Raw genomic sequence first — 114,324 nt, forward strand, 5'->3', positions numbered from 1 at the left:
GGCGGCACAAAGCGGCCCTGCAGCGCACGCGAGAACTGGCGCAGCTCTTCGCTGCCGCAGGCATCCAGGGCCGGCGCTACCTCGCGCCCCAGGCGCTCCAGCACGGCCTGGGTGTGGGGCCAGTCCTGGGCGATTTGTGGATCATCGAGCAGTTGCAGGGCCAGCAGTTCCAGGCGCTCGCGCGTATCGCCGCCATGGCGCCAGGGGCCGGCATCCAGGGCCGCCAACATCACCGGGCGCGGGCCGGTCCAGACAGCGGCCGCATCCATGTCCAGCGGATTCCAGTCGCCGCCAGCTGCATCGGGCAGCAGATCTGCAGCCATCGCCTGCAGCAGGCCTTGGACGCTGTCGCCCTTGCCTGCGCTGGGGTAGCGGGCCAGGGACAGCAGTGTGGAGGTGCGCAGTTGGCCCTCGGGCGAACGGCCAAAGATATGCAGACCATCGCGGATCTGGGTTTCCTTCAGCTCGCACAGATAGGAGTCGATGCGCTCCAGCAGTTGCGCGTCCGCATCGACCTTTTCCTCGGCGCTTGGGCCGTCGCTCTGTGCCTCCGCTTTCGTCTCCAGCCCCAGCTCGCGCAGCAGGTCCTGCTCGCGGGCAACATCCAGAATCTGGCGGCGCAGCATGGTGGCGCGGCGCTGGTCCACCAGCAGGGCCTCGTAGTACTCGTCCACCAGCCGCTCCAGCTCCTGCATGGGGCCATGGTTTTCGGCGCGCGTGAGCGGCGGCATCAGGTGGTCGATGATCACAGCCTGGCTGCGGCGCTTGGCCTGGGCACCCTCGCCGGGGTCGTTGACGATAAAGGGATAGACATGGGGCAGCGGCCCCAGAATGGCATCGGGCCAGCACTGGCTGGACAGGGCCAGGCTCTTGCCCGGCAGCCATTCCAGATTGCCGTGCTTGCCCACATGGACCATGGCGTCCACACCAAAGCTGTCGCGCAGCCAGAAGTAGAACGCCAGATAGTTATGGGGTGGCACCAGCTCGGCATCGTGGTAGCTGGCGTAGTCGTTCTTACCATCCAGCGCGCGCGCGGGCTGTATACCCACAAACACATGGCCCAGCTGCAGGCCGGCCACCATGAACCAGCCCTGGCGCAGCATGGGGTCTTGCTCGGGCGCACCCCATTGGGCTTCCAGCGCCGCGCGCATGGCCTCGGGCAGCTGCTGCAGGCGCTGGCGGTAGGCATCGAGGGAATAGCCCTGCTGGGCCGGGCGCAGCACCCATTGTTGGGGGTCGTTGGCAATGCCTTGCTGCAGCTGCTCCATCAGCGCCAGACCGCTGGCGGGGCGGGCTTCGGCATCGCCCAGGTTCCAGCCGTCGCGCTCCAGTTGGGCCAGCAGTTCCATCACGGATGCGGGCGTGTCCAGACCCACGCCGCTGCCCATGCGGGCTTCGCTGCCGGGGTAGTTGGCCAACACCAGGGCCACGCGTTTTTCAGCCGCGGGCTTGCTGCGCAGCAAACACCAGCGCCGGGCCAGCTCGGCAATCCATTGCACGCGGTCGGGCTCGGCCTGGTAGGCCACGACATCGGTTTGCGTCAGCTCGCAGCGGTGCACCAGACCTTTGAAGCTCATGGCCCGGGTCATGATGCGGCCGTCCATTTCGGGCAGCACCACCTGCATGGCGATATCACGCGGGCGCAGGCCCTGGGTGTCGGCGATCCAGTCCTCGCGGTTGCTGCCGCTGGCAATCACCTGCAGCACGGGAATATCACCGGCCAGGGTGTCGATCTCGCCCCCTGCCACACCTTCTGCCACACCTGCCCGGGCATGCTCGCCCAGGGCCGCAAACGCCGTGGTGTTGAGGATGAGCTGCACCTGGTGGGCCGTGCACAGCGTGCGCAGCGTCTGCAGGCACAGCGCGTCCTTGAGCGACTCCAGCGCCAGCGGCAGCGGGTTCAAGCCCTGCTCCAGCAAGGCCTGGGCCATGGCATCAAAGGCCTCGGTGTTGGCGGCCAGCAGATGCGAGCGATAGAAGACCAGCATCACCACCGGCGCGCCCGGCGTCCAGCGGGCCTGCAAATCGTCCAGGCCCGGAAGGTGCGTGGCGCCGCCTTGTACCCCGCCTTGCACCCAATCCAGCGGCACATGCACGGCCACCGGCGGCAGCAGGCGCACGGGTGCGCCCTGCTCCGCCCGGCCCAGGCCCCAGGCCGCGGCCATGCGCAAAAATTCGCGCGCATTGCCCAGGCCACCCGCGCGCAGGTATTGCCACAGCGCCCGGCTGTGCTCGGGCGCCAGCGTGCCCCTGGCCAGCAGCTCCGCATCTTCCTGGCTGTCGCCCGAGAACAGCGCCAGCTTCTGGCCTTTTTGCAGGGCCAGCTTGCGCAGCTGCTCTATGCCATAGGGCCAGGCCGACTCGGCGCCCAGGTGGTCGACGATGACGGTCTTGGCATGCTGCAACACCTCATCGATGTACAAATCCAGCGAGGCGTTCTGGCGCAGATGCAACAGATTGGCCAGGCGCAGCGAAGGAGCGTCAGGTTCGGCCTGCTGCCAGATCCGGTAGGCATCGGCCAGCAGGGACAGCGTGGTGTCGGCCGAACTCAGCACCACAATCTCTGCCGGGGTTTGATCGAGGCGGGTGATGATGCTGTCGTCTTCGACAAAGCCACCGGGGCGGGTGCTGAGCAGGTGCATGCTTCAATAATAAGAGCTGATTACGCTGAATGGATAAGGGCTAGAGGGCGATTTTCCTTGTGAGAGTGTGTGCATGGGCCGTGCCCACCCTCACCCCTGCCCTCTCCCGCCCAGGCGGGAGAGGGAGTAAAAAACCTTCTCCCGCTTGAGGCGGTGGAGCCAGCCCACACTGTCTTGCCCCCTCTCCCGCTTGCGGGAAAGGGTTGGGGTGAGGCCCTGGGCAATCAAGCCAGCGCTGTATGCAACTCCTGCTGCAGCACCTCGGCATTCAAGCCCTTGCCGATAAACACCAGCCGCGTTGCGGCCTTCTCATCCTCGCGCCAGGCGCGGTCGAAGTAGGCGTCAAAGCGGCGGCCCACGCCCTGCACCAGCAGGCGCATCTTCTTGCCCGGCAGGGCCACAAAGCCTTTGACGCGCAGCACCGCGTGCTTTTGCACAATGGCTTGCAGCGCCTGCATCAAACGGTCGCGGTCCACGGCGCCCAGGTCGATGAAGAGCGAATCAAACTCATCGTGGTCATGGTCTTCATCGTGGTCGTGGTTGGAGTGACGCGCATCGATGTGCTGCTCGGCCGCGCGCTGCTGGCCCAGCAGCACCGACAGCGGCACGCTGCCCTGCACGGCTTCGATCATCTTGACTTCGGCCGGCACCTCTTCGGCCACCATGGCGCGCACCTGGGCCAGTTGCTCGGGTGTGACCAGGTCGGCCTTGGACAGTACCACCAGGTCGGCGGCCGAGAGCTGGTCTTCGAACAGCTCGTGCAGGCTGGCGTCGTGGTCCAGGTTCGGGTCGTCCTTGCGCTGGGCGTCCACGGCCTGGGGGTCATGGGCAAACTGGCCGGCCGCAGCGGCGGGCGTATCGACCACGGTGACCACGGAATCCACGGTGAACACGCTGGCAATCTCAGGCCACTGGAAGGCCTGGACCAGGGGCTTGGGCAGAGCCAGACCGCTGGTTTCGATCAACAGCACATCGATGTCATTGCGGCGCTCGGCCAGGGCCTTCATCACCGGGAAGAACTCTTCCTGCACCGTGCAGCACATGCAGCCATTGGCCAGCTCGTAGATCTGGCCGGGCTCGGCGCCCTCTTCGGCGCAGCCTATGGCGCAGGTCTTGAGGATTTCGCCATCAATGCCCAGCTCGCCAAACTCGTTGACGATGACGGCCACGCGCAGCCCCTGGGCCTGCTCCAGGATGTGGCGCATCAGCGTGGTCTTGCCGCTGCCGAGAAAGCCGGTGACGATGGTGGCGGGGATTTTGGTGGTTTGCATGGGTCAAGCTCCTGAAGAGGTTTCGCGAGGAATCGGGGGAAGCAGCGGGGAAGGCGCTGGGCAAGAGGATTCGGCCTTTGCAGGCAGGGCCGGCCGGCCATGCACGCACAGCACGCTATCCACCTCACCATCCAGCACATGGCGGCTGAGCACGGCCTGCATCTCGCCGGCATCCTGCACGGGCCCATACCATGCGCCCTCGGGATAGACGATCATCAGCGGGCCGTGGTTGCAGGGATATTGGCAGCTGGTCTGCAGCAGCATGAGGCGCTTTTTCAGCGGTGGATTCTCGCGCACCACGCGCGCCAGTTCGGGCCACAGCTGCACCGCGCCCTTGGCCGCACAGCGCGGCCCCATGCACCACAGCACATGGTGGCTGTGCGCGGGCACGCTGGACCAGCCCTTGGGGTCATGCTCCCAGGCATCATCTCCCACCACGGCGGGCACATCGGCCGTATCGGGCGCCGCCAGCAGCTGCCGCACCGTGCCAGCCAGCGTCTCGGCCAGTTGCGGGGCCTCGGGCAGCGGGGGCGCAAAAATCAGCCTGGGGGTGTTGGCATGCGCACCACGCCTTGCACTCCAGCGCATGATGAGCTTGTGCATCCAGCGGCGCAGCGCGGGCTCATCGGGCACCATGACCGGCACGATGACCACGGTGTGCGCGGCCTGGCAGGCGTCCAGAGCCTCGGGCAAGGCCGGCTGGTAACGGTCCACAAAGGCAGGCTGCACCACGATCTGCGTCCAGGCCGGCGCCATGCCCTGTGCCTGTGTTTCGGCCTGCAAACGGGCATGTACATGCGCTGCCAGCTGGGCCAGTTCCGCCTCGCTGGCGGCATAGACCGCCCCCCGTCCGAGCAGGATGACGGCCAGCGCATGCGAAGCGCTTGCGGTGGTGTTCAATGCAGGGCCTCCTGCTGGAACTCCACCGCATTGACGCCGATCTTTCGCTCGGGATGCAGGGCCGCAGCCAGCCGCTGCGCCGTCTCCACATTGCGTGGGCCGGGCGTGGCCTCGGCATAGCTCATCACAAAAAACCGGCGATGGCGAATCGCACTCACCGCTTCCAGCTCTTTTTTCTGCAGCAGAAAATCAATTTTCCCCTGCGCATTGGGCGTGCCGTAGTCGACGATGATGATCCACTCGGGGTCGCGGTCGATCACATCTTCCCAGTTGCCCTTGGGCCAGTTCTTGGCCAGGTCGGCAAAAATATTGGTGGCACCGGCCTCATCCATCATGGCCTGGGGCATGCCGAAGCGGCCCACGGTGGTGGGGATTTTTTCGCCGCTGTCAAACACAAAGACGCGGGGGCGATCTACCACGCCCTGCATTTGCTGCCTCAGCTGCTGCAACGCTGCACGCAGCGGCGCCAGGCACGCCTCGGCCTGCGGCCCGATGCCAAAGATGCGGGCCACGTTCTCCATGTCTTTGAAACCATCGTCCAGCGCCACACGCTCGCGCTGTTGCACATGGATGCAGGACTCGGACAGCACATAGGACGCCACCCCATGTTCGGCCAGGCGCTCGGGGGTGATGCCGCCGGGGCGAAATCCGTAGCTCCACCCTGCAAAGACAAAGTCGGCGTTCGCACCCAGCAGGCTCTCCATATTCATGCCCTGTGCCGACAGATTGGGCACCCGTGCAAGCCAGGGTGCAAGCTGTGGGCTGATGGCTTTGTGCGACGAGATGCCGCCATAGCCCACCAGCTTGTCACCCAGCCCGAGGAACAGAAACATCTCGGCAATGTTCACGTCATGTGTGACGGCGCGCTGGGGCACGCGGTCATAGCGTGTGGGCTGGCCGCACACATCGATGACCACGGCAGGCGCATGCTCCCGGGCATGGGCCTGCTCTGCTGCAGGCTGCGGCGTTTTGTGCTCGCCACAGCCTGCCGCCAGCAAAGCCAGCGGCAGCATGCAGGCGCGAAGCAGCAATCTGCGCATGGCCATCAAAAGCGCATCTGCGCCATCAGCTCCACGCTGCGGCTGCTGCCCAGAATCCACTGGGTGTTGTAGGCCGAGGTGGCATAGACGCGGTTGGTCAGATTGCGGCCAATCAGGCTCACGGTGGTCTTGGGGTTCACATTCCAGCGCACCACTGCATCCACCAGGGTGTAGGCAGGCAGGCGCTTGGCGTCGCTGTTGGCGTTGTCGCCAAAGCGCTGGCCCACATGGCGCAGGCCCAGCGAGGCACGCCAGTCGCCCATGCGGTAATGGCCCCACAGATTGGCCGTGACCTTGGGCACATTGGAGGGGCGGTTGCCGGCACGGTTGGCGCCTCCTGCCTCGATCAGCTCGTCAAACTTGGCGCGTGTATAGGCGGCATTGGCTTCCAGGCGGAAGGCCGGGGTCACATTGAAGGCGCCCGCCAGCTCCAGCCCATTCGAGGACTGCTTTCCGCCCTGAATCGACAGGGCCGAGTTGTTCGGGTCGCGCGTGATGATGTCGTTCTTGGTGATCTGGAACAGCGCTGCCGTCCACTCACCACGGCCTGCGGCCAGCTGCTGCTTGAAGCCCAGCTCCTGCTGGCGGCCCTTGCTCAGGGTATAGCCCGTCTGCGATGACGCGAGAGACAACAGGCTGGTGACCGGGTCATGGCCGGTGCTCATTTGCGCATAGACGCTGGACGCTTCGTTCAGCTTGTAGGTGGCACCCAGGCGCCATGAGGTGCCGTTCAGGTTTTTGTCAAACCCCGTATTGGGAGAGACCAGTTCCTGGCGCGAGAACTCGTACCAGTCGCGGCGTATGCCCCCCATCAACAGCCATTGCGGATGGATCTTCCAGGCATCCTCGATAAACAGCGCGTTCTGGCGCAGCGTGGAGTCCATCTTCGGCTGATAAGGATTGGCGCTGCGCCAGGGAGCGGATCCCGGGTCAAAGGCCGGCACATCAATGCTGGTGGTAGTGTATGGAGAGTTGCTGGTATTGCTGAAGTTGGTGTGGGAGACATCCCAGCCCACAGCCACCTGGTGGGCACCCGCCTTCCAGTCCAGTGCCATGCGGTTGCCGTTTTGCTGCAGGGCATGGCCTATCTCCAGATAGTCCGCAAGAGTGACTTTGCCTGTTGCTGGCTTGTAGTCATAGGCTTCGATGTTCTTCCAGTGGCGGTCGGAACTGAAGTGGTAAATCTCGTTGCGCACGCTCAAGGCCTCGTTGACCTGCCAGCTGGCCTTGGCCTTGAAACGCCGGTCACGGTAGTGGATGTCGCTGTCCTCGGAGTTGTAGCCCTGGTTCTTCAACTCGCGCGCCAGACGGCCATCCACCACCGGCGTGCCGTAGTAGCGCGATGGATTCTGGTTGCTGATGTCGGCCGTCAGATCGAAGGTGAGATCGCTGCGCGGCTGCCAGCGCAGCGCGCTCATCAGCTTGGCACTCTTGCTGTCGTCAAAGGGGCGGGCGCCATCGCTGCTGCTGCCATAGGCATCCACGCGGTAGCTCAGGGTCTCGCTGAGGGCTCCGGTACTGCCCAGGCCCACACGCGCCGTGCCGTGGTTGCCGCCGGTGAGCATGAGCTCGGTGGAGCGTTCGCGGCTGGGTTGCTTGCGGATGGCATTGACCGTGGCGCCCATGGTGCCACTGCCATACATCAACGAGGCCGGGCCACGCAGCACGTCAAAGCGCTCATAGCCCCAGGTGTCCGAGGGATAGTTCACCGTGCCCGAGCCCACGCCCTGGGTGATGCCGTCCTCGGCCACGCCCACCGAGTTCACGCCGTAAAAGCCGCGGCTGGCAAACGACAGCCCGCCATTGCCCGGCGAGCCTGCAGCCGTCAGGCCCACGGTGCGGGTGACCGCATCCACAGCACCCCGGTCGGCACGCTCATCGATTTGCTCGGCCGATACGCCGCTGACGCTGGCGGGCAGGTCCAGCACGCGCACATCCACATGCGAGGCCGATGTGGCGGGGCGGTTGGTGTCCAGGGGCGCTTCGGCCTGGCGGGCCTCCTGCACCGTGACTTCGGGCAGGGTTGGCTGGGCCAGCACGGCAGCCGGCCACAGCAGCGCCACTTGCAGCGCAGCGCTGCTGGAACGGAGAGAAAAAGGAGGTTTTTTGCCGGAAGCCGTGGAGGCGGCAGGAAGAGCTGGTGTATTGCGCATTTCAAAAAAGGCTGGAACCGCCTGATGGGAAAGCTGCGCAGACCAAGGCTTCGCCGGGGACGGCAATGCGCTCTGAGATTCCGGCCGCCATCCGCACCCCGCAGACAGTTGTAGCAAGCGCCAGTCGCAGGGCGACGGCACGGTGTGGCGTTTCGACAGGCCGGTCTCCGGGCTCACAGGCAGCGCATCACTGCACCTTCTCTCCCCGACCTTCCCGGGTGGCTCGCACAGATGTTTTGTGAGCGAGCCGACCCAGTGGCCGCAAGCGCGTGAAGCGACTTGCATGGGGTGTTTTTCCTGCATACCGTTGCGGGGGCAGCCAAGGCATGGCGGTTGCAGAACATGTTCTCCAACCGGACCTTGTTCCCGTTTCACTTGCTGCAAAGCAAGCACCTGCCGAAACAATGTGCCTCTCGGAGTATCTCCAAGGCACGGGGAAGGAGTCTATCAGCCAAGCCCCCAGCCTGCCGGGTCAACCGTGGCAGGCACGGGTGATTACCAGGGCCGGCGAAAGCAGCGGCTACAGCATCTCTTGCGGCAGATACTCGATCAAGAGCTTGCCCGTGCGCGCGCTGGTGCTGACCAGGGCGCGCACGCCGTAGACCTGGGCAATGGTCTCTTCCGTCAGCACCTGGGTCGGTGTGCCCTGGGCCACCAGGGCGCCGCCTTGCAGCAGGTAGAGGCGGTCGCAGTAATGTGCCGCCATCTGCAACTCGTGCAGCGCGGCCAGCGTGGTCAGGCCCAGGCTGCGTATCAGGTTCATCAGCTCGAACTGGTGGCGCACATCCAGGTGGTTGGTGGGCTCATCCAGCACCAGCATGGGCGCCTGCTGGGCCAGGGCGCGGGCCATCAGCACACGCTGTTTTTCCCCGCCAGAGAGCGTGGAAAACATGCGCTGGGCGAGATTCTGCGCATCCACGCGCTGCAAGGCCTGCGCCACGATGTCCAAATCCTCCTGGCTGTCGCGCGCCCATGCAGCCTGGTGGGGGATGCGCCCCATCAACACCACGTCCTGCACGCTGAGGGCGAACTCGCTGCCGTTCTCCTGGGCCAGCACAGCCATGGCGCGCGCATTCTCGCGGGCACTGCTGCGCCAGACATCACGGCCCTGCTGCAGCACGCTGCCAGCGGCGGGTTGGAGGATGCGGTAGATCATGCGCAGCAGCGTGGATTTGCCGCTGCCGTTGGGGCCCAACAGGCCCACGAATTCGCCCCTGCCCACATGCAGGCTGACATCGCGCACGATATGGGCCGCAGCCGCCTGCCAGTGCAAGCCCCGGGCCTGCAGTTGCATGTCTAAGAACGTATTCACAGGCCCAGACCTTTGCTGCTGTTCTTGCGGCACAGCATCCAGACAAAAAACGGCCCGCCCAGCAACGAGGTGATGACGCCCACCGGCACCTCGGCCGGCGCAAAGCTGATGCGTGAAACCACATCCACCCAGACCAGAAAGATGGCCCCCAGCATCGCAGCCACCGGCAGCACGCGCCGGTGCTCGGCACCCACCAGCATGCGCGTGGTATGGGGCACCATGAGACCGACAAAACCAATGGGGCCGGTGAGCGCCACCAGCACCCCGGTGACCATGGAGACCAGCACAAACAACCAGCGCCGCGTGCGCGTGGTGTCCACACCCAGCGTGGCCGCGCTTTCCTCCCCGGCCAGCAAGGCATTGAGGGAGCGCGCCTGGCCCAGCAGCAAGCCCATGCCCAGCAGCAGCAGGGCTGCAGGCAGGCCCAGTTCATCCCAGCGTGTGCCGGCCAGGCTGCCCAAGGTCCAGGTCAGCACGGCGTTGGCCAGCTCGCGCTGGTCCGAGGTCAGCACCATCAGGCTGGTGACACCACCCAGACAATAGGCCACGGCCACTCCGCCCAGAATCAGGCGCGAGGCCAGCAACTGGCCCTGGACATGGGCCAGCAGATAGACCGCTGTGCAAGCCGTCAAGGCCCCTGCAAACGCCCCCAGCGGCAAGGCCAGGCTGCCCGCAAATGCCAGCACGCCAAAGGCCAGCACCGCGACCGCCCCCACCGAAGCGCCCGAAGACACGCCCAGCAAATAGGGATCGGCCAGCGGGTTGCGCACCATGGCCTGCATGGCCACGCCCACCAGCGCCAGACCGGCCCCGGCCAGTGCCGCCAGCAGCACGCGCGGCAGCCGTATGCGCCAGACGATTTGCTGCTGGGACACACTCCAGTCACCGGGCGCAAGCTCCAGGCCCAGCCGCAGGCCGATCTCCTGGGCGGCAATATGCCAGGCCTGTTGCGGTGCGATGCGCACAGGCCCCAGGGTGATGGCCAGCGTCAGCGAAATGGCCAGCAGAACCAGCAGGGCCAGCAGCCAGTAGCGCAGGCGGCGGCGCTGCAGCGCGAAGTGCAGGCTGGCGGCGCTCATGGTGTTGTCACGCATTCAGGACTCAGGACAGAACTCTGGCACTCAGGATTAAGGACGATCTTGCACTCCAGAAAATCGTTGAAGCATTGTGCGAGAGCAAAAGCCGTGCGCCCTGCCCTCATGTCACCCGCCCGGCCCAAGCCGCTGGCACTTGCTGCATGACGGAGCATGCCGAGATCCGCTCCAGCGCGGGCCTGCCAGCCATCCTCCAATGCGGGCGCAGTATAAGACCGGCGACGCAGCAATTTTGGCCCAACGCTCCGCGCAGCCCTGGACTACGCCAGCCCAGAAACGCGAAAGCGGCCTGCGGCCGCTTTGGGAAAAGTCGGATCGGAAGCCGGCTCAGTCCAGCTGCAACTCCTTCAACAGGCTCTCCTCATTGCGAAAACTGGCGATCGCAAACTCCGTGTACTCCTTGGGGCCGAAGTAGTGGCCGCGCACCGAGTAGTTGGCCAGAACCTTCTTGAACTCCGGATCCTGCTGGGCATTTCTGATCGCGGTATCGAGCTTGTTCACGATGTCCGCAGGCAGATTCTTGGGCCCCGCTATGCCCACGGGCGAAGGCATGTCGAAGCCATAGCCTGCATCGTGCAGCGTGGGAATGGACTTGAAGTCGCCGGCTTTTTCATTCGCTGCCGTGGCCAGGGCCCGGATCTTGCCCGAGTTCAGATAGGGAACCAGGGTGTTGGAGGCCACGATGGAATCGATATGCCCGGCCATGAGTGCATTGATCGACTCGGTATCTCCCTTGAAGGGGATGTGGTTGAACTCGGCACCGGACTTCTTGGAGAGCATGGCCATGGTGATGTGGTGGGCCGCGTATTTGCCAGGCGTTCCATAGCTCACGCTGCCGGGCTTGCTCTTGGCCTGGTTCACCAGATCCGCGAGGCTCTTGTAGGGCGACGAGGCATTGACCGCGACGATGAAGTCGTAGGTCATATAGGTGGCGATGTAGGTCACATCGTCTATGGGGTGGTAGTTGGTCTTTTGTATATAGGGCTGGCGGAAGATGGAGATGGGCGTCAGCGCCAGCCGGTAGCCATCGGGCTTGGCGCTCTTCATGTCGACCACCCCCATGGAGCCGGCCACACCGGGCTTGTTCTCTATCACCACAGGCTGCTTGAGCTGGGCAGCAATGCTTTTGCCCATGGCTCTCGCAATCACGTCGGTCACGCCACCAGGGGAGAAAGGCACGATCAGGGTGATGGGGCGGCTGGGATAGTCGCTGGCCTGGGCTGCGCCTGCAGCCACCAGGCCGGCGGCGAGAGCCAGCAGGCTGCGTCGGACTTTATGAATCATGATTGTCTCCTGGTATTTTCATTGGCCCGTAAAGCGGGCAGGACGCTTTTCCAGGAAGGAGCGCATGCCTTCCTGAAAGTCCTGGGTTCTGGCCAGTTGCACGAACTGCAAAAACACATGGTGCACGTGGTCGTCAAAGCGTTCGGACAGGCCCATACGCATCAGGCGCTTGGCGCTTTGCACGGCCAGGGGGGCATTCGCGCAGATGTCGTCGACCACGGACATGGCCTGTACCTTTTCCTCTTCGTTGGAAAAGCCATAGTCGGCCAGCCCCAGCTCCAGGCTTTGCTGCAGATCGAGGTTCTTGCCCGTAAAGATCACCTGGGCAGCCTTGGACCAGCCCAGCATGCGCGGCAGATACCAGGTGCCACCCGACTCGGGCACCACGCCGCGCTTGACGAAGGCCGGGGACAGCTTGGCCTCGTGGCTCATGATGCGCATGTCGCAGCCCAGGGCCAAATCCATGCCATAGCCTGCGGCCGAGCCATTGAGCAGGCAGATGCAGGGCTTGTCGAGGTTGTGCAGCACCGTGGGCGGCGCAATCCTCAGGTCGAGGTTCACATGCACGTTGTTGTTGGACTTCTCCGAACCGATGCTGTCGCCGCTCAGGGCATCCTGAATGTCCAGCCCTACGCAAAAGGCCTTGCCAGCGCCAGTCAGCACGATGGCGCGCACCTGCGGATCCTGGTTGGCCTGCAGCAGACGCTCGCCCAGCGTATCCAGCATGGTGCGCGTGATCGCGTTGAGGCGCTCGGGCCGGTTGAGCGTAATCGTGGCCACATGTCCATCGACTGCGTAGAGAACTTCGTTATTTGCCATGGTGATCCCAAATAGTGATGAAAGAAAAGTGCCTGCACCGTGAAGTGCGGCCTGAAAGCCTCTTCAGTCCAGCCGAATGCCGCCTATGGCCTGGATGGTGTCGCCCCAGCGCTTGTAATCGGCATTCACGATGTCCGAGAACTGAGCCCCCTGGATGCCTGTGTACTGGTAGCCCAGCATGGCCATGGAGGCCCGGTACTGGACCGACTCCGTGGCCTGGACAATGGCCTGCGACAGCTTGTCGGCCACGGCGGCGGGTACGGCCTTGGGCGCGAATATGCCCAGCCAGCCGGTCATCTTGCTCACCGAGCCATAGCCCTGCTCGGCAAACGTGGGGACATCGGGCAGCAGGCTGTTGCGCTTGTCGCCGGTGACAGCCAGAACCCTGAGCTTGGGCGGATCGCCAATGAACGGCGTGAGCGAGCCCACGTCGGTGATCGTGGCGTCCAAGTGTCCACCGATGACATCGGGCGTTGCCGATTGCTTGTAGGGCACGTGGCGCAGCCGGATCTTGCCCATGCGCATGAACTCCTCGCCCAGCAAGTGCGCTGCCGTGCCGTTTCCGAAAGAGCCGAAGGAGACCAACTCGGGGTTCTTGCGCGCCTCGCCCACATAGCTGTCCAGGCTGGAGAACCTGCCGGATGTAGAGACTGCCAGGGCCAGGGAGGTGCGGCCTATCTGCACCAGCGGCCTGAAGTCGCGCACGGGGTCATAGGGAGTCTTGGAATAGGTCTGGGGCGTGATGACGACGAAAGAGGAGATGGCCATGTACAGGCTGCTGCCATCGGCCGGGGAGCGCAGCACCTCCTGCCCGCCGATGAAGCCCGAGAAGCCAGGCTTGTTCTCCACGATCACGGGGATCTTGAGCGACTTGCCCAGGTTCTCGGACATCCTCCTCGCAAGCACATCGGGAGCCGAGCCCGCAGGCAGGGGCACGACGATGCGCAGGCTTTTGAGCTTGAGGGCTTCGGCCTCGTCCTTGGCCGCGGCGGACAGGCACAGGGCACCAGCCGCCGAGAGCAGGGCCAGGCCGCGCACGATTTTTATGGCGCTCATTTTTGTCTCCTTGTTGTATTTCTTGCAGCTTGCAGGGCTGCTTATGCGCTGGCCTGCATGGCCTGGGGCAGACGCTTGCCCACGAGCTCGTTGGCCTCGCTGAGAATGCGCGTCATGAGCTCCTGGACCGTGGGGATGTCATGTATCAGCCCTGCGACCAGGCCGCAGGACCAGGCGCCAACCTCCACATCGCCATCCACCATGACCTTGGGATAAACGCCGCCGACTTCGTCCAGGATGTCGTTGAAGGTGATTGCCGCGCCCAGCTCTTTTTCCTTTTGCAGCAGGCGCTCGACGCCCTTGTTGACCAGCACGCGCTCGGTGTTGCGCAGCGGCTTCATGACCAGGCGCGTGTCGAGTTCCGTGGCCTTCAAGATGGCTTGCTTGACGTTTTCGTGCACCGGAGCTTCCTTGGTGGCCAGAAAACGGGTCCCCATGTTGATGCCGTCCGCACCCAGGGCCAGGGCAGCGATGAGGGAGCGGCCGTCGGCCATGCCACCCGAAGCAATGAAGGGCACGCTCAACTGCTCGGCGGCCAGGGGCAGCAGGATGAAGTTGGGAATATCGTCCTCGCCCGGGTGGCCGCCGCATTCAAAGCCGTCCACGCTGATGGCATCGCAGCCAATGCTCTGCGCCTTGAGCGCATGGCGTATGGAGGTGCACTTGTGCATGACCTTGATGCCGGCCTCCTTGAGCATGGGCAGCCACTGTGCGGGGTTGTTGCCCGCAGTCTCGACGACCTTGATGCCGCCGTCGATGATGGAGCGTATATAGCCCGCATAGTCGGGCGGCGTGCGCGCTGGCAAAAAGGTGAGGTTCACGCCAAAGGGCTTGTCCGTCATCGTGCGGCAGCGGGCGATTTCTTCGGCCAGGGCTGCAGGCGAGGGCTGGGTCAGAGCCGTCAAAAGGCCCAGGCCGCCGGCATTCGAGACGGCCGAGGAAAGCTCGGCCAGGCCGACATAGTGCATGCCGCCCTGGACAATGGGGTACTCGATGCCGAACAGTTCTGTAATGCGTGTCTTCATGATGGATAAATGCAGGGTGCGGAAACTTGTTTTGGAAAAGGTCGGGGCGACCTGGGCGAGCAGGCCGGCCGAAAGCCTGGAGGTGATTTGGGGCGGCTACTTTTGCGTCAGCTGATCCATGAAGGGCGCCAGCTTCTCGCCCATGTTCCTGGCCAGCGCATTGAGGCCGGAGAGCGGGCGCATCATGACCTCGAATTCCTCGATCTTTCCCTCGGCGTCGAAGCGCAGAAAATCGATGCCCTTGACGCGCTTGTCATCGACGTTGGCGCTGAATTCCAGCACCACGCTCATGCCGTCTTCGGTGAACAGCGTGCGGTGGTATTCGAAGTCCTTGAACACCGTGTTCACGGTCTTGAGCACCAGCTTGATCGCCGCACGCCCCGGATAGGGGTTGTGGGCCACGGGCGAGCGAAAGACGATCTTGTCCGAGAGGATGGGGTCCAGCTCTTCCATGGCGTTGCGCGCCAAGATGTCATGCCATGTCTCCAGGCTGGCCTGGATTTTCTGTTGGGTATTCATGCAATGTCTCCGGGGGGGGGCTTGGGTTGTTGACGGGTGGGCGCTATGCCTTTGAGTCCAGCGAGGCCAGGATCTGCAGGCATTCCTCGCACCACTCGATATAGGCTTTTTCGCGGCGAATGCCCGCATCCAGCACCATCTTCTTGATCAGCTGGCTGCGGTTCAAAGGATCTGGAAACGACCGCTTGCCGATCTGCTCGTAGGTTCTGAGCTTTTCTTCATGGTGCTGCTTCTTTTCCCGGATGATTCGCTCGGGGCACAGCTCATCGAAGTTCGACAGGGCGCGGACCTTCACAAGAAACGGATCCCGGATCACGGAGTGGTTCTTGTCGTCCTCTATCCACTGCTTGAGCTCCGCTCTGCCCTTGGGCTCTATCCTGTAGACGAAGCTGCTGGACTTCTGGGCCGAAGTCTCCGAGGTCACCAGTCCTTTGCTCTCCAGCTGCTTGAGCTCGCGGTAGATTTGCTGGTGGGTACAGTTCCAGAAGTAGCCAATGGATTTGTCGAAGCGCTTGAGCAGCTCGGCTCCCGTGCTCGGCTCTTCCGTCAAGGCGGTGAGAATGGCGTAGGCAAGAGACATGGGCGTTCAGTCGGCTGGTGTGTCTTCTGGATTGGCCGCTTCCTGCAGCTGGCGCCAGAGAATCTTTCCCGAGCCCGACTTGGGCAGGGCTTCGGTGAATTCAATGTGCTTGGGCACCTTGTAGGCCGCCATATGGCCGCGCGCCCAGTCGCGGACTTCCTCGGCCGTGGTCGTTCCCCGGGCCGAGGGCTTGAGCACGATGATGGCCTTGGCTGACTCGCCCCGGTAGGCGTCCTTGATGGCGATGACGCAGACTTCCTTGATCTTTTCGTTCTTGTAGAACAGGGACTCCACCTCGGTAGGCCAGACCTTGAAACCGCTGGAATTGATCATGCGCTTGGAGCGGTCGGTGAGGAAAAAATAGCCTTCCTCATCGAAATAACCTATATCGCCAGTCTTGAAAAAGCGCCGCCCGCCGATGCTCACAAAGCTGTCCTCATAGTCCTGGGGCTTGTTCCAGTAGCCCTTGAACACTGTGGGCGAGTCGATCACGATCTCGCCGATCTCGTTCGCACCCAGAGGCTGCTGGCTGTCCTGGTCCATGACCAGCGAAGTCACGCCCGAGATCGGAATCCCCAGGCACTGGTGCTTGGGGCGTTGTGGCGGATTCACATGAGTGGAGGCCACGGTCTCGGTCAGTCCATAGCCTTCGACGAAGTCCAGACCGAACTCGTCGAGCAGCCTGTCGGCCAGGGCCTTGGGCATGCCGGTGCCGCCGCCGCTGAGGTACCGGAGCTGCTGAAAGCCGAAGTCCTTGTAGGAGTCGTCACCCATGATGTCGGCCACCATGGTGGGAATGCAGGTCCAGTGCGTGACGCCGTACTTCTTGATCAGGCCGGAGGCCAGCCGCTTGTCCCAGCGGTTGATGAGCAGGGTCGTCGTGCCGATGAACACATTCACCAGCACGTAGTAGAGCAGCCCGGTGATATGGAACATGGGCACCGAGGCCAGACTGATCACGCCGGCCGTGGTGTTGTTCCAGTAACCCAGGATGGCATTGCCCATCAGACTGCGATGGGTGTGCATGCAGCCCTTGGGAAAGCCCGTGGTCCCCGAGGTGTAGGCAATCAGCGCCAGATCGTCGGCCACGGCCTCTTCGGGATCGGGTCCGGCCTGCAGGCCTTCGCCAATCATGTCCACGAGCTGCAGATCAGCCAGTTCCTGCTGTGGCCGTGCATGCAGCCAGTCATAGACCTCGGCGCTCGGCCTTTCGTCCTCGGCCAGCTCGTCCCTGGCGGCCATGAAGCTTGCATAGCTGCAGCCCACGAGTTCCAGCGCATGGCCTGCCTGGGCGCTGTCCTGCTGGGCCTGGCGGGCAATGGGCAGCAGATCGGCCGCGCAAAACACCAGCTTGCTGCCCGAGTCCTTCACGAAGTAGGCCAACTCCTCGGCCTTGCACATGGGGTTGACGGGCACGACCACGCCGCCCAGGCGCAGCACCGCATAAAAGATCAGTGCAAATGCCGGGCTGTTTTGCATGTAAAGGCAGAACCGGTCACCCTTTTCAAAACCCCTGGCACGCAGATTCCGCGACAGCTGCATGGCCTGGGCATGCAGTTGCCCGTAGCTCATGGGCTTGCCGAAGAACACATAGGCCGGCTTGTTCGGGTAGCGCCTGGCGGAGATTTCCAGGTTCAGCCACAGCGAGCCTTCTGGAACCGGAATTTGGGGCGGCAAGGCTCTGGGCCAGAAGCTGTTTTGTGCGGTAGGGACTGCGTCTTTCATGGGGATCCGAGTAGAGTTGCGCAACAAGTTGCATATATTTTGCAAACTTATGCAACTTGTTGCACTAGGGTTTACACGACCCCATGCACTGACGCCTGGGAGACCCCTGTGAGCTATCTTGCAAACTAGATTCATGCGACAACGCCGTCCTGAATGCGATGCCCGCATGCCCCGCAGATCCGCCTGCGGCCAAGAACATCAGAAAGAATTTCCCATGAGCCATGCAGCAGCCCCCGTACAGCGCCTGGACTTCGGCCGCGCCAGCGTCTTCTTCGGTGCCAAGAGCGGCAAATACCCCGACGGCAATCAGGTGCTGATACGGGGCTCGGACACGCTTGCCGCCTTTGATACGCCCCTGGTTTCCAACCACATAGGGGCCGAGTTCGATGCCACGGAGCTGGTGCTCATGGGTCACGTGCACGAAGACCACATGGCCGGTCTGCACCGCCTGCCCCAAGCCCAGGTGCATGTGCACGAGGCCGACCTGCAGGCCGTACGCAGCTGGGGTGGGCTGCTGAAAGCCATCGGCATGGAGGATGGAGAGTTGGCCGCACAGGTGCTGACCAAGCTCCAGCAAGAGTTCTTCTATGCCCCGCGTCCCGATGCCCAGGGCTATGCAGACGCAGCAGTCTGGGATCTGGGCCAGACCCGGGTGCGAGCCTTTCACATGCCCGGCCATACGGCAGGCCACACGGTCCTGCTCATCGAGCCCGAAGGCATTGCCTTCATCGGCGACATCGACCTCACGGGCTTTGGCCCCTACTACGGCGATGCCTCCTCCAGCCTTGGCGACTTCCGCCGGACCCTCAAGCGCCTGCCCGATATTCCGGCCAACATCTGGGTCACCTCCCACCATCGCGGCGTCTATACCGACAGAACGCTTTTCCTGCGCGATCTCGCAGCCTTCGAGGCCAAGCTCGACGAGCGTGAGCAAAAGCTGCTGAAGCAGCTCGGCGAGTCACCCAGAACCCTGGACCAGCTCGCCGATCAGGGGCTGCTCTACCCCGCCGGCTATGACAGCCCCTGGGCCAGGAACATAGAGATCAGAAGCATTGAGCAGCATCTGGCCGAGTTGCTGGAACAGCAACGCATCGCCTGCGACGACCAGGGCCGCTATCGCAGCAGCTAAGCGCCACGCCGGCCGGAGTCGTTAGCGCCGGCCCGGCTCAGGGAGTGTTCGTCTCGAACGGCGAGCGTATGTCGGCCAGGAACTTCTGTGTGCGCGGGTGCTGGGGGCGTGTGAAGAAATCCTGGGGCTTGGCCCGCTCCAGCACCGCGCCCTGGTCCATGAAGATCACGCGGTCCGCCACTTCGCGCGCAAAGCCCATTTCATGGGTCACGCAGACCATGGTCATGCCGTCCCTGGCCAGATCGCGCATGACCAGCAAGACCTCGCCGACCATCTCGGGGTCGAGCGCGCTTGTGGGCTCGTCCAGCAGCAGGATCGGCGGCTGCAGCGTCAGCGCTCGCGCAATCGCCACGCGCTGCTGCTGCCCGCCCGAGAGCTGGCTGGGGATGGCCTCGGCCTTGTGCGCCAGGCCCACGCGCTCCAGCAGGGCCATGGCCCGCTCCCTGGCCTGGGCCGGCGTCATCTTCCCCAGCTTGATCGCGGCCAGCGTGCAGTTCTCCAGCACCGTGAGATGCGGAAACAGATTGAACTGCTGGAACACAAAGCCAATGCCTGCGCGCAGCGCATTCAGATCCTGATCCCGCCCATGTACATCGCGCCCGTTGAGCAGGATCTGGCCCGACTGGATCTCCTCCAGACGATTCATGGTGCGGATCAGCGTGGACTTGCCCGAGCCCGAAGGCCCGCAGACCACGACCACCTCGCCCGAAGGTATGGTCTCGCTCACATCCACCAGGGCGTGATAGTCGCCATACCACTTGTTCACATTGCGCAGTTCGATCATGCGGTTACCTTTTTCTGGTGATTGCCCAAACCGCGGCGCTCCAGGCGCCGCTCAATCCAATATGCAAGCCGTGACAGGCCGAAGCACAACACGAAGTAGGTCAAGCCCAGGATTGCAAACACCTGTGCGGGCTTGGTAAAGACCAGGCTGTTGATCTGCGTGGCGATGAAGCTGACCTCGGCCAGCCCGATGATGTAGCCCAGCGAGGTTTCCTTGATCGTGGAGATGAACTGGTTCACGAGCGAAGGCAGCGAATTGCGCAGCGCCTGCGGCAGCACCACGGTGGCCATGGCCGCGAGATAGGACAGGCCCAGCGAGCGCGCGCACTCCATCTGCCCCTTGGGCAGGCCCAGAATGCCGGCCCGCACAATCTCGGCCAGATAGGCGGCATCGAACACCACCAGCGCGATCAGCATGGTGGTGAACTGGTCCGTCTTGTGGCCCGTGACGCTGGGCAGAAAGAAGTATGCCCAGAACACCACCATAAGCAGCGGCGTGCCGCGCACCACATAGATCAGGCCCGTGACCGGCAGACGCAGCCAGGCCCAGGGCGAGACACGCATCAGGCCCAGCACCAGGCCCAGGGGCAGGGACAGCAGCAGGCCCAGCGAGGCCAGAACCAGGGTCAGGGCCAGCCCTCCAAGAGGCCCGTTCGGATACTGGCCCACCAGAAAATACATCCAATAGGTTTGAATCAATTCCAGCATGGCCACCTCACATCGTGCGCACCGGATAGCGGTGCTGGAACCAGCTTGCGGCGGCGGTAATGCACAGCGACACGCTCAGATAGGCCGCACTGGCAAACGCAAAGGCCTCGAAGCTGCGAAAGCTCGCGCTCTCCACCTGCCCTGCCTGATACATCATCTCGGCCGCGCCGATCACGGTCGCAATCGAGGTGCCCTTCCACATGTTCAGCGTTTGCGAGATCAGCGGCGGCACGGTCATGCGCAGGGCCTGGGGCAGTATCACCAGGCGCATGGTGCGCATGTAATTGAGGCCCAGAGCACGCGCGGCCTCCATCTGCACCACGGGCACGGCGCGTATGCCGCTGCGGATGTCCTCGGCCATATAGGCGGCCGTATAGACACCCAGGGCCAGCACCGCGCAGATCGACTCCACCGGGCCCTCGTACAAGGCCTGCCTCCAGCTCTCGGGCAGCAGTTCGGGCACGCCAAAGTACCAGAACAGCATCTGGGCCAACAGCGGAATGCTGCGCACCACCTCCACATAGCCTGCACCCAGCCAGCGCAAGAACCTGAATGGCGACAGCCTGCACAGGGCAATCACCAGTCCCAGGGGCAATGCAATCCAGAACGCGAAAAACAGATACTGCAGCGACATCTTGAAGCCAGCCACCAGCATGTCGTGGTACTGGCCCGAGAGAAGCATTTGCACATCAAATGTCGTCATGGCTTTCCAGTTGCGCCCCGCCGTCCTTCACGACAAAGCGCTCCGAGGAGCGCTTTGCGTCGATCACCGGGGCTGCACAGCTTTAGTCAATCTTGTCGCTGTCGATCTTGAAGTCGCGCTTGGGCATCTTCAACGCACTTTGCTGACCGAACCAGCGCTCGTACAGGGCTTCGGCCTTGCCATTGGCTTCCAACTCGCGCAGCGTATCGTCAACGGCCTTCTTGAAGCCAGCCTCGCCCTTTTTGATGCCCAGGGCAATGGGCTCGATGCTGAGCTTGGTGGGCAGCAGCCTGTATTCCTTGCGCTGGTCGCCGAGCTGGGTCAGGGCGCGCAGCAGGCTCACGTCATCGTTCACGATGCCCACGGCCTTGCCCTGCTGCAAGGCCACAAAGGCCTGGGGCGAGGTGTCGAAGGTAATGACGTTGGCCGTAGGCACGGCGCGGCGGATATTCACCTCCATCGAGCTGCCCTTGGCCGTGACCACGCGCTTGCCAGCAAGCTCGGGCACGTCCTTGATGGGACTGCTGGCCTTGACCAGCACCTTCTGGCTGGTGATGAAGGTGGTCAGGGAAAAGTCGATCTGGGCTTCACGCTCCTTGTTGTGCGTGAGCGAAGCCGCCAGCAGGTCGATATGGCCTTGCTGCAGTTCGGGGATGCGCGCAGCCAGCGTGATCTGCTTGAACACCGGCTTGACCCCGAGCTTTTGCGCCACGGCCCGGCCCAGGTCCACGTCGTAGCCCACCAGTTCGCGGGTCTTGGCATCGATGAAGCTCAAGGGCTCGTCCGTGCCCAGCACGCCGACCACCAGCTCGCCTTTTTTCTGGATATCGCCCAGCTGGTCCGCCTGCACGGCCGAGCAGACCAAGGCCAGACCCGCTACCCCCATCATCCACGAACGTCGTTGCATCACCTGTTCTCCCTCATTGGTTTTCATCTTTCGGCATCACATCATGCCCGGCCCTGCCGGTTCACCGATGGCGACCATGCCTCCTGGGCCAGTGCCAGACCGGTCAGGGGCAAAATTCTATGGCGCTGAAAAATACTGCACTAATATTCTTTTTACATATGTAAATCAGACCCATGGAAAGCAGGCATTGGGAGCCGCCCACTGCGAAAAAACGCTTAGGCACAGCGCTTGCCTGGCTTCTGGGCCGCAGTTCAGAATCAGCATCCATTCAGGCTGAAGCGCTTATGCATCAAGCGCTTCAAGCTACAAAAATCAAAGCATGCATTCTTTCCTCCCGGCCTGCACAGACCGGGTGATGCGTCAGAGCGCTCGTCTCTTTTTCACGGCCGCTGCCAGCTCTTCGAGCACGGGAACCGTCTGGACCATGCTGATGCAGGCATCGGTGACCGAAACGCCCGGCTTGAGCGCCTGCCCGCAGACGATGTCCTGGCGCCCTTCCTCCAGGTGGCTTTCGATCATCAGCCCCGTGATGCGCTTGTCGCCGGCCGCGATCTGCGCCGCGACTTCACCGGAGACCGTGATCTGACGCGCATGCTGCTTGCTGCTGTTGGCATGCGAGACATCGATCATCACCTGCTCACGCAGGCCGCTGGCAGCCAGCAGTGCGCAGGCCGCATCCACATCGGCAGCGCTGTAATTGGGCTGTTTGCCGCCGCGCAGAATCACATGGCAGTCTTGGTTGCCGCGCGTCTCGAAAATGGCCGACTGGCCCATCTTGGTCATGCCCATGAAGGCATGGGGCGCACTGGCCGCAAGAATCGCATCGGCTGCGACCTTGACGCCGCCGTCCGTGCCGTTCTTGAAGCCCACAGGACAGGACAGGCCGCTGGCCAGTTGCCGGTGGCTCTGGCTTTCCGTGGTGCGCGCACCGATGGCGCCCCAGCTCACGAGATCGCTGATGAACTGCGGCGACAGCAGATCCAGGAACTCCGTGCCCACGGGCAGGCCCAGGTCGAGCACATCGAGCAGCAGGGCCCGCGCCATCTCCAGGCCCTGGTTGATCGCAAAGCTGCCGTCCAGGTGAGGGTCGTTGATATAGCCCTTCCAGCCCACGGTGGTGCGCGGCTTCTCGAAATACACGCGCATCACGACGAGCAGCTCGCCCGCCAGCGCATCGGCCTGCTGCTTGAGCTGGCGTGCATAGTCCATGGCCTGGGCGTGATCATGTATCGAGCATGGGCCCACGACCACGATCAGCCTGTCGTCCTGGCCCTGGAGCACGCGCGAGATCGCCGCACGGCTGCTCTCCACGAGTTGCTGGGCAGCCTCGGATGCGGGCAGCGACTCCAGCAGCAAGGCGGGCGTGATCAGGGGCCGTACGGCCTTGATGCGCAAGTCGTCGATGCGCGTGGTGTCATGGGTGGACAGGGCCGGTCTGTGCGCGGGGGCTTTGGATGTGGTCATGGCGCTATTGTCGCCCGACGGCCACCGCGATCATTTCAGCCAGATCACAAGCCTGTGCGTTTTCCATGCGGATCTTCTGCGCGCATGCACCAGAGCCTGCCGGCCCTGGGCTGCGCGCATCAGGGCGCATCAGGGCGCGGAAGGCTCGCCAGCAGCCTCGGCAGCGGCCTCCTCGGCCTGAGGCGGCCAGCCCTGCGCCATCACGCCGTCCAGCCAGTGCATGCGCCAGGCCAACGCTGCAAGCAGGGCCAGGGCCGCAAGCACCAGCAGGCTGTTGCGCAGCCCATGGCCTTGTGCATAGGGATCGCTGGCGCTGCGCTTGGCGCCGGCCGGTATCTTGGCCCTCTGGGAAAGGCTTTCGCCCAGGGGCAGATTGATCTTCATGCGACCATTGATGGCCCAGCCGCTGGCATCCAGGATAGGCCCGAGGCTGCGCTGGCGCAGCTTGAGCCAGGCAATCATCATGCTCGGGCCGGAGATTGCGGCAATCATGCCCAGCAAGGCCACGGGAATCCAGGGCCCGAGCTCGATGAACTTGCCGAAGATGCCGACCAGGACCGCGCTGATCGAGCCCAGGGCCACGCCCAGAGCCGCCACCGTGCCCACATCGGTCTTGCGCGGCTCGGCTGCCACGGCCTGGGCCGGGGTGTTCGCGAGCTTGCCGGCCTTGTCGCCAAGGTTGGCGCTGACCACCTCCTCCTTGGCCGCTGCACGCTTGGCCACCTGCTCCTCGATCATGCGCAGGAATTTCTTGTAGGGCGAGAAGAAGGCCTGGCCGATGCTGGTCGGGTTCTCTATGAGCTTGACGATGCTCGCATCCCAGTCCTGCCCCTGGCGGTCATAGAACACGCCGTTGCGGCCCACGAACAGAAAATCCACATCACCGGCGGTGAACGCCGCCACGATGGTGCGGCTCACACCCGCGCGTCGGCAGTCGCAATAGGCAAGATAGGTTTTGGCCAGGCCCGCCAGCGCCGCATGGGCGCCGGCATCGGCCACCTCCACCGTCAGATCGCAGCTTCGGCCGTCGAGAAACAGGGTGCCGGCCTGGAAGGCCGCACCCTCGCGCCGGTAGAAGTGGGGAAAGGAGATGAAGTTGTTGAGCAGGGGCAGCAGATCGCGCTGCAGGCGGATCAGCTTGGTCAGCGCCTGCGAGAGCAGGCCATGCTCTCTCTCGCCCTCGTCCTGGTCCAGCAGGTCCATGAGCGCGGCTTCCAGGCCGCTGTCCAGCAGGGCCGCAATCTCCGCCACCTCCAGCTCGCCCAGGGGTGAGGCCGGGCGCGCACCCAGCCATTGCTGGCATGGTGCAAGCAGGGCCTTGAGCTGCTCCCATTGCGCGGCGTCAAGCTCGACCACCTCCTCGCCCCAGAGCGGAGCCACGGCCTGCTCGCGCAGTGCTGCCAGGGCCGCGGCCCAGGCCGGGTTCACGCCATGCAGCAAGGGCAGAGCACGGCCTTCGGCCACGGGCGCCAGAGGCAGGGCGGCAATCGGCTCGGCATCATGGCCGAGCAGGCCCTGGCTCAGCGCCGCATAGCCTTCGACGGAAGGATTCAAGGCCTGCTCGGCCTTGGCATCGAAGGCCACAAGGCGGGCCCGCGTGAAAAAGTCATCGCCCTTGGCCTGCACAGCCTGCAAGGCCTGGGCGGCGGCCAGCGCCTGCTCGCGCGTGGCATAGCCGCATCCGCCTTCGACGATCTGGCTGCGCCAGTCGCGCTGGGCACGCAGATCGTCGAAAAAGGCCTGGGCCTGCTCGCGGCCGATGCCGGCCACGGCATCCACGCCCTCGACACTGCCATAGGCGGCCGCGATGCGCTCTATGAGCGCAGCCAGATCCAGGTTTTCGCCGGCCGTGGCCGCGCTGACGATGCCATCGCCGTTGAAGCGCATGGCAGCCAGGGACTCCAGACGCTGGTTCATCTGCTCCAGGCTGATGGCGTCGGCATCCGCCTCGCCGGCCAGGGCCAGCACGCGTCGGGCCTCGGCATGCAGCAAGACGCCCTCTTCATGCGCCTGGTTGATGCTCGACAGCTTCAGCACATCGCCGCCATCGGCCAGCACCTGGGGGTCGGCCACGCGCGCCACCGCCCATTCGCAGGTCGCGATGAGCTCAGGCGGACGAATGCGCCCGTCCTTGTCCTCGTCGATCAGATCCAGCGTCGCGCTGTCAAACTCTATGCCCCGCGTCGGGCAGGCCAGGGCCACCCAGAGCTTCTGGTCCAGCTCGCGTATATGGGCAATGTCCTGCCCCGTGTTCAGAACCGCCTGGTCCACGGCACCAGCGCGGAAAAACTGCCATACATGTTTTTGTTGCATCACTCCCAGTCCTCTCACCCTGCTGCGCCAGCGCCCATCAGGAAGTACAAAAAGCTGGGAGTGTAAAAGTCATGCACACCGCCAGCAGCAACAAACCCAGGATTTCGGCATTCGCCGCCAAACTTCGGCCGTGCCGCCGCCGCATGCAAGATAAAAGCAATGAATGGATCGCTTATATTCCGCCAGCATGCCTGCCACGGCCTCCTCTGCACCAGGCAGGAGCTCGTGGCCTGGGCACGCAGATCGGGCAAGCCCTTGCGACCGCGACCCAGGTACGTGGTGCTCACTGAAAGATATGGACGGCGACCTTGCGGCCGCCGGAACCATCTTGCCCCCAATGAGGAGACTTGAATGCAATTGAACGAAACCCATGACCCCGCGCTCGTGAGCTGGGTGACCTCAGCGAATGCCGCGGGCTGCGACTTCCCGCTGCAGAACCTGCCGTTTGCGGTATTTCGCCGCGCAGGCAGCCAGGAGCCCTGGCGCGGCGGCGTGGCCATTGGCGACAGGATTCTGGACCTGGCCCATGCGGCAGACCTGAAGGCCCTGGGCAGCGCACAACAGGCGGCACTGCAGGCCGCAAGCCAGGGCGAGCTCAACGCCTTCATGGCCATGGGCCCGGCCGCCTGGAGCGGTCTGCGCCTGGCCTTGTCGCGTGCCCTGCGCGAAGGCGCGGCCGAGCAGCGCTTGCTGCAGGACGGCCTGATCGCCCAGGACCAGGCCGAGTACCGGCTGCCCGCGCGCGTGGGCGACTACACGGACTTCTACACCTCGGTGCATCACGCCACCAACGTGGGCCGGCTGTTCCGCCCCGACAACCCGCTGATGGAGAACTACAAGTGGGTGCCGATCGGCTACCACGGCCGCGCCTCCAGCCTGCGCGTCTCGGGCGTGGATTTCCACCGCCCCCAGGGCCAGTTGCGCGCGCCCGGCGCCGATCCGGCACTCCAGCCCTGCGCGCGCCTGGACTACGAGCTGGAGCTCGGCATCTACGCAGGCCCTGGCAATCCCTGGGGCCAGCCGATACGCATGCAAGACGCCGAGGACCATATCTTCGGCCTGTGCCTGCTCAACGACTGGTCGGCGCGTGACGTACAGGCCTGGGAATACCAGCCCCTGGGGCCGTTTCTGGCCAAGAACTTCGCCACCACGATCTCGCCCTGGATCGTCACGCTCGAAGCCCTGGCCCCGTATCGCACGGCCTTTACGCGCCCCCCCGAAGACCCCCAGCCCCTGCCCTATCTGAGCTCGGCAGCCAACAGCGCCCACGGCGCGGTGGACATACGCCTGGCCGTGGGCCTGCAGACCCAAGGCATGCGTGCAGCCGGCCTGGCGCCCGAGCTCATCACCCGCACCAGCTACCGCCATGCCTACTGGACCATGGCCCAGCTCATCACCCATCACACGGTCAACGGCTGCGACCTGCAGCCCGGTGACCTGCTGGGCACGGGCACGCTGTCCGGCCCCACGCCCGGCGAAGCCGGTGCGCTGCTGGAGATCACCGAAGGCGGCAAAAAGCCACTGACCCTGGCCAACGGCGAAACCCGCACCTTCCTGCAGGACGGCGATGCCGTGGTGCTGCGCGCCCACTGCGAAAAGCCGGGCGCCGCACGCATAGGCTTCGGCGAATGCCTGGCCACGGTGCTGCCCGCGTACCAAGCATGAATAAAGGAGCTACTACCACTTGCCAGCAAACAATTTCAGATAGAAAAGCATTTGAAATCGAGTAACAGCAAGTGCTAGCAGCTCACTTTTTACAATTTTGTGCAGCGCACGCACGCCATGCATGCTCCAATGGGCCGCAGTGCCCGGCTGCGGGCGCTCCCGCATCACCACAGGAAAGATTGCGCATGTCCTGCTCTACCTCCCCCCTCTTCCCGACCCGCGGCATCGCTGCCGCCACCTTGCTGGGCGCCAGCCTGCTCAGCGGCTGTGCAGGTCTGCCCGGCCTGGGCGGCGGCAGCACGGCGGGATCGGCCTCCACGCCAGCCCCCCGGCCCGTCCAGATCTGCAATGCAGCCCAGGCCCAGTCCTTTGTGGGCAAGACCAATACCGCCAGCACGCTGGAGGCCGCGCGCAAGCAGGCCGGCGCCTATATGGCACGCGTGCTGCGTGAAGGCCAGGCCGTGACCCAGGAGTTCAACCAGGAGCGGCTCAACCTCGTGGTCGATGGCGCCGGCAAGATCACGGCCGTGCGCTGCGGCTAAGAGCGTGTTTACGATCTCTGCGCAGGCGCATTGGAGCGCAATCGGGATGAGTTCGAGTCGATGGGCCGCAGCTTGCACCGGGGTGCAAGCAAGCTTTAGCGCTAGAAAATAGCCCGATTTCGCTCCAACCCTTGGGGCCAGTGGCTTTGCGGGCGGTCTACAGCGTTGCGAATCCTCGCAATAGCACGGCTATTGCTGCAGTGTCGCGCCTCGTATCCCATCCCGCAAAGACACTGGCGCGCCGCGAGAAGATCGTAAACACGCTCTAAGCCTCATCCCTCCTGAGTCGCCTGCGGCGCCTCTGAGCCGGGCTCTGCCGGTTTTAAATGCTCTTGCTCATGGGCAAGCCCTGCCATGCAGGGCTTGCCGCCCTACAAAAACATTTCCTGCAGGTCGCTCAGAAAGTCAAAGCCGCGCTCCGTGGGCCTGACCCAGCCCAGACCTGCGCCTTCGCTGCGCTCGATCAAGCCCTTGGCCTGGGCCTGCTCCAGGCCCTTGGCGATCGCCGATAGCGGCAGGCCCGTGCGCTCCATGAAGTCCGTGAGGGCAAAACCGCTGCGCAGGCGCAAGGCATTGAGCATGAATTCAAATGGCAGCTCGCTGCGTTTGACCTCGCTCTCGCGGGCCAGCGGCATGCCGGCCAGGGCCTGGTCCATGTAGCGCGCAGGATCGCGCAGGCGCACCTGGCGCACGATGCGGTGCGCAAAGCTGAGCTTGCCGTGCGCGCCCGCGCCTATGCCCAGGTAGTCGCCAAACTGCCAGTAATTGCTGTTGTGCCGGGACTGGTGACCCGCGCGCGCAAAGGCCGAGACCTCATAGCGCTGCAAGCCGGCGGCGGCCGTGCGCGCCGTGATCCGGTCCAGCATGGCATAGGCCGCATCATCCTCGGGCACCGCAGGCGGAAACTTGGCGAAGTAGGTATTGGGCTCGATGCTCAGGTGGTAGATCGACAGATGCGGCGGCGCAAACGACAGCGCCGCATCCAGGTCGCGCTCCAGGTCAAGCTCGGTCTGGCCTGGCAGCGCATACATGAGGTCGAGATTGAAGGTCTCGAAGCACTCGGCAGCCTCGGCCAGGGCCGCACGCGCCTGGGCACCGTCGTGCACGCGCCCCACGGCCTGCAGAAAGCGGTCGTCAAAGCTTTGCACACCCACCGACAGGCGCGTGACCCCGGCCGCGCGAAACGCGCGAAAGCGGTCTTTCTCGAAGGTGCCGGGATTGGCCTCCATGGTGATCTCGCAATCGCCCTCCAGCCGCACGCGCGCACGAATGGCGGCGATCAACCGATCTATGGCCCGGGGCGAGAACAGGCTGGGCGTGCCGCCGCCCAGAAAGATGCTGATCACGGTACGCCCCCAGATCAGCGGCAGAGCGCTTTCCAGATCGGCGATCAGTGCGTCCACATAGCGCTCTTCGGGCAGCTCCTGGCGCTGCTCGTGCGAGTTGAAGTCACAGTACGGGCATTTCTTGAGGCACCAGGGCAGGTGCACGTAAAGCGACAGCGGCGGCAGGCCGCCCAGCTGCAGCGTGCCCGGCCGCATGTAGTGCTGTATGTCGCGCTGCACGGCGGCCTCAAGGCCCGCCGGATCGGAGTGGATGGGAATCATATTGCTCGTTCAGGGCGCCCCTCCAGGCGGGGGAGGATGGCGCCGAAGGCGATTCAGGGGACTACATCCAGCGCTCGCGCACCAGCTCCAGCATCTTTTGCGTGGCCCGGCCGCGATGGCTGTGGGCATGCTTGAGTGCGGTATCCATTTCGGCAAAGGTCTGGCCCAGCTCCGGGATGTACATCACGGGATCGAAGCCAAAGCCGTGGCTGCCGCGCCTCTCGGTGGCGATCTCGCCCTGCACGCGGCCCACGGCGATCAGGGGCTCGGGATCCTTGGGCGAGCGCACGCCGACCAGGGTGCTGACCATGGCCGCGCGGCGGCTGGCCACGCCCTGCATCTGCTCGAGAATCGCGCGCACATTGTTGTCGTCGCTCTTGTCGTAGCCGAACTGGGTGCAGTAGTAGGCGGTGTCCACGCCCGGCAGACCGCCGAAATGCTCCACGCACAGGCCGGCATCATCGGCAATCGCGGGCAGGCCCGAGCGCTCGGCCGCAAAGCGCGCCTTGGACAAGGCGTTCTCGACAAAGGTGCAATGCGGCTCGGGCGCCTCGCCCTCGAACAAATCACCCTGGCGTATGAGCTCCACGCCCAGGGGGGCGAACATGGCTTGCAGCTCGACGAGCTTGCCCTGGTTGTTGGAGGCTAAAACTATCTTCATTGAAAAACCGCGAGGCGCTTGTCGCGCCTGCACATCCAGCTATTGTTTCAAGAGCAGACCAGCGCTAGCGCCTGGTCTGACGTTCGGCCGAGCGGCGTATGGCCTCGTTGATCTCGGCAATGGAGCGCTCTATGGCCTCATCGTCAAAATCGTCCTCCCAGCTCTCCAGCGGGCCGGCCTGTATCGAGGACTCGAAAGCGTCATCGCCGATCTCCTGGGTGGAGATGCCTTGCGTGGCCTCGAACGCATTCGGCGTTTCCCACTCCATGGCAATCGCCGTGACGTTGTCGCTGCTCGACCCTGCGCGGCGCAGCGCTGCTTCGACGAGATTGTGCACCGCCTGGGACACGGGCCAGCCATGCAGTTCCTGGAGCAGCCGGGGTTCGTCCACGCTGCTCCACAGGCCGTCCGAGCACAGGAACAGCTTGTCGCCCTGCTCCAGCTTCCACGGGCCGCTGCTGTCATAGATCGGCTTGGATGGAGAGCCCAGGCAGGTGAACAGCACGTTGCGGTTGGCCGTCGACAGCTGGGCCGATATCTGCCCGAGCTCCAGATAGGAGTGATCGCGCGTGCGCGCTGCCAGCTCCCCATCGCGCGCCATGTACAGGCGCGAGTCACCGCAATGAATCCACCAGGCGCGGCCATTCTGGACCACGGCTGCAACCAGCGTGGTACGCGGCGCATCTTCCATGCCCTTGTCGGCCGCATAGCGCAGGATCTGCTTGTGAGCGCGCAGCAAGGCCTCGACGAGGAAGTCGGCGGGATCCTCCAGCCCCGGCTTGGCCTGGCGCTGGAACTGCATGGACAGAACCTGCAAAGCCAGCTCGGCCGCAGTCTCGCCCTCGGGGTGACCGCCCATGCCATCGGCCAGCGCGAACAGCGCGGCCTCACGCGTATAGCAGTAGCCCATGCGGTCTTCATTGATCGCGCGGCCGCCACGGCGGCTGAGCTGAAACACCGAGAACCTCATGGCTGGCGCCCTTCGCGCTGCGGCGCAGCGCCCGGGCCGCCGATTCTCTGCATGCCCTTCCTGGCCTCGGCCACAAAGGTATCGAGCTGCATGCGCATGCGCTCGGGCACGCTCAGGCGGGTGTAGCGGCGCTCGCCTTCGCGGCTGAGCTCCTTTTGCAGGGCGAACACCGACTGAGGGCGGGACAGAGGGTCCAGCGCCATGCACCATTCGACGACCTCGATGAGGTTGTCCGAATAAACGCCGCGCAGCTTGGCCAGCGCAAGGCCCAGCCGGTCCTTTTCCTGACGCTGGGGCGCCTCGTTGGGCGGCACGCCCTGCATGCAGGCATAGATGCAGGCCCCTATGGCATAGATGTCGGTCCAGGGCCCCAGGGCCGCATCGCGGCGGTACATCTCGGGCGCCGCAAAACCTGGCGTATACATGGGACGGATGAAGTTTCCTTCCTTGGAAAGCACTTCGCGCGCAGCGCCAAAGTCGATCATCACCGCGCGATCGTCATTCGTGATGAAGATGTTGGCCGGCTTGATGTCCAGGTGCAGCATCTTGTGCTGATGCACGATGCGCAGGCCGCGCAGAACCTCGTCGAACAGCGAGCGTATCGTGGATTCGCGGAACACCTTCTCGGTCTTGAGATCGCGGGCCGTGACGACGAAGTCCTGCAGGGTTGCCCCTTCCAGGTAGTTCATCACCATGTAGACGGTCTCGTTCTCGCGAAAGAAATTGAGCACGCTGACCACGGAGGTATGGGAGATCTGGGCCAGCGAACGCCCCTCCTCAAAAAAGCTCTTGAGGCCCAGGCGGTACAGCGATAGTTTTTCGGGCGCCACATTGGGCTGCAGCTCACCGGGGGCACGCGTGGCAAGCGAGGCCGGCAGGTATTCCTTGATCGCCACCTGCTTGCCTTGAGCGTCCAAGGCCAGATAAACGATGCCAAAACCACCTGCGGCAATCTTGCTAACCACTTTGTAGCCGCCGATCGAACTGCCGCCTGACAGCGGTGCCGGCTTGATCTTGGAAGACATTTTTTTCTGGTAAACCTCAGGGATGAGGCGAAACCCGGATAATCGGGCAATTGCAAGCATCCATCGAAAGTCCAATGCCAGTTTACAGCATGACCGGATACGCAAGTGCCCAGCACAGTGCGTCCGCAGCAGATGGCGCAGCCTCTGGCGCCAACAGCCGCCTGGGCCTCGAGATCCGTTCGGTCAACAGCCGCTTCCTGGATTTGTCCCTGCGCCTACCCGACGAGTTGCGCGCCCACGAGCCGGTTCTGCGTTCGCTTTTGACCGCCGGCCTCAAGCGCGGCAAGGTCGAGGTGCGCGCCGCCATCGATCTCGAAAGCGGCCAGGCCCTGCCCCAGCCCTCCACCGACCTGCTGCAGCGCCTGATGCTGCTGCAGGACAATGTGCGCTCCTGGCTGCCCGATGCAGCCCCCTTGTCGGTTGCCGATGCCGTGCGCCTTTGCGGCAGCGGCTCGGGCCCTGCAGCCGACTGGAGCGAAGTCCTGCCCAGGCTCGCCGAACAGGCCTTGAAGGACCTGGTCCAGGCCCGTGGCCGCGAAGGCAAGCGCCTCGCAGACATGCTGCAGGACCGGATTGCCCAACTCAGAACCCTGGCCGAGACGGCAACGCCCCTGGTGCCCCTGCTCGTGGAGCAGCAGCGCCAGCGCTTCATGGAGCGCTGGAAGGACGCCATGGCTCTGGGCGAAGGCTCCGTCGCGCCCGAGACAGCCCAGGAGCGCGCCCTCACCGAAGCCACGGCCTTTGCCATACGCATTGACGTGGCCGAAGAAGTCACACGTCTGGTCTCGCATCTGGACGAGATCCAGAGCCTGCTCAAGAAGGGCGGCGAGATCGGCAAGCGCCTTGACTTTTTGATCCAGGAACTGCACCGCGAAGCCAATACCCTGGGCTCCAAGTCGGCCACGCTGGAGCTCACACGCATCAGCGTGGACATGAAGGTGCTCATAGAGCAAATGCGCGAGCAGGTGCAGAACATCGAATAAGCCCACAGCTTCAGGCCCACCCCATGGATTACCCCGGAAATCTTTTTGTCGTCTCGGCCCCCAGCGGGGCCGGAAAGTCCAGCCTGGTGCGGGCGCTGCGCGAATTCGACGCGCGTGTCTCGCCCTCGGTCTCCCACACCACACGCGCCCCGCGCGGCCAGGAAAAGCACGGCCGCGAGTACTACTTCGTCTCCGAGGCGGAGTTCGATGCCATGGTCGCGAGCAACGCCTTCGTCGAATGGGCCAATGTGCACAGCAAACGCTACGGCACGGCCAAGAAGGCGCTGGAGGAGCGCATCAAAAACGGCACCGACGTGCTGCTGGAGATCGATTACCAGGGCGCACTGCAGGTCAAGCAGGCGTTTCCCAATGCCGTGCTGATCTTCATCCTCCCACCCAGCTGGGATGAGTTGCGCGCACGCCTGGAAAACCGCGGCGAGGATGCGCCCGAGGTGATCGAGCTCCGGCTCAAGAACGCCTCCGAGGAGATGGCCCAGGTCGGAAAGTTCGACTTCGTTATAATCAACGAGTTGTTTGAGAGCGCGCTCTTTGATCTCAAGGCGATCATCCACGCGCAGCGCCTCAAGTATGCGGCCCAGCGGTGCTTGCGCGCCGAGACCTTCGAGTCGCTCAATATTCCTGAATCCCTCTGACGTACCCCGGAGATACGATGGCACGCATCACAGTTGAAGACTGCCTGGAGCAAATTCCCAACCGCTTCCAGCTCGTGCTGGCCGCGACCTACCGCGCCCGCATGCTCAATCAAGGCCATACGCCCAAGATTGAAACCAAGAACAAAGCCGGAGTCACGGCGCTGCGCGAAATTGCCGAAGGCAAGGTCGGCGTCGAAATGCTCAAGAAAGTTCCGGGCTGATTCGCGGCAAAGCAACACCCCAGAACAAAAAGGCACCGCACTGCGGTGCCTTTTTTCAATGGCGGCCGTGCGGCCTTCCTCGCGCGCTACTATTTAAGCCATGACAGCGGCCCTGAATTCGTTGACTGCCCCCTCCGGCACCCCCTCATCGGCGCGGCCCAGCCGCATGTCGCCCGCACAGGCTGCCCAGGTTTCGGGTAGCGCCTTCGAGAGCCTGCTGGAGCAATTGGGGTACTTGGATGCACCAGGCATAGAGCTGGTGCGCTCGGCCTATGCCTATGCGGATTTTGCCCATCAAGATCAATGGCGCAGCAGTGGTGAACCCTACATCACCCACCCCATAGCCGTCACCGCGCTCTGCGCGAGCTGGAAGCTCGATGCCCCGGCCCTGATGGCCGCCCTGCTGCACGACGCCATGGAGGACTGCGGCGTCACCAAGGCCGACCTGAGCCAGCGCTTCGGCCAGGATGTGGCCGAGCTCGTCGACGGCCTGACCAAGCTCGACAAGCTGCAGTTCAATACACGCGAGGAAAACCAGGCCGAGTCGTTCCGCAAGATGCTGCTGGCCATGGCACGCGACGTGCGCGTCATCCTCATCAAACTTGCCGACCGCACCCACAACATGCGCACCATGGGCGACATGCCGCGCAGCAAGTGGGGGCGCATCTCTTCCGAGACACTGGAGATCTACGCGCCCATCGCCCACCGCCTGGGCCTGAACCAGACCTACCGTGAACTGCAGGACCTCGCATTTCGCCACCTGCATCCCTGGCGCTATGCGACGCTGGAAAAAGCCATTGCACGCTCTCGCACACGCCGGCGCGATCTCGTGCAGCGTGTACAGGACGAGGTCGATGCCGAATTCATGCGCCTTGGCCTTTCCGTGCGCCTTGCGGGACGCGAAAGCACGCTGTACTCGCTCTACCAGCGCATGGAGAAGAACCAGCAAAGCTTTGCCCGGGTCACCGACATCTACGGCTTTCGCATCATCGTGCCGCGCGTCATCGATTGCTACACGGCCCTGGGTGTGCTGCACCAGATGTACAAGCCCATGCCCGGGCGCTTCAAGGACTATATTGCAATCGCCAAGAGCAACGGCTACCAGTCGCTGCACACCACCCTGGCCGGCCCCTCGGGCGTGAGCATTGAGTTTCAGATCCGCACCGAGGAGATGCACATCGTCGCCGAGGCCGGCGTTGCCGCCCACTGGCTCTACAAGGCCCAGCCCGGCCATGACTCCGAGCAACTGGGCACGCAGTGGCTGCAGTCGCTGCTGGACATCCAGAACGAAACTCGCGATGCCACCGAGTTCTGGGACCACGTCAAGGTCGACCTGTTCCCGGATGCCGTCTATGTGTTCACGCCCAAGAGCGAGATCATGGCCATGCCGCGCGGCGCCACCGTGGTGGACTTTGCCTATGCCATACACAGCAAGGTCGGCAACCACACCACGGCCGCACGCATCAACAATGAAGAGGTGCCGCTGCGCACCGAGCTCAAGAGCGGCGATGTGGTGCACATCGTCACCTCCGAGAACGCCACCCCGAATCCAGCCTGGCTGGGCTTTGTGAAGACCGGCCGCGCACGCTCCAAGATCCGCCACTATCTCAAGACCGCGGCCCAGACCGAATCCTCACGCCTGGGCGAGAGCCTGCTCTCCCAGGCCTTGCGTGCCGAGGGCATCGATGCCGTACCGGCCTCGGATGAGGCCAACCAGGCGCTGTGGGACGAACTGCTGCGCATGGCCGGCAGCCGCAGCCGCGTCGAGCTCATGGCCGACATCGGCATGGGCCGGCGCATTGCCACACTGGTGGCCTCGCGCATGGCCGCGCTCATGACGCGCCATGGTCACAAGCCCGATGCCCTGCTGCTCACGCGCGAGCGCTTCAACGCCAGCAGCCGCCCATACCAGGGGGCCGTGCTGCTCGACGGCTCGGACGGCGGCTCCATACGCTACGCGCCCTGTTGCCGCCCCGTTCCCGGGGACGCCATCGTCGGCTACCTGGGCGGAGAAGGCCTCACGGTGCACCACGCCCAGTGCAAGCAGGCTGCGCGCCTGCAGGACAAGGACCGAGACCGCTTCATCACCGTGGAATGGGCCGACGACATAGACCCCGCGCGCATGTTCGACGGCGGCATCGTGGTCACCGTGAACAACGGCAAGGGCGTGCTGGCCCGCGTGGCGACCGAGCTCTCGAATGCCGAGGTCGATATTCTGCGTGTGGAGATGACCGACGAAGCCGCCATGGGCACCACGGACCTGCGCTTCGTGATTGCCGTGCACGACTCCACGCAACTCGAAACCGCACTGCGCAATCTGCGCCGCGTCCACCCCGTGGTGCGCGCGGCCAGAGTCTTTTCCTAGTGCCGCGCCGCCGACCGGGTGTCGCGGCCCAGTGCCGACCGATAGCCGATTGGTGATGCGACACCACGGCCCTCACAGCCCCACTGCCCGCGGACCGCTACGGTCGCGGCGCCCTGCTCTTACAGCGAAACGCCCTGCATGCCATCTGCCCGTCGCCAGCTTCCTCTCGCCGCACTCCTGACTCTGGGCACCTTGCTCGCCGGCTGCACCGCCGGCCCGCCCGAGATCGAGCCTGCCGCGCAGCCCGCAGCCCCCATCAGCCCTGCCGCCCATGCACCCCAGCCTGAGCCTCCCGGGGCCCAGGCCTTCGAAGCCTGGAAGCGCGAGTTCGGCCAGCAGGCCCTGGCCGCCGGCATTTCGGCAGACACCGTGCACCAGGCTCTGGAGCAGGCCCGGATCGAGCCCCAGGTGCTGCAGCTGGACAAGGCCCAGCCCGAATTCACGCGCACACCCTGGCAATACCTGGACAACGCGGTCTCCAGCCGGCGCCTCAGCCAGGGCCGCACCAAGCTGGCCGAAGCCGCGGCGCCGCTGAACGCAGCCAGCCAGCGCTATGGCGTGCCCGCCACCGTGATCGCCGCCATCTGGGGCATGGAAAGCAATTACGGCAGCAACTTCGGCAGCTTCTCCACGGTCAACGCCCTGGCCACGCTGGCCTTTGACGGCAGGCGCGCCGCCTGGGCGCGCAAGGAGCTGCTCGCAGCCCTGCGCATTCTGGACAGCGGCGACATCGACCCGGCCCACATGCTGGGCTCCTGGGCCGGCGCCATGGGCCACACCCAATTCCTGCCCTCGGTGTTTCTCGCCTATGCGGTCGATGCGGACGGCGACGGCCGGCGCGACATCTGGGGCAGCATGGCCGATGTGGCCGCCTCCACGGCCCACTATCTGCAGCGCTCGGGCTGGAAGAGCAATGAGCCCTGGGCCCAGGAAGTGCGACTGCCCAGGGACTTTGACTACGCCCGCAGCGAGGGCCTGCGCCAGCACAGCCGCCAATGGGCAGAACTGGGCGTGAGCGCAGCCAGCGGCCAGCCTCTGGCGGATATGGAGCAGGCGAATATTTTTCTGCCCGCAGGCGCACGCGGCCCGGCCTTGCTCGTGGGCGCCAACTTCCGCACCATCTTGCGCTACAACAACTCCACCAATTACGCCATGGCCGTAGGCCTGCTGGCCCAGCAACTGGGTGGCGGCCCGGCCCTGGCCGCAGACTGGCCGCGCGAGCTGCAGCCACTGTCGCGCGAGCAACTGCGGACCATGCAAGCCGCCTTGAATGCCCGGGGTTTTGAAGCCGGCGGCGTGGACGGCCTGCTGGGCCCGGCCACACGCGCCGCACTGACGCGCTACCAGCAAAGCCAGGGCCTGGTGGCCGACGGCTATCCCACGACCGAGCTGCTGAAGCGGTTGCAGGAGTCAGAGCCCTCAGCTGCTAACTAAAACGATAGCTGCTTCCGCTTGACAGGTCTGAATTTCAGGCCTTTTTCTTTGAAGAAATCAATAACAGCAAGCGCTGCCAGCTATGATTTCAGCTAGCATTTGGGGCGTTGGCGGGAGCCCAAAGCAGACGATCCAGAGCCGCGCTCAGCACGAAGACCAGCAGCACGGGCAACAGCCAGCTCAGGCTCATGGCGGCCCCCGGCATCTGGCTCAGGGCTTGAGTCAAGGCGTTATTCCAGTCGAGAAAGCGCATGCCATCGATCAAACCGCAGAGCAGGGCCGTGAGCATGGTCGGAATGAAGACGCGGCTGGCCGAGCGCATCCAAGGCGACAAAAAACTCAGCGCGACCAGAACCATGGCCACCGGGTAAATCGTGACCAGCACCGGCTCGGCCACGCGTATCAGATGTTCAAGCCCCTGATTCGACACCACCAGGCTGAACAGGCTGAGCAGCACCACCAGCGCGCGATAGGACAGGGGCAGCAGGCGACTGAAAAAGCTCGCGCTGGCCGTGATCAAGCCGACCCCCGTGGTCAGACAAGCCAGCAAAATCACCACGGACAGCAAGCCCATGCCCCAGCTGCCGAAAGTCTCTTGCACAAAGGCCGTGAGAATCTGCACGCCCGAAGAAGCCCCTTGCACCTGAGCTCCGCTATGCGCGCCCAGATAAAGCAGGGAGATGTACAACAGCCCCAGGCCTATGGCGGCCATCACGCCCGCAATGATGGCGTAGCGCGTATGCAGCCGGCCATCGTCAATGCCGCGGCTTTTGATGGCATCGATGATCACAATGCCGAACACCAGGGCTGCCAGCGCATCCATGGTCTGGTAACCCTGGGAAAAGCCCTGACCAAAAGCCAGCCCCGTACTTTGATAGGTCGCGAGACTTGAGGAAAGCGCCTCTGCGGGCAGCAAGAACGCCGCGCCGCCAAGAACGCCCAAAGCCAGTATGAGAGGCGGCGTGATGAGCTTGCCCAGGTTGTCAACCAGCTTGCCCGGAAACAGGGACAGCACGCCGGCCAGGCCGAAATACAGCAAGGAATAGACAAACAGCCCGCCAGGCGTATTGCCCACAAACGGCGCCACGCCCATCTCGAACGAGACCGTGGCCGTACGCGGTGTGGCAAAAACCGGGCCTATGGTCAGATAGACCACAATGCCCAGAGCCATGCCTGCGGTCGCACCAATCGGTGCGGTAATGGTCTTGATGCCACCGCCCACACGCGCCATGGCGACCACGGTGATCAGGGGCAGGCCAACACCCGTGAGCAAAAAGCCGGTGGAAGCGCTCCAGAAATTCTCGCCTGCAGAAAGACCGACCGCAGGAGGAAAAATAATATTGCCTGCGCCTAAAAACAGCGCAAACGTCATAAAGCCGAGGGCGACGATGTCCCGCGTCTTGAGAGAGCTCATAGGAAAACCTTGGAAAGCCTTATCGCTGCGCTGCTGGCAAAAGCAGGTCTGGCCAAAAGCCTGAAGCCACTTGCACGCGACAAGAGAGGAACGCGGAGTGCGACGTGCTGCGCACTGGGTCACAGTGGCTCGCAGAAAAAACGCGGACCCGCAGCCGTTTAAGCTTGTAGCCTGTAGCGGCCTGCGGGTCAGGGGATTCGCATGGCGAGGGGTGACCTCGTACATGGCGACTGCTGATCCGACAAAACACCTATTTTGCCTGAGATGTTCTACTGGTATATGGCAACAAACTCAATCCACAAAGAAACCGTAACTCAAACCGTGACTGATGCCAACGCAAGTCGGCATCAAGACCCGGCCCGGGAGGCCTGCCATGTCTGATCTGTTCAAGCTCGAGCCCACTCCGCCGCTAGCCGAGGCCTTGCGGCCCAGGACTCTGGACGAAGTCATAGGCCAGTCCCATTTGCTGGGCGAAGGCAAGCCGCTGCGGCTCGCGTTTCAGTCGGGCAAGCCCCACTCCATGATTTTCTGGGGCCCGCCCGGCGTGGGCAAAACCACCTTGGCCAGGCTCACGGCTGGAGCCTTTGACTGCGACTTCATCGCCTTGTCGGCCGTGTTCTCCGGCGTCAAGGACATTCGTGCGGCCATGGAGCAGGCCCAGCAAAATCTCGCCATGGGCCGCCACACCATTTTGTTTGTGGACGAAATTCACAGGTTCAACAAATCCCAGCAGGATGCGCTTCTTCCTTATGCGGAAAGCGGCCTGGTCACATTCATAGGCGCGACCACGGAGAACCCTTCTTTTGAAGTCAACTCGGCCTTGCTGTCGCGCGCCCAGGTCTATGTGCTCCAATCGCTCAGCGATGAAGAGCTGCAGCAGCTGCTGGCCCGAGCCCAGGACAAAGCCCTATCGGGCCTGGAGTTCGATACGCTTGCGCGCGACACCATCATCGGCCACGCGGACGGCGATGCGCGCAGATTTCTCAACCTGCTTGAGCAATGCCAGACAGCGGCCCACGCGGCGGGCACACAGAAAATCGATGCCGAGTTCGTGAACAACGCCCTGACCCTGAACTCCAGGCGCTTCGACAAGGGTGGCGACAATTTTTACGACCAGATCTCGGCCCTGCACAAATCGGTACGCGGCTCCCATCCCGATGCGGCGCTTTACTGGCTTACGCGCATGCTCGACGGCGGCGCCGATGCACGCTATCTCGCGCGCCGCATTGTGCGCATGGCCTGGGAGGATATAGGTCTAGCCGACCCGCGCGCCATGCAGATCGCCAACGACGCCGCCCTGACCTATGAGCGCCTGGGCAGCCCCGAAGGCGAACTCGCCCTGGGCCAGGCCGTGATCTATCTGGCCATAGCCCCCAAGAGCAACGCGGGTTACATGGCTTACAACCAGGCCAAAGCCTTTGTCAAAAAGGACAAAAGCCGCGAAGTACCAGTTCATTTGCGCAATGCGCCGACCAAGCTCATGAAGGAGCTCGGCTATGGACATGAATACAGATATGCGCATGACGAGCCCCATGCCTACGCGGCAGGCGAAACCTATTTGCCAGAAGATATGGAAGAGCCCGGCTGGTACCGGCCCGTTCCCAGAGGCCTGGAAATCAAGATTGGAGAGAAAATCGCCCTGCTCAAAAAATGGGATGAAGAGGCTGTGAAAAAATGATATTCACAAAATATACGTATAAAGCATGCCACCCATTTCAGGGAAGACCTGAATGAAAAATCACCTCACCCTCAATACTACAGGCCGTAGAAATGTTTGAAAAAATAAATACAACTGTCGACTAGGCAAGAAAAATAGCCATTGAGACATTGAAAATTCTTATCCCGACAATCATTCCAGAAAAATAAGACCCGGCAATACTCCACACCCAAAGAGAGAGAAAGCATATAACAAAAAATACACCACAAAATATTTCCAAAGTCATACCATAGGTGTGACCTGTTGCCACATAAATAGAAAAAGCCGATATCGCCACAATCCAAGCCTTTGGATTCATATATTGTGCAGCAACCCCTGAAATTATGCCTGGTGGGGACGCTTCATTGTATTCGCCCACATTTTCCCAAGAAGCTCTAGCCAAGCTGTATGCAAGGTACAGCATGTACAAGGACCCGAGCAAGACCAAGGCATGCTCAGCATAAGGGAAATACGTAATTGCCGGACTCAACCCGGAGCCTGCAATTACTAAAATAGAAGCAACCCCAGTGTTGCACCCAATATATAGGGAATGGTTCTATTTGCTCCAAATCTCGCTCCACACATAGCAGAGACAATATTAACCGGCCCGGGACTGGCCGAGGTTGCCAATGAAAATCCTGTCATAGCCAAAAAGTTATTAGAAAAATTTTCCGGCATATTTTCCATACATCACGATCCATAACCTCACCAGTGCCCTCAAAATGGGATTTCCACTGGAGAAGCTTTGCCATATAAATGAATCTCCTTCGTTAGCAGCTGTACCTGAGAAAAATTCTTGCTCATTAAAATAAATCAATGCCCTGTCTCAAAAATGCTTTCGATGAAGAAAAATTGTTTTATGCAACAAGGCCATTTTGGTTCAGTCAGCTAATTTCTTGCAAAATCCTTATTTAAGAAACAAGAGAAAATATTATTAAAAATACTCTTTTGTGTGTGTAAAAAATACGACTTCATGGGCTTTAATAACGATCCTATATTTGAAATACAACTTGACCAGCTCCACCGTCATCCATGGCATGCGTTTGCGCTTGCCGTCCAACAGATCGCCGGCAAACGGCCCGCCAGCGCCCGTACAGGCCAAGCTCATGAAGGAGCAGGGCTGCGCTCGCGGCCTGTCATGAGGGCCTTCGACCAGCACCAGCCTCCTGCCATTGACGTGGAAAAGGCTCAAGGCCAAGCTGCCCGATGCTCCATCACAAGCGCATCTACCGAGGCCGGATGAATGAAAAAACATGGGAAATTTGCGTCAGCCTGAAAAAATACGCTATACTTCAAGGCTTGGCGGCTGTAGCTCAGCTGGATAGAGTACTTGGCTACGAACCAAGGGGTCGTGGGTTCGATTCCTGCCAGCCGCACCAAAACGACAAACCCCGGATTGTTTCAATCCGGGGTTTTTTCGTTTGCGCGTGCTGTTTCACGACTGATGCAAACACGCTCTAAGCCGAAGTACGTCGCCCTGGAGCGCCAGCCCTGATTTTTCAATCTGTGTGAAGATTCGGCTCATGAGCAAGGCTTTCACCAAGGAATCGGATGGCGATGATGACGAAGACATCGGCGCCCTGCCCCCTCTGCCCACGGGCGGCAAGAACTACATCACGCCCCAGGGCTTTGCGCGGCTTAAGAACGAATTGCTGGCGCTCATAGACAACGAGCGCCCGCGCATTGTCGAGACCGTGCACTGGGCGGCCAGTAATGGCGACCGCTCCGAAAACGGCGACTATCTCTACGGCAAAAAGCGGCTGCGCGAGATCGACAGGCGCATACGCTTTCTGACCAAGCGCCTGGAGATTGCCGAGGTCGTCGATCCCTCGATTCACGCGGGCAGCGAGCAAATCTACTTTGGCGCCACCGTGAGCTATGCGGACGACGAGGGTGTGGAGCGCCGCATCACCATCATGGGCATAGACGAGGCCGATAGCGCCCAGGCACAGGTCAGCTGGATTGCGCCCGTCTCGCGCGCCCTGCTCAAGGCACGCGTGGGCGATGAGGTGGCCCTGGCCACCCCGGCCGGCGTGCGCATGCTGGAGGTGCTGGAGGTCAGCTATCCAGAACCTTCAAAATAAGTAGCAGCCAGCGCTTGCCAGCTATCAAACTTCTTGTCAATCAATGAAATTTTGGTACTGGATCAGCGCTGACAGCTATCAAAAAAGAGGTCTTGCGACCTCGATTTTTGATTTCCCGGGATGCTTGTCATTGCTTGAGCACATCCGCCCCGGCCGGCGCCTTGAACACAAAGGTGGATGCGGGCAGCGAGGGCTGGATCTGCAACTGCCCGAAGCGCAGCAAGGAACGCTGGCCGAAGCTGTCGATGATGTCCAGCGCCTGCAGCCCGCCATCGGCCGCAAAGCCTACGCGCACGCTCTGGAGCTGGCCGTTCCTGTCCTTGGGCGTGGCCTGGACCCATTGCAGCCCGCCCTCGTCGGCCTGGTTGCTGAGCTCAAAGCTGCTTTGCAAGGCCTTGAGATCGGCGGCCGACGTCAGTATCGCCGCAGGCGTGCTGCCCAGGGCCTGGCCCTGACTGCGCTCGGTGACCTGGTTGAGATCAGCGTCATAAAGCCATAGCGTCTTGCCGTCGGCGACTATGGTCTGCTCGAACGGCTTGGTGTAGACGAACTTGAACTTGCCCGGGCGCTGGAACTCGAAATGCCCGCTGGAATTCTTGGTCCGCGGCGCCTGCCCGTCCTTGGCCGGCGAGGTCACGGCCTGGGTGAAGTCGGCACGGCCGGCCTGGGCATTCTTCATGAAGGCCTCCAGGCTTTGCAGGCCGTCGGCCCAGGTCAGGCCAGCAAAGCCAACGATGGCGATGGCAGTAATGATTTTTTTCATAGCAGTTTCTCCAACACGGGCCCAAGGCCGTGGCCCCCTGATTGAGCCTGTTCCAAGGCGCTTGTTCCACAAAGAAAAGTAAACGCCACCGCCAGCCTTGCCTGCCGGCCCACGCCTACTCCCGCCCGGGAACCAGCACCTCGCGCTGACCGCTCGCCGTCAGGGCGCTGACCAGGCCCGCCTTTTCCATGTCCTCGAGCAGGCGTGCCGAGCGGTTGTAGCCGATTCTGAGCTTGCGCTGCACATAGGAGATGCTGGCCTTGCGGTCCTTGAGCACGACCTCCACGGCCTGGTCGTACATGGGGTCCTTCTCGCCGCCGCCTTCTCCGTCGCCGCCGGCTTCGCCATCGCCGTCACCGGCCGCAGCTTCGAGCACGCCGTCGATGTAGTCGGGCTCGCCCTGCTCCTTGAGATAGCTGACCACGCGGTGCACCTCGTCATCCGAGACAAAGGCCCCGTGCACGCGCACCGGCAGGCCCGTGCCGCTGGCCATGTAGAGCATGTCGCCCATGCCCAGCAGGGACTCGGCGCCCATCTGGTCGAGCACGGTGCGGCTGTCGATCTTGCTGGAGACCTGAAACGCAATGCGTGTGGGGATGTTGGCCTTGATCAGGCCCGTGATCACGTCCACGCTGGGGCGCTGGGTTGCCAGAATCAGATGGATGCCGGCCGCACGCGCCTTTTGCGCAAGGCGGGCGATCAGCTCCTCGATCTTCTTGCCGACGACCATCATCAGGTCCGCCAGCTCGTCGATCACGATGACGATGTGGGGCAGGCGCTGCAGCGGCTCGGGCTCCTCGGGTGTGAGGCTGAAGGGGTTGGGAATCGACTCCTCGCGCGCCTTGGCCTCGTCGATCTTGGTGTTGTAGCCAGCCAGGTTGCGCACTCCGAGCTTGCTCATGAGCTTGTAGCGCCTCTCCATCTCGGCCACGCACCAGTTCAGGCCGTTGGCCGCCTGCTTCATGTCGGTGACCACGGGGCACAGCAGGTGCGGAATGCCTTCATAGACCGACATCTCCAGCATCTTGGGGTCGATCATCAAGAGGCGCACATCGCGCGCCTCGGCCTTGTAGAGCAGCGAGAGAATCATGGCATTGATCCCCACGGACTTGCCCGATCCCGTGGTGCCGGCCACCAGCACGTGGGGCATCTTGGCCAAGTCGGCAACCACGGGGTTGCCCACGATGTCTTTGCCCAGGCCCATGGTCAGCATGCTCTTGGCATCGTGATAGATCTGGGAGCCCAGCACCTCGGACAGGCGAATCGACTGGCGCTTGGCATTGGGCAGCTCCAGCGCCATGAAGTTCTTGCCGGGAATGGTCTCGATCACGCGTATCGACACCAGGGACAGCGAGCGCGCCAGATCCTTGGCCAGATTCACGATCTGCGAGCCCTTGACGCCCGTGGCCGGCTCGATCTCGTAGCGCGTGATCACGGGGCCGGGCATGGCGGCGACCACGCGCACTTCCACGCCAAAATCCTTGAGACGCTTTTCGATGAGCCGGCTGGTCATCTCCAGGGTTTCGGGCGAGACGCTCTCCTGGCGCTGCTGCACGGCATCGAGCAGGTCCACCTGGGGCAGCTTGCTGTCGGGCAGATCGGTGAACAAGGGCTTTTGCCTTTCCTTGATCACGCGCTGGCTGGGCGCAGCCGACTCCTGCAGCACGGGCTCGATGATCTGCACGGGCTGGGCCGCATGCTGGGCCACGCTTTCGCTGCGCACCTCCTCCACCACTTCTTCGCGCTCGCGCGCCGCGCGTCGGCCCGCAGCCGCATCCCGGGCTTTCTCGCGACTGCTGAGCAGCCGTTGCAGCACGCCGTCAAGGCGCGCGCCCAGGCCTTCGGCCAGGCGCCCCCAGGAAAAGCGGAACACCATGGCCAGGCCGATCACGACGACACAGATCCCGATCAGGCCCGAGCCCACAAACCCCAGCCAGTGCAGGCTGGGTTGGCCCACTATGTGGCCGAAGACACCGCCAGCAGGGCCGGGCAGCAGGCTTTCGAAGCGGTAAAGCCGCGTCCACTCGAGCACGCAGCTCGCGCCCAGCAGCAAGGCCAGCCCGCCCCAGAAGCGCAAACGCCTGCGCCATAGCGGCGGCAGAACCATGCCCTCGCGCGGCACGCCCCCGCGCATCCAGCGTGCAAAAGAGGAGAACCAGGTCTGCAGCGAGGCCAGCACCAGCCACCACACCGACATGCCAAAGCCGAAATAGCTGGCATCGGCCAACCAGGCGCCGGCCCGCCCCATCCAGTTGTTGACCAGCCGCCCATCGCCCGAGGTCGACCAGGCCGCATCCAGGGACGAATAGCTGAGCATGGAGGCCAGCCAGAACACCAGGGCCAACAGGCCCATGAGCAGCAGCACCTCATGACTGAAACGCGCCACTCCATGGCGCAGGGTACCTGTCTTGGCCTTGGCGGCAGGCTTGCCCGAAGAAGAGGGATTCAGAGCGTTCAATGAATAAGTCATACGCAGGCTGGAGCTTACTCCAGGCCCTAAAAAGCGGACCTGCAACAAGCCCGGGCAACCCAATAGCCTAATACATGCCATTGCAGCCACCCCGCATACAAGCGCTTTACCTAGTTGATGAAAATGATTTTTAACTATCTAGGACATTACACAGGATACAGGCACGATGGCACGCCACAAGCGATACTTGCGGCCCTGTCTTTCGTCATCTGTCAGCGCGCGCCTTGACCGTGCTTTTTCAAAGTTCCTTCCATGTCCGCTACACAACACGCCAAAGTTCTGATCCTGGGCTCCGGCCCGGCCGGTTATACGGCAGCCATCTACGCCGCACGTGCCAACCTCAGCCCCTTGCTGGTGACCGGCATGGCCCAGGGCGGCCAGCTCATGACCACCACCGAAGTCGACAACTGGCCTGCCGATGTCGCCGGCGTGCAGGGCCCGGACCTCATGCAGCGCTTTCTCGAGCATGCAGAGCGCTTCAAGACCCAGGTCGTGTTCGACCATATCAATAGCGTGGACCTGTCCAAGCGGCCGTTCACGCTCACGGGCGACTCGGCCACCTATACCTGCGACTCGCTGATCATCGCCACGGGCGCCTCGGCCAAGTACCTGGGCCTGCCCTCCGAGCAGGAGTTTATGGGTCGTGGCGTTTCGGGCTGCGCCACCTGCGACGGCTTCTTCTACCGCGACCAGCCCGTATGCGTAGTCGGCGGCGGCAACACGGCCGTGGAGGAAGCGCTGTACCTGTCCAACATTGCGAGCAAGGTCACGCTGGTGCACCGCCGCGACAAGTTCACGGCCGAGCCGATTCTGGTGGACAAGCTCATGGACAAGGTCAAGGCCGGCAAGATCGAGCTCAAGACCTTCTTCACGCTCGAGCAGGTGCTGGGCGACCAAAGCGGCGTGACCGGCATACGCATCAAGAGCACCAAGGACGGCGCCACCGAGGACATCGCCCTGCAAGGCTGCTTCATCGCCATAGGCCATGCACCCAACACCGAGATCTTCAAAGACCAGCTGGAGCTAGAAAACGGCTACATCGTGACCCAGAGCGGCTTGAAGGGTTTTGCCACCCAGACCAGTGTTCCCGGCGTGTTCGCTGCAGGCGACGTGCAGGACCATGTCTATCGCCAGGCCATCACGAGCGCCGGCACGGGCTGCATGGCTGCGCTCGACGCCCAGCGCTTTCTCGAGCAGCAGCAATAAGCCGCTTGCAAGGTTTTCGAGCTTTTCCGCTATAATCGCGGGCTTTGCTGGATTTGAAGTTGGTTTCAGACAGCGTCTTTTCCCTGATATGCATCGCTTGATGCGCATCGAGGTGCCGGCGCCAGGCTCTGGATCCACCCATGCAATCGGGTTTACCGCCACCCTACTGGCGAGGTGAGGCCGCAGGTCATCTCCATTTCGATGGGGCTTCGACAAGCGGCTGTTTAACTGAATCGGAGTGTCCTTATGGCACGCGTATGTGAAGTCACGGGCAAGAAGCCCATGGTGGGCAACAATGTTTCCCACGCCAACAACAAGACCAAGCGCCGCTTCCTGCCCAACCTGCAGTACCGTCGCTTCTGGGTTGAGAGCGAAAACCGCTGGGTGCGCCTGCGCGTTTCCAGCGCCGCCCTGCGCCTGATCGACAAGAACGGTATCGACTCCGTGCTCGCAGACATGCGCGCCCGTGGCCAAGCCTAATCCCCTGAGAAAGAAGGAGAAACATCATGGCTGCTAAAGGCGGACGCGAAAAAATCAAGCTGGCTTCGACGGCTGGCACCGGTCACTTCTACACGACCACCAAGAACAAGAAGACCATGCCCGAGAAGATGTCGATCATCAAGTTCGACCCCAAGGCTCGCAAGCATGTGGAGTACAAGGAAGCCAAGCTGAAGTAATTCGGCAAAGCCCTGCTCCCGAAAAAACCGCCTCGCATCCGCGCAGGCGGTTTTTTCATGTCCGAACCGCTGAAGCGAAAAGGTCTTGCAGGACCCAATCCCTCAGTTCCTCCCAAGCAAAACGGTTCAGGCGGCATCCATCTGCTTGCGCATGAGCCCGCCCAGCTCGCGGTACGCATGCTCCACCTCTGGCGTGAACGGCAGCCCGCAGCTCAGGCGCAGGAAGTGCTCATACTGCCCGGTATTGGAGAACATCGGCCCGGGCGCCACCCGGATGCCGCGCGCCAGCGCATCGTCATACAAGCGGCTCGAAGAAACCTGGGGCGGCAGTTCCATCCACAGGCTCAAGCCCCCAGGCGGCAGGCTAAAGCGCGTGCCCTGCGGAAAATGGCGTGCAATGGCCTGCGCCGCCTGCTCGCGCTGCACACGCAGTGCCGTGCGCAGGCGGCGCAGATGACGCTCGTAGGCTGGCGAGTCGAGAATGCGCGCAGCCAGCAGTTGCGACCAGGTCTGCATGTTGCGCGTGCGCGCGAACTTGAACATCTGCACGCGTGCATGCCAGCGGCCTGCACTCATCCAGCCCTGGCGCAGACCCGGGGCAAAGCTCTTGCTCAGCGAGGCGCAATAGATCACGCAGCCCTCCTCCCCGACAGCATCCCAGGCCTTTGCGGGGCGCAGCACCTGGTCGGTCTCGACGAACTCGCGGTAGATGTCGTCCTCGATGAGCGCCAGGCCATGGTCTGCACACAGCCTGACCAGTCTCTGCTTGTGGGCGTCAGGCATCATGCAGCCCATGGGCATCTGCAGATGCGGCACGACCACCACGGCCTTGAGCCTGGGCTCGGTGCGGATGGCCAGCTCCAGAGCCTCCAGCGACAGTCCGGTCTGCGGACTGCAGGGAATCTCCAGCGCACGCATGCCCTGCACCTCGATGGCCTGCAGAATGCCGTGGAAGGTCGGAGACTCCACGGCCACCACATCGCCCGGTTGGGCCACGGCTTCCAGCGCCAGATTCACGGCCTCGGAATTGCCCAGGGTGGCACTCACATGCCGGGGAGCAATGCTCACACCAAAGCCCAGCGCATGTCTTGCCATGACCTCCTGAAACAGCACATGGGTGGATGGGGCAGAAGGACCATGCACCCAGATATCAGGCTGCTCGCGCAACAAGCCCGTGGCCAGACGATTGAGCGCGGCGGTATCGAACAGCGAAGGCGCAGGCATGGCACTGCCCAGGTCGACTCTCAGCGGCCCCGCCAGGCGTGCCTTTTCCAGAATCACGGAGATACGCTCGTTGACGCCTGCAAAGGCCTGGACATCGGGTTTGAGAGGCTTGCGCAGATCCGGCTCGCGCACGGCAGGCAAGGCGGCCATGGCCTGCTCCACTGGCACGCGCACAAAATAGCCCACACGCTCACGCGCCTCGACCAGCCGCGCATCCTCAAGGCTGCGCAACACCTGCAAGGCCGTGGACAGGCTGACTCTGTGACGCTGGCGCAGCTCACGCACCGAAGGCAGTTTCATGCCGGGCTTCAAGCTGCCGCTGGCTATCGCCTGTTCGTAAAAATAGGCCAGGCGCCGGTAGATGGGAAGCGTCTCGATATCCAAAGGTTTGAGCATGTTCAAAACGCCAAAGCTGCATGTTGCCGCACGCAAATGCCCTGGGACAGATACAGAACAGGCAGATTCAGAGCATAACAGTGAGACAAAATAATCAGCTGTCATGGTCTTCCGGCAAAGCAGCTGTACCTGCCCTGAAAGCGCCGGGTTTTTTACGCTCTTGCATCTCCCCCGCTTTCAGGAGCCTGGCCATGCACTTATCCGTTCACCCCATTTCCGAGACCTCGCCCACCACACCACGCCCCGGGGCAAGGCCTCATACGCTGGAGCTGCAGAGCAAGCAAAGCCGCAGCCTGTGCCTGCCCCCGGACCATGAGCTGTACTGCCTCGAAGGCCAGGCCTGGCTGGAAGCAGGTCCTTTGCTCTACGGCCAGGTCCTAGGCCAGGGCCGGCAACTGTTAGAGGCCGGCCAGCGCGTTCAAGCCAAAGAAGCCCTTTGGATCAGTATCACAGCCCGTACGGACCTGTGCCTGGCTTTGCAGGAGCTCCAGCCCCAGACGCTCATCAGCCCTTGGCCGGGAGCCTTGTTGAAGGCGCTTAAAAAGCGTTTGCGTCCTCAGAGCGTGTTCACGTTCTAAGAACGTGTTTACGATCTCCTCGGTGCCGCGCCAGTGTCTTTGCGGGATGGGATACAAAGCGCGATACCGTAGCAATAGCCGTGCTATTGCGAGGATTCGCAACGCTGTAGACCGCCCGCAAAGGCACTGGCCCGAAGGGTTGGAGCGAAATCGGGTGATTTCTTCGCGCTGTGGCTTGCTTGCACCCCGGTGCAAGCTGCGCCCCATCGCTTTGAACTCATCCCGATTGCGCTCCAACGCGGCAGCGTAGAGATCGTAAACACGTTCTAAGCCTGGGCCGCACGCAGCTTGAGCGAAAAGTCCTTGAGCGCGGCAATGCCGCTGGCCTCGGCCTTTTGGCACCAGAGCTGCAAATGCGCGATCAGTTGCTCTCGCGTCAGCGTGGTGTTCAGCCAAAGCTGGCGCAGATCCTCGCGCATGAGCAGCATCTGGTCCAGCACAGGATGCGCTGCACGGGCCTGGGCCAGTTGTCTCTGGGCTCTTGCGGGTACCTTGTCGTTGTCACGGTGCAGCCAGCGGCGCGCGGTCCTGAGCATGGAGGTGTCGGCCTTGGGCGCATGCGCCTTGAGTGCCTTGAGCTCTTGCTGCACGGCCACGCGCACGCCGCGCGCATAGCCGGCCATGACTTCGTAGCGGTTGGCAATCACTGCCTCCAGGGTCTTCTCGTCGGCCACGGGCTTGACCGCTCCCATGCGCAGCCGAGGCGGCGTCTTCTTGACCTTGGCCCAGCCCAGGGCCTGCATGGCGCGGATGTAGGTCCAGCCCAGATCGAACTCGTAGCGCTTGACCGAGAATTTGGCCGAGGTGGGATAGGTGTGATGGTTGTTGTGCAGCTCCTCGCCGCCGATGATCAGTCCCCAGGGCACCAGATTGGTACTCGCATCCGCAGCCTCGAAGTTGCGATAGCCCCAGAAATGGCCCAGACCGTTGACCACGCCCGCAGCCCAGAACGGAATCCAGGCCATTTGCACGGCCCAGATGGTGAGGCCGATCGCACCGAACAGCAGCACATTGATGACGAGCATCAGCGAAGGCCCCCAGATGGAGCGCCGGCTGTAGAGATGACGTTCCAGCCAGTCGTCCGGCGTGCCATGGCCGAACTTCTTCAGGGTTTCCTCGTTCGCAGCTTCGCTGCGATAGAGCTCGGCACCGCGCGCCAGCACCGTGATCAGGCCGCGGGTCTGCGGGCTATGGGGATCGTCCACGGTCTCACACTTGGCATGGTGCTTGCGGTGTATGGCCACCCATTGCTTGGTCACCATGCCGGTTCCCAGCCACAACCACAGTCGGAAAAAATGCGAGGGCACGGGCCCCAGCTCCAGCGATCTGTGGGCCTGGCTGCGGTGCAAAAAGATGGTCACGCCCGCAATGGTGATGTGGGTTGTGACCAGAGCGTAGAGCACAAGCTGCCACCATGACAGTTGCCACAGGCCATGGGCCATCCAGTCCAGTGCCGTATTCCAGACCCAACCTATATCCAGGGACATGCGTAAAACCTTTGGCAAAAATGGCGCTCCCGGCGCCGACTCTTCATTCTAGAAGAGCCGGCCCGACAAGGGATTGCGGCAATCTCCTAGAAAATACCGATAAATCCCTCAAAAATCACGCCTTCTTTGTCCAAGCCGCAGCAAAGAATCCATCGCTTTGGTGACGCTGAGGCCACAGCCGCAGATAGCGGCTGCCGGTTTCGCCGCCGCTGCAAAGGCCTGTGCCCTGCTCCACCTTGAGTTGCTCCAGCAACTCACCTGCATCCAGGGGGGCGAACTCTCCATGGGTCTCTGAAAAGGCCTGGGCAATGGCTTCGTTTTCCTCGGGCAGGATGGAGCAGGTCGCATAGACCAGGCGCCCGCCGGGTTTGACCAGCCGCGCAGCACTCGCAAGAATGGCCGCCTGCTTTTGCGTAAGTTCCTGGACAGCCTGCGGAGACTGGCGCCATTTGAGATCGGGGTTGCGGCGCAGCGTTCCCAGGCCCGAGCACGGCGCATCCACCAGCACGCGGTCTATCTTGCCCGCAAGGCGCTTGACGCGCTCATCGCGTTCATGGGCAATGGCTGCAGGATGTACGTTGGACAGGCCCGAGCGCGCCAGTCTGGGCTTGAGGTTGTCCAGCCTGTGGCCCGACACATCGAATGCATAGAGACGCCCGGTATTGCGCATGGCCGCGCCAATGGCCAAGGTCTTGCCGCCGGCTCCCGCACAGAAGTCCACGACCATCTCGCCGCGCTTGGCATCCAGCAGCAGGGCCAGCAACTGCGATCCCTCATCCTGCACCTCGATGGCTCCGCGCGTAAAGGCATCCAGCCGGGTCAGCACGGGCTTGCCCTGCACACGCAGGCCCCAGGGCGAATACGGCACAGCCTCGGCCTGTATACCGGCCTGGGCCAGCTCTTTTTGCACTTCGGCACGCTTGGCGACAAGCGTGTTCACACGCAAATCCAGCGGAGCTCCCTGCTCCATGGCCTGGGCAAATGCCTGAAACTCCTCGCCCAGTTGAGCCTTGAGCGGCTGCAACAGCCATTCGGGCAGGTTGTGGCGCTGCTGTTCCGCCAAATCTTCGGGGCGCACTGCATTGCAGGCATCAAGCCATTTTTGTTCCTGGGGCATGAGCGCGGCGCGCACAAAGCTCTGGGCTTCGGCCTTGGCCTGGGCACTGCCAGCCAAGAGCTGCTGGCTATGCCAGAGCCCCAGGATGGCCAGGCGCCTCTCGCGCGCACCGCTGCCCGAGCGGGCCAGGCTTTCAAACACCAGTTTCTGGCGCAGCACGGCATAGGCGGCCTCGGCCAGGGTTGCACGCTCGCGCGTGCCGAGATTGCGGTTTTCGCGAAAGAAACGGGACACCACGGCATCGGCCGGATGTTCAAATGTCAGAGTGCGCTTGACGAGTTCCGAGCAAGCGTCGAGAAGGGCTTTGGGGTGCATGGCCCGCATTGTCCCATTGCCGCCATACCCGATCCCTGTGGTGGTCACATACCAAGCCATGCCCGCATTGGGCCTACCATCCGGCTCATGCCACATTCCGCCCCGCTACCGCCCCTGCCCGCCATTTCCTGTGGCCGCTACCGCCACTACAAGGGCCATCACTACCAGGTGCTGGGTCTTGTCCGTCACAGCGAAACGCTGGAGCCACTGGTCCTCTACCGCCCCCTGTACGGTGAAGAGGCGCTCTGGGTACGCCCAGCCGCCATGTTCACTGAGGCCGTTCTCGTAGATGGTGCAGCCCATCCGCGCTTTGCCTGGATTGGCGATTAGTTTCAGCGTCCATTTGTATATTTGAAATTTATCAAATACATATCAAATACAAAATAGCGATTTCAAAAAATGGCCCATCCTGAAATTAATCAAAGATCGACATGAATCATCAAGCTGAAAAGCGCGGAACATGCGGAGAAATCATTGAATCAATGTATCCATGATTTTCCATTTTGTATTTCTAATGTAATTTAACCAGGCAATCTCCTTTTATTTCTTTTTTCCAGAAGAAAGTCCAAACCCTAATATTCGCTCGTCTTCCCTAGGAGATTGAGATGAGCGATATCACATCCGTTACCACATCGGCATACCCAGCGATTTTTCCCAGTGATTACCACTCTCTGCTGGCTCCCGCCGAGGCCGCCACCTTCTTCACCGTTCCCCTGCCCCAGAGCAGCGAATACAGCCAGCCGGACTCAAGGGACACGGCCTTGCTGGCAAGCCAGAAGCTTGCCGTCCTGCTGCAGCCAGTGCGCAGGCCGGCTGACAACAGCACGGCCGGCCTTGTGCAACCCGACGAAGCTGCGTGCATCCGCGCCAGCCCCGCTTGCAAAAACACGCTGGACCTGCCCGCAACCGTCACACCCAGTGGCCGAGCCTCGGATGCGAAAAGCATGGCCTCCTATCTTGCAGCAAGCTCTGCAATTGCGGGCCATGCCGGACTGCAGCAAAGCATGGACGAAACCGCCTGAACCCGGGACACGAACATGCGCCTTTTCACGCTCAGGCACTGCCTGCCGGGTCTGGCCATCTGTGCGCTCCAAAGCGGCTGCTCCATCATCACTCCAATTCCGCTATGGGAGCTGACCAAGGCCGCAGGCGGACTGGCAAGCACGTCGATATGGAGCTCGCCGCCACAGGCCTCCAACACTCTCTACAAGCTGAATGCACAGCCAAGCCATGTCTGCATAGAGTTCAACCCCCAGACCCAGGTCGCCGACCTGGTGCCTGCACTCCAGGCCGAACTCCAGTCACACGGCATTGGCAGCAAGGTGTATGACAGCCCGCCAGCCGCGCGGCTCTGCGACATCTGGCTAGAGTACGCAGCGCACTTCAACTGGGGAGTCACACCGCTCACAGGCGAATTGCGCCCGTATGTGAACTCGGTCCAGCTGGCATTGCGCTCCAAAAACGGGGAGCTGCTGTCTTCCAGCCAGTTTCTGCTCGACCCCTATACGAACAAGGGCAAGTGGACAGATACGCGCACCAAGGTCGGCCCGGTCGTGACCGCGCTGGTCACCGGCTTCTAGACCTACCTGCGCCCAGCTTCCACCAAGGAGTCTCCCATGCTGTTCATGTGCTTTCACCACCGTCACGATCTGGCGGCTTCCCTGGCCTTGTGTGGCGGTCTTTTGTGCGGCTGCACAGCTCCTGAAAACAGGATTGTCACAGCCCCCATGTCCGTATCAGCCACACCGCGCCTGGCATCCATAGAACGTGTCAACACAGGGAGTCTGTTTCACAAGAGCTCGTTCAACGACCCCTATAACGGCCGCGCCAAGCCCCGTAGCGTAGGGGATACGCTGAAGGTCGACATCTCCGAATCCATGAGTGCCAGCAGCACGGCCAAGACCAAGAGCAGCCGTGAGAACGCGATCGCCAACAAGGGGCCCAATGCCGACTCCAAATCCGGCTTTCTGGGCTCTTTGCTGAATCTGGATGCCGAGGCCTCGGGCAGCGACTCCTTTACCGGCGATGGCAGCGCCAGCAGCTCCAGCAGCTTCACCGGTCAGATCGCGGCTTCGGTGATCAATGTTCTGCCCAATGGAAACCTGGTCGTGGCCGGCGAGCGCTCGATTGCCATGAATGGCGACATCAAGACACTGCGCTTTTCGGGCATTGTCGATCCGCGTGATCTGCGGCCCCAGAACATCGTGGGCTCGGCCGATGTGATCAACGCCAAGCTGGAGGTCCTTGGATACGGTGAAGCTTCCGAAGCAGCCCAGCGCAGTTGGTTGCAGCGCCTGCTGACCAACAGTCTGGCCGTATGGTGACGCCGCACATTCTCCAGCAGCAGCCGTCTCTTTCTCTGCCAAGCCGGATGCTGCATCCGCCTGATATGGAGCCAGCTATGCATCTCTCACTCAAGCACATCATGGCCTTCGCCTGCATGACCACTCTCATTCCCTGCTCCGCCGACGCAACAGAGGCGGATGACGCACTGGCAGGAAGGTCCACCCAGGTCGCAGGCCAGCAACTGCAGTTGAACGGGGTGGGGGTCAGCACTCGCCTGATGTTCAAGGTCTACACCATAGGCCTGTACCTCCGGGACCCGCGCCGCACGACCGAAGCCGTGCTCTCGAGCAGCGGCCCGCGCCGCCTGATGATCCGGTTGATGCGCGACCTGTCCTCCGATGACTTCGAGAAAGCCGTCATGGACAGGCTTGCCAAGGAATCCCCGAACCTGGACGCTCATGTGGCCGAGCAAATGCAAAAGCTGAGCCAAGCCATCGCCAGCCTGCCCACGGGCCTGCGCTGCGGGGATCTGCTCACCCTGGACTGGATTCCGGACAAAGGTACCGTCATCGAGCACAATCAGCGCCGCATCGCCCCTCCCATGCAGGACATTGCGTTCTATAACGCCCTGCTCAACATCTGGCTGGGCGAGCAGCCCGCCGACCCCCGACTCAAGATCGCATTGCTGGGCAGGGAGCCGAGCTAAGAACGTGTTTACGATCTCTACGCTGCCGCGTTGGAGCGCAATCGGGATGAGTTCAAAGCGATGGGGCGCAGCTTGCACCGGGGTGCAAGCAAGCGCCAGCGCTAGAAAATAGCCCGATTTCGCTCCAACCCTTCGGGCCAGTGCCTTTGCGGGCGGTCTACAGCGTTGCGAATCCTCGCAATAGCGCGGCTATTGCTGCGGTGTCGCGCCTCGCATCCCATCCCGCAAAGACACTGGCGCGGCACCGAGGAGATCGTAAACACGTTCTAAGGCATGTCTTTCAACGCCACGTGCTCTGCCCCTGGACATTGCGCACCTCCAGCAGATAGCCGGCCCCGTGAATGGTCTTGATCAGCGTGGGTGCGCGCGAATCATCCCCGAGCTTTTGGCGCAGGCGCGAGACCAGCAGATCGATGCTGCGCTCGAAAGCCAGTATGGTGCGCCCATTGGCCTGCTCCATGAGTTGATCACGACTGCAGACCCGGCGCGGGGAGCGCAAAAAAGTGTTGAGCAGTCGAAACTCGGCCCCTGACAGCGTCACCTCCTTGCCCTCGGGCGAGGTGAGCCGGCGCTCCATGCTGTGCAGTTGCCAGCCGTCGAACTGCACGACCTCGGCCGCATCCAGCGAAGCCGACTGCCGCTGGACCGCCGCTGAGGCGTTGCGCAGCGCATTCTGTATGCGCGCCACCAGCTCGCGTGGCTCGAAAGGCTTGCCCATGTAGTCGTTGGCACCGAGCTCCAGACCCAGCACACAGTCGAATGGATTGGCCCGCGCCGTGAGCATGATGATAGGCAGCTGGGAGCGTTCGCGCAGCTCCTTGGCGAGCCGGATGCCATCCACGCCCGGCAGCATCACATCCAGCACCACCAGGTCAATCGGATGGGCCGCCAGCTGGGCCCGCATCGCCTCCCCGTCACCAGCGGCATAGGTTGCATAGCCAAAACGCGTGAGGTATTGAGTTAACAACGTGGTGATTTCCTCATCGTCGTCAACCACCAGGATGTGATGCATAGTCGAATGGGTTCCAAGACACGGTATTTCACGGGGATTTTCCGCATGAGTTTATGCAAGACCATGAGGCCATGGTCCTAAATCTCTGGATTTTCGAGAGATTTATAAATCTTTACGTAAGTTTTTTTATACAACTCAGATTCAATTCAAATACAAATCATCAAACCCCGCGCCCGTTATATTTAACCTGCCAACAGTTCGCTGAAAAATGATTCTCATGCCCTCACATGCGGTCAACGGCGGAAATCGAGCACAGGAATACGACGGATATGGCTTGAAGAAGAGAGAGGCCTCGGCGGTTGCAACTCAAGATTCAGCACGTGGCTGAATATGCGGCAACTCCAGAACCGCGCACAGGCCGCCGCCTGCGGCGTTGTGCAGGCTCAGTTGCCCATGGTGGCGCAGCGCGATGTCACGTGCGATGGACAGGCCCAACCCAACCCCGCCGTGGTGGCGGTGCCGCGAAGCCTCCATGCGCACAAAGGGCTGCATCACATGTTTCAGTGCGCTCTTGGGAAGACCCGGGCCATGGTCGCGCACGATGATGCGCACGCCTTGCGGACCATCTTCCAGGCGCAGTTCGGCATTGCCTCCATAGCGCAGGGCATTCGCGACAAGATTGTCCACACAGCGGCGCAGCGGTCCCGGCTGGGCATGAACCGGGCGGGCATGGCCCTGGAGCGGAATCTTCACGCCCGTCAGCGCGTAATCGTCCACCACGCTCTGGAGCAAGGCCTGCAGCTGCAAGGACATCACCGGCGCGCCCTGGGCCTGGCCCCGCAGGTAGTCGAGCGTATCCTGGATCATGGCCTCCATCTCCGCGATATCGCCCTGGAACTTGAGGCTGGCTGCCTCGTCCTCCAGCAGCTCGGCACGCAGGCGCAAGCGCGTCAACGGGGTGCGCAAATCGTGAGAAACCGCAGCCACCAGCCGGTCCCGGTCCTGCAGTTGCTGGCAGATGCGCTCCTGCATCTGGTTGAAGACCTTGCTGGCTTCCCGACATTCCACCGTCCCCGTTTCCGGCAATGGCGGGCGGTTGATGTCCGAGCCCAACTCGCGCGCAGCGGCCGCCAGGCGGCGCATGGGCCGCGTCAGCCAGCGCGCGCCAAACCAGGCAGCCACCAGCAAGGCAATCAGGCGCACGCCTACATCGATCAAGAAAGGCAGCATCGGCCGGTTGCCAGGCTCGGGCGCAAGCCCGGCAACGGGCCGGCCCGGGCCTGCTGCCTGAAAGCCCGTGGCCAACGACCTGGGCGCGGCATCAAAAGCCTGACCCGGCTCGCTCTGCGAGGGCGCAGCCTCGTGCCCGGTTCGCCTCTTCAGGTCGGGGCGCAGCTCGAAGATCAGGCTCAGGGCCAGTACATGGCTGGCGATCACGGCCACGACGAGCAAGCAGGCCAGACGGCCGAACAGGCTGTCCGGCCCATGGCGCCAGCGCCCGCTGCGGCCTGCCGCCAGCTTTCGCCGCCAGCCCTGCAGGCGATGCCAGCCGGACGCAAAGCGCAAGACCGGCCCGCTGCGCGCCACCGCCTCTTCTTCACCACCCTGGGTTGGATACATTGGCCGAACTCCATGAGATAAGCCACCCTCTCAGCCACACCCATGGCTGTGCAGGATGAATGCCGGGCACAACACGGCTCAGCGTCCGCAAAAACGCAGGCAGTGTAGGGAGGCTCAGCCTCTCAGGACAAGAAAAATGCTTGTTCCACAGAACAGCAAGGGTCTTGGCACAAGATCATTTCGCGACAGTGCCAGCAGTCCAGAAAATATACAAAAAAGGCCTGTACCTCAATACCATCAAGCGCAAGCAGCTATTAATTTGAAAGCAGCCTGGCCACAGCCTGGGGATAAATCACATGCTCTTGCGCCAGCACGCGCGCAGCCAGGCTCTGCGGGCTGTCGTCTGCGAGCACGGGCACCACGGCCTGTTCGAGAATCGGGCCCACATCGAGCTCGGCGGTCACGCGGTGTACGGTGCAGCCCGCGAACTTGCAGCCGGCCTCGATGGCGCGCTGATGCGTGTTCAGCCCCGTGAAGGCCGGCAGCAGCGAAGGGTGGATGTTGATGAGCCGGCCCTCGAAATGCGAGACAAAGCCCGGCGTGAGAATCCGCATGAAGCCCGCCAGCACCACCAGGGCCGGATCGTAGCCATCGATGATCTGGGCCAGGCGCGCATCAAAGGCCTCGCGGCCTGCAAACTGCCTGTGATCCAGCACCTCGGTCGCAATGCCCTGCTCGCGCGCAAACGCAAGCCCTTCAGCCTCGGCCTTGTTGCTCACCACGGCGGCCACGCGCGCGCCATAGCGCCTTGCCCAGTCCTGTTGCCGGGATGCACGCACAATGGCAGCCATGTTCGAGCCGCCGCCCGAGATCAGAATCACGAGGTTTTTCATGGGCGGCGATTGTCGCACCGCAGACCTTGAAGTCCGCATCCGCCCCGTCATGGCCTACGGCCGTGTCGGGCCTTGTTCTTTATCGTGCAAATCAGGAGGGCAAGCGGTTGCGCCCACCAGCGCCTGCCGCATCCCGCCCCGTCCTGCATTTGTGCCAGCTTGTTGCCTTTCACTCCCCGACTGCCATGCCATTCGATCCCCGTACCACCCCTCTGACAGCCGTTGAAGCCCGCGTCCTGGCCACGCTCATGGAAAAGGCGCGCACCGTGCCCGACAGCTACCCTCTCACGCTCAATGCGCTGATCACGGGCTGCAACCAGAAAAGCAGCCGCGACCCGGTCATGGAAGTCAGCGACAGCCAGGCCCAGGAAGCCCTGGACAGCCTGCGCCTGCGCACGCTGACCGTGCAGATCAGCAGCCAGCGTGCCACGCGCTGGGAGCACAACTTTCCGCGCGGCATTGGCGTACCCGATCAAAGCGCGGTCTTGCTGGCCTTGCTCATGCTGCGCGGCCCCCAGACTGCGGGCGAGTTGCGCATCAACTCCGAACGCTGGCACCGCTTTGCCGACATCTCCTCGGTGGAGGCTTTTCTGGACGAGCTTGCCGAGCGCAGTGAGGAAAAAGGCGGCCCCCTGGTGGTCCAGTTGCCGCGCGCGCCGGGCGCCCGCGAACAGCGCTGGGCACATCTGCTGTGCGGCCCTGTGGACTTGAGCGCACCCGTGGCCGCAGCCGCCGGAACACGCAGCGATGCCCTGGCCCAGCGCGTGAGCGAGCTCGAAGCCCAGGTCGCCCGCTTGCAGCAGCAGCTCGCCCATGTCTACGAACAGCTGGGGTTGCAGGAATCCGAGCCCCAGCCGCCCATGTGACGGCCCTTAAAACGGGCTCACGACCCCGGCGCTTGTCACGCCCCGGACAGGTATGAAAAGCACGCCCGTGCTACAAACACCGGGAATCAAGGAGACAAGCCCATGGATTTGGCATTTACCCCGGAAGAACAAGCCTTTCGCGAAGAGGTCCGCACTTGGGTGCGGGCCAATCTGCCTGAAAGCATTGCGCACAAAGTGCGCCACTCCCTGCGCCTGACGCGCGACGACCTGCAAGGCTGGGCCAAGATTCTTGGCAAAAAGGGCTGGTTGGTCAGCGGCTGGCCCAAGGAATTCGGCGGCCCTGGCTGGAGCGCCGTACAAAAGCACCTGTTCGAGGAAGAGTGTGCTCTGGCCGACGCCCCCAGCGTCGTGCCCTTCGGGCCCGTCATGGTCGCGCCCGTGATCATGGCCTACGGCACGCCCGAACAGCAAAAGCGCTTCCTGCCCGGCATCGCCAGCGGCGAAGTCTGGTGGAGCCAGGGCTATTCCGAGCCTGGCTCGGGCTCGGACCTGGCCAGCCTCAAGACCCGTGCCGAACGCGTGGGCGACAAATACATCGTCAACGGCCAAAAGACCTGGACCACGCTGGGACAGTACGGCGACTGGATGTTCAACCTCGTGCGCACCAGCACCGAGGGCAAGCCCCAGACCGGCATCAGCTTTTTGCTGCTCGACATGAAGAGCCCGGGCGTGACCGTGCGCCCCATCAAGCTGCTGGACGGCGAGTGCGAAGTCAACGAAGTCTTCTTCGACAACGTGGAAGTGCCTGCCGACCAACTGATCGGCGAGGAAAACAAGGGCTGGACCTATGCCAAGCTCCTGCTCAGCCACGAGCGCACCAACATCGCAGGCGTGAACCGCGCCAAGCGCGAGCTCGAGCGCCTCAAGCGCATCGCCAAGGCCGAGGGCGTGTGGGATGACATGCGCTTTCGCGATCAGATCGCCCTGCTCGAAATCGACATCGTCGCCCTGGAAATGCTGGTGCTGCGCGTACTCTCGGCAGAGAAGTCGGGCAAGAACCCGCTGGACATCGCAGGCCTGCTCAAGATCAAGGGCAGCGAAATCCAGCAGCGCTACTCCGAGCTGATGATGCAGGCCGCAGGCCCCTACAGCCTGCCCTTCATCGAGGAAGCCATGGAAGCCGGCTGGCAAGGCGACTTCCCTGGCGGCCTGGTGGCCGATGCACCCCTGGCATCGACCTACTTCAACATGCGCAAGACCACGATCTACGGCGGCAGCAACGAAGTGCAACGCAACATCGTTGCTCAGACAGTTCTAGGCTAAGCCTGAACTGCCTTCGCCATGCGAAGCATGGACTGCTCCCCACACCCCCTCCGCGAGGGGGCTCTAGATTGAGCTTCGCTGGCATGTGGGGTTGCGCAAAGCGCCCCCCGACCGGCACCAGGAGACATATATGGATTTCAATTTTTCGGATGACCAGCAGCAACTGCGCGACGCCGTGCGTCGCTGGGTGGAAAAAGGCTACAGCTTCGAGCGCCGCCGCACCATCGTCGAAGCCGGCGGCTTCTCGCGCGAGGTCTGGGGCGAGCTGGCCGAGCTGGGCCTGACCGCCCTGACCGTGCCCGAAGAGCATGGAGGTCTGGGCCAGGGCGCCACCGACGCCATGGTGGTCATGGAAGAGCTGGGCCGCGGCCTGGTCATGGAGCCCCTGGCGCAGGCATTCGCGGCCTCGTCGGTGCTGAGCCAGCATGCGGATGCAGGCCTCGCCGCCCAATGGCTGCCCCGCGTGGCCAGCGGCGAAGCCCTGGTCGTGCTCGCATCTCAGGAGCGCAAAGCGCGCTACCAGCTTGATGTCTGTACCGCAACCAGTACTAAAACCGGTACTGGCTACACGGTAGACGCTATCAAAAGCATTGTTCCCGCAGGCGATGCAGCCGACGCCTTTCTGGTGCCCGCACAACAGGACGGCCAGATCGCGCTGTTCCTCGTGGAGCGCAATGCCAGCGGCGTGAGCACCCAGGGCTACCGCACCCAGGACGGCAGCCGCGCAGCCGAGCTGATCTGCAAGAACGCGCCCGCCACCCTGGTCACGACCCAGGGCCTCGCGGCCCTGACCCTGGCCCAGGACGTGCTCAACGCCGCCCTGTGCGCAGAAGGCGTGGGCGCCATGGAGCAGACTCTGGCCCTGACCACCGACTACATGAACCAGCGCAAGCAGTTCGGCGTGGTCATCGCCAGCTTCCAGGCCCTGCGTCACCGCGTGGCCGACATGAAGATGCAGCTGGAACTGGCGCGCTCCATGAGCTATTACGCCAGCCTCAAGCTGGGCGAGCCCGAAGCCGAGCGTCACCTGGCCGTGGCCCGCGCCAAGGTGCAACTGGGCCAGTCCCTGCGCTTCGTCGGCCAGCAATCGGTGCAGCTGCATGGCGGCATTGGTGTGACCGACGAGTACGCAGGCAGCCACTACTTCAAGCGCCTCACCCAGATGGAAATGACAGGCGGCGACACCCTGCATCACCTGGGCACGGTTTCCGCGCAAATGCGCGAAACGGCAGGCGTCTTCGTCTAAGAGCGTTGTTCACGATCTCCTCGCGGCGCGCCAGCGCAGAGATCGTGAACACGTTCTAAGACCCGTCCCTGAGCGGCAGCACCACCGCTCTCGCCCGCATCGGGGACAGGGACGGCCCCAACTTGCCGTCCCTGGCTGGGGCTGAGGGCATATGCGCAAGCCCCGGCCCCACCGCTCTCCCCAAAAGCCCACAGGCAGTTCTGGACTCAAGCCGCAGAGCTCCAGAAGAAGCATTCCAAGCCTCTCCAGCCCCAGGTATTCAGGCACCCCGCCCCCCTGAAGATCCTAGCCGGCCACACCCAGCACAAACAGCCGGCTCACACGGCGGGGATGAGCGGCCTCCCATCTGATCCAGAGCCTTTCCTGCCGCCGCTGTAGTCGATGTGCTTGAATGCACAGCCAGTCTCCGGTTGCATGGTTCTTGCGCCGATCTTCCTGCGCCCGCACATCGAGAATGCTTCACGGCAGCGTAGAGATCGTAAACAGCCAGGAGGGATTTTTGCAGCAGTCAAACATGCTGCCTTCACGGATACGATATCCAACAGCTACAATATTTCTTAATAACTATCCAATAAAAAACATACCATAATTTCTAAAATCATTTAAACGTTTATCATTGCCCGTATAAAATCCATCCCTATCATAATAATCATCTGAGCCAATTCAATATCATCATGAATTCATCACCAGACACCATCAGTGAGCGCAGCACAGATAGATATCGCCAAAAGCGCGAAGCCATCTTGAATGCAGCATGCCAGCTTTTTGATGAAAATGGCATCAAAGGCACAATGCTTTCTGAGGTTGCTGCAAAGGTTGGCCTGAGCACGAACAGCATCACTTATTACTTCAAGAAAAAGGAAGATCTGGTCTATGAATGCCTGATGCACACGACAAACACCATTAGCAACATTACTGAAATTGCAGCCAAAGAAACAACACCGCTGGCACGCATAGAAAAATTCTTACGGGAATTTTCCTCCATGCTCATGGAATGCGCTGAGGGAAGATATCCATCCATCATGTCCTTCAGAGATGTCGCCGAGCTGGATCAATCCTATACAACGGTGATTTTTACCGCATATAGCAATATGTTTCGCCGAACGAGACTTTTGCTGACCGATGGTTCTGTCAACTCCGCCAATCGTACGGCTCTTACTGTAAGAACTCACCTTTTGCTCACGCAAGCACTGTGGTCGCGAACCTGGCTTTCCAGCTTCAACCCCATGCACCATGAGCGAATCATCAATTACATATGCAGCATCATCATCAATGGGATCACGGTATCTCCAGCTCGCTGGGATGAAACGGATTTATTGCATCGCCTTGCGAAGGTCGAAGTCCCCGAATCCCCCTACCAAGGCTTTCTCGCAGCGGCGATTCACCTCATTAATGAAGTAGGATATGACGGAGCCTCTATCGACAGAATATCGGCACGCATGAATGTCACCAAAGGATCTTTCTACCACCATATTCCAAGCAAGGAAGATCTTTTCTCGGAATGCACCAAAAGAACTGCTCAGATTATCGAGGGAATGCAGTCCATCACGCTCAAAGATGAGCAATGCGGGCTGGAAAAGCTCATGGCCCTGGCAAGAGGCATAACGGAATTTCACTTCTCCCCTCAAGGTCCTTTGCTCAGAATATCGGCCTGGAGTGAAATACCCAACTTCACGCTCATGCACGATAGGATCAAGCCACTGCGTATCCTGGTACAAAGCGCTGCAGAGTTGCTTGCGGATGGCATGGCAGACGGATCGATTCGTGTGACGCAGCAGCAGATAGCAGCCTTGCTCTTCATTGGAATGATTATTGGAGCAACATCTCTTCAGAAATGGGCTCCTGGGTTTGAGAAAACCAATGCCATCGAGCTGTACATCCTCCCCTTCTTCAATGGCCTTTGCAGCCCTCTGTGAGCCGGTGATTCCCCTGGGGCAACCGGTCGACACGCTCACGATCAGAAGCTGAAACGTACCTGGCTTGATACACCGGGTACGTCTCATAGGGAAAATGCTTCAGAATCTATGTGTCATACCTATGGTAAATGCCGATGTTCCTGCATTGGCAGCCGTTGTTCCTGCATACCCATTGATGATCTTATAAGTATTTTTTGAGTTTGAATTATTTATCTTTGCCAGGCCAACTGTGAACTTGGTTCTCTTGGATATGGGATAGTCATAAATAACACCTACCTGATAAGCACTGTTATCAACTGGCATGCGGTCTTTCTTTTTGATAAACGATGCAAAAACCGTTCCTTTTCCCAGAGGGAAGACCACCCCCAGAAGATAATCTATGCTGTTTTTTGTCCGAATATTGCTTGCAATATTCTTGCCATAGTTGTCCGAATAGGCAAGGTGTATGCGGGAACTCCCCAGCTTGTAGTTTGCAGCCAGCAATGTAGTCCGGACATTGATGTCAGTTGCCTGATTTGTATATTGATTGGCCCTGTGGTGAGAAAGCTCTACAACCAAAGGTCCGACTCCATAGCCAATATTGACTCCAGAAGCGCTATTGCGAGAGTCTCTTTGAGAATCTTCTCCAAAAAAATGGGCTACTGCGCCAAACACACCTTTACGTGCATATGTCCAGGGATCGAAGCCTGGCGAGTTGTAGATGACACCATTGTTGAGACGCACCCCATGCGTTTCCATGAGGCTGGTGGCAGTGATGACCGAATATGTTGCCGTCGGATCAGCAACCAGCGCCAATGTCGCAAATGCTGGCGTATAAAGACGCCCTGCACGAAAGGTTCCCCAGTCTCCCTGAATTCCCAGAAAGGCCTGCTTATCGAAAAAACTTGTCGAGCTTGCAAATTCACCTGTATCCAGATTGAATCCGCTTTCAAGCTTGAAAATAACCGAATTTCCACCTCCCAGGTCCTCCTTGCCGCTGAACATCAATGACGATGCCCCCGCCAAAGCCGTCATTCTTGTACTTCCTCCCGAGTTAAATCCCAAGCCCGAATAAACAGATCCAGATAAGGTCATAGAGGATGTTTGCGCCCAAGCCTGTCCGGCAAGTGCTATCACACCACAAAAAAACAAGCTATCTTTTTTCATGTTTTCCCCAAATGCTCAAAATTTTGACAAAAGCCAGCCCATGGTGCTCATTGAAGAGCACCCGATCTAATGAACAGGATTAAAGGGCTAGCGCAGGAGGGTCGATATCAGACGGCAGAGAAATCCGTTTCTCTTATGAAGCGGCTGCGATGAAAACCGGTATTTCCAAGAGTGGATTCGATAGCAGTAAGTCTCTTGAAATAATGCGATATAGACATTTCGTCCGTCATGCCCATCCCGCCATGCATCTGGATTGCCTGCTGGCCCACAAACTGCATGGCCTTACCAACACGGACCTTGGCCGCAGACACAAGTCTTCGCCGTTCCACCGCCCCTACCTTGTTGACTTTGACCCCTGCCAATACAGCCAGGGATTTGGCCTGTTGCGCATGAATGAACATATCCGCCATGCGATGCTGCAGAACCTGGAACGTGCCGATCGGCACGCCGAATTGCTTGCGGGTCTTGAGATAGTCCAAGGTCAGAGCATTGGCCGCCTCCATGGCGCCCACGGCCTCGGCGCACAAAAGCGCAACGCCAAAGTCTGCAGAAGCCTCCAGAATCTCCCAGCCCTCGCCGGCCACGCCTATAAGTCGCTCTGCAGGGACTCGTACCTCGTGAAAGCGCACATCCGCTGCCCGCAAGCCATCATATGTACGGTATTCAGTGACCGTGACGCCAGGGCTGTCCCGCGGAACATAGAGCAGAGTGATTCCCTGGGTGTCACGCTGCGCTCCACCTGTGCGGGCTGAAACCACATAAGCACCAACCTGTGCACCATGCACGACAGCACATTTGAGGCCGCTGATCACATATTCATGGCCATCGGCACTGGCGGTACAAGAGATATTGAAAAGCTCGTGCCCGGCCTCCTTCTCGTTCAATGCGCAGGCCAGCTTGAGAGAGCCTTCCGCCACTTTTTTCAGCGCGTCCGTGTGTCCTCCCCTGCGGAGAAAGTCGGCAGAAAAAACGGTGGCCCAATAGGGCTCGGCCACCAGCCCTCTCCCGAGCTCCTGCATCACCAGCATCAAGTCCTCGGAGCTTCCCCCCAACCCGTCAGCCTCTTGCGGCACGGCGAGTGCAAGCGCGCCAAGTTCCACCAAGGCTGCATATGAGCGATCGCAGACACCGGCATCGGATGCAATGATCCTCTTGCGAGCTTCATGACCGTAGTCACGCTCAACCCATCGACGCAGGGAGTCCGTGAATTGCTCTTGCTCTTCAGATAGTCGAAAGTCCATTTTTGTCTCCTTACAGGCCCAGAATCATTTTGGAAATCACGTTTCTCTGGACTTCGTTCGAACCGCCAAAGATGGTGATCTTGCGCAGATTGAAGTAATGCGCAGCCAGCGCCGCCAGGTCGTCATCTCCCGATGCACAATGCTCTTTCTCGCCCTTCAAATACTGCGGATCAAATGCCTGCCCTGCAGGTCCGGCGGCTTCCAGCAACAACTGGCTGATCTCCTGAGAAATCTCCGTACCCTTGATCTTGAGCATCGAGGCCTCGGGGCCGATCTTGCTGCTTGCACCATCGGCGACCAGGCTCAGCGCCGTCATCTCCAGCGCCATGAGTTCGATCTCGGTATCCGCAATGCGCGCCGCAAAGCACGGGTCGTCGAGCAAGGGGCGGCCATCGAGCTGCTTGCGCTTGGCCAGGCGCTTCAAGACCTTCAATTCACGCTTGGAATTTCCAATCGCTGCAATACCTGTGCGCTCATGGCCGAGCAGGTATTTCGCATAGGTCCAGCCTTTGTTTTCTTCGCCAATCAGATTCGCCACAGGAACCTTGACGTTGTCGAAGAAGACTTCATTCACCTCATGCGTTTCATCGAGCATGATGATCGGGCGCACGGTAATGCCCGGGGTCTTCATGTCGATCAGCAAAAATGAGATGCCTGTTTGCCGCGCACCTTCGGTGCTGGTGCGCACCAGGCAAAATATCCAGTCCGCGTGCTGCCCCAGCGTGGTCCAGGTTTTCTGGCCATTGACGATGTAGTGCTCCCCCTCCCGCACTGCGCGCGTCTGCAAGGCCGCTAGATCGGATCCCGCACCTGGCTCGGAATAGCCCTGGCACCACCAGTCCTCTGCGTTGTAGATCCTCGGAAGAAAGTGCTGCTTTTGTTCCTCTGACGCAAAGCCCAGCAATACCGGGGCCAGCAGATTCAACCCGAAGGACAGTGTGGGTGGGGCATATGCGAGCGCATATTCTTCCGCCCAGATATGGCGCTGCATGGCAGACCAGCCCGTACCGCCATATTTGACGGGCCAGCCCGGGGCAATCCAGCCCTTGCCGGCCAGAATTTTGTGCCAGCGTACGGCATCCTCGCGCTTGAGATGGCGACGGTTGCGCACCTTCTCGCTGAGCTCCTTGGGTAGATGCTCTTGAAAAAACTGCCGCACCTCCTCGCGGAAGCGAATGTCCTCTTGCTTGTATTCGAGATCCATCAGGTACTCCTTGGGTAAAAAAAGGGCGAGCGCGTCCCGCGAGGTGTCCTTGGGACACCTCGATAAAGCCGGAATGCATTGAAATTAGTGGGCTGGACTCAAGTCACTGAACTTGCGCCCGCTGGCCACCAGTTCTTCAAGCAACCTGGCGGGTTTGAACTGAGGCCCGTATCTGCTCTCAAATTCCTGCATCTTTGCCAGCACCCTGGGCAGGCCGATTTGATCGCCATAGAACATGGGGCCTCCGCGATAAACCGGCCAGCCATAGCCGTTCACCCAGACGACATCGATATCCGAAGGTCTTATCGCCATGCCTTCATCGAGAATTTTTGCGCCCTCGTTGATCATCGGGTAGATGCAGCGCTCAAGGCATTCCTCATCGCTGACTTCACGCACCTGCTTGCCCTGCTTGCGTGCGAAGTCCTGGATGATCCCCTCCACCAGCGAAGACGGGATCGCCGTGCGCTTGTCGTCATAGTCATAAAAACCTGCACCGGTTTTCTGGCCCCTGCGCCCCATCTCGCACAGCACCTCTCTCAAAGTGGAGGAGGATGATTTTTCCTTGCTCCAGCCAAGATCCAGGCCTGCGAGATCGCTCATCGCGAACGGCCCCATGGGAAAGCCGAAATCGTAGAGAACACGATCAATCGCCCATGGCATGGCACCTTCCATAAGCAAGGCATTGGCCTCGCGCTGGCGCTGGCCAAGAATCCGATTTCCCACAAATCCCGGACATACACCCACCAGGACGGCCACCTTGCCGATTTTCTTGGCCAGGTTCATGGAGGTGGCGATGACACTGTCCGAGGTCTTGCTTCCCCTGACCACTTCCAGCAATTTCATGACGTTGGCTGGCGAGAAGAAGTGCAGACCAATCACCGACTCTGGTCGCGTGGTGGCTGAGGCAATTTCATTGAGGTCCAGCGCCGAGGTGTTGGATGCCAGAATCGCTGCGGCCTTGCAGATGCGATCAAGGCGCGAGAAGAGCTCCTTCTTCACCTCCATGTTCTCGAATACGGCCTCGATGACCAGATCGACCTCGGACAAATCAGCCAGGTCAAGCGAACTGGTGAGCAATGCCATGCGCTGCTCTATGGCCTCCAGTGTCAGCCTCCCCTTCTTGGCCGTGCTTTCGTAATTGCTCCGAATGGTACGCAAGCCCCTGTCCAGCGCCTCTTGTCCGGTTTCCACCAGATGCACGGGAATGCCTGCATTCAGGAAGTTCATCGCAATGCCCGTGCCCATGGTGCCGGCGCCAATCACACCGACGCTATTCACCGGCAAGACCGCCGCATTCTTGTCCAGGCCGGGGATCTGGGAGATCTGGCGTGCCGCAAAGAAATAGTAGCGCTGCGCCTGGGATTGCTCGCCCTGGAGCAGCTCGGAAAATCGCTGGCGTTCCCGTTGCAGGCCCTCTTCAAAAGGCAGATTGACAGCGTCTTCCACGCACTGAATGATTTTTTCAGGCGCCTGGAATCCACGGAATTTTCTTGCATTGGCTTGCCTGAAATGACTGAAGATGTCTGGCTGGGCGCGAGCGGTTTCCAGCTTCTCGCCCATGTCGCGAACCTTGCGCAAAGGCAGCGACTCATCGAGCACCTTGCGCGCAAACGCAATCGCGGCGGCGTTCAAATCATCTTCTGGCGCCAGCTGATCCAGCAATCCCAACTGAAGTGCATGCCTTGCCTGGATATGCGTGCCCGCAGTCATCATCTCCAGCGCAACTTCCACTCCCACCAGGCGCGGCAATCGCTGGGTTCCGCCAGCGCCCGGCAGCAGTCCGATGTTGACCTCGGGCAAGCCCAGGCGCGCTGTGGGCACGGCAATGCGGTAATGGCAAACCAGGGCCACTTCCAGGCCACCGCCCAGGGCTGTTCCATGAATTGCAGCAATCACGGGCTTGGGAGATTCCTCCAGTATCTTTTGCACCTCTGCCAGACTGGCGCCAGCCGGCGGTTTGCCAAATTCGGTAATGTCCGCACCTGCGAAGAATGTCCGCCCTTCGCAACGCAGCACCACGGCCTTTACCAAGGGATCGGACAATGCCTGCTGCATGGCGCTGAAAATTCCGTCCCGCACCAAGGCCGACAAGGCATTCACCGGCGGAGAATCGATGGCAATAACGGCAACGCCATCCATATTGCCGAGACTTGTCACACTGTTGATAGTCACCATTTCACGACTCCACTCAAGCACTCAGAAAATCTCGAACAATCCGGCAGCGCCCATGCCACCGCCCACGCACATCGTCACAACACCGTACTTGGCGCCACGACGCTTGCCCTCGATCAATACATGCCCGGCCATGCGCGCACCCGACATGCCAAATGGATGGCCTATGGAAATCGATCCCCCGGAGACATTGAGCAAATCATTGGGAATGCCCAGCCGGTCGCGGCAATAAAGGACTTGCGAGGCAAAGGCCTCATTGAGTTCCCAGATCCCTATATCCGCGATGGACAAACCGTGTTGCTTGAGCAGCTTGGGAATGGCAAAGACGGGGCCGATGCCCATTTCATCGGGGGCGCAACCTGCGACGGCCATGCCGCGATAGGCGCCAAGTGGTGCCAATCCGCGGCGGCTGGCCTCCTTTGCCTCCATCAACACCATGGCAGACGCTCCGTCGGAAAGCTGAGAAGCATTGCCCGCCGTAATGAAGCGCCCTTCCTTAATCACCTGCCCATTCTTGAAAACAGGCTTTAGCCCGCTCAAATCCTCGAATGTCGTTCCGGGCCGATTGCCTTCGTCCGCCGACAGTGTGATCGGCTTTTCGGACAGCTCCCCCGTCTCCTTGTTGGTGATGCTCATCACAGCGGAGATAGGTGCAATTTCCTGGTCAAAACGCCCCTGCGCCTGGGCCTGTGCAGTACGCGCCTGAGACTGCACCGCATATTCGTCCTGGGCCTCTCGAGAAATGCCATAGCGCTCGGCCACGATTTCGGCCGTCTCTATCATCGCCATATATAGCGCTGGAATGTGCTCGACCAGATACGGATCGCGAGCCCTATGGGTATTGGGTGTGCCCGATTGAACCAGCGAAATTGATTCCAGACCGCCGCCAATCGTGATTTGCATTCCATCCACGATCACCTCCTTGGCGGCCGTGGCAATTGCCATTAGTCCGGACGAACACATCCTGTCGATCGTCATGCCGGCCACCGTAATGGGAAGGCCTGCGCGCAGCAGGCTTTGGCGTGCGGTATTTCCACCGCTGCTTCCATGCTGGGCCGCGCAGCCCATGACCACATCATCGATTTCGGCAGCATCAATCCCTGCACGCTCAATTGCATGTCCAATGGCGTGAGCTCCGAGCTCCTGGGCCTGGGTGTTATTGAAGGCTCCTCTGAACGCCTTGCCGATAGGCGTTCGGGCGGTTGAAACAATCACGGCTTCTCGCATGTCGTACTCCGAAGGAAAAGGGATGGGTGTTGTGGCCAAGGGAAATTCAGGCAACGAATTCCCCCGCGCCGGTATCGCGCAATGTGCGAATTTGATGAGTGGTATCCGCGCCAAGAGCCGCTCATACGGGCCTTGATGCGTCGCTGCGATGCTCAGGCCGTACAGCTCGCACAGCCTTTGGCAAAGCGTTGGATATCAACCGTTAGCCTGGGGTTGATGGGGTTGTGCTGGCAGTTCCGGGGCGCGATTAAAAAAGTGTCTCAGGCAGCCTGCTGCGTCATGTCCTGGGCTATGGACAGAAAGTGGTCAAGATTGTCCCGGACCGCTTTCTTGTTGAACTTCCCAACACTCGTCTTTGGAATATCGGCAGTGATGGCCACCAACCTGGGAACCATCCATTTGGTGATTTTTCCCGACTTCACACCATAGTCGTTGAGAAAATTCACGACATCGGCAGCCGTTGCCTCCATGCCGGGCCGGATGCTCACAATCGCCATGGGTTTTTCCCCCCAGGTCGAGTCAGGCACACCCACAACCGCAGCCTCGAGAACAAAATCGGCCATCGCTATCATGTTTTCCAGCAAGACGGTAGGCACCATTTCTGCGCCGCTTCGAATCACGTCCTTGAGTCGGTCCGCAATGACGATAAACCCCTCTTCATCGATCTTGGCGATATCACCGGTATGAAACCACCCATTGCGCCAGACCTCGGCGGTCTTGTCTGGAGATTTGTAGTATTCCCTGGTCACCCATGGGCCGCGAATCACGATCTCGCCGACTGTCCTATCGTCCCATGGGACCGATTCACCAAGCTCATCGACAATGTCGACTTCAAGCCCCAGAAACGGTAATCCGGTCTTGACCATGACCTCATCAATCTGATCCTTGGCCCAGCCGACCATGTGCTTCTTCACAAAGGCCCCAATTGCTGCCGGAGCCGTTTCTGTCATGCCGTAGCCTGACCCGACTCGAAAATTCGGCAGCATTTTCTCCAGCTTGGTTTTCAGCCCAAGAGGCAATGCACCGCCACCTACGCCGATATTCGTCAAACTGCTGAGGTCGTATTGCTCAAAATCCTTGAACTCCAGCAACATGGCAGCAATCGTGGGAACGATGCCAACCGAGGTGACCTTTTCACGCTCCACCAGCTCGCAAAATCCGCGCACTGTGAATGTCCCTGGCAACACGACTTTTTGTGCGCTGAATACTGTCGAGAATGGAGCACCCCAGCCATGAATATGGAACAGCGGGGTGTTGAGCATTGGCACGGCGTTTTCGCCCAGGCGGTCTGACGCCACGAAGTCCGGTGTATTCACGATGCTTTGCCGCGCCATGCCATGCAAGGTCATCAGATAAAGCTGCCTATGCGTGAATGTCGCCCCCTTGGGCTGACCTGTTGTGCCAGTCGTATAGCAAAGGCTGGCAATGGTATCTTCATGCAGGTGGGGCCATTCAAACATCACCGACTCTGCCGAGAGTAGCTTTTCATATTCGATGAGGTTAGGAATCTTGGTGCTAGGCAACCCCGGCTTGTCCGACATGTAGACAAAAAGCTTGACGGTTTCCTTGATACGCTCATAGATATTTTCCAGGAGCGGCATCACCACATCATCCACAAAAATCACCGAATCCTGGGCATGATTAATCGTGTAGACGATGTGATCTTCCGAAAGCCTGATATTGATCGGATGCAGTGTCGCGCCGACGCATGGAGCCGCGTAATACAGCTCCAGATGACGATGCGTGTTGTACGCCATCGTACCTACACGGCTCCCCAGCACTCCAGGCTTGCCGCTTTCAATACCCAGCCGATTCTGCATTGCATTGGCGAGCTGCGAGACGCGCTCATACCACTGCCGCCAGGTAAAGCGCAAATACTCTCCTGTCACATGATTGCGGTACACGACCCCGACTTGGTTGGGGTAGTAGCGTACCGGGCGCTTCATGAAGGTTGTCAACAGCAGCGGATAGTTCGTGCTGTATTCCGGGTAGGTCTGGCTGTCCATTTTTTGTCTCCTCAATCCTGCTCAGCATTTGGCGGATTTTCATCTTGATGAAACTCGATTCAGGGATGCAAATGGCATGCGACAGCATGACCATTTTTCGCCTGAACCATGGCGGGCTCTGCACTACGACACTTCTCCATGGCCATTGAGCAACGCGTATGGAAGCGACAGCCAGACGGGATATTCAGGGGGCTGGGTATCTCCCCTTTCAGTGCAATGCGCGTTCTTTCATGCTCCACATCCACATCCACATCCGCTTCGGGTACCGCTGATAAAAGCGCCTGGGTATAAGGATGTTTGGGGTTCCTGTACAGCTCTTCGCGGGACGCAATCTCGATCACGCGCCCCAGATACATCACGACGATGCGATCACTGATATGCCGCACCACGGCCAGATCGTGAGAGATGAAGACATAGGTCAAACCCAGGCGTGCCTGCAAGTCCTTGAAGATATTGATGACCTGGGCCTGAATGGAAACATCAAGCGCGGAAACGGGCTCATCGCAAACAATCACGCTGGGCTCCAGCGCGAGTGCCCGCGCAATACCTATGCGCTGCCTCTGACCGCCAGAGAACTCATGGGCGTAGCGATCGGCCATATCGGGAAGCAGCCCCACCATGCGCAGCAACTCCGAGATACGCCGGTCATACGCGGCCTTGTCTTTGGCAAGGCCATGAACCTCCAGCGGCTCACCAATGATGCTCTTGACCTTCATGCGCGGATTCAACGATCCATAGGGATCCTGATAGACCATCTGGACACGCCGCCGAAACCTCCCTACCTGCGCTCGGTTGAAGCCACGTATATCCTCGCCCTCAAAAAGAATGCGCCCGCTCGTGGCGTTCAACATATTCATGAGCGCAAGCCCGGTGGTCGACTTGCCGCAGCCGCTCTCCCCCACCACACCCAGTGTCTCGCCCCGCTTCACGGAAAAGGAAACGCCATCCACGGCCTTCACCGAGCCAACCTGCCGCTTGAAGAGCACACCCTTTGTCACTGGGAAATGGACCTGCAAGTCTTCAACCCTCAGTACTTCTTCCATCGAATCCTCCAGTCTTGATCGGTGCATGCCGCGCTCAGGAGGCAAAGCAGGCATTGAAGTGCCCGCTGCCCATGTCCGTCAACGCCGGACGCCGGCTCTTGCATTCGGAGAGCACGCTTGCGCAGCGCGGCGCAAAAGCGCACCCGGCGGGCAGGGCGGACAGGTCTGGAGGCATGCCCCCAATGGCAGGCAGGGGCTGACTGGGATCACTGTCTATACGCGGCACCGAAGCCAGCAAGCCCCTGGTATATGGATGGCTGGCCTGCTTGAACACCGCCCGGGCGGTGCCCTGCTCCACGATCCGCCCTCCATACATGACAGCGACCCGGTCCGCATAACGCGCAACCACGCCCATATCGTGGGTGATCAAGATCATCGACGTCTGGGCCTTGCGAGTCAGCTCCTTGAGCAGATCCAGGATCTGCGCCTGCACCGTGACGTCGAGAGCGGTGGTCGGCTCATCCGCAATGATCAGCGTCGGCCGGCATGCAAGCGCCATCGCAATCATGGCTCTCTGGCGCATGCCGCCCGAGAACTGATGCGGATAGGCTGAGAGGCGTCCTTTGGCATCTGGAATCTGCACCAGCCTGAGCAGCTCCTCGGCCTCTTGATAAGCCTCCCGCCATGACACTCCGCGATGCAGCCGGATGGGCTCGGCAATTTGCTTGCCCACGGTAATGGATGGATTCAGCGACGACATGGAGTCCTGAAAAATCATCGCAATGCGATTGCCGCGAATCTTGCGCATATCCGCTTCGTCCAACTGCAGCAGGTCCGTTCCTTCAAACAGGATTTGGCCTTGCTCGATACGCCCGGGCGGCGAGGGAATCAGGCGCAGAACAGACATCGAGGTGACGCTTTTGCCTGAGCCGGATTCGCCCACGATGGCCAAGGTCTCGCCTCGTCCCACATCAAACGAAACATCGTCAACAGCGGTCACGTCTCCGCGATCCGTCCTGAATCGCGTTGTCAGATTACTGACCTGAAGTACGGGTGTTGCCATGCATCCTCCAAAGGCTTCTGGCGCCAGTCAAATGAATTTGCGATGTGGTGCGCCATGCACTCAAAAGCCCATTTTTTTCTTCAGATCCTGGTCAATCCAGACACGGGCGTGAATCGGTGCAAAGCGGCCTGCACCCACAAACATTTCACCGCCGTAGTTTTTCACCCAGGGCCACCAGGCGATGTAGCGGTAAGGCGCAGGCATCCAGATCGCAGGAGCCTGATCAAGCATCGTGCTGGTCAGCTCCTTGAGCATCTGCTGGCGCTTGGACTCGTCGCGCTCTCCATTCGCCTCGGCGACGCGTGCATCGAACTGGGGGTCATCCATCATGGGGGCGTTGTAGACCTGCCCCTTTCCGAAATTGATTCGCAGCGACGTGGTTGGATTGACGTCGGGAATACTGGTCAGATAGCCCGCAGTATTGGTATGGCTGGTCATGGCCGACAAATGAGCCCCGTATTCCAGCGGCACAATTTCCATGCGCACACCGACTCCCTCAAGATAGGCCGCAACCAAGGGCATCAGCTCCATCTGATCCGGGTTGCAGGTGCAGACCTGCATCTTGAAAGAAAAGCCATTCGGATAGCCAGCCTCCGTCAACAGCTTTTTGGCCTTCGCGGGGTCGTACTTGAACAGCTCCTGGACCGAGGCGGGCTGCTCCTTGAGCGGGCGGTGATAGCCGACATACTCGGGGTGCATGGGGAAGGTGAACATCTCGGCCTCGCCACCGTAGTACTTGTCGATGATTTCCTGCTTGTTCACCGCCATGTTCAGCGCTCTGCGTACACGCACATCCTGGAACGGCTTGGTATCGACACGCAAGGCAATGCGGCTGGCCGCAGTCGTCAGCCACCTGCTCCACTTCAGTTGCGGCGATGTCTTCTTGAGCTCTTTCGCAGCCTCCCAGGAAATGCTGGAGAGAATATCCAGCTTGCCCGTGCGCAAGGCAGCCTGCTGAGTGGCCTCATCCTTGATCACCCGGTGTACCACGCGATCGACAAAGGGCAGCTTGTACTCCTTTGTGCCAATCACATCCTTGTCCCAGTAAACCGGGTTTTTGTCGAAGGTCAGCGAATTGCCCATTGCGACCTGGGTCAGCATGAACGGCCCCGTGCCGTTGGCATTCTTCCAATTGCCCGGGCCGGCATCGACGACCTCCTTGGGCATGATCCCCGAGAAGAAACCATTGCCAAACCGGTAATCCCAGTCGGCGATGAATTTGTTGAAGTTGAATACGACCGTGTGCTTGTCTTTGGCAACCACGCTGTCTACATGATCGAAGTAGTTCTGCGTGCGCTTGGGGCTGCTGTTGAGGCGGTTGAAGCTGTACACCACATCTTCGGCCACCAGTTCCCTCTCTGCCATCACGCCCTGCTTGGCCGGAAACTTCACGCCTTTGCGCAGCTTGACTTCCAGAATCAAGGGCGAGGTCCAGGCCCAGCTCTCGGCCAGCTCTCCACGCATTGCATCGGAGGGCTGCCAGCCACTGATGGCGAACGAATATTTCCCGCCCCGGCTCTTGGCCTTGCTCAGATCCACGGAGAACAGTTGTTCGTAGAACTGGCCCGTATCTCGTGTCTGCAGCGTCGCCTGCCAATCTGCAAGATCCCATGACAGAGTGGAAACAGCAGCACTGGGCGTTGCAAGATTAAGCGTACCGCCATACCTGGGTGCCTCGGCCTGCGCAAACGCCGCCACCCCCATGCCGACAGCACAAACTCCAAGCAGGCTGTGAAACAGGCGCGCACTCAAAGTCGTTTTCATTTTTGTCTCCTTCTAGGTTTCTCAAAGCCGGCGTGGTCAGCGTGAACCACGCATCCGGGGGTCCAACATGTCGCGCAATGCGTCTCCGAATACATTGATGGCGTAGACCACAAGCGTCAGACAAGCCCCTGGGGCCAGCGCCAGCCAGGGCCCTTGAAGCATGTAGGTACGGCCATTACCCGACAGCATTCCGCCCCAGGTCGGGTATGGGGGAGGCACGCCCAGGCCAAGAAAGGACAGGCCCGACTCCGCAAGAATGGCCGTGCCTACGCTCGAGGTAAAAAGCACGATGAGTGGCGGAATGACATTGGGCAGCACATGCCGCCAGAGAATGCGCGGAGCGGATGCGCCAATCGACTTTGCCGCATGGATGTACATGTGCTCCCTGACCGAAACCACTGCACTTCGCACAATGCGCGAGCCACCAATTCCGACCAGCAGGCCCAGTGTGATGATGATCTGGGTAATGCCTGAACCAAACACGGATGCAACCACAATCAAGACCACAAGTCCGGGAAAGCTCATCCAGGCATCGACGAAGCGCTGTATCAGCAAATCGATCTTGCCGCCGAAGTAGCCGGAGATGATGCCGATCAAGGCGGAAACGGCGGTCGCAATGGCCGCCACGGCCAGCCCGATGATCACGGAGATCTGCGCACCATAGATGCAGCGTGATAAAAGATCCCGGCCAAGATTGTCCGTGCCAAACGGATGAGCCCAGGATGGCGCCTGCAGCCGCGCACTCATGTCCACCTCGTTCATGCCGTATGGAGCGAGAAACTGGGCAAACAGTCCAAAGAAAAGAAAGACCACCACCACGATGGCTCCGATGGCGCCCAGGCGCTTCTCTCGCAAAAGCTTGAGCATGAAGCACCAGTAGGCTGAAGGGCGGGCTGCAGTGTCCTGCGATGGCGCGGAGACCTTGGCGGAAATCACGGCTTGGTTTTTCATATGCGCCTCCATCAGCTTTGCCGCACCTTGGGGTCGACCAGGCCATAGCTCAGATCGACGGCGAGATTGATGAGCATGACGGTCAGACCCACGATGAAGAACACTCCGGTCACCACCGGGTAGTCGCGCTGGTTCACGGCATCGAGCAGCAGCAAGCCCATACCGGGGAGTACAAAGATCTGTTCAAGAATCACCGCTCCACCGATCAGAATCGGGGCCTGGCTGCCGATCAGGGTGATCACGGGAATGAGGGCATTGCGCACCGCATGTCTGAGCAGGATCAGAAGCTCGCCCAGCCCCTTGGCCCGCGCCGTGCGTATGTAGTCCTGGCGCAGGACTTCAAGCATCATGGTGCGCGTCATGCGCATGGTGATGGCAGACAGGGAGAGCCCGAGAATGCCCGCGGGAATAATCATCTGCTGCAGGTTCTGCAGTGGATCCTCCCAGAACGGAACATACTGGATCTCGGGGGACCAGCCCCACCAGATCGAGGGGAACACCGTCACCATGGTTCCCAGCCAGAAACTGGGTACGGCCAGCATCAGCAGCGAGAAGGAGCGAGAGATATAGTCGCCCGCCGTATCTTGCTTGACGGCCGAATAAACACCGACCGGAATTGCAACCGTCAACGCGATCAGCAAGGCAAGCAGGCCCAGCTCGAAGGTCACGGGCAAACGCTCACTGATCATGTGCAGCACGGCTTCATCCTGCCAAAGCGAGCGACCGAAATCCCCTCGGGCCACACCGCTCACCCAGATTCCATACTGCTCCCACAAGGGCTTGTCCAGACCCAGGGTTTCGAGGAGTTTCTCCCGCGTCAGATGGCTGGAGCCGGCATCGTTCTGGCTGAGCATCAGATCGACCACATCGCCAGGCACCATGCGCACGATCACAAAAACAATGATGCTGGCCAGGATCAAGGTGGGGATCAGTGCCAGAAAGCGTCGAAATACATAAGCCTGCATCAAGCGCTCCCCCAGGTGCTGCTGACCCGCTGCTCAAGTCCCGGCCCCCTCTGCGAAGAACGCCTCGGCAGGCTTGAGCCTCCCTTCGGTCGCAATGACCGCCGCATGACAACGCACATCATTTGTGTCTCCTCACTGGGTTATCGGCTGACGACACCTTGACCAGGGCTGGCAGCCCCAAGGCCATGAACCCTGATGACGCATCTGCCCCAGATCGCCAGACACAGGCGCCATACCGACACCTCGGCCTCACTACTGGCACATGCTTCAGGATCGTCTCGATTCGTTCAAATAAATCATACCGCCAACACTAAATTCGTCAAACAAGCTCATCTTTTTTACAAAAAATCAAGGGATAACACCTAAAAAAATGTCACCAATCAATCAAAAAATCCAACTTCAGCACTCTTAGTGAACAACGCGAGCAAAGCAAACTCAAAAATCTAAAACCTCATTTTTGTCATCTAAAAATTAATAAAACGACAATTTAGGCAAAACCCATACCAAGGCCCTCCAAAAAATTTCTGTTGTGCTAGCATCAAAACATACCAAAAACACTTTTTTATCAAAAACCAAAACTCAAGAGCCATCCTCAGCGAAAAGACAAACCACAAGTCTTTGTTTTAAAAGAAATTAAAACCATGAATCAAAAAATAAAAGCGTCTCCAGAAAAACATATGCATACCGAAATTTAAAAACAAGGGAACCTCATGCAGATGATCGAAGATCTAACAGGTACCGAAGGCGTTGCGGCAAAGATCTCTCCAGAAGACCACGTCTTTCACACCTACCCTGGAGCACGTCCTCCGGATCGCCAGGGCGTTGTTCACGCACACGGCATTCAGCTGGCCACCTATGAATGGGGCCCGCTGGATGCCCCGCCTGTACTGCTGGTACATGGCGCACTGGATTTCGCGCGAACCTTCGATGTCTTTGCCCCCAAGATTGCCGATGCCGGCTACCGCGTGGTCTCTTACGACCAGCGCGGGCATGGCAACTCCGAGCACGCCGCTCTGTATGGCTGGGTTGCAGACGAGCGGGACCTGCTTTGCGTCGCGGATGCCATCAGCCCACACCCCATTGCGGCCATAGGTCACAGCAAGGGGGGCTCGCTGCTCATGCATGCCATCGAGGCCTTCCCTCATCGCTTCACCCGGTTTGCCTGTATCGATGGGATGCCGTTTCGGCGAGCACGCCCGCCAGAGGATGAATACCGTTACCTATCCCAGAAAGCCATTGCCGGCTGGCTTTCTCATCGGCACACCGCCGCACACGCATCCCGAAAGGCGGCACCACTCCAGGATCTGGCGCGGCGCCGGGCACGCCTGAACCCCAGGCTCACCCATGAATGGCTGTGCTATCTCGTGACCCAAGGAGCCAGGCACGACAGCGCAGGATGGAGATGGAGGCTGGATCCCGAAATCCGGCCCGGCAGCTTCGGCCCCATGCGCTCTCGCTGGCAGATCGAGCGCCTTCCAGGGTTCCCCATCCCCCTGCTGGCCCTCTTCAGCACGGTGAAAGAGCCCATGGGATGGGAGTGCCAGCTCAAGGACATAGCGCCCTTTCTGCCGGCAGGCGCCAGCGCACTGGAGCTGGAAGATACCGGCCACTTCATTCACATCGAGCGTCCCCAGCGTACTGCCCAGCTCATTCTTGAGTTCCTGAAGCCATGATCGAATACCTCCAGCATGGCCGCATACGCCTGGCGCTGCACCAGCTCAAGACATTCGCTGAAAAAGCCTTGCCCGCAGCTCATCCCTTGCTCATGCTGCATGGGCTGGGAGAGTCGTCAGGCACGCATGCCGAAGCCACTTTTTCAGGCTGGCCAGGACCGGTCTATGCACTGGACTTCACCGGACATGGGGTGTCGACCATTCCTCGCGGCGGCGGCTACTCCAGCGAAGCCCTGATGGCAGATGCAGACATTGCACTTGCGCATCTTGGCCAAGCCACTCTTTGCGCACGCGGCCTGGGCGCCTATGTCGGTGTTTTGCTGGCCGGAGCACGCCCAGAGCAGGTGCTCGGCACGATTCTTCTGGATGGACCGGGTCTTGCAGGCGCCTGCCCCATGTCCACGCCTTATATCCCGGCAGTCCAGCCACAAAGCGCCTCGGCGCCCGACTCTTTCGCCCTGGCCGAACTGGCGACCGAGCACAGGCCGCCGCCGTATGCATTGCACTTTGCACGGCTGGCTGCAGAGCACAGCCCTCTTGATGAGCCCATCGCCATCTGCCTGCGCGAAGACCCCGCGTGGCTGCGTGAAGTGCGCGAACGGCTGCAGCTTTCGTCCATCACGCTGGACGCAGCCTTTGAGCGCTTCTCTCGCCCAAAGGCTGTCTAGACGTCTCCAGTCGAGTCCTCATCATGTCCACATCGCCAGCCAACAGAGTCCCCTCCCGCGAGCAAGCCTACCAGGAGCAGATCCACAGGGATCTACCCAGAAACTTTGCCGCCAATCTTGCCCACGGGATGCTGGGTCTGACGGGCTTTCGCCTGATGTATGCGCCGACCTTCATCCCGGCCTATGTCTACGCCTTGTCCGGCTCGAAGGTGGCTGTCGGCCTGGCGCTTGGCGCACAGTTCATCGGCATGGCGCTGTCTTCCATCTGGGGGGCCACACTCATCGAGCACCGCGAGCGCGTCATGCGCGTCGTTTATGCCGTGGGCTGGCTCATGCGCCTGCAGATTTTCGGCCTGGCCGTCAGCGCTTTTGTGCTCACGGGCCACTGGGCTCTTGCGGCGGCATGCATCTTTCTCACGCTGTTTGGCTTTTTCAGCGGCATGCAAGGCGTTGCATTCAATTTTCTGATGTCCAAGGTCATTCCCACGACCAAGCGCGGCAAGCTGATTGGATTGAGAAATTTCCTGGGCGGGCTGATCGCATCCGGTGTGGCCTATCTTGGCGGAGAGTATCTTGTCGGGACAAACGCCTTCGGAAATGGCTATGCCGCAACCTTCATGCTGGCGTTCATACTTACAAGCATTGGCATCAGTGCACTGAGTTTTGTGCGGGAGCCGCTTTCCCTGTCGGTCCGGGACAAGCCATCACGCCTCATGGACCGGCTCTCCGACGTGCCGCAGCTACTGCGCTCGAACCTGAATTACCGCCGCTTTTTTTTTGCACGCGCACTCGGAGCCCTGGGCTCGGCCGCCATTCCCTTCTACATCTTGTACGTGGGCAAGTATGTCAGCCTGTCCGGCGCGACCCTGGGTTATTTTTCCCTGGCCTTTCTGCTTTCGCAGACCGTCAGCAATCTGGCCTGGGGAAAGATTGCCGACGCCAATGGATACCGGCAGGTCTTTTTGCTCAGTGTCGGCCTCTGGGGCATGGCAACCGCGGTTTTGATTTGCGGCAATACACTGCCCATCTTTCTTCTTGCGTTTTGCGGACTGGGGGCCGGCTTTGGCGGCTACCAGGTAGCCTCGCAGAACTTCGTTCTCGAGTTCGGCAGATCCCGTGAGCTGCCCATGCTGATCGCCATCTCGGACACCGCATCCCACGCAATGATGGCCATCGGCCCTCTTTTGGGCGGTCTCATCGCCACACGCTTCGACTACATACACATCTTCTGGCTGGCGCTGGCCTTCAAGATCCTGGCAGTCTGGGTCATCTGGCGTATCCAGGACCCTCGCAACCAGTCACTCTGCGCCGATCGGTGCCTGGAACAGGAGTTCTCGCAAGAGCGGGCTTGAGGCACGCAGCCCTTCAACTGCGCCAGCGCGAGCTCTTGGGCACATGGGCCAGCAAGAACTCCATCTGGTCGGCCAGGATGCGGCGGTTGCGCAGGATGAAGTCTTCCCAGAGGCTGGGCACATAAGGCGCATACAGCAGCGGCATGCGCGCCTGCTCGGGCGTGCGTGCGCCCTTTCTGTGATTGCAGGAGCGGCAGGCCGTGACCAGATTCATCCACAAATCCTGACCGCCCGCAGCCACGGGCACGATGTGCTCGCGCGTGAGCTCCTGATCGTTGAAGTGGCGTCCGCAGTAGGCACAGATGCAGCGGTCCCGCGTGAACAGCTTGCCATTGGTCAGCGCCGGGGTCAGGCTGCACAGGTTGATGGAGGGAGCTCCGCGCGTGCCTATGATGCTGTTGATGTGTATCACCGACTGCAGGCCCGTGACCGCGTTATGCCCACCCCTGAAGCAGGCGATTTCGCCGCCGACCTCCCAGCGGACATCGTCCGCTGCATAGTGCAGCGCCGCCTCTTCCAGAGTGATCCAGGATTGGGGCAGCCCTTGGGCCGACAGCTTCAAGACCTTCACGACACGCCTCCTCTGATGCCAGGGTGAACGGGTATGCAAGTCACAAACGCAGCCAGCAAAGCTGCGCCGACTCAGGCAATATACTCTGTTTCCATGTCAGATCGTCAGGTTGCGCTTACCAGACATGCGCAATATGCTATTAAAAACAGAGCGTCCCATGAAGATTTTCCGAGGCTTCAACCATCCTGGGCGTGAGCCGGCCTGTGCTGTCACGATTGGCAATTTCGACGGTGTGCACCGAGGCCACCAGGCCATGCTGGCCCTGCTGTCGGCAGAGGCCGCGCAGCGCGGTGTACCCACCTGCGCACTGACCTTCGAGCCCCATCCGCGCGACTATTTCGCCCAGGCGCTGAACCGGCCCGAGATCGCGCCCGCACGCATAGGCACGCTGCGTGACAAGCTCTCGGAGCTCGCGCGCTGCGGCGTGCAGCAGACCGTGGTGCTTCCCTTCAACAAGGCACTGGCCAGCCTCTCGCCCCAGGCCTTCATCCACGAAGTGCTGGTAGCCGGTCTGGGCGCCCGGTATGTGCTTGTGGGTGACGACTTTCGCTTCGGCGCCCAGCGCGCGGGCGATTACGCCATGCTGGATGCGGCGGGCCAGACTCAGGGCTTTGATGTGGCGCGCATGAACAGCTACGAGGTCCACGGCCTGCGCGTGTCCAGCACCCATGTGCGCGCCGCCCTGGCCGAAGGCCGCATGCAGGACGCCGCGCGCCTGCTCGGCCACCCCTACACGATCTCGGGCCATGTGGTCCACGGCCGCAAGTTGGGGCGGCAACTGGCCGAGTCACGCGCAGGGGCTGCGGACGGCTTTCGCACGCTGAACCTGCGCTTCAACCACTGGAAGCCCGCAGCCAGCGGCATTTTTGCGGTGCTGGTCCACGGTCTGCACGACGAGCCGCTGCGCGGCGTGGCCAACCTCGGGATCCGGCCCTCGCTCGACCCGCGCGACATCAACGGCGGCCGTGTGCTGCTGGAGACCCATTGCCTGGATTGGCCCGCGGCACTGGGTGGCGAAGGTGCCTACGGTAAAATCATCCGCGTGGAACTTCTGCACAAACTGCACGACGAGCTCAAGTACGCCAGTCTCGATGCCCTCACGCAAGGCATTGCCAAGGACTGCGATGATGCGCGCGCGTTCTTCGCGAGCTTCCACCAGCCCAGCCACACGGGCACATATACCGAGACTCGGCGCCAGACCACGCGCGACCGAATTTGAAGCTCTCGCCCTTTTGCCCAGGCGCCGCTTGCGCGCACCAGGCACTTCCCTTTCATTCGCATGTCCAGGCCTAGTGGCCTGGGCCTGGCTCTGCTTTCAAGGTTTTCCATGTCCGATTCCAAGCCCTCCAAACCCGAAGCGTCTGTCTATCGCTCGACGCTGAACATGCCCGATACCCCCTTCCCCATGCGCGGCGACCTGCCCAAGCGCGAGCCGGCCTGGGCCAAGGAATGGGATGACAAAGGCATCTACAAAAAGCTGCGTGATGCACGCCACGGCGCGCCCAAGTTCATCCTGCACGACGGCCCTCCCTATGCCAACGGCCAGATCCACATGGGCCATGCCGTCAACAAGATCCTGAAGGACATGATCGTCAAGAGCCGCCAGCTCGAGGGCTTTGACGCCATGTACGCCCCCGGCTGGGACTGCCACGGCCTGCCCATCGAAAACGCCATCGAGAAAAAATTCGGCCGCAACCTGCCGCGCGACGAGATGCAGGCCAAGAGCCGTGCCTTTGCCACCGAGCAAATCGGCATCCAGATGGCCGGCTTCAAGCGCCTGGGCGTGCTGGGCGACTGGGACCACCCCTACAAGACCATGAACTACGCCAACGAGGCTGGCGAGCTGCGTGCCCTGAAGAAGGTCATGGAGCGTGGCTTTGTCTACCGTGGACTCAAGCCCGTGTACTGGTGCTTTGACTGTGCCTCGTCGCTGGCCGAGTTCGAGATCGAATACGCGGACAAGCAGTCGCAGACGCTGGACGTGATGTTCCCTGCTGCCGAGCCCGCCAAGCTGGCTGCAGCCTTTGGCCTTGCCAGCCTGTCCAAACCCGCGTTTGCGGTGATCTGGACCACGACCTCGTGGACCATCCCCGCCAACCAGGCGCTCAACGTCAACCCCGAGCTGGAATACAGCCTGGTGGACACCGAGCGCGGCCTGGTCATCGTGGCCAGCGCCCTGGTGGAAAAGTGTCTGGAGCGCTGGAAGCTGGAGGGCAAGGTCGTGGCCACCACCCTGGGCAAGGCCCTGGACCACGTCAACTTCAAGCACCCCCTGGCCCATGTGGACAAGGGCTTTGACCGCTTCTCCCCCGTCTACCTGGCCGACTACGCCACGGCCGACGACGGCACGGGTATCGTGCACTCCTCGCCCGCCTATGGCGTGGATGACTTCAACAGCTGCGTGGCCAACGGCCTCAAGTACGAGGACATCCTCAACCCCGTGCAGGGCAACGGCGTCTACGCCCCGGACCTGGCGATGTTCGCCGGCCAGTACATCTGGAAGGCCGTGCCTGTGATCATCGATGCGCTCAAGCTGGCCGACCGCCTGATGAGCACGCATGGCATCACCCACAGCTACCCCCATTGCTGGCGCCACAAGACCCCGGTGATCTACCGCGCCGCAGCCCAGTGGTTCATCCGCATGGACGAGGGCGAGGGCGTGTTCACCGACCCCGCCCAAAAGCCTGCCAAGACGCTGCGCCAGATCGCGCTGGAAGCCATCGAGCAAACCGGCTTCTACCCCGAAAACGGCCAGTCCCGCCTGCGCGACATGATTGCCGGCCGGCCCGACTGGTGCATCTCGCGCCAGCGTTCCTGGGGCGTGCCCATCCCCTTCTTCCTGCATGTGGACACGGGCGCCCTGCACCCGCGCACCATGGAGATCCTCGACCAGGCTGCCAACATGGTGGAAGCAGGCGGTATCGAGGCCTGGAGCCGCGCCACGGCCGAAGACATCCTGGGTGCCGAAGACGCCAAGCTCTACACCAAGAGCACCGACATCCTGGAAGTCTGGTTCGACTCGGGCTCCTCGTTCTGGCATGTGCTGCGCGGCTCCCACCCTGAAATGCACCATGACAGCGGCCCCGAGGCCGATCTGTACCTGGAAGGCCATGACCAGCACCGCGGCTGGTTCCACTCTTCGCTGCTGCTGGCCAGCGCCATCTTTGGCCGCGCGCCCTATCGTGGCCTGCTGACCCACGGCTTTACCGTGGACAGCCAGGGCCGCAAGATGAGCAAGTCCCTGGGCAATGGCATCGAGCCTGACGAAGTCAGCAAAAAGATGGGCGCGGAAATCATCCGCCTGTGGGTGGCTGCCAGCGACTACTCCGGCGATATCGCCGGTGACGACAAGGTGCTGGCCCGCGTGGTCGACGCCTACCGCCGCATCCGCAACACGCTGCGCTTTTTGCTGGCCAACACCAGTGACTTCGACGCCACCACCGAGAGCGTGGCCTACGAAGACATGCTGGAAATCGACCAGTACGCCGTGGCCCGTGCAGCCCAGTTCCAGACCGAAATCCTGGCCCACTACAAGGATTACGAGTTTCACCCGGTGGTCGCCAAGCTGCAGCTGTACTGCTCGGAAGACCTGGGCGGCTTTTACCTGGACATCCTCAAGGACCGCCTCTACACCAGCGCGCCCAAGAGCCTGGCCCGCCGCAGCGCCCAGACCGCGCTGCAGCAGATCACCCAGGCCATGCTGCGCTGGATGGCGCCTTTCCTGTCCTTCACGGCCGAAGAAGCCTGGAAGATCGTGGGCAGCAGCGAATCCATCTTCCTGGAGCAATACAGCACCCTGCCCGAAGGCAGCCCGGCCCTGCTGGCCAAGTGGGAGCGCATCCGCGCCATCCGCGATGTGGTGAACAAGGACATCGAGAACGTGCGCGCCCAGGGCCAGCTTGGCTCCTCGCTGCAGGCCGAAGTCACGCTCAGCGCCCAGCCGGAGGACCTGGCCCTGCTGCAATCGCTGGCGGACGACCTGAAGTTTGTCTTCATCACCTCGGCGGCCCAGGCCGTGGCAGGCGATGCGCTGCAGACCAAGGTCGCACTCAGCAGCCATGCCAAGTGCGATCGCTGCTGGCACTACCGCGCGGACGTGGGCATCAACCCCGAGCATCCCCAGCTGTGCGGCCGCTGCGACAGCAACCTGCACGGCGCAGGCGAAACCCGCAGCAAGGCCTAAGAACGTGCTCACGATATAAGAAAAGTGAGCTGCCAGCGCCTGTCATACAAGGATTACAGATAGGTTTCTATCCAGAATCCAGATATAGCAAGCGCTAGCAGCTATCAAATTAAATAGCTCTCAGGACTTTCAGGAATACGCCATGCGCAACGCCACTCCATCGCCCGCTGCCAAAGGCAGCATCTGGCCCTGGCTGGCCTGGGCCCTGGCCCTGGTCGGGCTGGACCAGCTGACCAAGCAGTGGATTCTGGGCGCCTACCAGCTCGGCGACTGGACGCCCGTCACCGGCTTCTTCAACATCGTGCGCGCCCACAATACCGGCGCCGCGTTCTCCTTCCTGGCCGATGGCGGCGGCTGGCAGCGCTGGCTGTTTGTGGGCATTGGCGCAGCGGCCACGGTGCTCATCGTCTGGCAGTTGCGCAAGCACCCGGGCCAGAAGCTGTTCGGCTTTGCACTGGCCAGCATTCTGGGCGGCGCCATCGGCAATGTGGTGGACCGTCTGCAACACGGCTATGTGGTGGACTTTCTGGACTTCTACTGGGGCCGCAGCCACTTTCCCGCCTTCAACGTGGCCGACATCGCCATCAGCGTGGGCGCAGCCTGCCTGATACTCGACGAAATCCTGCGCTCGCGCCGCGCCAAGAACGCTGCCGCCTAAGAACGTGTTTACGATCTCTGCGCAGGCGCGCCGCGAGAAGATCGTGAATACGCTCTAAGCCAGCCAGGGCCGGTGGCGCTGATGCACAGACCAGCCCAGCCCCGATACCACAGCAGCCACGACGGCAACCACTGAGAACGTGTTTACGATCTCCTCGGTGCCGCGCCAGTGTCTGTGCGGGATGGGATGCAAGGCGCGATACCGCAGCAATAGCCGTGCTATTGGGAGGATTCGCAACGCTGCAGCGTAGAGATCGTAAACACGTTCTGAGCACGCGGCTTTGCTGCGGCCCCGCCCGCGCGCACAAAGGCCTGCCCTCATCCGGAAAAGCCCTGGCGCGCTGCAGCACAGCTCCCAGCACAAAAAGCGCGGCACCAGAGCGCGACAAAGGCCGACAAGCGGCCTCACCACAGCGAATTAGACTTGGCATGGGTCTTGCAAAGTAGAGGGCTCACCCAGACACCTGCCGCGAAGCAGCGCGATTTCACTCTATTCCTTTCGGAAATTTTCGATAATCGCCGCTTTTTCTACGTTGTTTGACCATGTCAAAAAACGTAACACATACATTCTGGGTATATTCTTTCGCTTCCCCTTTTCTCGTACATGAAGCATTTACTCAATCTCCTGGCTGCGATCGCCCTGCTGATCTGGGGCACGCAGCTGGTCCGCACCGGTGTGCTGCGCGTCTTTGGCGCCAGCTTGCGCAACTTGCTCGCCCGCAGCATGAGCAACCGTTTCACGGCAGCTCTCTCGGGCCTGGGCGTGACGGCGCTGGTGCAGTCGAGCACGGCCACGGCGCTCATGACATCGGCCTTCGTGGGCCAGGGATTGATTTCATTGCCTGCGGCCCTGGCCGTGATGCGCGGCGCGGATGTGGGCACGGCCGTCATGGCCGTACTGTTCTCCACCGACCTGTCCTGGCTCTCGCCGCTGTTCATCTTTGTGGGCGTGGTGCTTTATCTGAGCCGCCAGGACAGCAAGCCCGGGCGCATAGGCCGCGCGCTGATCGGCCTGGGCCTGATGCTGCTGGCCCTGCGTCTGGTGGTCGAGGCCACCGAGCCCCTGCTCGAAGCCCCGGCCGTACGCACCATTCTTGCCTCGCTGACCAGCGACATCTTCATGGAGCTGCTGCTGGGCGCGGTGCTGGCCGTCATGGCCTACTCCAGCCTGGCCGTGGTGCTGCTGATCGCGGCCATGGCCAACTCCGGCGCCATCCCCATGGACGTGGCCCTGGGCCTGACCCTGGGCGCCAACCTGGGCAGCGGCCTGGTGGCCGTGCTGACCACCGTCAAGTCCAGCGCCGAAGTGCGCCAGGTCACCATGGGCAATATGCTGTTCAAGGTGCTGGGCGTGGCCATGGTGGCCCCGTTCGCAGGCCTGTGGCTGGTCTACGTGCAGCCCCATATCGCGGGCAAGGGCCAGAACGTGGTGCTGTTCCATCTGGTGTTCAACATCTTCAACAGCCTGTGCTTCATCGGCCTGACCCAGACCGTGGCCCGCTGGGTCACGGCCCTGCTGCCCAAGCCCGATCCCAACGCCATGAACCTGCTGCGTCCACGCCACCTCGATGCCTCGGCTCTGGCCACGCCTTCGCTGGCCATCAGTTGCGCCGCGCGCGAGGCCTTGCACCAGGCCGACATCGTCGAGTCCATGCTGATAGGCATACAGAAGGTCGTGGAGACCGATGATCTCAAGCTCTCCCAGGAGCTGCGCGCACTGGAGGGCACGGTGGACGACCTGTACTCGGCCATCAAGTACTACATGACCAAGCTCTCGCGCGCCGAACTCGACGAGCGCGAAGGCCAGCGCTGGACCGAGGTCATCAGCTTCACCATCAACATGGAGCAGATCGGCGACATGGCAGAACGCGTGCTGCTCGACATCGAGGAAAAGAAGATCAAGAAGGGCCGCCAGTTCTCCGAGGCCGGCATGCAGGAGATCCGCGAGCTGCACCAGCACCTGCTGGACAATATGCGTCTGGCCATGAGCGTGTTCCTCAACGGCAATCCGCGCGAGGCCCAGAAGCTGCTGGAGGAAAAAGCGCGCTTTCGCGATCTGGAGCTGGCCTATTCGGCCTCCCACCTCACGCGCCTGTCGCACAACACCATGCACAGCATGGAAACCAGCTCGCTGCACATCGACCTGATCAGCGACCTCAAGCGCATCAACTCCCTGCTGTGCTCGGTCGCCTACCCCATCCTCGAGCAGGCCGGTGCGCTCACGCCCAGCCGCCTCAAGGAGTCGGCGCTGAACAAAAAGACCGCCTGATTGCCCCAGTTGCCCTGAGAACATGTTTACGACCTCTACGCTGCCGCGACACCGAGGAGATCGTAAACACGTTCTGATTGCGCGTCGCACTCACCAGCCCAGCCAGGCGGCCATGATCAGGGCGGCCTCGGGCGTGAAATGGTCCTTGAGCAGCCACTGCACGAGCTGCTCGCGCTCCAAGAGCGCAAACGCCTGAACCTCTCCATCCTGGTTGCGCGGCAACAGCCCCGCAACCAGCGTGGCGCAGAACCAGTCCGAGCGCTCGCGCATATAGCCAAAGCCGCCAGCCTCGTCGCTGGGGCTGCTCAGCGCCAGGCGGCCGCCATGGCGCAGGCCCGACAGCTGGGCCAGCGCGATTCCCGCCTCTTCACGGGTCTCGCGCGCCAAGGCCTGCTGCACATCGTCCTGCGCGCCCACCATGCCGCCGACCAACGCATCCCACATGCCGGGGTTGTTGGGCTTGGCCTCGGAGCGCTGCTGCACCCAGACGCGGCCATCTTCGCTCTCACCCACCAGATAGACGGCGCGCGTGGCAATGCCCAAAGGCCGCACGGCGCCGCGCTCCACCGTGGCCAGGGCTTTGCCTTCGTCGTCGCAGACCAGGAGCTGCTCGTCGCGCCAGGGACCGCACTGTCCCGCGTCACGCAGGACAAGGGCCAGGGCGTTGAGGTCAGCCGTGGCATCGCCCCGACCCACAAGCCGCCAGCCTGCCTCATGGGACTCATGGGCCACGAGGGCAATGCCATGCGCCTGCAGCAGCGCCGTGGGCAAGGCATGCACCAGCTCGGCCTGCAGCGAACCTACTTCATGCGACCCCAGCCAGAGCGGCGCCCTGGGCTGCAGCGGCGGGCTGCAGGCCCAGGCCCTGGCCTTTTGCAGCCAGGCAGCAATCCCCGGAGGGCTCTCGGCAACGCAGTTGGCCTTCATAAGGTGAAGATGCTCGACGCCGTGGTCCTGCGGGCTTCGAGATCGCGATGCGCCTGCTGCACTTCGGCCAGCGCATAGCGCTGGGCGATCTGGATCTTCACCGCCCCGCTTTGCACCACGGAGAACAAATCATCGGCCATGGCCTGAGTGGCTTCGCGGCTGGCGATATGGGTGAACAAGGTCTGGCGCGTCACATAGGCCGACTTGGCCGCGAGCTGGGCCGGCGCAAACGCGGGCACCGGCCCCGAGGCATTGCCAAAGCTCACCATCAGTCCAAAGCGGGCCAGGCTGGCCAGAGAGCCCTCCCAGGTATCCTTGCCCACGCCGTCATACACCACCTTGACGCCGCGTCCGACGGTGATCTCCTGCACGCGCCGGGCAAAGTCTTCTTCTCTGTAATTGATAGCATGCACCGCGCCATGGGCAAGGGCTAGAGCGCATTTTTCATCCGATCCTGCGGTGGCAATCAACTCCAGTCCCAGGGCCTTTGCCCATTGGCAGGCAATCAGACCCACGCCGCCGGCTGCCGCATGAAAGAGCACATGATCGCCAGGCTGCAGGCCTTCCACGGGCTTGCACTTCTTCAGCAGGTACTGGGCCGTCAAGCCCTTGAGCATCATGGCCGCTCCGGTCTCGAAGTCGATGCCATCGGGCAGACGGCACACGCACATGGCCGGCATGACACGCGCCTCGCTGTAACTGCCGGGGGGGTTGCTCGCATAGGCCACGCGGTCGCCCACGCGCAAATGCGTGACACCCTCGCCCACGGCCTCGACCACGCCTGCAGCCTCCATGCCCAGGTTCAAAGGCATGGGCAGCGCATACAGCCCGGAGCGCTGGTAGATGTCGATGAAGTTCAGGCCCACGGCCTTGTGGACTATGCGCACCTCGCCCGGCCCGGGCTCGCCGACCTCGACCTGCACCAGCTCCAGAACCTCGGGGCCGCCGTTGCGGCTGATTTGCACTGCGATTGCCATGGACTGCATCTCCTCTATGCGATTGCCATTTTTCGATCAGCGGCCATGGTGCCACGCATCGAAAACCAAGGCGAAACCGAAGTCTTGCAGGCACTATAGTGCGCCCCTATGAGCAAGCCCCTGACACCAGCCACAGCCGCCATGCTGAGCCTGCCGCCCCTGCTGTGGGCCGGCAATGCCATCGTGGGGCGCCTGGCCCATGATCTGATCTCTCCATTCGCGCTCAACTTTGTGCGCTGGATTCTGGCCTTTGTGCTGCTGCTACCCCTGGCCGGTGCGGTGCTGCGCCCCGCCAGCCCCCTCTGGCGCCACTGGCCGCGCCTGGCCCTGCTGGGCCTTCTGGGCATTGGCTGCTACAACGCCCTGCTGTACCTGGCCCTGCAGACATCCACACCGCTCAACGTGACCCTGGTGGGTTCGAGCATGCCCGTCTGGATGCTGGCCGTGGGCCGCCTGTGCTGGGGCACGCCCATCAGCCGCCGCCAGTTGCTGGGCGCAGGTCTGTCCGTCCTGGGCGTGCTCACAGTCCTGTCGCGCGGCGACCTGCAGGTGCTGGGCCAGTTGCGCCTGGTGCCTGGAGATTTGTTCATGGTGCTGGCCACCATCCTGTGGGCCTTCTACACCTGGCTGCTGGCCAAGACCCGCCTGCCCGCCGAACTGCAAGCCAACTGGGCGTCCTTTTTGCTCGCACAAATGCTGTTCGGCCTGATCTGGTCCGGCCTGTTTACGGCAGCCGAAGTCTGGAGCGGCCATTTCCATGTGGCTGCGGGCTGGCCCCTGGCTGCGGCCTTGCTGTTCATCGCCATCGGCCCGGCCATCCTGGCCTACCGTTTCTGGGGCCTGGGTGTGCAGCGCAGCAGCCCCCAGATCGCCGGCTTCTTCGGCAATCTGATTCCGCTGTTCACGGCCCTGCTATCGATTCCCATACTTGGGCAGACGCCCCATGCCTACCATGTGCTCGCCTTTGGCCTCATCGTGGGCGGGATCATGGTGTCGAAGTAGAGCCCCCTGAGTCGCCTGCGGCGCCTTCCCCCCGAGGGGGACGACAGCCTTTGCTGCGGGGCGGCCCTTGCTGGCTGTCCCTGGCCTGGGCTCTGCGAATTTTGCAGGCTGCCGCTCCCAACAAGACTGGCCCTGTAGAAAACCAGCCCTGGCTCGGGCCTGCTTTGACATGCCACCCGAGGGGACGACAGCCTTTGCTGCGGGGCGGCCCTTGCTGGCTGTCCCTGGCCTGGGCTCTGCGAATTTTGCAGGCTGCCGCTCCCAACAAGACTGGCCCTGTAGAAAACCAGCCCTGGCTCGGGCCTGCTTTGACATACCACCCGAGGGGAACGACAGCCTTTGCTGCGGGGCGGCCCTTGCTGGCTGTCCCTGGCCTGGGCTCTGCGAGTTTTGCAGGTTGCCGCTCCCAGCAAGACTGGCCCTGTAGAAAACCAGCCCCCTGGCTCGGGCCGGCGACAGCCTTGGCGGCCAGGCCGCCCTTTCCAATCAATAGGCGCCCGGGTACATGCCGCCGTCGGGCAGGATGTTCTGGCCTGTGAGATAGCCTGCATGGCGGCTGCACAGAAAGGCGCAGATGGCACCGAACTCGTCGGGCGTGCCAAAGCGGCCTGCGGGCACCAGGGCCTGCTGCAGCTCGCGCACCTGCTCCAGGCTTTTGCCGCTCTTGTTCGAGGCGGCCTGGAAGGTGGTGCGCAGGCGATCGGTATCGAATTTTCCGGGCAGCAGATTGTTCACGGTCACACCGCGTGCTGCGATGGAGCTGCGCGCAAGGCCTGCGACAAACCCCGTGAGTCCGCTGCGCGCACCGTTCGACAGACCCAGGATGTCTATCGGCGCCTTGACCGCGCTGGAGGTGATGTTGACGATGCGCCCAAAGCCGCGCTCGGCCATGCCGTCGACCACGGCACGAATCAGCTCGATGGGCGTGAGCATGTTGGCATCCACGGCCTTGATCCAGGCCTCGCGGTCCCAGTCACGGAAGTCGCCGGGCGGGGGGCCGCCTGCATTCGTGACCAGAATGTCCAGGTCCAGGCCAGGACCGCCCTCCACCGTCAGCACGGACTTGCGTCCGGCCTCGGTGGTGATGTCGGCCGCCACGGCCAGCACCTGGGCCGTTGGCGCGAGCACCTGCAGCTCGGCCCTGGCCGCTTCCAGAGCCTCGGGGTTGCGCGCATTGATGATCAGATTCACGCCCTCTTGCGCCAAGGCCTTGGCACAGCCAAAGCCCAGTCCCTTGCTGGCGCCGCACACCAGCGCCCATTTGCCTGCAATCCCCAGGTCCATAGCCTTTGCTCCTTGTTGCAGCCGCAGCCGCTTGAAAAAATGCCCAGATGAAACGCGCCGATGTTAAGCCCATGGCGCTACAGTCTCCCCCCATGATCGATTCGCTGGACCATCAGCGCCTCTTGGAACGTGTTGACGATCTCCATGTGGCTGCGGTGCCGAGGCGATCGCCAACACGCATTTACTAGTCTCATGACCACACCCCAGATTCAAGGCTGGTGTCCCGGTGCCTGGCAGCCCATGGCCAGTGGCGATGGGCTGGTGGTCCGCGTGCGCCCGCCGCTGAGCCGGCTCACGGCCCAGCAGGCCTTGCTGCTGGCGCAACTGGCCCAGGACCATGGCTGCGGCCTGCTGGAACTCACCAGCCGGGCCAATGTGCAGCTGCGCGGCATCGCTCCCGAACGCCATGGCGCGGTGCTGCAGACGCTGGCGCAGCAGGGTCTGCTGGACAGCGATGCGCGCACGGAGCGGCTGCGCAATCTGGTCATCGATCCGCTGTGGCAGCCGGGTGATGGCGTGCTGGAGATGGCCCAGGCCTTGCAAACCGCGCTGACCCAGGCACAGGGCCTGGACACCCTGCCCGCCAAATTCGGTTTCTCGATTGCCAGCGGCCGCCATGTCGGCCTGGCCCAGGTGGCCGCCGATGTGCGCCTGCAGCCCGGCGCCGGCACAGGCTGGCGGGTACAGGCCGAGGGCCAGGCCATGGCCTGGCAGGCCGCATCGTCAGGGCAGGCCGTGGATGCTGCACTGGCCCTGGCCCGTTGGTGCGCCACACAAGCCCATGCCCGGCGTGCGCAAGGCCTGCATCCGGGGCGGCTGGCCAGCCTGCTGCAGGCTGCCAACCACGCGGCCTTGTCCAATCTGCCCGGGCTGCAGCACCTGGGCCGCCATCCCACCCCTGCCATCAACAACGATGCGCCTCCGCCCGGTTGGCAGGCCAACCTGGGCCTGCTGGTGGCCGCGCCACTGGGCCGTGTGACGGCTGCTGCGCTGGCTCGGCTGGCCAGCACCCACGCCGGCGGCCTGCGGCTCACACCCTGGCGCATGCTGCTGGTCGAGGGCATAGACCCCGCTGGCGCCGAGGCCGCGGGCCTGGACGATGCCCAGCACTGGATGAACAGTGCCGCCGACGCCAGGCTGCGCGTCTCGGCCTGCACCGGCGCCCCCGGCTGCCCTCAGGCACTGGCCCCCACCCAGGCTTTGGCGCTGGAGCTGGCCCCCCATGTACCGGAAGGCGCCCATCTGCATGTCACCGGTTGCGCCAAGGGCTGCGCCCGCCAGCAGCCGGCCACCGTCACACTGCGCGCCGAGTCGGCCCAGCGCTTTGCCCTGGTGCGCCAGGGCCGGGCCCGCGATGCGGCCCAGGCCATGCTGGGGAAAAACCAGCTGCGCGACAATCCCGGGCTGCTGTTTGAAGAGATTTAATGGTTCACACCTACGAAACCAATGGCGCCGAGATCTATCGGCAGTCCTTTGCCACCATACGCCGCGAGGCCGATCTGGCCCGCTTCACCCTCACCGAGGAACGCGTGGTGGTGCGCATGATCCACGCAGCCGGCATGGTGGAGCTGGCGCCCCATGTGCAGCTCTCGCCCGGCATGGCCGAGGCCGGCCAGCGCGCGCTGCAGGCCGGCGCGCCCGTGCTCTGCGATGTACGCATGGTCAGCGAGGGCATTACCCGCTCGCGCCTGCCGGCTCACAATCCGGTGATCTGCACGCTGCATGAAGACGGCGTGGCCGAGCTTGCACGCACGCTGAACACCACGCGCAGCGCGGCAGCGCTGGAGCTGTGGCGCCCCCACCTGGCCGGCGCCGTGGTGGCCATAGGCAATGCGCCCACGGCCCTGTTCCACCTGCTCAACATGCTGCAAGACCCCAGCTGCCCGCGCCCGGCCGCCATCATCGGCTGCCCCGTGGGCTTTATCGGCGCGGCCGAATCCAAAGAGGCGCTGATGCAAGACCTGCCCGTGCCCGCCATGATTGTGCGCGGCCGCTTGGGCGGCTCGGCCATGACGGTAGCCGCTATCAATGCCCTGGCCAGCCATGTCGAATAAACCGCAAAGCCAAGTGCAGAGCGTCGCTCCCGGCGTCATCTGCGTGGGCCTGGGCCCGGGCGACCCCGAACTCATGAGCGTCAAGGCCGATCGCCTGGTGCGCAATGCCCGCCATGTGGCCTTCTTCCGCAAAAAAGGCAGGCCCGGCAAGGCCAGGCAGTTGGTGGAGGGGCTGCTCCACAGCCAGGCCCACGAATACGCCATGGAGTACCCGGTGACCACCGAAATCCCGGTGGACAGCCCCGAGTACGTGCAGCTGCTCTCGCGCTTTTATGACGACTGGTGTCTGCGCCTGGCCGAGCTGGCCCAACAAGAGCAGGTGATCGTGCTGTGCGAGGGCGACCCGTTTCTCTACGGCTCCTTTATGCACCTCTACACCCGGCTGCGCGAGCGCGGCGATGTGGCGCTGCAGGTCGTGCCCGGCATTCCCGGCATGGTGGGCTGCTGGCATGCCACGGGCCAACCCATTACCTGGGGCGACGATGTGCTCAGCGTGATGACGGGCACTTTGTCTGAAGACGAGATGGTGCGGCGCATGGACACGGCCGAGGCCCTGGTGGTGATGAAGGTGGGCCGCAATCTGCCGCGCATACGCCGCGCCCTGGCACGCGCCGGCCGGCTGGAAGCGGCCTGGCTGGTGCAAAACGGCAGCACGGCCAGCGAGCAGGTGGCGCGGCTGAGCGAGGTCAGCGACGAGGCCTGCCCTTATTTCGCCATTGTGCTGGTCCATGGCCAGGGCCGCAGACCGGAGGCCGCATGGTGACCCCCCACGCAACCATGGGCCGGCTGTGCATTGCCGGCCTGGGCCCGGGCGATCTGGCCCAGATCACACCGGCCGTGCGCGAGGCCCTGCTGGCCGCCGACGATGTGGTCGGCTATTTCCCCTATGTGGCCAGGGCCCAGGCGCTGCTGGCACAAGAAGCGTACACCCAGGCACCGGCCCAGGCCGTGCAATGGCATGCCTCGGACAACCGCGTGGAGCTGGACCGCGCCCGCCAGGCCCTGGCGCTGGCGGCCCAGGGCCGGCAGGTGGTGGTGGTGTCCTCGGGTGACCCTGGCGTCTTTGCCATGGCCTCGGCCGTGTTCGAGGCCTTGGAAGCCGCCGACGCGCCCCCTGCCTGGCTGGCGCTGGATATCGAGGTGCTGCCCGGCGTCACCGCCATGCTGGCCGCCGCGGCCCGTGCCGGTGCGCCCCTGGGCCATGATTTTTGCTGCATCAATCTGTCGGACAACCTCAAGCCCTGGGCGGTGATTGCCCGCCGCGTGCAGCTGGCGGCCGAGGCCGACTTTGCCATGGCTTTTTACAACCCGCGCTCGCGCAGCCGGCCCGAGGGCTTTGTGCGCCTGCTGGAATTGCTGCGCGCGCATTGCGAGCCCGAGCGCCTGCTGATCTTTGCCCGTGCCGTCTCCACGCCCGACGAGGCGCTGCAGGTCTGCACGCTGGAGCAGGCCAGACCCGAGATGGCCGATATGCGCACCGTGGTGCTGGTGGGCAATAGCAGCACACGCCGCGTGGGCCGCTGGGTCTATACGCCGCGCTACTACGACCCCGTAGACGCCGCAGACGTCACATCCAACGGCAGCACGCCGTGAGCCAGCCAGTGCAACACGGCGTCCACTTCTTCGGTACGCGGCCGGTCCGGCAAGGCCGGGCGCTGCACCATCACCACCGGCAGGCCCAGGCGGCGCGCGGCATCGAGCTTGCCGCGTGTGGCCTCGCCACCGGCATTCTTGGCGACCAGCCATTGCATGCCCTGCTGTCGCAACAGGGCCAGGTCATCCGCCTCGCTGAAAGGCCCGCGCCCGACCACAACGGTGTGCTGCGGCAGCGCAATGCTGCCGGGCTCGGGAGTGTCCACCAAACGCAGCAGATAGTGGTGCTGGGGGCGCACGCTGAAAGCATCGAGCTGCTTGCGCCCCACGGCCAGAAACACGCGTGCAGCCGCCTCGGGCAGGGCCTGTGCTGCCTCGGCCATATCGGCCACCGCTATCCAGCGGTCGCCCGCCTGGGCCTGCCAGGGTGCACGCTCCAGGGCCAGCAGCGGCGTGCCGGTGGCCGTGCAGGCCGCACAGGCATTGCGGCTCATCTGGGCCGCAAAAGGGTGGGTGGCATCGACCACATGGCTGATGCCCTGGTCGCGAATGAATTGCGCCAGCCCTGCTGCACCGCCAAAGCCACCGCTGCGCGTGGGCAGGGGCTGGGCCAGCGGTGCCTGGGTCACGCCGGCATACGAGAACAAGGCCGGCACCGCCGCGCGGTGCAAGGCCTGGGCCAGCTGGCTGGCGCCGCTGGTGCCACCCAGCAGGAGAACTTGCGTCATGACTGATCCGTGGTTGAGTTTGATAGGGCTGAACGAAGACGGTCTGCACGGACTTTCCCCCGCAGCCCGCCAGGCGCTGGACCGTGCCGAACTGGTCTTTGGCGGCCCGCGCCACCTGGCACTGGCTGAGGTGGGCGAGCGCGGCCAGCCCTGGCCCCAGCCCTTTGACCTGGCACCGGTGCTGTCCCAGCGCGGCAAGCGCGTGGCCGTGTTGGCCTCGGGCGATCCCTTCTGGTTCGGCGCCGGCGGCAGTCTGGCGGCCAAGCTGCCGCCCCAGGAGTGGCGCTGCTTTGCCCAAGCCTCGACATTCTCGCTGGTCGCGGCGCGTCTGGGCTGGAGGCTGGAAGCCACCGACTGCCTGGGCCTGCACGCCAGCCCGATGGAACAGCTGCTGCCACGCCTTGCGCCCGGCCGCCAGCTCATCGCGCTGCTGCGCGATGGCGCCGCCGTGGAGCAATTGGCCCAGTGGCTAGCGCGCGAAGGCTGGGGCGCCAGCCAGCTGTGGGTGATGGAGTGTGTGGGTGGGCCGCGCGAGCGCTGCCGCATGCTGCGCGCCGATGCAGCAGCCGAGGCCCTGGCCGCCGACCCCACGCAGGCTCCGGTGACCGTGGGCCTGCTGGCCCAGGGCGGATATGCCCTGCCCCAGGTGCCCGGCCGGCCCGATGCCTGGTATGCCCATGACGGCCAGATCACCAAGGCGCCGGCGCGTGCGTTGACGCTGTCCGCCCTGGCCCCGCGCCGTGGCGAGCGGCTGTGGGACCTGGGCGGCGGCTCGGGCTCGGTGGCCGTGGAATGGTGTCTGGCCGGCGGCACAGCCGTCAGCGTGGAGCAGCATGCCCAGCGCGTCGCCAACATCCACACCAATGCCGCACGCTTTGGCCTGCAAAAAAGCCTGCAGGTGGTGCATGGCAGCTCCGCAGATGCACTGCCCCAGCTGCCCACGCCCCAGGCTGTTTTTGTCGGCGGCGGCTTTGATGCAACACTGTTTGCCGCCCTGCGCCAGCACATGCCTGGTGGCTGCCGCCTGGTGGTGAATGCCGTGACGCTGGAAACCCAGGCCCTGCTGGTGCAGCTGCATGGCGAGTTGGGCGGCCAGCTGCTGAAGCTGGAGCTGTCCAGCGCCGCACCCTTGGGCCGCATGCGCAGCTGGCAGGCAGCACGCCCGCTGCTGCAATGGAGCTGGCAGGCATGAAAGACCACGCCTGCCTGGTACTGGGCATAGGGCTGCGCGCCCAGGCCCGGGCCAGCGATGTGCAAGCACTGTGGCTGCGGGCCCAGGCCGCCCTGCCGGCACTGCAACGCTTTTGTGCAATGGCCGTGCTGCAAGGCAAGGAACAGCACCCTGCCCTGCGCGCATGGAGGGCGGCCCTGCCCTTTGACACCGCCCTGGTGGCCGTGCCTGGCCAGGACTTGCCTGGCCAGCCCGTGGCCACCCAATCGCCACGCCTTCTTGCGCGCTATGGCACGGGCAGCGTGGCCGAGGCCGTGGCCCTGGGCGCCGCAGGCCCTGCATCGGCTTTGCTGCTGCCCCGGCTGGTGGCGGACGATGGCAGCGCCACCCTGGCCGCCGCCCTGCGCCGCAGCGGCCCCCTCAACTGTTGTCTGGCAGCCGCCCGCGCTGCCACTGAAAGCCAAGGAGTTACGGCATGACCGTGCATTTCATCGGTGCCGGCCCCGGCGCCGCCGACCTGATTACCGTGCGCGGCCGCGACCTGATGGCGCGCTGCCCCGTCTGCCTGTATGCGGGCTCGCTGATTCCGCGCGAGCTGCTGGCGCATTGCCCTCCCGGCGCCCGCATCGTCAACACCGCGGCCATGAGCCTGGATGACATCGTGGCCGAAATCGCCGCCGCCGAGGCGCGCGGCGAAGACGTGGCACGCCTGCATTCCGGCGACCTGTCGGTCTGGTCGGCCATGGGTGAGCAGCTGCGCCGCCTGCGCGCTTTAGGCATTGCCTATACCGTGACGCCGGGCGTACCCTCTTTTGCCGCAGCCGCCGCCACGCTGGGCGCCGAGCTGACCCTGCCCGGCCTGTGCCAGTCCGTGGTGCTGACCCGCACCTCGGGCCGCGCCACGGCCATGCCCGAGGGCGAACAGCTCGCGGCCTTTGCGGCCACGGGGGCGGTGCTGGCGATTCATCTGTCCATCCATGTGGCCGAGAAAGTGCAGGCCGAGCTGCTGCCGCATTACGGCGCCGACTGCCCGGCCGCCATCGTCTGGCGTGCCAGCTGGCCCGATGAAGCCGTGGTGCGCACCACGGTGGGCGCGCTGGCCCAGGCCGTGGCCACCAGCATGGAGCGCACGGCCATCATGCTGGTGGGCCGCAGCATCAGTGCCGAGGATTTTGGCGAAAGCCGCCTCTACGCCGCCGACTACGACCGCCGCTATCGCCCCCTGGGCACGGAGCCACGTTTTCCCGCTAACGGCCAGGCCGTGGACACCGCCACCGACCGACCCTTGACCGGATCCTCCGAAGGCCGGGCATGAGCCAGGTTCTGCCCCCTCTGCCTCCCGTGGCCTTGACGCTGATCGGCATCGGCACCGGCAACCCCGACCACCTCACGCGCCAGGCCATCCACGCCATGCAGGCGGCCGACCTCATCCTGCTGCCCCACAAAGGCGAGGACAAGGCCGAGCTGGCTGCCCTGCGCCAGCAGCTGTGTGATGCCGTTCTGCCCCCCGATTCCGCCACCCGCGTTGCCGGTTTTGACATGCCGCTGCGCCGCAGCCAGGGCGATGACTATCTGGAGCAGGTCAACGAATGGCATGCAGCCATTACCGAGCAATGGCAGGCCACCATGGCCGAGGCACTGGCCGCAGGCCTGGCACCACGCGCTGCGGATGGCGCGCTGCAAGTCGCCCTGCTGGTCTGGGGTGACCCCTCTCTGTACGACAGCACGCTGCGCATTGCCGCACGCATGCGCCCAGCCCCGAAGCAGGTCACCGTGGTGGCCGGCATCACCGCCATGCAGGCCCTGACTGCCGCCCATGCCATACCCGTGAACGACATAGGCCAGCCCTTTGTGGTGACCACGGGCCGCCAGCTGCGCGACCACGGCTGGCCGGCCGGCGTGGACACCCTGGTGGTGATGCTGGACGGACAGTGCAGCTTTACCACCCTGCCCCCCGAAATAGCTCGCGAGGTGCAGATCTGGTGGGGTGCCTATCTGGGCATGGCGCAGCAGTTGCTGGACCATGGCCCCCTGGCGGAGGCTACCCAGCGCATCGTCGCCACCCGTGCGGCCGCCAGGGCCCAACATGGCTGGATCATGGACATTTATTTGCTGCGCAGAAACCCGGCCCGCTCGCCGCTCAGAGCGGACGGCGCGCCAGCTGGGTGAAGGCGAAGATGCCGCCCATGACCAGGGCCGTGCCGAACACCATCCAGATGCTGAACGGTTCATCCAGCAGCCAGACCCCCATCAAGATCGTGGACAGCGGGCCTATCATGCCTATCTGCGCCGTCATGCCCGCACCTATGCGCTCTATGGCCAGCATCACCATGATCACCGGCGCCGCCGTGCACAGCATGGCGTTGAGCAGTGACAGCCACAACACCTGCGGCGACACCGCCGGAATCTGCACCGGCCGCAGCAGCAGGAACTGGACGATGCACAGCACGCAGGCCACGCTGGTCGCGAGACTGGCGAGGCGCAGGCCACCCAGGCGCTTGACCATCTCCCCGCTGTAGATCATGTAGATCGCATAGCTGACGGCACTTGCAAACACCAGCAGGGAGCCCAAGGCCACCTGGCTGCCCTGAGCGCCCACCTCATGGCCGAAAACCAGCAGCACGCCGCAATAGCTCAGCAGCATGCCGAACATCTGTCCCCGATTGATGCCCTGGCCGTAGATCACCCAGCCGAAGATGACCACCAGGGTGGGGTTGAGGTAGAGGATGAGCCGCTCCAGCGAGGCACTGATATAGGCCAGGCCCGCGAAGTCGAGAAAGCTGGAAAGGTAGTAGCCCGAAAATCCCAGGCCCAGCACCCCCAGCCAATCCCTGCGCGTCAAGGCACGCTGGCCGCGCCCGGCCCACCAGGCCATGAGCAGGAACACCGGCAATGCAAACAGCATGCGCAACATGATCAGCGTCACCGCATCCACGCCATGGCGGTAGGCGAGCTTGACGATGATGGCCTTGCCGCTGAAGGCGATGGCACCGAGCACGGCCAGCACCAGACCGACGAGCCTGGCGGCTTTTATCGACTGACCGGATTCGCCTGCTGATGCAGCGGCCCTGGCCGCAGGCAGCCGGGCAGACTCAGACGTCGGCACTGCGGCGCCCGTTGAACAGTCGGTGATGCATACGCCGCAGCGACCACCAGACGCTGAAAGCAACCACAGGAATGGCAATGGCCGCCGTGATTTCCGGCGACAGCGGCCAGCCCATTTTCTGCGCCCCCTTGCTGAGGTAGGTGACCAGTCCGGTGATGTAGTAGGTGATCGCAGCCACGGACAGACCTTCGACCGTGGACTGCAGCTTGAGCTGCATGTCCTGGCGCTGGTTCATCGCAGCCAGCAGCTCCTGGCTGCTGAGCTGGCGCTCGATTTCCACGCGTGTGCGCAGCAGGCTGCTGACGCGGGCCACGCGCTCGGACAAGGCATTCTGGCGCCGCTCGGCCCACTCGCAGGTGCTGCGTGCAGGCGTGAGCCGCCGGTCCATGAATTCGCGTATGGTTTGGATCCCGTCCAGCCGTGTCTCCTGAATATCCTGAATGCGCCTGTCCACAAGCTCGAAATACGCACGGCAGGCCGAGAAGCGCGAATGCGATGCCGCATATTCGCTCTCCACCTTGCCCGCCAGGCGCGTCAGCCTGTCCAGCAGCTCGGGCTCGCTGTCCCGGTCGGCCGAGCTGATGGCCTGGGCCAGGGACGCCAGATCGCGTTCGGCCGAAGCCAGCACCTGACCCACCTGACGTGCCGCGGGCAGACCCAGCAGGGCCGCCATGCGGTAGGTCTCTATCTCCAGCAGGCGCTGCACCAGCCGCCCCAGGCGGCGCGGATCCAGGGTTTCGCCGGCCACGAGCAGCATGCGCGAGAAGCCGTCGGCATGAATCGAAAAATCGGTATAGACCTTGCCGCTGTCACCGGCCACGCGGGCCCCCACCAGGCTGTCCTGCAGCAGCAGCGGACGCAGCAGTTGCGCAACATCCAGCGCCTGCTCCTGCAGCACCCATAGATGCATGCTGCTCAGACACTGGCCTGGCAGGCCTGCAAGCCAGCTGCGCGGTACGGAATCGATGGCGGTCTCGGGCTCGCGCGCATCGCCCATGTCACCGGGCAGCAAGGGTTTGCTGAAGGTCCAGGCGACAAACTCCGTGTGCAGCTCCCAGCGCAAGCTGAACGCTCCCAGATCCACGAGCACATGGGTGGTTGCCGCATCCGGCGGCGGTCTATGGTGATCGCGCAGCAGCGCTGCCACATGCTCACGGCTGGCTTCGCGCTGCGCCGCATCGGCCAACATGACGATATGGGCCATGGCCAGCGGCGCCTGCATGACATCGGCAGGACGCGCATGGATCTCGTTGTGCAGCAGCACGCGCTGCGAGTGCTGGGCTGGCAAAAGCAATGGGGACATGAATACCTCGGCAAGGCCTGTTATTGTGAAGCGAGTTCAGAGCCCGCCAGGCCAAGCCGCATCCTAAGCCATGCAATTGCAGCAATAAATGGGCTTCTGCCCAACAGTCCTCCCCGCTCCAGCCTCAAAAACCTTCCCAGTCCCCGTTCGTCTGGCTTTTGCGTCTGACTGCCCCCATGGAAGTCGTCCAGCTCATGGCCCCTGCAGCCTTATCGCCCTGGCTCTTCGGGATGCCCTGATTTCTCGGCCCTGGTCTGGATTCAGGCTTGGCCTTGCCGCCCGACTGATGAACGGCGGCCAGCAGAGGCTTTGGCAGGACAGCCCCGGACTGTGGACTGTTTCCAGGCAGCGCCGTGCGTGCAGCAGGCGGCGAAGAGGCCTGCTGGCCTGCGGCCAGCTCGACCACGACCCGCTGCGCCCAGGCCGTCGCCGACTCCTGCCCATCCAGCCTGAACATGGCCACCACCTCGGCCAGATGCTGGGCCTGCTTTTGCAGGCCCATGGCCGCAGCGCTCGACTCCTCGACCAAGGCCATGTTCTGCTGGGTCATCTGGTCAAGGCTGGTGACGGCCTGATTGACCTGGTTGATTCCATTGCGCTGCTCCTCGGACGAAGTCGTGATCTCGCCAATGAGGTCGCTGACGCTGCACACGCTGGCCACGATCTCCTTCATGCTTTTGCCCGCCTGCTCGACCTGGCTCGATCCCGAATGCACCTTATCCTTGCTGCTGCCTATGAGCTGACGGATCTCCTTGGCCGCCTCGGCACTGCGCTGCGCCAGCGACCTGACTTCGCCTGCCACCACCGCAAACCCGCGCCCCTGCTCGCCCGCGCGCGCCGCCTCGACAGCGGCATTCAGCGCAAGAATATTCGTCTGGAACGCAATGCCATCGATGACGCCGATGATGTTGGCGATCTTGCCGCTGCTGTCGGCGATCTGCTGCATGGTGAGCACCACCTGGGCCATGATCGTGCCGCCTTCCTGCGCCACCGTGGCAGCCTGGGCCGCAAGCTGCTTTGCCTGGCGCGCCCTGTCAGCCAACTGGCTCAGGGTCTGCGTCAACTGCTCCATGCTGGATGCGGTCTGCTCCAGATTGGTCCCCGCCTGTTCGGTTCGGGCCGACAGGTCACGGTTGCCCAGCGATATCTGCACGGTAGCCGTGGTCACGGCCTCCACGCCAAAGCGCACCTGGCCGACCACATCGCGCAAATGCCGGACCATGCCAGTCATGGCGCGCAGCAGACGGCCGAATTCATCCTTGCGCCAGGCCTCTTCATGGATCTGGACCAGGTGACCTTCGCTGACTTCGACCGCCATCGCCACCGCCTTGTTCAGCGGCCCGGTGATAGAGCGCACCAGCCTCGCCATGAGCGCAATGGCCAGCAGCCAGAGAACGACCACCACCACCACGCCCCATATATAGACCCGATTCTTCTGGAGCTCGGCATGGGCCAGTGCCAGATCGCGCTCACGTTCCTGGACGGTCACGAAGTGGATCAGGGACTGGGCATAGGCATTGGCCTTGGGCTCGAACTCCTTGAGCGCAAACTCACTGCGCTGCTCAGGGCTTGCGAGCCAGCGCAACTCGGGCAGACGCTGAAGCAGCGCATTCATGTCCTTGTGCGCAGCTTCGACGGCCTTCATCGCCTCACGGTCTGCATCCGTCTTCAGGCGGGCCTGAATCAGTGCCCGGATCTGGTCGGCCTGGGCACGCAAGGCCTCCATGCGCTGGACCAGCATGCCCACACGGCTTTCGCTCTCCTCTATGCTGGTCATGCTGCGCTCGATATATGCGGCAACCAGGCCCTGCCACCGGGTGGCCAGCGTGATCTGAGCCTGGCTGTCGAGAACGCCCCTGGTGACCTTGGCGCTGACCTCGGCCACCTGATACTGGGTCAGTATCGCAGCCCCCATGAGCAGGAAAAGCATGCCCAGCAAGGCTCCCCAGAGCTTGCCGGCCACCCGGATATGGTCGAGACTCATTGCCACCCCGAACTGCAAGCAAACACTGCCATGCATCAAAGCACTTGCCACGACCTGCTCGCCACCTCGCAGCAAATACAGCTGACTGTGTAATCAGCGCTCGGCCTGACGGGGGCAGCAGGTCGCTCAGGCATTCTAGGGGCTCGCCTGCCTCGCAAGAGATTGCCCACAACTCCTCCAATGCCTTCAGATTTGCAGCCTGACTGGCCCCAAAACCCTAAGAACGTGTTCACGATCCAGGACTAGCGACCAGGCTTTGCCTTGAGACGCTCCAGAAACAAAAAAAGCGGCACCCGCCGGGGTGCCGCTTTGGCATGACAGGCTGCGGCAGGCCGCAGCGCACATGGTTTTTAGTCTTCGACGAAGGCTTCCTCGCGCTTGTTCTTCACCGCAGGCAGCAGCACCACGATGAGCAGGGCCACGGCAGCGATCAACAGGCCAGCCGAGATGGGGCGCGTGACGAACACGCTCCAGTCACCACGCGACAGCAGCAGGGCGCGGCGCAGGTTTTCCTCCATCATCGGGCCCAGAATGAAGCCCAGCAGCAGCGGTGCGGGCTCGGTCCCAAGCTTGTGAAACACATAGCCCACGAAGCCGAAGATACCCACCATCCACACATCCCAGGTGTTGTTATTGGTGCCGTACACACCCACCGCACAGAACAGCACGATGGAAGGGAACAGCCAGCGATAGGGCACGGTCAGCAGCTTGATCCAGACGCCGATCAGCGGCAGGTTCAGGATCACCAGCATCAGGTTGCCAATCCACATCGAGGCGATCAGGCCCCAGAACAGCTCGGGGTTGCTGGTCATCACCTGCGGACCGGGCTGAATGTTGTGGATGGTCATCGCACCCACCATCAGCGCCATCACGGCGTTGGGCGGAATGCCCAGCGTCAGCAGCGGGATGAAGGAGGTCTGCGAGCCTGCGTTGTTCGCCGATTCGGGCGAGCACACACCGCGGATATTGCCTTGGCCGAAGGGCACCTCGCCCGGCTTGAGCTTGGTCTTCTTCTCGATGGTGTAGGCCGCAAAGGCCGACAACATGGCACCGCCGCCGGGCAAAATGCCCAGAGCCGAGCCCAGAGCCGTGCCGCGCAGCATGGCAGGGAACATGTGCTTGAAGTCTTCCTTGGTAGGCATCAGGCCCGTGACCTTCGCTGCAAACACTTCACGCTCGTCTTCGGGCTTGGACAGGTTGGCAATGATCTCGCCATAGCCGAACACACCCATGGCGATCACCACGAAGTCGATGCCGTCGGTCAGCTCGGGGATGTCGAAGCTGTAGCGGGCAACGCCCGAGTTCACGTCCGTGCCCACCATGCCCAGCAGCAGGCCCAGCACGATCATGGCAATGGCCTTGAGCAGCGAGCCCGAAGCCAGAACCACGGCACCGATCAGGCCCAGAGTCATCAGGGAGAAGTACTCGGCAGGTCCGAACTTGAACGCGACTTCGGTCAGCGGAGGCGCAAAGGCCGCCAGAATCACCGTACCCACGCAGCCCGCAAAGAACGAGCCTATGCCTGCGGCAGCCAGCGCCGGTCCGGCCCTGCCCTTTCTCGCCATCTGGTAGCCGTCGATAACGGTCACCACCGAGGACGATTCACCCGGCAGGTTCACCAGGATGGCCGTGGTCGAGCCGCCGTACTGAGCACCATAGTAGATACCGGCCAGCATGATCAGCGCCGCCACCGGAGGCAGGGCGTAGGTTGCGGGCAGCAGCATGGCAATGGTGGCCACGGGGCCGATGCCGGGCAACACGCCGATCAGCGTGCCCAACAGGCAGCCGACAAAGCAGTAAATGAGGTTCTGAAAGGTAAAGGCGACGCCGAAGCCGGTCGCCAGGTTCTGCAAAAGATCCATGGACAATGCTCCTGCTTAGCCGGTGATGAAACTGGGCCAGACGGGGAACTGCAAGTTCAGCGCCCAGACAAAGGCCACATAGCTGCCCACAGCCAGAATGGTGGCGAGAATCGCCACTTCCTTGAAGTTGAAGCTGTGACCACCCAGGCTGGCGATGAAGACCAGCGCATAGATGGCGGCAATCAGACCGAACTGGGGAATGCCAAAGGCCGGCACGCCAACCAGCAAAATGCCGAAGGCAAAGTTGGCAGCGAGCACGAAGAACACCTGTTTCCAGGCCCACTTGCCGATCTTGTCACCGTCTGCAGGACCTTTTCTCAGGCCCATGACACAGATGGCTGCACCCAGAATGGCCATGAGCACGCCCAGGATCAGAGGAAAGTAGCCGGGGCCCATGCGGGCTCCGGTACCTATGGTGTAGTCTGTGGCGCCGATCGCAAAAGCGAGACCGACAACCAGAAACATCACACCGGAAAAAAAGTCTTTTTGACTCTTGATTTTCACGAATGTCTCCCAAAGGAAATCACGACACGGCGATTGTGCTTTCAATAAAACGCCCTCCCGATGTGGATTCCACCTATCAAGGGCAATCCCCCATGCCCGGCATTCGTAGGAACCACAATCCACAAGACGCCTGCAAAAAACCTCGACCAGGCCTCGATCAGGCGAAAAGCGCATGCTCACTCAGAAGATGAAGCCCGACCTTTGATCGTTGCTCCATGACACCGCGCATGAGACTGGCTCAGTACAAGACAGACATGCACATGGATATCCAGCACCGTATGCCTGGCGCCCATCACCACAGCCTGCTGCAGGGCTCGACTGAAACCGCACCGGGCTCTTTTGCGACGTGATCTGCACCTGCGCACTCCACAGGCGCAAGAGCCTGCCCACGACCTCTTCGCGGCGCATCTTGCGACTTCGTATTTTTCATGCCCGACATAAATACGATACCTTATTCATAATCCGGATTATCAGAACCAATCAAGGCTTGGCCACATAATTGTTCCGACTGCATCCACCAATATCCCGGCGATCGCAGAAATCAATCTTCCAAGCGCAGCCTAGATTAATTCTCTCTATTTCTGCTCCTGGATTTACACAATCTTCCACGAAGGGCTGTATGAGGATGAAAACAAAAAAATACATGGCCGGATTCATTTGCACCATCAGCATGGTTCTAGGAGCTTGCTCCAATATCACTCCCAAGCATGAAAGCAGTCGCAACGAGGTCATTGCAGCCATCGACAAGGTCAATACTTACTGGCAAACGCATACGCCTGCCGAGCAATATGCATTCTGGGATGTGGCCGCCTATCACACAGGCAATATCGAGGCTTATCGTGTGACCGGCCATGAACGTTACCGCCGCTATTCGGAAACCTGGGCGGAGCACAATCTGTGGATGGGTGCGAAGTCGAACGACAAAGCGAACTGGAAATACAAGACCTTCGGTGAGTCCGATGAGCATGTTCTTTTTGGTGACTGGCAGACCTGTTTTCAAGTCTATGCCGATCTATATCACCTAAACAAGGACGATCGAAATATAGCGCGCGCTCTGGAGGTCATGGATTATCAAATCAACACACCCAATAATGACTATTGGTGGTGGGTGGATGGTTTATACATGGCCATGCCGGTAATGCCGAAGATGTACAAGATCACCGGCAATCGCCAGTATCTCGAAAAAATGTATGAATATTACAGCTACACCAACAGCATCATGTATGACGCCGAGGCACAGCTTTATTACCGCGATGCGAACTTCATCTACCCCGAGCACAAGAGCATCAACGGCAAAAAGGATTTCTGGTCACGTGGCGATGGCTGGGCTTTTGCAGCTCTGGCCAGAGTGCTGACCGATCTGCCCCAAGATGCCCCCCATCGTCCCGAATATGCCGAGCGCCTGCAGGCCATGGCCGCCGCCCTGCTGCCCATTCAGCAGCCAGAGGGTTACTGGACGCGCAGCCTGCTCGACCCCGCCCACACACCGGGCCCGGAAACCAGCGGCACTGCGTTCTTCACCTTTGGCCTGCTGTGGGGCATCAACAATGGCCTGCTGCCTCGCGACCGGTATCTGCCAGCCGCCCAACGCGGCTGGAACTATCTGACCAAGGTGGCCATGCAACCCGACGGCAAGCTGGGTTATGTGCAGCCCATGGGCAAGCAGGCACTCCCGGACCAGGTTCTGGATCAGAACTCGACAGCGAATTTCGGCGTCGGCGCGTTTTTGCTCGCAGGTGCAGAAATGGTCCGTCTCCTCGACCAGCCACAGTGATGCCCGGAGGTCCCATGCAAATCCACAGATTCGTGCATGCCGCCTGGCTCACGCTGGCCGCACTGGACGCCAGCGCTGCCGAGCGCCTGCAGATCACCGTGCAGCATGATCTCCAGGCGGCCCGCCCCAACGAGACCATTGCCATACCCTGGGCCGAGGTGGTACGGCGCCTGCCCGGTGCACAGATGCTCCAATTGCAGGTGCGCGACTCCAACGGCACATTGCTGCCCTACCAGGTCAGCAATGTGCCGCCGCTGACCCAAGACGCCTCTGATGAAGCCCCTGATGCAGATCTTGCCCATGGAGAGCTGCTTTTTCAGCACGACTTTGCCCTGCATGAGCAACGTGCCAGCTTCAGCGTCGAAAAAAGCAGCACACCTGTATTACCTTTTCCGGCCAAGACATTTGCGCGTTACGTACCCGAGCGCCTCGACGACTTCGCCTGGGAAAATGACAGGCTAGGCCACCGCACCTACGGGCCGGCACTGGCGGCACCGGCTCCCCCCGGAAGCGCCAAGGAGGTGCTGGTCACCAGCGGCATCGACATCTGGTTCAAGCGTGTCCCCTACCCCATCGTCGACCGCTGGTACAGCAAAGGGCACTATCACCAGGACGACGGCGAGGGCCTGGACATGTACTCTGTGGGTCGCACGCGCGGTGCTGGCGGCACCGGTATCTGGGATGGCCGCCAGTTGTTTGTCAGCCGCAACTATGCATCCTGGCGCGTAATCGCCAACGGCCCCATCCGCAGCGTCTTCGAGCTCAGCTATGCGCCCTGGAATGCCGGGGGCGTGGCGGTCAGCGAAGTGAAACGATTCACGGTCGATGCCGGACACCTGTTCGATACGGTGGACAGCACCTTCACCACAGAGCAGCCACAAAGCCTGCAAGTGGCCATAGGCCTGAACAAGAACCCCGCCTATGCAGAGCAAACACCGTCAGCAGCAAGCTACCGCAGCCCCGAAGCCCTGATGCAGTGGGTGGACCAGCGCAGTGCGGGCAACTTTGGCACGGCCATCATCCTGCCGGGTGCCAGCGGCCAGGCAGCAGACACCGACAACGAGCTCATCCTGGCCAAGGTCACCAGCGGAAAACCCTTGCGCTACCACCTGGGTGCAGCCATCAACTGGTCCGGCGCCATTCCCAACGCCCAGGCCTGGCAGGCCTATGTGCAGGCCTACAGGCAGCGCCTGGCCTCACCGGTTCGCATCGAGCTGAGCACGGAATAGCCTGCCCTGCACGCCCACAGTGCAGCCGACAAGGACTCTCTGGCCAGTGGCGCTGCCGGGCTCCATGGACCGCGAATGGAGTCGGCAGGGGCTCATAAGAACGGCGTGCTCGCCATGACCTCGGGCAGCGTGGTCAGCCCTTCGGCCACGCGCAAGACGCCGGCCAGCCGCAGGGGGCGCATGCCGTCCTGCACGGCCTGGCGGCTCAGGGACTGCATGGAGGGGTTGGCATGGATTTGCTGCTTGAGTTCCTCGCTCACGCTCAGCAACTCGTACAACCCCATGCGCCCGCGATAGCCGGTCATGCGGCATTCCTCGCAACCCACAGGCTTGTAGGGCTGGCAGTTGCCCGAGAGCTTCCAGGGCTTGACCGCCTCGGCCAGGGCCTCGTGTGCGAGCTCCTCGTCGCGCTGCTTGCAGGCCGAGCACAGCGTGCGCACCAGGCGCTGGGCCAACACGCCCAGCAAGGTGGCATTGATCAGATAGGGCGGCACGCCCAGCTCCATGAGCCGGCTCACGGCGCTGGGCGCATCGTTGGTGTGCAGGGTGGAGAACACCAGATGGCCCGTGAGCGCGGCCTGCACCGCCATCTCGGCCGTGGCCAGGTCGCGAATCTCGCCGACCATGATGATGTCCGGATCCTGGCGCATGAGGGCGCGCAGGCCTTCGGTAAAACCAAAGTCGAGCTGGGCCTGGACCTGGGTCTGGTTGAAACTGGGCTCGATCATCTCGATGGGATCCTCCACGGTGCTCACATTGACCTCTTCCGAGGCCACGCGCTTGAGCGTGGAATACAGCGTGGTGGTCTTGCCCGAGCCCGTCGGGCCGGTCACGAGAATGATGCCGTGCGGCCTTTTCACAAGCTCGTTCCAGCGCCTGGCGTCATGCGGGCTGAAGCCCAGGGCATCGAGATCCTTGACCGCGTTGTCGGGGTCGAAGATGCGCATCACCATTTTTTCGCCAAAGGCCGTGGGCAGCGTGGACAAGCGCATTTCCACCTCGTCGCCGCGCGGGTTGCGGGTCTTGATGCGCCCGTCCTGGGGCCTGCGCTTTTCGACCACGTCCATGCGGCCCAGCAGCTTGACACGCGCCACCATGGCATTGAGCACGCCCATGGGCATTTGATAGACCGGATGCAGCACACCATCTATGCGAAAGCGGATCACGCCCTGCTCGCGCCGGGGCTCCATGTGGATGTCGCTGGCGCGCTGGTCGAACGCGTACTGCCACAGCCAGTCCACCACGCGGATCACGCCCTGGTCGTTGGCATCCAGCTGCTTGTTGCTGTTGCCCAGCTCCACCAGTTGCTCGAAGCTGGCTGCTGCCGAGGCTCCTCCGGCCTTCTGCGCCGCGCGCACGGACTTGGCCAGCGCAAAGAATTCGGCCGTGTAGCGCTTGATCTCCAGAGGGTTGGCCAGCACGCGGCGTACGCTGCGCCTGGCCTGGCGCTCGACCTCGGGCACCCAGTCGTCAAGAAAGGGCTCGGCCGTAGCCACCACCACTTCCTGCGGCGAGATCTGCACGGGCAGCACCTTGTGGCGCTCGGCATAGCTGGCGCTCATGATCTCGCCGACCCGGCCCACGTCCACACGCAGCGGATCGATGCGCAGATAGCCCAGGCCGCTGCGCCGCGCCAGATACTGGGTCAGGGCCTCCACATCCAGCGCCCGGCCGTCGGCCAGGGCCGTCACCCCTACATTCGCCAGACGCACCAGCGGATGCTGGGCGCTTTCGGCCTGGGAGCAGCGCGCAACCACGCGCTCAGCCTCCTGACTGCTAATCTGCCCATCGGCCTGCAGCCACTGCACGATGCGGCGCCAGTCCAGCGGACCAGAGGCGGAAGCAGACGAAGCGGGGGCAGCAACCTTTTGGGGTTCAGGCATGGGGATGGGGCTTGTAACGTATAAGACCTTAATGTAAGCCTTGCGGCTTGCCGGCAAGCCGTGATAGGTCAGCCAGCCGTGGCGCCGCGCTGCATCCCATCCATAACAACCGCCAAAGAGCGCAAGCGAGCAACATCCAGTGCGCAGCGCACAAAACCG

Annotated in this window: 98 protein-coding genes, 1 tRNA gene and 1 riboswitch (1 of these 100 cut by a window edge); of the genes, 42 read left to right on the top strand and 57 right to left on the bottom strand. The window is 62.2% G+C overall.

All coding sequences use genetic code 11. From position 1 onward, the window contains the following. From cobN to G486_RS0105325, 14 genes are all read right to left on the bottom strand, one after another. Positions 1–2,642, bottom strand: partial view of a cobaltochelatase subunit CobN gene (cobN, locus tag G486_RS0105255; protein ID WP_027014590.1) — the 5' portion only. The gene continues 1,261 nt to the left of window position 1, outside the view; only the first 2,642 of its 3,903 coding nucleotides appear in the window; its start codon is at positions 2,640–2,642; the stop codon falls past the left edge of the window. Between the two features lie 224 nt (positions 2,643–2,866). Beyond that, on the bottom strand, positions 2,867–3,913 hold the full coding sequence (cobW, locus tag G486_RS0105265; RefSeq protein WP_027014591.1) for a cobalamin biosynthesis protein CobW: 1,047 nt from the start codon (positions 3,911–3,913) through the stop codon (positions 2,867–2,869). Positions 3,914–3,916: 3 nt separating this feature from the next. Beyond that, a complete protein-coding gene (locus G486_RS21595; protein WP_245587249.1) occupies positions 3,917–4,813 on the bottom strand; it encodes a (2Fe-2S) ferredoxin domain-containing protein in 897 nt (298 codons plus the stop codon). Next, the gene (locus tag G486_RS0105275; protein ID WP_027014592.1) at positions 4,810–5,853 is read right to left on the bottom strand and encodes an ABC transporter substrate-binding protein; all 1,044 of its coding nucleotides are present in this window, start codon (positions 5,851–5,853) and stop codon (positions 4,810–4,812) included. Before G486_RS0105275 ends, G486_RS21595 begins: the two co-directional genes overlap by 4 nt. 5 nt (positions 5,854–5,858) lie before the next feature. Further along, complete coding sequence (locus G486_RS0105280) at positions 5,859–8,006, bottom strand: TonB-dependent receptor (protein ID WP_027014593.1); 2,148 nt, start codon at positions 8,004–8,006, stop codon at positions 5,859–5,861. A gap of 141 nt (positions 8,007–8,147) precedes the next feature. Continuing rightward, a riboswitch (cobalamin riboswitch) is annotated at positions 8,148–8,418 on the bottom strand. Between the two features lie 108 nt (positions 8,419–8,526). Beyond that, positions 8,527–9,300: an ABC transporter ATP-binding protein gene (locus G486_RS0105285; protein WP_027014594.1), complete on the bottom strand. Its 774-nt coding sequence runs from the start codon at positions 9,298–9,300 to the stop codon at positions 8,527–8,529. A gap of 14 nt (positions 9,301–9,314) precedes the next feature. Continuing rightward, positions 9,315–10,412: a FecCD family ABC transporter permease gene (locus tag G486_RS0105290; protein WP_245587250.1), complete on the bottom strand. Its 1,098-nt coding sequence runs from the start codon at positions 10,410–10,412 to the stop codon at positions 9,315–9,317. 327 nt (positions 10,413–10,739) lie between these two features. Then, on the bottom strand, positions 10,740–11,696 hold the full coding sequence (locus G486_RS0105295) for a tripartite tricarboxylate transporter substrate binding protein (protein WP_027014596.1): 957 nt from the start codon (positions 11,694–11,696) through the stop codon (positions 10,740–10,742). Positions 11,697–11,714: 18 nt separating this feature from the next. Next, positions 11,715–12,515, bottom strand: coding sequence for an enoyl-CoA hydratase/isomerase family protein (locus G486_RS0105300; RefSeq protein WP_034386730.1), 801 nt, complete (start codon positions 12,513–12,515; stop codon positions 11,715–11,717). Positions 12,516–12,578: 63 nt separating this feature from the next. After that, a complete protein-coding gene (locus G486_RS21600) occupies positions 12,579–13,571 on the bottom strand; it encodes a Bug family tripartite tricarboxylate transporter substrate binding protein (RefSeq protein WP_051303171.1) in 993 nt (330 codons plus the stop codon). Positions 13,572–13,612: 41 nt separating this feature from the next. After that, positions 13,613–14,596 carry an NAD(P)H-dependent flavin oxidoreductase gene (locus G486_RS0105310; RefSeq protein ID WP_027014598.1) on the bottom strand — a complete coding sequence of 328 codons (984 nt, stop codon included), beginning with the start codon at positions 14,594–14,596 and terminating at the stop codon, positions 13,613–13,615. Positions 14,597–14,692: 96 nt separating this feature from the next. Continuing rightward, entirely contained in the window at positions 14,693–15,115 is a 423-nt protein-coding gene (locus tag G486_RS0105315; RefSeq protein WP_027014599.1) for a nuclear transport factor 2 family protein, read from the bottom strand. A gap of 43 nt (positions 15,116–15,158) precedes the next feature. Further along, positions 15,159–15,695 carry a PadR family transcriptional regulator gene (locus G486_RS0105320; RefSeq protein ID WP_027014600.1) on the bottom strand — a complete coding sequence of 179 codons (537 nt, stop codon included), beginning with the start codon at positions 15,693–15,695 and terminating at the stop codon, positions 15,159–15,161. 6 nt (positions 15,696–15,701) lie between these two features. Beyond that, positions 15,702–17,420 carry a long-chain-fatty-acid--CoA ligase gene (locus G486_RS0105325; protein WP_027014601.1) on the bottom strand — a complete coding sequence of 573 codons (1,719 nt, stop codon included), beginning with the start codon at positions 17,418–17,420 and terminating at the stop codon, positions 15,702–15,704. A 214-nt stretch (positions 17,421–17,634) separates the two neighbouring features. On the opposite strand from G486_RS0105325, the gene G486_RS0105330 reads away from it, so the two are divergent. Further along, positions 17,635–18,549: an MBL fold metallo-hydrolase gene (locus G486_RS0105330; protein WP_027014602.1), complete on the top strand. Its 915-nt coding sequence runs from the start codon at positions 17,635–17,637 to the stop codon at positions 18,547–18,549. 37 nt (positions 18,550–18,586) lie between these two features. On the opposite strand, the gene G486_RS0105335 is transcribed toward G486_RS0105330, so the two are convergent. The 6 genes from G486_RS0105335 to G486_RS0105360 form a co-directional block, all read right to left on the bottom strand. Next, on the bottom strand, positions 18,587–19,333 hold the full coding sequence (locus G486_RS0105335) for an amino acid ABC transporter ATP-binding protein (RefSeq protein WP_027014603.1): 747 nt from the start codon (positions 19,331–19,333) through the stop codon (positions 18,587–18,589). Then, the gene (locus G486_RS0105340; protein ID WP_027014604.1) at positions 19,330–20,040 is read right to left on the bottom strand and encodes an amino acid ABC transporter permease; all 711 of its coding nucleotides are present in this window, start codon (positions 20,038–20,040) and stop codon (positions 19,330–19,332) included. Before G486_RS0105340 ends, G486_RS0105335 begins: the two co-directional genes overlap by 4 nt. Before the next feature lie 7 nt (positions 20,041–20,047). Next, positions 20,048–20,743 (bottom strand): amino acid ABC transporter permease, encoded by a 696-nt coding sequence (locus tag G486_RS0105345; RefSeq protein ID WP_027014605.1) that lies wholly within the window; start codon positions 20,741–20,743, stop codon positions 20,048–20,050. 82 nt (positions 20,744–20,825) lie between these two features. Next, positions 20,826–21,650, bottom strand: a complete 825-nt coding sequence (locus G486_RS0105350) for an ABC transporter substrate-binding protein (RefSeq protein WP_407059788.1) — start codon at positions 21,648–21,650, stop codon at positions 20,826–20,828. A 360-nt stretch (positions 21,651–22,010) separates the two neighbouring features. Then, positions 22,011–23,114 carry a 3-deoxy-7-phosphoheptulonate synthase gene (locus tag G486_RS0105355; RefSeq protein ID WP_027014607.1) on the bottom strand — a complete coding sequence of 368 codons (1,104 nt, stop codon included), beginning with the start codon at positions 23,112–23,114 and terminating at the stop codon, positions 22,011–22,013. A 129-nt stretch (positions 23,115–23,243) separates the two neighbouring features. Next, on the bottom strand, positions 23,244–25,427 hold the full coding sequence (locus G486_RS0105360) for a hypothetical protein (protein ID WP_027014608.1): 2,184 nt from the start codon (positions 25,425–25,427) through the stop codon (positions 23,244–23,246). Between the two features lie 351 nt (positions 25,428–25,778). Here G486_RS0105360 and fahA point away from each other — a divergent pair, with 351 nt between their 5' ends. Then, entirely contained in the window at positions 25,779–27,092 is a 1,314-nt protein-coding gene (gene fahA, locus G486_RS0105365) for a fumarylacetoacetase (RefSeq protein ID WP_027014609.1), read from the top strand. Positions 27,093–27,277: 185 nt separating this feature from the next. Beyond that, complete coding sequence (locus G486_RS0105370) at positions 27,278–27,634, top strand: I78 family peptidase inhibitor (RefSeq protein ID WP_027014610.1); 357 nt, start codon at positions 27,278–27,280, stop codon at positions 27,632–27,634. Between the two features lie 371 nt (positions 27,635–28,005). Here G486_RS0105370 and hemW read toward each other — a convergent pair whose 3' ends face one another. The 4 genes from hemW to G486_RS0105390 all read right to left on the bottom strand — a co-directional run bounded on the left by hemW (position 28,006) and on the right by G486_RS0105390 (position 31,897). Beyond that, positions 28,006–29,241, bottom strand: coding sequence for a radical SAM family heme chaperone HemW (hemW, locus tag G486_RS0105375; RefSeq protein WP_027014611.1), 1,236 nt, complete (start codon positions 29,239–29,241; stop codon positions 28,006–28,008). A 61-nt stretch (positions 29,242–29,302) separates the two neighbouring features. Beyond that, complete coding sequence (gene rdgB, locus G486_RS0105380) at positions 29,303–29,902, bottom strand: RdgB/HAM1 family non-canonical purine NTP pyrophosphatase (protein ID WP_027014612.1); 600 nt, start codon at positions 29,900–29,902, stop codon at positions 29,303–29,305. Between the two features lie 64 nt (positions 29,903–29,966). Continuing rightward, positions 29,967–30,872: a PP2C family protein-serine/threonine phosphatase gene (locus G486_RS0105385; RefSeq protein WP_027014613.1), complete on the bottom strand. Its 906-nt coding sequence runs from the start codon at positions 30,870–30,872 to the stop codon at positions 29,967–29,969. Further along, positions 30,869–31,897 (bottom strand): serine/threonine protein kinase, encoded by a 1,029-nt coding sequence (locus G486_RS0105390; RefSeq protein WP_027014614.1) that lies wholly within the window; start codon positions 31,895–31,897, stop codon positions 30,869–30,871. The genes G486_RS0105385 and G486_RS0105390 overlap by 4 nt, the downstream gene beginning before the upstream one ends. 89 nt (positions 31,898–31,986) lie before the next feature. Between G486_RS0105390 and G486_RS0105395 the strand changes: the two genes are divergently transcribed. From G486_RS0105395 to G486_RS0105415, 5 genes are all read left to right on the top strand, one after another. Next, positions 31,987–32,880: a YicC/YloC family endoribonuclease gene (locus G486_RS0105395; protein ID WP_027014615.1), complete on the top strand. Its 894-nt coding sequence runs from the start codon at positions 31,987–31,989 to the stop codon at positions 32,878–32,880. Between the two features lie 23 nt (positions 32,881–32,903). Further along, a complete protein-coding gene (gene gmk / locus G486_RS0105400; protein ID WP_027014616.1) occupies positions 32,904–33,533 on the top strand; it encodes a guanylate kinase in 630 nt (209 codons plus the stop codon). Positions 33,534–33,550: 17 nt separating this feature from the next. Beyond that, complete coding sequence (gene rpoZ, locus G486_RS0105405) at positions 33,551–33,754, top strand: DNA-directed RNA polymerase subunit omega (protein ID WP_027014617.1); 204 nt, start codon at positions 33,551–33,553, stop codon at positions 33,752–33,754. A 100-nt stretch (positions 33,755–33,854) separates the two neighbouring features. After that, the gene (locus G486_RS0105410; RefSeq protein ID WP_027014618.1) at positions 33,855–36,119 is read left to right on the top strand and encodes a RelA/SpoT family protein; all 2,265 of its coding nucleotides are present in this window, start codon (positions 33,855–33,857) and stop codon (positions 36,117–36,119) included. A 138-nt stretch (positions 36,120–36,257) separates the two neighbouring features. Next, complete coding sequence (locus tag G486_RS0105415; RefSeq protein ID WP_027014619.1) at positions 36,258–37,553, top strand: lytic murein transglycosylase; 1,296 nt, start codon at positions 36,258–36,260, stop codon at positions 37,551–37,553. Positions 37,554–37,641: 88 nt separating this feature from the next. Here G486_RS0105415 and brnQ read toward each other — a convergent pair whose 3' ends face one another. Further along, on the bottom strand, positions 37,642–38,967 hold the full coding sequence (brnQ, locus tag G486_RS0105420) for a branched-chain amino acid transport system II carrier protein (protein ID WP_027014620.1): 1,326 nt from the start codon (positions 38,965–38,967) through the stop codon (positions 37,642–37,644). Positions 38,968–39,340: 373 nt separating this feature from the next. Between brnQ and G486_RS0105425 the strand changes: the two genes are divergently transcribed. Continuing rightward, positions 39,341–40,645, top strand: coding sequence for a replication-associated recombination protein A (locus G486_RS0105425; RefSeq protein ID WP_027014621.1), 1,305 nt, complete (start codon positions 39,341–39,343; stop codon positions 40,643–40,645). Between the two features lie 121 nt (positions 40,646–40,766). Here the strand turns inward: G486_RS0105425 and G486_RS23935 are convergent, their stop codons facing one another. Both G486_RS23935 and G486_RS0105430 read right to left on the bottom strand, forming a co-directional pair. Next, positions 40,767–41,204: a LysE family translocator gene (locus G486_RS23935; RefSeq protein WP_156919902.1), complete on the bottom strand. Its 438-nt coding sequence runs from the start codon at positions 41,202–41,204 to the stop codon at positions 40,767–40,769. 393 nt (positions 41,205–41,597) lie between these two features. Beyond that, positions 41,598–41,861, bottom strand: a complete 264-nt coding sequence (locus G486_RS0105430) for a hypothetical protein (protein ID WP_027014622.1) — start codon at positions 41,859–41,861, stop codon at positions 41,598–41,600. Between the two features lie 104 nt (positions 41,862–41,965). Between G486_RS0105430 and G486_RS0105435 the strand changes: the two genes are divergently transcribed. Both G486_RS0105435 and greB read left to right on the top strand, forming a co-directional pair. Continuing rightward, a tRNA-Arg gene (locus tag G486_RS0105435) sits at positions 41,966–42,042 on the top strand. A 144-nt stretch (positions 42,043–42,186) separates the two neighbouring features. Further along, positions 42,187–42,747 (top strand): transcription elongation factor GreB, encoded by a 561-nt coding sequence (gene greB, locus G486_RS0105440; RefSeq protein WP_027014623.1) that lies wholly within the window; start codon positions 42,187–42,189, stop codon positions 42,745–42,747. A gap of 127 nt (positions 42,748–42,874) precedes the next feature. On the opposite strand, the gene lolA is transcribed toward greB, so the two are convergent. Next, positions 42,875–43,510 (bottom strand): outer membrane lipoprotein chaperone LolA, encoded by a 636-nt coding sequence (lolA, locus tag G486_RS0105445; protein ID WP_027014624.1) that lies wholly within the window; start codon positions 43,508–43,510, stop codon positions 42,875–42,877. A gap of 115 nt (positions 43,511–43,625) precedes the next feature. Then, the gene (locus G486_RS0105450; RefSeq protein WP_027014625.1) at positions 43,626–45,980 is read right to left on the bottom strand and encodes a DNA translocase FtsK; all 2,355 of its coding nucleotides are present in this window, start codon (positions 45,978–45,980) and stop codon (positions 43,626–43,628) included. Between the two features lie 252 nt (positions 45,981–46,232). Between G486_RS0105450 and trxB the strand changes: the two genes are divergently transcribed. The 3 genes from trxB to rpmG all read left to right on the top strand — a co-directional run bounded on the left by trxB (position 46,233) and on the right by rpmG (position 47,863). After that, positions 46,233–47,186, top strand: a complete 954-nt coding sequence (gene trxB / locus G486_RS0105455; RefSeq protein WP_027014626.1) for a thioredoxin-disulfide reductase — start codon at positions 46,233–46,235, stop codon at positions 47,184–47,186. A 246-nt stretch (positions 47,187–47,432) separates the two neighbouring features. Next, on the top strand, positions 47,433–47,666 hold the full coding sequence (gene rpmB / locus G486_RS0105460) for a 50S ribosomal protein L28 (RefSeq protein ID WP_003058229.1): 234 nt from the start codon (positions 47,433–47,435) through the stop codon (positions 47,664–47,666). A gap of 26 nt (positions 47,667–47,692) precedes the next feature. Beyond that, positions 47,693–47,863 (top strand): 50S ribosomal protein L33, encoded by a 171-nt coding sequence (rpmG, locus tag G486_RS0105465; protein ID WP_027014627.1) that lies wholly within the window; start codon positions 47,693–47,695, stop codon positions 47,861–47,863. 126 nt (positions 47,864–47,989) lie between these two features. On the opposite strand, the gene G486_RS0105470 is transcribed toward rpmG, so the two are convergent. Next, positions 47,990–49,483 (bottom strand): aminotransferase-like domain-containing protein, encoded by a 1,494-nt coding sequence (locus tag G486_RS0105470; protein ID WP_027014628.1) that lies wholly within the window; start codon positions 49,481–49,483, stop codon positions 47,990–47,992. A 191-nt stretch (positions 49,484–49,674) separates the two neighbouring features. On the opposite strand from G486_RS0105470, the gene G486_RS0105475 reads away from it, so the two are divergent. Then, the gene (locus tag G486_RS0105475) at positions 49,675–50,061 is read left to right on the top strand and encodes a hypothetical protein (protein ID WP_027014629.1); all 387 of its coding nucleotides are present in this window, start codon (positions 49,675–49,677) and stop codon (positions 50,059–50,061) included. Positions 50,062–50,327: 266 nt separating this feature from the next. Here the strand turns inward: G486_RS0105475 and G486_RS0105480 are convergent, their stop codons facing one another. Next, positions 50,328–51,548 (bottom strand): DesA family fatty acid desaturase, encoded by a 1,221-nt coding sequence (locus tag G486_RS0105480; RefSeq protein WP_027014630.1) that lies wholly within the window; start codon positions 51,546–51,548, stop codon positions 50,328–50,330. Positions 51,549–51,663: 115 nt separating this feature from the next. After that, positions 51,664–52,980, bottom strand: a complete 1,317-nt coding sequence (locus G486_RS0105485) for an RsmB/NOP family class I SAM-dependent RNA methyltransferase (RefSeq protein ID WP_027014631.1) — start codon at positions 52,978–52,980, stop codon at positions 51,664–51,666. Between the two features lie 87 nt (positions 52,981–53,067). Here G486_RS0105485 and G486_RS23360 point away from each other — a divergent pair, with 87 nt between their 5' ends. The 5 genes from G486_RS23360 (at position 53,068) to G486_RS21605 (ending at position 55,972) form a co-directional block, all read left to right on the top strand. Beyond that, positions 53,068–53,310: a DUF1653 domain-containing protein gene (locus G486_RS23360; protein WP_084455057.1), complete on the top strand. Its 243-nt coding sequence runs from the start codon at positions 53,068–53,070 to the stop codon at positions 53,308–53,310. A 275-nt stretch (positions 53,311–53,585) separates the two neighbouring features. After that, entirely contained in the window at positions 53,586–54,002 is a 417-nt protein-coding gene (locus G486_RS0105495) for a hypothetical protein (RefSeq protein WP_027014633.1), read from the top strand. 15 nt (positions 54,003–54,017) lie between these two features. After that, positions 54,018–54,560: a hypothetical protein gene (locus tag G486_RS0105500; protein WP_051303173.1), complete on the top strand. Its 543-nt coding sequence runs from the start codon at positions 54,018–54,020 to the stop codon at positions 54,558–54,560. Between the two features lie 147 nt (positions 54,561–54,707). Beyond that, positions 54,708–55,304 carry a flagellar basal body L-ring protein FlgH gene (locus G486_RS0105505; protein ID WP_051303211.1) on the top strand — a complete coding sequence of 199 codons (597 nt, stop codon included), beginning with the start codon at positions 54,708–54,710 and terminating at the stop codon, positions 55,302–55,304. 77 nt (positions 55,305–55,381) lie between these two features. Then, on the top strand, positions 55,382–55,972 hold the full coding sequence (locus G486_RS21605; protein WP_051303175.1) for a chalcone isomerase family protein: 591 nt from the start codon (positions 55,382–55,384) through the stop codon (positions 55,970–55,972). Positions 55,973–56,252: 280 nt separating this feature from the next. Here the strand turns inward: G486_RS21605 and G486_RS0105515 are convergent, their stop codons facing one another. The 3 genes from G486_RS0105515 to purN all read right to left on the bottom strand — a co-directional run bounded on the left by G486_RS0105515 (position 56,253) and on the right by purN (position 59,377). Further along, positions 56,253–56,984 carry a response regulator transcription factor gene (locus tag G486_RS0105515; RefSeq protein ID WP_027014636.1) on the bottom strand — a complete coding sequence of 244 codons (732 nt, stop codon included), beginning with the start codon at positions 56,982–56,984 and terminating at the stop codon, positions 56,253–56,255. Between the two features lie 306 nt (positions 56,985–57,290). Further along, positions 57,291–58,544, bottom strand: coding sequence for an ATP-binding protein (locus tag G486_RS0105520; protein WP_084455061.1), 1,254 nt, complete (start codon positions 58,542–58,544; stop codon positions 57,291–57,293). 254 nt (positions 58,545–58,798) lie between these two features. Beyond that, the gene (gene purN, locus G486_RS0105525) at positions 58,799–59,377 is read right to left on the bottom strand and encodes a phosphoribosylglycinamide formyltransferase (RefSeq protein ID WP_027014638.1); all 579 of its coding nucleotides are present in this window, start codon (positions 59,375–59,377) and stop codon (positions 58,799–58,801) included. 185 nt (positions 59,378–59,562) lie between these two features. On the opposite strand from purN, the gene G486_RS0105530 reads away from it, so the two are divergent. From G486_RS0105530 to G486_RS0105545, 4 genes are all read left to right on the top strand, one after another. Further along, positions 59,563–60,243, top strand: a complete 681-nt coding sequence (locus tag G486_RS0105530; RefSeq protein WP_027014639.1) for a YceH family protein — start codon at positions 59,563–59,565, stop codon at positions 60,241–60,243. Positions 60,244–60,345: 102 nt separating this feature from the next. Then, positions 60,346–61,527 (top strand): acyl-CoA dehydrogenase family protein, encoded by a 1,182-nt coding sequence (locus G486_RS0105535; protein ID WP_027014640.1) that lies wholly within the window; start codon positions 60,346–60,348, stop codon positions 61,525–61,527. Positions 61,528–61,657: 130 nt separating this feature from the next. Beyond that, a complete protein-coding gene (locus tag G486_RS0105540) occupies positions 61,658–62,773 on the top strand; it encodes an acyl-CoA dehydrogenase family protein (protein ID WP_027014641.1) in 1,116 nt (371 codons plus the stop codon). A 674-nt stretch (positions 62,774–63,447) separates the two neighbouring features. Next, positions 63,448–64,689 carry a TetR/AcrR family transcriptional regulator gene (locus tag G486_RS0105545; protein WP_034386736.1) on the top strand — a complete coding sequence of 414 codons (1,242 nt, stop codon included), beginning with the start codon at positions 63,448–63,450 and terminating at the stop codon, positions 64,687–64,689. A gap of 99 nt (positions 64,690–64,788) precedes the next feature. Here the strand turns inward: G486_RS0105545 and G486_RS23365 are convergent, their stop codons facing one another. From G486_RS23365 to G486_RS0105595, 11 genes are all read right to left on the bottom strand, one after another. Then, the gene (locus G486_RS23365) at positions 64,789–65,835 is read right to left on the bottom strand and encodes a porin (RefSeq protein ID WP_084455063.1); all 1,047 of its coding nucleotides are present in this window, start codon (positions 65,833–65,835) and stop codon (positions 64,789–64,791) included. 107 nt (positions 65,836–65,942) lie between these two features. After that, positions 65,943–67,076: an acyl-CoA dehydrogenase family protein gene (locus G486_RS0105550; RefSeq protein ID WP_027014643.1), complete on the bottom strand. Its 1,134-nt coding sequence runs from the start codon at positions 67,074–67,076 to the stop codon at positions 65,943–65,945. A 10-nt stretch (positions 67,077–67,086) separates the two neighbouring features. Continuing rightward, a complete protein-coding gene (locus G486_RS0105555) occupies positions 67,087–68,280 on the bottom strand; it encodes an acyl-CoA dehydrogenase family protein (RefSeq protein WP_027014644.1) in 1,194 nt (397 codons plus the stop codon). Between the two features lie 84 nt (positions 68,281–68,364). Then, a complete protein-coding gene (locus tag G486_RS0105560) occupies positions 68,365–70,455 on the bottom strand; it encodes a 3-hydroxyacyl-CoA dehydrogenase NAD-binding domain-containing protein (RefSeq protein WP_027014645.1) in 2,091 nt (696 codons plus the stop codon). A gap of 21 nt (positions 70,456–70,476) precedes the next feature. Continuing rightward, complete coding sequence (locus G486_RS0105565) at positions 70,477–71,679, bottom strand: acetyl-CoA C-acyltransferase (protein ID WP_027014646.1); 1,203 nt, start codon at positions 71,677–71,679, stop codon at positions 70,477–70,479. A gap of 260 nt (positions 71,680–71,939) precedes the next feature. After that, positions 71,940–73,685 (bottom strand): long-chain-fatty-acid--CoA ligase, encoded by a 1,746-nt coding sequence (locus tag G486_RS0105570; protein ID WP_027014647.1) that lies wholly within the window; start codon positions 73,683–73,685, stop codon positions 71,940–71,942. Positions 73,686–73,744: 59 nt separating this feature from the next. After that, the gene (locus G486_RS0105575) at positions 73,745–74,728 is read right to left on the bottom strand and encodes an ABC transporter ATP-binding protein (protein WP_027014648.1); all 984 of its coding nucleotides are present in this window, start codon (positions 74,726–74,728) and stop codon (positions 73,745–73,747) included. 34 nt (positions 74,729–74,762) lie between these two features. Beyond that, positions 74,763–75,731 (bottom strand): ABC transporter ATP-binding protein, encoded by a 969-nt coding sequence (locus G486_RS0105580; RefSeq protein WP_027014649.1) that lies wholly within the window; start codon positions 75,729–75,731, stop codon positions 74,763–74,765. A gap of 60 nt (positions 75,732–75,791) precedes the next feature. After that, positions 75,792–77,495, bottom strand: coding sequence for an ABC transporter substrate-binding protein (locus G486_RS0105585; RefSeq protein WP_034386738.1), 1,704 nt, complete (start codon positions 77,493–77,495; stop codon positions 75,792–75,794). Between the two features lie 36 nt (positions 77,496–77,531). After that, positions 77,532–78,446, bottom strand: coding sequence for an ABC transporter permease (locus tag G486_RS0105590; protein ID WP_156919906.1), 915 nt, complete (start codon positions 78,444–78,446; stop codon positions 77,532–77,534). Between the two features lie 11 nt (positions 78,447–78,457). Further along, entirely contained in the window at positions 78,458–79,411 is a 954-nt protein-coding gene (locus G486_RS0105595; protein ID WP_027014652.1) for an ABC transporter permease, read from the bottom strand. 710 nt (positions 79,412–80,121) lie between these two features. Here G486_RS0105595 and G486_RS0105600 point away from each other — a divergent pair. The 3 genes from G486_RS0105600 to G486_RS21610 are packed head-to-tail and all read left to right on the top strand — an operon-like array spanning position 80,122 to position 83,104. After that, positions 80,122–81,084, top strand: coding sequence for an alpha/beta fold hydrolase (locus G486_RS0105600; RefSeq protein ID WP_084455065.1), 963 nt, complete (start codon positions 80,122–80,124; stop codon positions 81,082–81,084). Continuing rightward, positions 81,081–81,752: an alpha/beta fold hydrolase gene (locus G486_RS0105605; RefSeq protein ID WP_027014654.1), complete on the top strand. Its 672-nt coding sequence runs from the start codon at positions 81,081–81,083 to the stop codon at positions 81,750–81,752. The genes G486_RS0105600 and G486_RS0105605 overlap by 4 nt, the downstream gene beginning before the upstream one ends. Before the next feature lie 23 nt (positions 81,753–81,775). Continuing rightward, a complete protein-coding gene (locus tag G486_RS21610; protein WP_034386740.1) occupies positions 81,776–83,104 on the top strand; it encodes an MFS transporter in 1,329 nt (442 codons plus the stop codon). Between the two features lie 13 nt (positions 83,105–83,117). Here G486_RS21610 and G486_RS0105615 read toward each other — a convergent pair whose 3' ends face one another. Further along, entirely contained in the window at positions 83,118–83,675 is a 558-nt protein-coding gene (locus tag G486_RS0105615; RefSeq protein ID WP_027014655.1) for an HNH endonuclease, read from the bottom strand. A gap of 157 nt (positions 83,676–83,832) precedes the next feature. On the opposite strand from G486_RS0105615, the gene G486_RS0105620 reads away from it, so the two are divergent. The 4 genes from G486_RS0105620 (at position 83,833) to G486_RS0105635 (ending at position 90,784) form a co-directional block, all read left to right on the top strand. Next, positions 83,833–84,894 (top strand): bifunctional riboflavin kinase/FAD synthetase, encoded by a 1,062-nt coding sequence (locus G486_RS0105620; protein ID WP_027014656.1) that lies wholly within the window; start codon positions 83,833–83,835, stop codon positions 84,892–84,894. Between the two features lie 108 nt (positions 84,895–85,002). Next, positions 85,003–87,858, top strand: coding sequence for an isoleucine--tRNA ligase (gene ileS / locus G486_RS0105625; protein ID WP_027014657.1), 2,856 nt, complete (start codon positions 85,003–85,005; stop codon positions 87,856–87,858). Between the two features lie 142 nt (positions 87,859–88,000). Beyond that, on the top strand, positions 88,001–88,516 hold the full coding sequence (gene lspA / locus G486_RS0105630; protein WP_027014658.1) for a signal peptidase II: 516 nt from the start codon (positions 88,001–88,003) through the stop codon (positions 88,514–88,516). A gap of 603 nt (positions 88,517–89,119) precedes the next feature. Then, positions 89,120–90,784 carry a Na/Pi cotransporter family protein gene (locus G486_RS0105635; protein ID WP_027014659.1) on the top strand — a complete coding sequence of 555 codons (1,665 nt, stop codon included), beginning with the start codon at positions 89,120–89,122 and terminating at the stop codon, positions 90,782–90,784. Between the two features lie 90 nt (positions 90,785–90,874). Here the strand turns inward: G486_RS0105635 and G486_RS0105640 are convergent, their stop codons facing one another. Together G486_RS0105640 and G486_RS0105645 are read right to left on the bottom strand one after the other, a co-directional pair. After that, complete coding sequence (locus G486_RS0105640) at positions 90,875–91,711, bottom strand: NUDIX domain-containing protein (protein WP_027014660.1); 837 nt, start codon at positions 91,709–91,711, stop codon at positions 90,875–90,877. Further along, positions 91,708–92,688, bottom strand: coding sequence for a quinone oxidoreductase family protein (locus G486_RS0105645; RefSeq protein ID WP_027014661.1), 981 nt, complete (start codon positions 92,686–92,688; stop codon positions 91,708–91,710). The genes G486_RS0105640 and G486_RS0105645 overlap by 4 nt, the downstream gene beginning before the upstream one ends. A 108-nt stretch (positions 92,689–92,796) precedes the next feature. On the opposite strand from G486_RS0105645, the gene G486_RS0105650 reads away from it, so the two are divergent. Further along, positions 92,797–93,690 (top strand): DMT family transporter, encoded by an 894-nt coding sequence (locus G486_RS0105650; RefSeq protein ID WP_027014662.1) that lies wholly within the window; start codon positions 92,797–92,799, stop codon positions 93,688–93,690. 486 nt (positions 93,691–94,176) lie between these two features. Here the strand turns inward: G486_RS0105650 and G486_RS0105655 are convergent, their stop codons facing one another. Next, entirely contained in the window at positions 94,177–94,974 is a 798-nt protein-coding gene (locus G486_RS0105655; RefSeq protein WP_027014663.1) for an SDR family oxidoreductase, read from the bottom strand. Between the two features lie 192 nt (positions 94,975–95,166). Here G486_RS0105655 and cobG point away from each other — a divergent pair, with 192 nt between their 5' ends. The 4 genes from cobG to cobJ are packed head-to-tail and all read left to right on the top strand — an operon-like array spanning position 95,167 to position 98,621. Then, positions 95,167–96,399 (top strand): precorrin-3B synthase, encoded by a 1,233-nt coding sequence (cobG, locus tag G486_RS0105660; protein WP_027014664.1) that lies wholly within the window; start codon positions 95,167–95,169, stop codon positions 96,397–96,399. Beyond that, the gene (locus G486_RS0105665) at positions 96,399–97,028 is read left to right on the top strand and encodes a precorrin-8X methylmutase (protein WP_027014665.1); all 630 of its coding nucleotides are present in this window, start codon (positions 96,399–96,401) and stop codon (positions 97,026–97,028) included. The genes cobG and G486_RS0105665 overlap by 1 nt, the downstream gene beginning before the upstream one ends. Further along, positions 97,018–97,791 carry a precorrin-2 C(20)-methyltransferase gene (gene cobI, locus G486_RS0105670; protein ID WP_034386797.1) on the top strand — a complete coding sequence of 258 codons (774 nt, stop codon included), beginning with the start codon at positions 97,018–97,020 and terminating at the stop codon, positions 97,789–97,791. Before G486_RS0105665 ends, cobI begins: the two co-directional genes overlap by 11 nt. Beyond that, positions 97,785–98,621, top strand: coding sequence for a precorrin-3B C(17)-methyltransferase (gene cobJ / locus G486_RS0105675; RefSeq protein ID WP_156919908.1), 837 nt, complete (start codon positions 97,785–97,787; stop codon positions 98,619–98,621). Before cobI ends, cobJ begins: the two co-directional genes overlap by 7 nt. Here cobJ and G486_RS0105680 read toward each other — a convergent pair. Beyond that, positions 98,570–99,349: a cobalt-precorrin-6A reductase gene (locus tag G486_RS0105680; protein ID WP_027014668.1), complete on the bottom strand. Its 780-nt coding sequence runs from the start codon at positions 99,347–99,349 to the stop codon at positions 98,570–98,572. The genes cobJ and G486_RS0105680 overlap by 52 nt on opposite strands. On the opposite strand from G486_RS0105680, the gene G486_RS0105685 reads away from it, so the two are divergent. The 4 genes from G486_RS0105685 to cobF are packed head-to-tail and all read left to right on the top strand — an operon-like array spanning position 99,348 to position 102,689. Continuing rightward, positions 99,348–100,541 carry a bifunctional cobalt-precorrin-7 (C(5))-methyltransferase/cobalt-precorrin-6B (C(15))-methyltransferase gene (locus tag G486_RS0105685; RefSeq protein ID WP_027014669.1) on the top strand — a complete coding sequence of 398 codons (1,194 nt, stop codon included), beginning with the start codon at positions 99,348–99,350 and terminating at the stop codon, positions 100,539–100,541. The two genes, G486_RS0105680 and G486_RS0105685, sit on opposite strands and share 2 nt — an antisense overlap. Beyond that, on the top strand, positions 100,538–100,999 hold the full coding sequence (locus G486_RS0105690) for a cobalamin biosynthesis protein (protein WP_245587252.1): 462 nt from the start codon (positions 100,538–100,540) through the stop codon (positions 100,997–100,999). Before G486_RS0105685 ends, G486_RS0105690 begins: the two co-directional genes overlap by 4 nt. After that, positions 100,996–101,835: a precorrin-4 C(11)-methyltransferase gene (gene cobM, locus G486_RS0105695; protein ID WP_027014671.1), complete on the top strand. Its 840-nt coding sequence runs from the start codon at positions 100,996–100,998 to the stop codon at positions 101,833–101,835. The genes G486_RS0105690 and cobM overlap by 4 nt, the downstream gene beginning before the upstream one ends. Continuing rightward, entirely contained in the window at positions 101,832–102,689 is an 858-nt protein-coding gene (cobF, locus tag G486_RS21615) for a precorrin-6A synthase (deacetylating) (protein WP_051303181.1), read from the top strand. The genes cobM and cobF overlap by 4 nt, the downstream gene beginning before the upstream one ends. Here the strand turns inward: cobF and G486_RS0105705 are convergent. The 5 genes from G486_RS0105705 to G486_RS0105725 form a co-directional block, all read right to left on the bottom strand. Next, a complete protein-coding gene (locus G486_RS0105705; protein ID WP_211233753.1) occupies positions 102,661–103,626 on the bottom strand; it encodes a DMT family transporter in 966 nt (321 codons plus the stop codon). The two genes, cobF and G486_RS0105705, sit on opposite strands and share 29 nt — an antisense overlap. Next, positions 103,613–104,929, bottom strand: a complete 1,317-nt coding sequence (locus G486_RS0105710) for a DUF3422 family protein (RefSeq protein WP_027014673.1) — start codon at positions 104,927–104,929, stop codon at positions 103,613–103,615. The genes G486_RS0105705 and G486_RS0105710 overlap by 14 nt, the downstream gene beginning before the upstream one ends. Positions 104,930–105,053: 124 nt before the next feature. Further along, complete coding sequence (locus G486_RS21620) at positions 105,054–106,913, bottom strand: methyl-accepting chemotaxis protein (RefSeq protein ID WP_051303184.1); 1,860 nt, start codon at positions 106,911–106,913, stop codon at positions 105,054–105,056. 350 nt (positions 106,914–107,263) lie between these two features. Next, positions 107,264–108,775, bottom strand: coding sequence for a tripartite tricarboxylate transporter permease (locus G486_RS0105720; protein ID WP_027014674.1), 1,512 nt, complete (start codon positions 108,773–108,775; stop codon positions 107,264–107,266). A gap of 15 nt (positions 108,776–108,790) precedes the next feature. After that, positions 108,791–109,279, bottom strand: a complete 489-nt coding sequence (locus G486_RS0105725; RefSeq protein ID WP_027014675.1) for a tripartite tricarboxylate transporter TctB family protein — start codon at positions 109,277–109,279, stop codon at positions 108,791–108,793. Positions 109,280–109,922: 643 nt separating this feature from the next. Here G486_RS0105725 and G486_RS0105735 point away from each other — a divergent pair. Both G486_RS0105735 and G486_RS0105740 read left to right on the top strand, forming a co-directional pair. Then, complete coding sequence (locus tag G486_RS0105735; protein WP_034386743.1) at positions 109,923–111,053, top strand: glycoside hydrolase family 88/105 protein; 1,131 nt, start codon at positions 109,923–109,925, stop codon at positions 111,051–111,053. A gap of 14 nt (positions 111,054–111,067) precedes the next feature. Continuing rightward, a complete protein-coding gene (locus tag G486_RS0105740; RefSeq protein ID WP_027014677.1) occupies positions 111,068–112,282 on the top strand; it encodes a DUF4861 family protein in 1,215 nt (404 codons plus the stop codon). A 92-nt stretch (positions 112,283–112,374) separates the two neighbouring features. Here G486_RS0105740 and G486_RS0105745 read toward each other — a convergent pair whose 3' ends face one another. Next, the gene (locus G486_RS0105745; protein ID WP_027014678.1) at positions 112,375–114,165 is read right to left on the bottom strand and encodes a GspE/PulE family protein; all 1,791 of its coding nucleotides are present in this window, start codon (positions 114,163–114,165) and stop codon (positions 112,375–112,377) included. Between the last annotated feature and the right edge of the window lie 159 nt (positions 114,166–114,324).

The organism is Comamonas composti DSM 21721 (assembly GCF_000429845.1).
Taxonomy (GTDB): domain Bacteria; phylum Pseudomonadota; class Gammaproteobacteria; order Burkholderiales; family Burkholderiaceae_C; genus Comamonas; species Comamonas composti.

What these genes read in the sequence shown, in the direction of transcription:
- G486_RS0105690 (WP_245587252.1), top strand. Translation starts at nt 100,538, where the DNA reads ATGAAAGACCACGCCTGCCTGGTACTGGGCATAGGGCTGCGCGCCCAG.
- cobJ (WP_156919908.1), top strand. Translation starts at nt 97,785, where the DNA reads ATGGTGACCCCCCACGCAACCATGGGCCGGCTGTGCATTGCCGGCCTG.
- G486_RS0105600 (WP_084455065.1), top strand. Translation starts at nt 80,122, where the DNA reads ATGCAGATGATCGAAGATCTAACAGGTACCGAAGGCGTTGCGGCAAAG.
- G486_RS0105290 (WP_245587250.1), bottom strand. Translation starts at nt 10,412, where the DNA reads ATGCGTGACAACACCATGAGCGCCGCCAGCCTGCACTTCGCGCTGCAG.
- G486_RS0105635 (WP_027014659.1), top strand. Translation starts at nt 89,120, where the DNA reads ATGAAGCATTTACTCAATCTCCTGGCTGCGATCGCCCTGCTGATCTGG.
- hemW (WP_027014611.1), bottom strand. Translation starts at nt 29,241, where the DNA reads ATGATTCCCATCCACTCCGATCCGGCGGGCCTTGAGGCCGCCGTGCAG.
- G486_RS0105325 (WP_027014601.1), bottom strand. Translation starts at nt 17,420, where the DNA reads ATGAAAGACGCAGTCCCTACCGCACAAAACAGCTTCTGGCCCAGAGCC.
- cobF (WP_051303181.1), top strand. Translation starts at nt 101,832, where the DNA reads ATGAGCCAGGTTCTGCCCCCTCTGCCTCCCGTGGCCTTGACGCTGATC.
- G486_RS0105370 (WP_027014610.1), top strand. Translation starts at nt 27,278, where the DNA reads ATGTCCTGCTCTACCTCCCCCCTCTTCCCGACCCGCGGCATCGCTGCC.
- G486_RS0105595 (WP_027014652.1), bottom strand. Translation starts at nt 79,411, where the DNA reads ATGCAGGCTTATGTATTTCGACGCTTTCTGGCACTGATCCCCACCTTG.
- G486_RS0105530 (WP_027014639.1), top strand. Translation starts at nt 59,563, where the DNA reads ATGCCATTCGATCCCCGTACCACCCCTCTGACAGCCGTTGAAGCCCGC.
- G486_RS0105280 (WP_027014593.1), bottom strand. Translation starts at nt 8,006, where the DNA reads ATGCGCAATACACCAGCTCTTCCTGCCGCCTCCACGGCTTCCGGCAAA.
- G486_RS0105575 (WP_027014648.1), bottom strand. Translation starts at nt 74,728, where the DNA reads ATGGAAGAAGTACTGAGGGTTGAAGACTTGCAGGTCCATTTCCCAGTG.
- G486_RS0105565 (WP_027014646.1), bottom strand. Translation starts at nt 71,679, where the DNA reads ATGCGAGAAGCCGTGATTGTTTCAACCGCCCGAACGCCTATCGGCAAG.
- G486_RS0105310 (WP_027014598.1), bottom strand. Translation starts at nt 14,596, where the DNA reads ATGAAGACACGCATTACAGAACTGTTCGGCATCGAGTACCCCATTGTC.
- G486_RS0105665 (WP_027014665.1), top strand. Translation starts at nt 96,399, where the DNA reads ATGGTTCACACCTACGAAACCAATGGCGCCGAGATCTATCGGCAGTCC.
- G486_RS0105720 (WP_027014674.1), bottom strand. Translation starts at nt 108,775, where the DNA reads ATGGATCTTTTGCAGAACCTGGCGACCGGCTTCGGCGTCGCCTTTACC.
- G486_RS21620 (WP_051303184.1), bottom strand. Translation starts at nt 106,913, where the DNA reads ATGAGTCTCGACCATATCCGGGTGGCCGGCAAGCTCTGGGGAGCCTTG.
- G486_RS0105350 (WP_407059788.1), bottom strand. Translation starts at nt 21,650, where the DNA reads ATGCAACGACGTTCGTGGATGATGGGGGTAGCGGGTCTGGCCTTGGTC.
- G486_RS0105475 (WP_027014629.1), top strand. Translation starts at nt 49,675, where the DNA reads ATGCACTTATCCGTTCACCCCATTTCCGAGACCTCGCCCACCACACCA.
- G486_RS0105685 (WP_027014669.1), top strand. Translation starts at nt 99,348, where the DNA reads ATGACTGATCCGTGGTTGAGTTTGATAGGGCTGAACGAAGACGGTCTG.
- G486_RS21600 (WP_051303171.1), bottom strand. Translation starts at nt 13,571, where the DNA reads ATGAGCGCCATAAAAATCGTGCGCGGCCTGGCCCTGCTCTCGGCGGCT.
- G486_RS0105485 (WP_027014631.1), bottom strand. Translation starts at nt 52,980, where the DNA reads ATGCACCCCAAAGCCCTTCTCGACGCTTGCTCGGAACTCGTCAAGCGC.
- G486_RS0105470 (WP_027014628.1), bottom strand. Translation starts at nt 49,483, where the DNA reads ATGCTCAAACCTTTGGATATCGAGACGCTTCCCATCTACCGGCGCCTG.
- G486_RS0105580 (WP_027014649.1), bottom strand. Translation starts at nt 75,731, where the DNA reads ATGGCAACACCCGTACTTCAGGTCAGTAATCTGACAACGCGATTCAGG.
- G486_RS0105745 (WP_027014678.1), bottom strand. Translation starts at nt 114,165, where the DNA reads ATGCCTGAACCCCAAAAGGTTGCTGCCCCCGCTTCGTCTGCTTCCGCC.
- purN (WP_027014638.1), bottom strand. Translation starts at nt 59,377, where the DNA reads ATGAAAAACCTCGTGATTCTGATCTCGGGCGGCGGCTCGAACATGGCT.
- G486_RS0105585 (WP_034386738.1), bottom strand. Translation starts at nt 77,495, where the DNA reads ATGAAAACGACTTTGAGTGCGCGCCTGTTTCACAGCCTGCTTGGAGTT.
- ileS (WP_027014657.1), top strand. Translation starts at nt 85,003, where the DNA reads ATGTCCGATTCCAAGCCCTCCAAACCCGAAGCGTCTGTCTATCGCTCG.
- G486_RS0105330 (WP_027014602.1), top strand. Translation starts at nt 17,635, where the DNA reads ATGAGCCATGCAGCAGCCCCCGTACAGCGCCTGGACTTCGGCCGCGCC.
- G486_RS0105355 (WP_027014607.1), bottom strand. Translation starts at nt 23,114, where the DNA reads ATGACCACATCCAAAGCCCCCGCGCACAGACCGGCCCTGTCCACCCAT.
- G486_RS0105500 (WP_051303173.1), top strand. Translation starts at nt 54,018, where the DNA reads ATGCGCCTTTTCACGCTCAGGCACTGCCTGCCGGGTCTGGCCATCTGT.
- cobM (WP_027014671.1), top strand. Translation starts at nt 100,996, where the DNA reads ATGACCGTGCATTTCATCGGTGCCGGCCCCGGCGCCGCCGACCTGATT.
- G486_RS0105495 (WP_027014633.1), top strand. Translation starts at nt 53,586, where the DNA reads ATGAGCGATATCACATCCGTTACCACATCGGCATACCCAGCGATTTTT.
- G486_RS0105285 (WP_027014594.1), bottom strand. Translation starts at nt 9,300, where the DNA reads ATGCAACTGCAGGCCCGGGGCTTGCACTGGCAGGCGGCTGCGGCCCAT.
- G486_RS21610 (WP_034386740.1), top strand. Translation starts at nt 81,776, where the DNA reads ATGTCCACATCGCCAGCCAACAGAGTCCCCTCCCGCGAGCAAGCCTAC.
- G486_RS0105320 (WP_027014600.1), bottom strand. Translation starts at nt 15,695, where the DNA reads ATGTCTCTTGCCTACGCCATTCTCACCGCCTTGACGGAAGAGCCGAGC.
- trxB (WP_027014626.1), top strand. Translation starts at nt 46,233, where the DNA reads ATGTCCGCTACACAACACGCCAAAGTTCTGATCCTGGGCTCCGGCCCG.
- cobW (WP_027014591.1), bottom strand. Translation starts at nt 3,913, where the DNA reads ATGCAAACCACCAAAATCCCCGCCACCATCGTCACCGGCTTTCTCGGC.
- G486_RS0105505 (WP_051303211.1), top strand. Translation starts at nt 54,708, where the DNA reads ATGTCCGTATCAGCCACACCGCGCCTGGCATCCATAGAACGTGTCAAC.
- G486_RS0105340 (WP_027014604.1), bottom strand. Translation starts at nt 20,040, where the DNA reads ATGCTGGAATTGATTCAAACCTATTGGATGTATTTTCTGGTGGGCCAG.
- rpmG (WP_027014627.1), top strand. Translation starts at nt 47,693, where the DNA reads ATGGCTGCTAAAGGCGGACGCGAAAAAATCAAGCTGGCTTCGACGGCT.
- G486_RS0105605 (WP_027014654.1), top strand. Translation starts at nt 81,081, where the DNA reads ATGATCGAATACCTCCAGCATGGCCGCATACGCCTGGCGCTGCACCAG.
- G486_RS0105390 (WP_027014614.1), bottom strand. Translation starts at nt 31,897, where the DNA reads ATGTCTTCCAAGATCAAGCCGGCACCGCTGTCAGGCGGCAGTTCGATC.
- greB (WP_027014623.1), top strand. Translation starts at nt 42,187, where the DNA reads ATGAGCAAGGCTTTCACCAAGGAATCGGATGGCGATGATGACGAAGAC.
- G486_RS0105515 (WP_027014636.1), bottom strand. Translation starts at nt 56,984, where the DNA reads ATGCATCACATCCTGGTGGTTGACGACGATGAGGAAATCACCACGTTG.
- G486_RS21605 (WP_051303175.1), top strand. Translation starts at nt 55,382, where the DNA reads ATGCATCTCTCACTCAAGCACATCATGGCCTTCGCCTGCATGACCACT.
- G486_RS0105415 (WP_027014619.1), top strand. Translation starts at nt 36,258, where the DNA reads ATGCCATCTGCCCGTCGCCAGCTTCCTCTCGCCGCACTCCTGACTCTG.
- G486_RS0105735 (WP_034386743.1), top strand. Translation starts at nt 109,923, where the DNA reads ATGGCCGGATTCATTTGCACCATCAGCATGGTTCTAGGAGCTTGCTCC.
- G486_RS0105385 (WP_027014613.1), bottom strand. Translation starts at nt 30,872, where the DNA reads ATGAGGTTCTCGGTGTTTCAGCTCAGCCGCCGTGGCGGCCGCGCGATC.
- G486_RS0105555 (WP_027014644.1), bottom strand. Translation starts at nt 68,280, where the DNA reads ATGGATCTCGAATACAAGCAAGAGGACATTCGCTTCCGCGAGGAGGTG.
- lolA (WP_027014624.1), bottom strand. Translation starts at nt 43,510, where the DNA reads ATGAAAAAAATCATTACTGCCATCGCCATCGTTGGCTTTGCTGGCCTG.
- G486_RS0105680 (WP_027014668.1), bottom strand. Translation starts at nt 99,349, where the DNA reads ATGACGCAAGTTCTCCTGCTGGGTGGCACCAGCGGCGCCAGCCAGCTG.
- G486_RS0105315 (WP_027014599.1), bottom strand. Translation starts at nt 15,115, where the DNA reads ATGAATACCCAACAGAAAATCCAGGCCAGCCTGGAGACATGGCATGAC.
- G486_RS0105740 (WP_027014677.1), top strand. Translation starts at nt 111,068, where the DNA reads ATGCAAATCCACAGATTCGTGCATGCCGCCTGGCTCACGCTGGCCGCA.
- lspA (WP_027014658.1), top strand. Translation starts at nt 88,001, where the DNA reads ATGCGCAACGCCACTCCATCGCCCGCTGCCAAAGGCAGCATCTGGCCC.
- G486_RS0105655 (WP_027014663.1), bottom strand. Translation starts at nt 94,974, where the DNA reads ATGGACCTGGGGATTGCAGGCAAATGGGCGCTGGTGTGCGGCGCCAGC.
- G486_RS0105540 (WP_027014641.1), top strand. Translation starts at nt 61,658, where the DNA reads ATGGATTTCAATTTTTCGGATGACCAGCAGCAACTGCGCGACGCCGTG.
- G486_RS0105345 (WP_027014605.1), bottom strand. Translation starts at nt 20,743, where the DNA reads ATGACGACATTTGATGTGCAAATGCTTCTCTCGGGCCAGTACCACGAC.
- G486_RS0105550 (WP_027014643.1), bottom strand. Translation starts at nt 67,076, where the DNA reads ATGGACTTTCGACTATCTGAAGAGCAAGAGCAATTCACGGACTCCCTG.
- G486_RS0105560 (WP_027014645.1), bottom strand. Translation starts at nt 70,455, where the DNA reads ATGGTGACTATCAACAGTGTGACAAGTCTCGGCAATATGGATGGCGTT.
- G486_RS0105640 (WP_027014660.1), bottom strand. Translation starts at nt 91,711, where the DNA reads ATGAAGGCCAACTGCGTTGCCGAGAGCCCTCCGGGGATTGCTGCCTGG.
- G486_RS0105570 (WP_027014647.1), bottom strand. Translation starts at nt 73,685, where the DNA reads ATGGACAGCCAGACCTACCCGGAATACAGCACGAACTATCCGCTGCTG.
- fahA (WP_027014609.1), top strand. Translation starts at nt 25,779, where the DNA reads ATGCAATTGAACGAAACCCATGACCCCGCGCTCGTGAGCTGGGTGACC.
- G486_RS23360 (WP_084455057.1), top strand. Translation starts at nt 53,068, where the DNA reads ATGCCACATTCCGCCCCGCTACCGCCCCTGCCCGCCATTTCCTGTGGC.
- G486_RS0105275 (WP_027014592.1), bottom strand. Translation starts at nt 5,853, where the DNA reads ATGCGCAGATTGCTGCTTCGCGCCTGCATGCTGCCGCTGGCTTTGCTG.
- gmk (WP_027014616.1), top strand. Translation starts at nt 32,904, where the DNA reads ATGGATTACCCCGGAAATCTTTTTGTCGTCTCGGCCCCCAGCGGGGCC.
- G486_RS0105480 (WP_027014630.1), bottom strand. Translation starts at nt 51,548, where the DNA reads ATGTCCCTGGATATAGGTTGGGTCTGGAATACGGCACTGGACTGGATG.
- G486_RS0105295 (WP_027014596.1), bottom strand. Translation starts at nt 11,696, where the DNA reads ATGATTCATAAAGTCCGACGCAGCCTGCTGGCTCTCGCCGCCGGCCTG.
- G486_RS0105645 (WP_027014661.1), bottom strand. Translation starts at nt 92,688, where the DNA reads ATGGCAATCGCAGTGCAAATCAGCCGCAACGGCGGCCCCGAGGTTCTG.
- rdgB (WP_027014612.1), bottom strand. Translation starts at nt 29,902, where the DNA reads ATGAAGATAGTTTTAGCCTCCAACAACCAGGGCAAGCTCGTCGAGCTG.
- G486_RS0105300 (WP_034386730.1), bottom strand. Translation starts at nt 12,515, where the DNA reads ATGGCAAATAACGAAGTTCTCTACGCAGTCGATGGACATGTGGCCACG.
- G486_RS0105450 (WP_027014625.1), bottom strand. Translation starts at nt 45,980, where the DNA reads ATGACTTATTCATTGAACGCTCTGAATCCCTCTTCTTCGGGCAAGCCT.
- G486_RS0105395 (WP_027014615.1), top strand. Translation starts at nt 31,987, where the DNA reads ATGACCGGATACGCAAGTGCCCAGCACAGTGCGTCCGCAGCAGATGGC.
- G486_RS0105425 (WP_027014621.1), top strand. Translation starts at nt 39,341, where the DNA reads ATGTCTGATCTGTTCAAGCTCGAGCCCACTCCGCCGCTAGCCGAGGCC.
- G486_RS23365 (WP_084455063.1), bottom strand. Translation starts at nt 65,835, where the DNA reads ATGAAAAAAGATAGCTTGTTTTTTTGTGGTGTGATAGCACTTGCCGGA.
- G486_RS0105710 (WP_027014673.1), bottom strand. Translation starts at nt 104,929, where the DNA reads ATGTCCCCATTGCTTTTGCCAGCCCAGCACTCGCAGCGCGTGCTGCTG.
- brnQ (WP_027014620.1), bottom strand. Translation starts at nt 38,967, where the DNA reads ATGAGCTCTCTCAAGACGCGGGACATCGTCGCCCTCGGCTTTATGACG.
- rpmB (WP_003058229.1), top strand. Translation starts at nt 47,433, where the DNA reads ATGGCACGCGTATGTGAAGTCACGGGCAAGAAGCCCATGGTGGGCAAC.
- G486_RS0105650 (WP_027014662.1), top strand. Translation starts at nt 92,797, where the DNA reads ATGAGCAAGCCCCTGACACCAGCCACAGCCGCCATGCTGAGCCTGCCG.
- rpoZ (WP_027014617.1), top strand. Translation starts at nt 33,551, where the DNA reads ATGGCACGCATCACAGTTGAAGACTGCCTGGAGCAAATTCCCAACCGC.
- G486_RS0105520 (WP_084455061.1), bottom strand. Translation starts at nt 58,544, where the DNA reads ATGTATCCAACCCAGGGTGGTGAAGAAGAGGCGGTGGCGCGCAGCGGG.
- cobG (WP_027014664.1), top strand. Translation starts at nt 95,167, where the DNA reads ATGACCACACCCCAGATTCAAGGCTGGTGTCCCGGTGCCTGGCAGCCC.
- G486_RS0105535 (WP_027014640.1), top strand. Translation starts at nt 60,346, where the DNA reads ATGGATTTGGCATTTACCCCGGAAGAACAAGCCTTTCGCGAAGAGGTC.
- G486_RS0105335 (WP_027014603.1), bottom strand. Translation starts at nt 19,333, where the DNA reads ATGATCGAACTGCGCAATGTGAACAAGTGGTATGGCGACTATCACGCC.
- G486_RS0105360 (WP_027014608.1), bottom strand. Translation starts at nt 25,427, where the DNA reads ATGCAACAAAAACATGTATGGCAGTTTTTCCGCGCTGGTGCCGTGGAC.
- G486_RS0105590 (WP_156919906.1), bottom strand. Translation starts at nt 78,446, where the DNA reads ATGAAAAACCAAGCCGTGATTTCCGCCAAGGTCTCCGCGCCATCGCAG.
- G486_RS0105410 (WP_027014618.1), top strand. Translation starts at nt 33,855, where the DNA reads ATGACAGCGGCCCTGAATTCGTTGACTGCCCCCTCCGGCACCCCCTCA.
- cobI (WP_034386797.1), top strand. Translation starts at nt 97,018, where the DNA reads ATGTCGAATAAACCGCAAAGCCAAGTGCAGAGCGTCGCTCCCGGCGTC.
- G486_RS0105620 (WP_027014656.1), top strand. Translation starts at nt 83,833, where the DNA reads ATGAAGATTTTCCGAGGCTTCAACCATCCTGGGCGTGAGCCGGCCTGT.
- G486_RS0105545 (WP_034386736.1), top strand. Translation starts at nt 63,448, where the DNA reads ATGAATTCATCACCAGACACCATCAGTGAGCGCAGCACAGATAGATAT.